This is a genomic window from Nonomuraea sp. NEAU-A123 (genome assembly GCF_018603905.1).
In the GTDB taxonomy this organism is placed as follows: domain Bacteria; phylum Actinomycetota; class Actinomycetes; order Streptosporangiales; family Streptosporangiaceae; genus Nonomuraea.
This window is the reverse complement of the sequence record NZ_JAHFZZ010000003.1, coordinates 225,938-338,777: the sequence shown is the minus strand read 5'-3', so window position 1 is coordinate 338,777 and position 112,840 is coordinate 225,938. Positions and strand designations below refer to the sequence as shown.

The 112,840-nt window shown below is 67.9% G+C and carries 106 protein-coding genes, 3 tRNA genes and 1 pseudogene (2 of these 110 cut by a window edge); 48 read left to right on the top strand and 62 right to left on the bottom strand.

Annotation, left to right across the window (positions count from 1 at the left end; translation table 11 throughout):
• Together KLK06_RS09795 and KLK06_RS09790 are read right to left on the bottom strand one after the other, a co-directional pair.
• Positions 1-674 carry the 5' portion of a 1,4-dihydroxy-2-naphthoyl-CoA synthase gene (locus tag KLK06_RS09795; protein ID WP_214635033.1) on the bottom strand. The gene continues 205 nt to the left of window position 1, outside the view, so the window shows 674 of its 879 coding nt (coding positions 1-674); it begins with the start codon at positions 672-674; its stop codon lies beyond the left edge, outside the window.
• Between the two features lie 9 nt (positions 675-683).
• Positions 684-1,196 carry a PadR family transcriptional regulator gene (locus KLK06_RS09790; RefSeq protein WP_214635032.1) on the bottom strand — a complete coding sequence of 171 codons (513 nt, stop codon included), beginning with the start codon at positions 1,194-1,196 and terminating at the stop codon, positions 684-686.
• A gap of 76 nt (positions 1,197-1,272) precedes the next feature.
• On the opposite strand from KLK06_RS09790, the gene KLK06_RS09785 reads away from it, so the two are divergent.
• The gene (locus tag KLK06_RS09785; protein ID WP_214635031.1) at positions 1,273-1,851 is read left to right on the top strand and encodes a hypothetical protein; all 579 of its coding nucleotides are present in this window, start codon (positions 1,273-1,275) and stop codon (positions 1,849-1,851) included.
• A gap of 39 nt (positions 1,852-1,890) precedes the next feature.
• On the opposite strand, the gene KLK06_RS09780 is transcribed toward KLK06_RS09785, so the two are convergent.
• A complete protein-coding gene (locus tag KLK06_RS09780) occupies positions 1,891-2,223 on the bottom strand; it encodes a helix-turn-helix transcriptional regulator (protein WP_214635030.1) in 333 nt (110 codons plus the stop codon).
• Between the two features lie 87 nt (positions 2,224-2,310).
• Between KLK06_RS09780 and KLK06_RS09775 the strand changes: the two genes are divergently transcribed.
• Positions 2,311-2,481 carry a DUF3073 domain-containing protein gene (locus KLK06_RS09775; protein ID WP_214635029.1) on the top strand — a complete coding sequence of 57 codons (171 nt, stop codon included), beginning with the start codon at positions 2,311-2,313 and terminating at the stop codon, positions 2,479-2,481.
• Here the strand turns inward: KLK06_RS09775 and KLK06_RS09770 are convergent.
• A complete protein-coding gene (locus KLK06_RS09770; protein WP_214635028.1) occupies positions 2,444-3,730 on the bottom strand; it encodes a cytochrome P450 in 1,287 nt (428 codons plus the stop codon). The two genes, KLK06_RS09775 and KLK06_RS09770, sit on opposite strands and share 38 nt — an antisense overlap.
• 63 nt (positions 3,731-3,793) lie before the next feature.
• On the opposite strand from KLK06_RS09770, the gene KLK06_RS09765 reads away from it, so the two are divergent.
• Positions 3,794-4,390: a TetR/AcrR family transcriptional regulator gene (locus KLK06_RS09765; protein ID WP_214635027.1), complete on the top strand. Its 597-nt coding sequence runs from the start codon at positions 3,794-3,796 to the stop codon at positions 4,388-4,390.
• A gap of 30 nt (positions 4,391-4,420) precedes the next feature.
• Here the strand turns inward: KLK06_RS09765 and KLK06_RS09760 are convergent, their stop codons facing one another.
• The 6 genes from KLK06_RS09760 to KLK06_RS09735 all read right to left on the bottom strand — a co-directional run bounded on the left by KLK06_RS09760 (position 4,421) and on the right by KLK06_RS09735 (position 9,502).
• The gene (locus tag KLK06_RS09760; RefSeq protein WP_214635026.1) at positions 4,421-5,824 is read right to left on the bottom strand and encodes an LCP family protein; all 1,404 of its coding nucleotides are present in this window, start codon (positions 5,822-5,824) and stop codon (positions 4,421-4,423) included.
• Between the two features lie 113 nt (positions 5,825-5,937).
• Positions 5,938-6,204 (bottom strand): DUF6510 family protein, encoded by a 267-nt coding sequence (locus tag KLK06_RS09755; RefSeq protein ID WP_214635025.1) that lies wholly within the window; start codon positions 6,202-6,204, stop codon positions 5,938-5,940.
• 1 nt (position 6,205) lies between these two features.
• Entirely contained in the window at positions 6,206-6,931 is a 726-nt protein-coding gene (locus tag KLK06_RS09750) for a ferredoxin reductase (RefSeq protein WP_214635024.1), read from the bottom strand.
• The gene (locus KLK06_RS09745; protein ID WP_214635023.1) at positions 6,932-7,531 is read right to left on the bottom strand and encodes a sulfite oxidase-like oxidoreductase; all 600 of its coding nucleotides are present in this window, start codon (positions 7,529-7,531) and stop codon (positions 6,932-6,934) included.
• Positions 7,532-7,622: 91 nt separating this feature from the next.
• The gene (locus KLK06_RS09740) at positions 7,623-8,279 is read right to left on the bottom strand and encodes a response regulator transcription factor (protein WP_214635022.1); all 657 of its coding nucleotides are present in this window, start codon (positions 8,277-8,279) and stop codon (positions 7,623-7,625) included.
• Positions 8,276-9,502, bottom strand: coding sequence for a sensor histidine kinase (locus KLK06_RS09735; RefSeq protein ID WP_214635021.1), 1,227 nt, complete (start codon positions 9,500-9,502; stop codon positions 8,276-8,278). The genes KLK06_RS09740 and KLK06_RS09735 overlap by 4 nt, the downstream gene beginning before the upstream one ends.
• Positions 9,503-9,666: 164 nt before the next feature.
• Here KLK06_RS09735 and KLK06_RS09730 point away from each other — a divergent pair, with 164 nt between their 5' ends.
• The 3 genes from KLK06_RS09730 to mptB all read left to right on the top strand — a co-directional run bounded on the left by KLK06_RS09730 (position 9,667) and on the right by mptB (position 12,475).
• Positions 9,667-10,137: a multicopper oxidase domain-containing protein gene (locus KLK06_RS09730; protein WP_214635020.1), complete on the top strand. Its 471-nt coding sequence runs from the start codon at positions 9,667-9,669 to the stop codon at positions 10,135-10,137.
• Between the two features lie 98 nt (positions 10,138-10,235).
• Positions 10,236-10,841, top strand: a complete 606-nt coding sequence (locus KLK06_RS09725) for an STAS domain-containing protein (RefSeq protein WP_214635019.1) — start codon at positions 10,236-10,238, stop codon at positions 10,839-10,841.
• 74 nt (positions 10,842-10,915) lie between these two features.
• Positions 10,916-12,475 carry a polyprenol phosphomannose-dependent alpha 1,6 mannosyltransferase MptB gene (gene mptB / locus KLK06_RS09720; protein ID WP_308168183.1) on the top strand — a complete coding sequence of 520 codons (1,560 nt, stop codon included), beginning with the start codon at positions 10,916-10,918 and terminating at the stop codon, positions 12,473-12,475.
• Here mptB and KLK06_RS59710 read toward each other — a convergent pair.
• Positions 12,357-15,056 (bottom strand): hypothetical protein, encoded by a 2,700-nt coding sequence (locus KLK06_RS59710; protein ID WP_308168182.1) that lies wholly within the window; start codon positions 15,054-15,056, stop codon positions 12,357-12,359. The genes mptB and KLK06_RS59710 overlap by 119 nt on opposite strands.
• Before the next feature lie 470 nt (positions 15,057-15,526).
• Here KLK06_RS59710 and KLK06_RS59705 point away from each other — a divergent pair, with 470 nt between their 5' ends.
• The 4 genes from KLK06_RS59705 (at position 15,527) to serS (ending at position 19,724) form a co-directional block, all read left to right on the top strand.
• Positions 15,527-16,954 carry a glycosyltransferase 87 family protein gene (locus KLK06_RS59705; protein WP_308168181.1) on the top strand — a complete coding sequence of 476 codons (1,428 nt, stop codon included), beginning with the start codon at positions 15,527-15,529 and terminating at the stop codon, positions 16,952-16,954.
• 42 nt (positions 16,955-16,996) lie between these two features.
• Positions 16,997-17,392 (top strand): DUF4446 family protein, encoded by a 396-nt coding sequence (locus tag KLK06_RS09700; RefSeq protein WP_214635018.1) that lies wholly within the window; start codon positions 16,997-16,999, stop codon positions 17,390-17,392.
• A 107-nt stretch (positions 17,393-17,499) separates the two neighbouring features.
• Complete coding sequence (pheA, locus tag KLK06_RS09695) at positions 17,500-18,420, top strand: prephenate dehydratase (RefSeq protein WP_214635017.1); 921 nt, start codon at positions 17,500-17,502, stop codon at positions 18,418-18,420.
• Between the two features lie 41 nt (positions 18,421-18,461).
• Positions 18,462-19,724, top strand: a complete 1,263-nt coding sequence (serS, locus tag KLK06_RS09690; RefSeq protein ID WP_214635016.1) for a serine--tRNA ligase — start codon at positions 18,462-18,464, stop codon at positions 19,722-19,724.
• 22 nt (positions 19,725-19,746) lie between these two features.
• On the opposite strand, the gene KLK06_RS09685 is transcribed toward serS, so the two are convergent.
• Together KLK06_RS09685 and KLK06_RS09680 are read right to left on the bottom strand one after the other, a co-directional pair.
• Positions 19,747-21,270 carry a hypothetical protein gene (locus tag KLK06_RS09685; protein WP_214635015.1) on the bottom strand — a complete coding sequence of 508 codons (1,524 nt, stop codon included), beginning with the start codon at positions 21,268-21,270 and terminating at the stop codon, positions 19,747-19,749.
• Between the two features lie 392 nt (positions 21,271-21,662).
• Entirely contained in the window at positions 21,663-21,866 is a 204-nt protein-coding gene (locus KLK06_RS09680; protein WP_043619750.1) for a cold-shock protein, read from the bottom strand.
• 223 nt (positions 21,867-22,089) lie between these two features.
• On the opposite strand from KLK06_RS09680, the gene KLK06_RS09675 reads away from it, so the two are divergent.
• On the top strand, positions 22,090-22,896 hold the full coding sequence (locus KLK06_RS09675; RefSeq protein WP_214635014.1) for an HAD family hydrolase: 807 nt from the start codon (positions 22,090-22,092) through the stop codon (positions 22,894-22,896).
• Here the strand turns inward: KLK06_RS09675 and KLK06_RS09670 are convergent.
• Together KLK06_RS09670 and KLK06_RS09665 are read right to left on the bottom strand one after the other, a co-directional pair.
• Positions 22,887-23,399 (bottom strand): bacterial proteasome activator family protein, encoded by a 513-nt coding sequence (locus tag KLK06_RS09670; RefSeq protein ID WP_214635013.1) that lies wholly within the window; start codon positions 23,397-23,399, stop codon positions 22,887-22,889. The two genes, KLK06_RS09675 and KLK06_RS09670, sit on opposite strands and share 10 nt — an antisense overlap.
• Positions 23,400-23,404: 5 nt before the next feature.
• Positions 23,405-24,361 carry an NAD(P)H-quinone oxidoreductase gene (locus tag KLK06_RS09665; protein ID WP_214635012.1) on the bottom strand — a complete coding sequence of 319 codons (957 nt, stop codon included), beginning with the start codon at positions 24,359-24,361 and terminating at the stop codon, positions 23,405-23,407.
• A gap of 264 nt (positions 24,362-24,625) precedes the next feature.
• On the opposite strand from KLK06_RS09665, the gene KLK06_RS59700 reads away from it, so the two are divergent.
• Positions 24,626-26,581, top strand: a complete 1,956-nt coding sequence (locus KLK06_RS59700; RefSeq protein ID WP_308168180.1) for an AAA family ATPase — start codon at positions 24,626-24,628, stop codon at positions 26,579-26,581.
• A gap of 1 nt (position 26,582) precedes the next feature.
• Here the strand turns inward: KLK06_RS59700 and KLK06_RS09655 are convergent.
• Positions 26,583-26,669: transfer RNA gene (locus KLK06_RS09655), tRNA-Ser, on the bottom strand.
• Positions 26,670-26,693: 24 nt separating this feature from the next.
• Here KLK06_RS09655 and KLK06_RS09650 point away from each other — a divergent pair.
• Positions 26,694-27,047: an STAS domain-containing protein gene (locus KLK06_RS09650; protein ID WP_214635011.1), complete on the top strand. Its 354-nt coding sequence runs from the start codon at positions 26,694-26,696 to the stop codon at positions 27,045-27,047.
• A gap of 8 nt (positions 27,048-27,055) precedes the next feature.
• Here the strand turns inward: KLK06_RS09650 and KLK06_RS09645 are convergent, their stop codons facing one another.
• Genes KLK06_RS09645 through KLK06_RS09620 form a run of 6 tightly spaced genes read right to left on the bottom strand, consistent with a single transcriptional unit; the run spans position 27,056 to position 31,690 of the window.
• Positions 27,056-27,901 carry an NUDIX hydrolase gene (locus KLK06_RS09645; RefSeq protein WP_214635010.1) on the bottom strand — a complete coding sequence of 282 codons (846 nt, stop codon included), beginning with the start codon at positions 27,899-27,901 and terminating at the stop codon, positions 27,056-27,058.
• 26 nt (positions 27,902-27,927) lie between these two features.
• Positions 27,928-28,668, bottom strand: a complete 741-nt coding sequence (locus KLK06_RS09640) for a M15 family metallopeptidase (RefSeq protein ID WP_214635009.1) — start codon at positions 28,666-28,668, stop codon at positions 27,928-27,930.
• A gap of 54 nt (positions 28,669-28,722) precedes the next feature.
• Entirely contained in the window at positions 28,723-29,208 is a 486-nt protein-coding gene (locus KLK06_RS09635; RefSeq protein WP_214635008.1) for a universal stress protein, read from the bottom strand.
• A 15-nt stretch (positions 29,209-29,223) separates the two neighbouring features.
• Complete coding sequence (locus KLK06_RS09630) at positions 29,224-29,463, bottom strand: hypothetical protein (protein ID WP_214635007.1); 240 nt, start codon at positions 29,461-29,463, stop codon at positions 29,224-29,226.
• Positions 29,460-29,879, bottom strand: coding sequence for a hypothetical protein (locus tag KLK06_RS09625; protein ID WP_214635006.1), 420 nt, complete (start codon positions 29,877-29,879; stop codon positions 29,460-29,462). The genes KLK06_RS09630 and KLK06_RS09625 overlap by 4 nt, the downstream gene beginning before the upstream one ends.
• Positions 29,876-31,690 (bottom strand): MDR family MFS transporter, encoded by a 1,815-nt coding sequence (locus KLK06_RS09620; RefSeq protein ID WP_214635005.1) that lies wholly within the window; start codon positions 31,688-31,690, stop codon positions 29,876-29,878. Before KLK06_RS09620 ends, KLK06_RS09625 begins: the two co-directional genes overlap by 4 nt.
• Before the next feature lie 86 nt (positions 31,691-31,776).
• On the opposite strand from KLK06_RS09620, the gene KLK06_RS09615 reads away from it, so the two are divergent.
• Complete coding sequence (locus tag KLK06_RS09615) at positions 31,777-32,349, top strand: TetR/AcrR family transcriptional regulator (RefSeq protein WP_214635004.1); 573 nt, start codon at positions 31,777-31,779, stop codon at positions 32,347-32,349.
• Between the two features lie 46 nt (positions 32,350-32,395).
• Here KLK06_RS09615 and KLK06_RS09610 read toward each other — a convergent pair whose 3' ends face one another.
• Positions 32,396-33,151: a metallophosphoesterase gene (locus tag KLK06_RS09610; protein WP_214635003.1), complete on the bottom strand. Its 756-nt coding sequence runs from the start codon at positions 33,149-33,151 to the stop codon at positions 32,396-32,398.
• A gap of 112 nt (positions 33,152-33,263) precedes the next feature.
• Here KLK06_RS09610 and KLK06_RS09605 point away from each other — a divergent pair, with 112 nt between their 5' ends.
• Complete coding sequence (locus tag KLK06_RS09605) at positions 33,264-34,274, top strand: hypothetical protein (RefSeq protein ID WP_214635002.1); 1,011 nt, start codon at positions 33,264-33,266, stop codon at positions 34,272-34,274.
• A 114-nt stretch (positions 34,275-34,388) separates the two neighbouring features.
• Positions 34,389-35,174 (top strand): SDR family oxidoreductase, encoded by a 786-nt coding sequence (locus KLK06_RS09600; RefSeq protein ID WP_214635001.1) that lies wholly within the window; start codon positions 34,389-34,391, stop codon positions 35,172-35,174.
• A gap of 43 nt (positions 35,175-35,217) precedes the next feature.
• On the opposite strand, the gene KLK06_RS09595 is transcribed toward KLK06_RS09600, so the two are convergent.
• The gene (locus KLK06_RS09595) at positions 35,218-35,679 is read right to left on the bottom strand and encodes a GNAT family N-acetyltransferase (protein WP_214635000.1); all 462 of its coding nucleotides are present in this window, start codon (positions 35,677-35,679) and stop codon (positions 35,218-35,220) included.
• A 117-nt stretch (positions 35,680-35,796) separates the two neighbouring features.
• On the opposite strand from KLK06_RS09595, the gene KLK06_RS09590 reads away from it, so the two are divergent.
• The 8 genes from KLK06_RS09590 to KLK06_RS09555 all read left to right on the top strand — a co-directional run bounded on the left by KLK06_RS09590 (position 35,797) and on the right by KLK06_RS09555 (position 41,905).
• Complete coding sequence (locus tag KLK06_RS09590; protein ID WP_214634999.1) at positions 35,797-36,225, top strand: hypothetical protein; 429 nt, start codon at positions 35,797-35,799, stop codon at positions 36,223-36,225.
• Positions 36,219-36,446, top strand: coding sequence for a helix-turn-helix transcriptional regulator (locus tag KLK06_RS09585; protein ID WP_214634998.1), 228 nt, complete (start codon positions 36,219-36,221; stop codon positions 36,444-36,446). Before KLK06_RS09590 ends, KLK06_RS09585 begins: the two co-directional genes overlap by 7 nt.
• A gap of 2 nt (positions 36,447-36,448) precedes the next feature.
• Complete coding sequence (locus tag KLK06_RS09580; protein ID WP_308168179.1) at positions 36,449-36,865, top strand: helix-turn-helix transcriptional regulator; 417 nt, start codon at positions 36,449-36,451, stop codon at positions 36,863-36,865.
• 39 nt (positions 36,866-36,904) lie between these two features.
• Positions 36,905-37,333 (top strand): VOC family protein, encoded by a 429-nt coding sequence (locus KLK06_RS09575; protein ID WP_214634997.1) that lies wholly within the window; start codon positions 36,905-36,907, stop codon positions 37,331-37,333.
• A gap of 58 nt (positions 37,334-37,391) precedes the next feature.
• Positions 37,392-37,835 carry a MarR family winged helix-turn-helix transcriptional regulator gene (locus KLK06_RS09570; RefSeq protein ID WP_214634996.1) on the top strand — a complete coding sequence of 148 codons (444 nt, stop codon included), beginning with the start codon at positions 37,392-37,394 and terminating at the stop codon, positions 37,833-37,835.
• Positions 37,836-37,849: 14 nt separating this feature from the next.
• Positions 37,850-39,064 carry an alpha/beta fold hydrolase gene (locus KLK06_RS09565; protein ID WP_308168178.1) on the top strand — a complete coding sequence of 405 codons (1,215 nt, stop codon included), beginning with the start codon at positions 37,850-37,852 and terminating at the stop codon, positions 39,062-39,064.
• Between the two features lie 181 nt (positions 39,065-39,245).
• Positions 39,246-40,889 carry a hypothetical protein gene (locus KLK06_RS09560; protein WP_214634995.1) on the top strand — a complete coding sequence of 548 codons (1,644 nt, stop codon included), beginning with the start codon at positions 39,246-39,248 and terminating at the stop codon, positions 40,887-40,889.
• Positions 40,886-41,905, top strand: a complete 1,020-nt coding sequence (locus KLK06_RS09555; protein ID WP_214634994.1) for a hypothetical protein — start codon at positions 40,886-40,888, stop codon at positions 41,903-41,905. Before KLK06_RS09560 ends, KLK06_RS09555 begins: the two co-directional genes overlap by 4 nt.
• 9 nt (positions 41,906-41,914) lie before the next feature.
• Here the strand turns inward: KLK06_RS09555 and KLK06_RS09550 are convergent, their stop codons facing one another.
• The 18 genes from KLK06_RS09550 to KLK06_RS09465 form a co-directional block, all read right to left on the bottom strand.
• Entirely contained in the window at positions 41,915-42,514 is a 600-nt protein-coding gene (locus KLK06_RS09550) for an ATP/GTP-binding protein (protein WP_214634993.1), read from the bottom strand.
• Positions 42,495-42,893 carry a DUF742 domain-containing protein gene (locus tag KLK06_RS09545; protein WP_214634992.1) on the bottom strand — a complete coding sequence of 133 codons (399 nt, stop codon included), beginning with the start codon at positions 42,891-42,893 and terminating at the stop codon, positions 42,495-42,497. Before KLK06_RS09545 ends, KLK06_RS09550 begins: the two co-directional genes overlap by 20 nt.
• A complete protein-coding gene (locus KLK06_RS09540; protein WP_214634991.1) occupies positions 42,890-43,321 on the bottom strand; it encodes a roadblock/LC7 domain-containing protein in 432 nt (143 codons plus the stop codon). Before KLK06_RS09540 ends, KLK06_RS09545 begins: the two co-directional genes overlap by 4 nt.
• Complete coding sequence (locus tag KLK06_RS09535; protein ID WP_214634990.1) at positions 43,318-45,714, bottom strand: nitrate- and nitrite sensing domain-containing protein; 2,397 nt, start codon at positions 45,712-45,714, stop codon at positions 43,318-43,320. Before KLK06_RS09535 ends, KLK06_RS09540 begins: the two co-directional genes overlap by 4 nt.
• 199 nt (positions 45,715-45,913) lie before the next feature.
• On the bottom strand, positions 45,914-46,489 hold the full coding sequence (locus tag KLK06_RS09530) for a hypothetical protein (RefSeq protein ID WP_214634989.1): 576 nt from the start codon (positions 46,487-46,489) through the stop codon (positions 45,914-45,916).
• Positions 46,490-47,061: 572 nt separating this feature from the next.
• Positions 47,062-47,457, bottom strand: a complete 396-nt coding sequence (locus tag KLK06_RS09525; RefSeq protein ID WP_214634988.1) for a type II toxin-antitoxin system VapC family toxin — start codon at positions 47,455-47,457, stop codon at positions 47,062-47,064.
• The gene (locus tag KLK06_RS09520) at positions 47,448-47,726 is read right to left on the bottom strand and encodes a hypothetical protein (RefSeq protein ID WP_214634987.1); all 279 of its coding nucleotides are present in this window, start codon (positions 47,724-47,726) and stop codon (positions 47,448-47,450) included. The genes KLK06_RS09525 and KLK06_RS09520 overlap by 10 nt, the downstream gene beginning before the upstream one ends.
• A gap of 135 nt (positions 47,727-47,861) precedes the next feature.
• Entirely contained in the window at positions 47,862-48,146 is a 285-nt protein-coding gene (locus KLK06_RS09515) for a nuclear transport factor 2 family protein (RefSeq protein ID WP_308168211.1), read from the bottom strand.
• A gap of 7 nt (positions 48,147-48,153) precedes the next feature.
• Positions 48,154-49,950, bottom strand: a complete 1,797-nt coding sequence (locus KLK06_RS09510; RefSeq protein ID WP_214634985.1) for a hypothetical protein — start codon at positions 49,948-49,950, stop codon at positions 48,154-48,156.
• On the bottom strand, positions 49,943-55,171 hold the full coding sequence (locus KLK06_RS09505) for a hypothetical protein (RefSeq protein ID WP_214634984.1): 5,229 nt from the start codon (positions 55,169-55,171) through the stop codon (positions 49,943-49,945). The genes KLK06_RS09510 and KLK06_RS09505 overlap by 8 nt, the downstream gene beginning before the upstream one ends.
• Entirely contained in the window at positions 55,168-58,266 is a 3,099-nt protein-coding gene (locus tag KLK06_RS09500) for a hypothetical protein (protein ID WP_214634983.1), read from the bottom strand. The genes KLK06_RS09505 and KLK06_RS09500 overlap by 4 nt, the downstream gene beginning before the upstream one ends.
• Positions 58,263-59,450, bottom strand: coding sequence for a kelch repeat-containing protein (locus KLK06_RS09495; RefSeq protein ID WP_214634982.1), 1,188 nt, complete (start codon positions 59,448-59,450; stop codon positions 58,263-58,265). The genes KLK06_RS09500 and KLK06_RS09495 overlap by 4 nt, the downstream gene beginning before the upstream one ends.
• Positions 59,447-64,030 carry a kelch repeat-containing protein gene (locus tag KLK06_RS09490; protein WP_214634981.1) on the bottom strand — a complete coding sequence of 1,528 codons (4,584 nt, stop codon included), beginning with the start codon at positions 64,028-64,030 and terminating at the stop codon, positions 59,447-59,449. The genes KLK06_RS09495 and KLK06_RS09490 overlap by 4 nt, the downstream gene beginning before the upstream one ends.
• 40 nt (positions 64,031-64,070) lie before the next feature.
• Positions 64,071-66,023 (bottom strand): S8 family serine peptidase, encoded by a 1,953-nt coding sequence (locus KLK06_RS09485; protein WP_214634980.1) that lies wholly within the window; start codon positions 66,021-66,023, stop codon positions 64,071-64,073.
• Positions 66,020-67,960 (bottom strand): S8 family serine peptidase, encoded by a 1,941-nt coding sequence (locus KLK06_RS09480; protein WP_214634979.1) that lies wholly within the window; start codon positions 67,958-67,960, stop codon positions 66,020-66,022. The genes KLK06_RS09485 and KLK06_RS09480 overlap by 4 nt, the downstream gene beginning before the upstream one ends.
• Positions 67,957-69,936, bottom strand: a complete 1,980-nt coding sequence (locus tag KLK06_RS09475) for a S8 family serine peptidase (protein WP_214634978.1) — start codon at positions 69,934-69,936, stop codon at positions 67,957-67,959. Before KLK06_RS09475 ends, KLK06_RS09480 begins: the two co-directional genes overlap by 4 nt.
• Before the next feature lie 63 nt (positions 69,937-69,999).
• Positions 70,000-70,506, bottom strand: a complete 507-nt coding sequence (locus KLK06_RS09470; protein ID WP_214634977.1) for a hypothetical protein — start codon at positions 70,504-70,506, stop codon at positions 70,000-70,002.
• A 352-nt stretch (positions 70,507-70,858) separates the two neighbouring features.
• The gene (locus KLK06_RS09465) at positions 70,859-72,100 is read right to left on the bottom strand and encodes a glycoside hydrolase family 16 protein (RefSeq protein ID WP_214634976.1); all 1,242 of its coding nucleotides are present in this window, start codon (positions 72,098-72,100) and stop codon (positions 70,859-70,861) included.
• A gap of 628 nt (positions 72,101-72,728) precedes the next feature.
• Between KLK06_RS09465 and KLK06_RS09460 the strand changes: the two genes are divergently transcribed.
• From KLK06_RS09460 to KLK06_RS62995, 6 genes are all read left to right on the top strand, one after another.
• Positions 72,729-73,241 carry a SigE family RNA polymerase sigma factor gene (locus KLK06_RS09460; protein ID WP_214634975.1) on the top strand — a complete coding sequence of 171 codons (513 nt, stop codon included), beginning with the start codon at positions 72,729-72,731 and terminating at the stop codon, positions 73,239-73,241.
• The gene (gene mltG, locus KLK06_RS09455; RefSeq protein WP_214634974.1) at positions 73,238-74,197 is read left to right on the top strand and encodes an endolytic transglycosylase MltG; all 960 of its coding nucleotides are present in this window, start codon (positions 73,238-73,240) and stop codon (positions 74,195-74,197) included. The genes KLK06_RS09460 and mltG overlap by 4 nt, the downstream gene beginning before the upstream one ends.
• 506 nt (positions 74,198-74,703) lie before the next feature.
• The gene (locus tag KLK06_RS09450) at positions 74,704-76,008 is read left to right on the top strand and encodes an ABC transporter ATP-binding protein (RefSeq protein ID WP_250905159.1); all 1,305 of its coding nucleotides are present in this window, start codon (positions 74,704-74,706) and stop codon (positions 76,006-76,008) included.
• A complete protein-coding gene (locus KLK06_RS59695; RefSeq protein ID WP_308168177.1) occupies positions 75,990-76,532 on the top strand; it encodes an ATP-binding cassette domain-containing protein in 543 nt (180 codons plus the stop codon). Before KLK06_RS09450 ends, KLK06_RS59695 begins: the two co-directional genes overlap by 19 nt.
• Entirely contained in the window at positions 76,529-77,026 is a 498-nt protein-coding gene (locus tag KLK06_RS09445) for a S26 family signal peptidase (RefSeq protein WP_214634973.1), read from the top strand. Before KLK06_RS59695 ends, KLK06_RS09445 begins: the two co-directional genes overlap by 4 nt.
• On the top strand, positions 76,909-77,265 hold the full coding sequence (locus tag KLK06_RS62995) for a tyrosine-type recombinase/integrase (protein WP_374197102.1): 357 nt from the start codon (positions 76,909-76,911) through the stop codon (positions 77,263-77,265). Before KLK06_RS09445 ends, KLK06_RS62995 begins: the two co-directional genes overlap by 118 nt.
• Positions 77,266-77,341: 76 nt before the next feature.
• Here the strand turns inward: KLK06_RS62995 and KLK06_RS09435 are convergent.
• Together KLK06_RS09435 and KLK06_RS09430 are read right to left on the bottom strand one after the other, a co-directional pair.
• A tRNA-Ser gene (locus KLK06_RS09435) sits at positions 77,342-77,430 on the bottom strand.
• 227 nt (positions 77,431-77,657) lie between these two features.
• Positions 77,658-78,221, bottom strand: coding sequence for a YceI family protein (locus KLK06_RS09430; RefSeq protein WP_214634971.1), 564 nt, complete (start codon positions 78,219-78,221; stop codon positions 77,658-77,660).
• Positions 78,222-78,324: 103 nt separating this feature from the next.
• On the opposite strand from KLK06_RS09430, the gene KLK06_RS09425 reads away from it, so the two are divergent.
• Positions 78,325-78,819 (top strand): MarR family winged helix-turn-helix transcriptional regulator, encoded by a 495-nt coding sequence (locus KLK06_RS09425; protein ID WP_214634970.1) that lies wholly within the window; start codon positions 78,325-78,327, stop codon positions 78,817-78,819.
• Here the strand turns inward: KLK06_RS09425 and KLK06_RS09420 are convergent.
• Positions 78,776-79,282: a SigE family RNA polymerase sigma factor gene (locus KLK06_RS09420; RefSeq protein WP_214634969.1), complete on the bottom strand. Its 507-nt coding sequence runs from the start codon at positions 79,280-79,282 to the stop codon at positions 78,776-78,778. The genes KLK06_RS09425 and KLK06_RS09420 overlap by 44 nt on opposite strands.
• A gap of 217 nt (positions 79,283-79,499) precedes the next feature.
• On the opposite strand from KLK06_RS09420, the gene KLK06_RS09415 reads away from it, so the two are divergent.
• Positions 79,500-80,441, top strand: a complete 942-nt coding sequence (locus KLK06_RS09415) for a hypothetical protein (protein ID WP_214634968.1) — start codon at positions 79,500-79,502, stop codon at positions 80,439-80,441.
• Between the two features lie 5 nt (positions 80,442-80,446).
• Entirely contained in the window at positions 80,447-81,238 is a 792-nt protein-coding gene (locus KLK06_RS09410; RefSeq protein ID WP_308168176.1) for a MauE/DoxX family redox-associated membrane protein, read from the top strand.
• A gap of 98 nt (positions 81,239-81,336) precedes the next feature.
• Here the strand turns inward: KLK06_RS09410 and KLK06_RS09405 are convergent, their stop codons facing one another.
• Positions 81,337-82,518 (bottom strand): ATP-binding protein, encoded by a 1,182-nt coding sequence (locus tag KLK06_RS09405; protein ID WP_214634966.1) that lies wholly within the window; start codon positions 82,516-82,518, stop codon positions 81,337-81,339.
• Between the two features lie 218 nt (positions 82,519-82,736).
• Between KLK06_RS09405 and KLK06_RS09400 the strand changes: the two genes are divergently transcribed.
• From KLK06_RS09400 to KLK06_RS09390, 3 genes are read left to right on the top strand one after another with little or no spacing between them, the layout of a single operon-like run.
• Positions 82,737-83,222, top strand: a complete 486-nt coding sequence (locus KLK06_RS09400; protein ID WP_308168175.1) for a SigE family RNA polymerase sigma factor — start codon at positions 82,737-82,739, stop codon at positions 83,220-83,222.
• On the top strand, positions 83,219-84,448 hold the full coding sequence (locus KLK06_RS09395; protein WP_214634964.1) for a hypothetical protein: 1,230 nt from the start codon (positions 83,219-83,221) through the stop codon (positions 84,446-84,448). Before KLK06_RS09400 ends, KLK06_RS09395 begins: the two co-directional genes overlap by 4 nt.
• A gap of 11 nt (positions 84,449-84,459) precedes the next feature.
• Positions 84,460-84,936 carry a MaoC family dehydratase gene (locus KLK06_RS09390; protein ID WP_214634963.1) on the top strand — a complete coding sequence of 159 codons (477 nt, stop codon included), beginning with the start codon at positions 84,460-84,462 and terminating at the stop codon, positions 84,934-84,936.
• On the opposite strand, the gene KLK06_RS09385 is transcribed toward KLK06_RS09390, so the two are convergent.
• The 7 genes from KLK06_RS09385 to KLK06_RS09355 form a co-directional block, all read right to left on the bottom strand.
• Complete coding sequence (locus KLK06_RS09385) at positions 84,917-85,150, bottom strand: hypothetical protein (protein WP_214634962.1); 234 nt, start codon at positions 85,148-85,150, stop codon at positions 84,917-84,919. The genes KLK06_RS09390 and KLK06_RS09385 overlap by 20 nt on opposite strands.
• Complete coding sequence (locus tag KLK06_RS09380; protein WP_250905158.1) at positions 85,147-86,688, bottom strand: radical SAM protein; 1,542 nt, start codon at positions 86,686-86,688, stop codon at positions 85,147-85,149. Before KLK06_RS09380 ends, KLK06_RS09385 begins: the two co-directional genes overlap by 4 nt.
• Positions 86,685-87,416: a prolipoprotein diacylglyceryl transferase gene (locus KLK06_RS09375; RefSeq protein WP_214634961.1), complete on the bottom strand. Its 732-nt coding sequence runs from the start codon at positions 87,414-87,416 to the stop codon at positions 86,685-86,687. Before KLK06_RS09375 ends, KLK06_RS09380 begins: the two co-directional genes overlap by 4 nt.
• Position 87,417: 1 nt before the next feature.
• The gene (locus KLK06_RS09370) at positions 87,418-88,014 is read right to left on the bottom strand and encodes a hypothetical protein (protein WP_214634960.1); all 597 of its coding nucleotides are present in this window, start codon (positions 88,012-88,014) and stop codon (positions 87,418-87,420) included.
• Positions 88,011-88,232 (bottom strand): hypothetical protein, encoded by a 222-nt coding sequence (locus KLK06_RS09365; RefSeq protein ID WP_214634959.1) that lies wholly within the window; start codon positions 88,230-88,232, stop codon positions 88,011-88,013. The genes KLK06_RS09370 and KLK06_RS09365 overlap by 4 nt, the downstream gene beginning before the upstream one ends.
• 112 nt (positions 88,233-88,344) lie before the next feature.
• Positions 88,345-88,971 (bottom strand): response regulator transcription factor, encoded by a 627-nt coding sequence (locus KLK06_RS09360; RefSeq protein WP_214634958.1) that lies wholly within the window; start codon positions 88,969-88,971, stop codon positions 88,345-88,347.
• A gap of 21 nt (positions 88,972-88,992) precedes the next feature.
• Positions 88,993-90,162, bottom strand: coding sequence for a sensor histidine kinase (locus KLK06_RS09355; RefSeq protein ID WP_250905157.1), 1,170 nt, complete (start codon positions 90,160-90,162; stop codon positions 88,993-88,995).
• A 125-nt stretch (positions 90,163-90,287) separates the two neighbouring features.
• Between KLK06_RS09355 and KLK06_RS09350 the strand changes: the two genes are divergently transcribed.
• From KLK06_RS09350 to KLK06_RS09335, 4 genes are all read left to right on the top strand, one after another.
• Complete coding sequence (locus KLK06_RS09350) at positions 90,288-90,833, top strand: hypothetical protein (RefSeq protein ID WP_214634957.1); 546 nt, start codon at positions 90,288-90,290, stop codon at positions 90,831-90,833.
• Between the two features lie 57 nt (positions 90,834-90,890).
• Positions 90,891-90,963, top strand: a tRNA-Arg gene (locus KLK06_RS09345).
• Between the two features lie 545 nt (positions 90,964-91,508).
• Entirely contained in the window at positions 91,509-92,249 is a 741-nt protein-coding gene (locus KLK06_RS09340) for a helix-turn-helix transcriptional regulator (RefSeq protein ID WP_214634956.1), read from the top strand.
• Between the two features lie 3 nt (positions 92,250-92,252).
• Positions 92,253-92,729 (top strand): NUDIX hydrolase, encoded by a 477-nt coding sequence (locus KLK06_RS09335; RefSeq protein ID WP_214634955.1) that lies wholly within the window; start codon positions 92,253-92,255, stop codon positions 92,727-92,729.
• Here KLK06_RS09335 and KLK06_RS09330 read toward each other — a convergent pair.
• From KLK06_RS09330 to KLK06_RS09320, 3 genes are all read right to left on the bottom strand, one after another.
• Positions 92,697-93,263: an HD domain-containing protein gene (locus KLK06_RS09330; protein WP_308168174.1), complete on the bottom strand. Its 567-nt coding sequence runs from the start codon at positions 93,261-93,263 to the stop codon at positions 92,697-92,699. The genes KLK06_RS09335 and KLK06_RS09330 overlap by 33 nt on opposite strands.
• 98 nt (positions 93,264-93,361) lie before the next feature.
• A complete protein-coding gene (locus KLK06_RS09325) occupies positions 93,362-93,835 on the bottom strand; it encodes a GntR family transcriptional regulator (protein ID WP_250905156.1) in 474 nt (157 codons plus the stop codon).
• A complete protein-coding gene (locus tag KLK06_RS09320; protein ID WP_214634953.1) occupies positions 93,819-94,172 on the bottom strand; it encodes a hypothetical protein in 354 nt (117 codons plus the stop codon). The genes KLK06_RS09325 and KLK06_RS09320 overlap by 17 nt, the downstream gene beginning before the upstream one ends.
• 155 nt (positions 94,173-94,327) lie before the next feature.
• Here KLK06_RS09320 and KLK06_RS09315 point away from each other — a divergent pair, with 155 nt between their 5' ends.
• From KLK06_RS09315 to KLK06_RS09305, 3 genes are all read left to right on the top strand, one after another.
• Positions 94,328-95,059, top strand: coding sequence for a helix-turn-helix transcriptional regulator (locus KLK06_RS09315; protein WP_214634952.1), 732 nt, complete (start codon positions 94,328-94,330; stop codon positions 95,057-95,059).
• Between the two features lie 259 nt (positions 95,060-95,318).
• Complete coding sequence (locus KLK06_RS09310) at positions 95,319-95,858, top strand: hypothetical protein (RefSeq protein ID WP_214634951.1); 540 nt, start codon at positions 95,319-95,321, stop codon at positions 95,856-95,858.
• Between the two features lie 61 nt (positions 95,859-95,919).
• Positions 95,920-97,365 (top strand): pentapeptide repeat-containing protein, encoded by a 1,446-nt coding sequence (locus KLK06_RS09305; protein WP_214634950.1) that lies wholly within the window; start codon positions 95,920-95,922, stop codon positions 97,363-97,365.
• 683 nt (positions 97,366-98,048) lie between these two features.
• Here KLK06_RS09305 and KLK06_RS59690 read toward each other — a convergent pair.
• On the bottom strand, positions 98,049-99,278 hold the full coding sequence (locus KLK06_RS59690; protein ID WP_250905155.1) for a Helicase associated domain protein: 1,230 nt from the start codon (positions 99,276-99,278) through the stop codon (positions 98,049-98,051).
• A gap of 132 nt (positions 99,279-99,410) precedes the next feature.
• Positions 99,411-100,064: pseudogene (locus KLK06_RS62990) on the bottom strand (zinc-ribbon domain-containing protein); the annotation flags it as partial.
• 595 nt (positions 100,065-100,659) lie between these two features.
• Here KLK06_RS62990 and KLK06_RS09295 point away from each other — a divergent pair.
• Both KLK06_RS09295 and KLK06_RS09290 read left to right on the top strand, forming a co-directional pair.
• Positions 100,660-101,271 carry a hypothetical protein gene (locus KLK06_RS09295; RefSeq protein WP_214634948.1) on the top strand — a complete coding sequence of 204 codons (612 nt, stop codon included), beginning with the start codon at positions 100,660-100,662 and terminating at the stop codon, positions 101,269-101,271.
• Positions 101,268-102,674 carry a hypothetical protein gene (locus tag KLK06_RS09290; RefSeq protein ID WP_214634947.1) on the top strand — a complete coding sequence of 469 codons (1,407 nt, stop codon included), beginning with the start codon at positions 101,268-101,270 and terminating at the stop codon, positions 102,672-102,674. Before KLK06_RS09295 ends, KLK06_RS09290 begins: the two co-directional genes overlap by 4 nt.
• Positions 102,675-103,437: 763 nt before the next feature.
• Here the strand turns inward: KLK06_RS09290 and KLK06_RS09285 are convergent.
• Positions 103,438-104,193 (bottom strand): DinB family protein, encoded by a 756-nt coding sequence (locus KLK06_RS09285; RefSeq protein ID WP_214634946.1) that lies wholly within the window; start codon positions 104,191-104,193, stop codon positions 103,438-103,440.
• 181 nt (positions 104,194-104,374) lie between these two features.
• The gene (locus tag KLK06_RS09280) at positions 104,375-104,626 is read right to left on the bottom strand and encodes an ATP-binding protein (RefSeq protein WP_214635494.1); all 252 of its coding nucleotides are present in this window, start codon (positions 104,624-104,626) and stop codon (positions 104,375-104,377) included.
• A gap of 1,309 nt (positions 104,627-105,935) precedes the next feature.
• Here KLK06_RS09280 and KLK06_RS09275 point away from each other — a divergent pair.
• The 3 genes from KLK06_RS09275 to KLK06_RS09265 all read left to right on the top strand — a co-directional run bounded on the left by KLK06_RS09275 (position 105,936) and on the right by KLK06_RS09265 (position 110,777).
• The gene (locus tag KLK06_RS09275; protein ID WP_250905154.1) at positions 105,936-106,331 is read left to right on the top strand and encodes a hypothetical protein; all 396 of its coding nucleotides are present in this window, start codon (positions 105,936-105,938) and stop codon (positions 106,329-106,331) included.
• 1,075 nt (positions 106,332-107,406) lie between these two features.
• Complete coding sequence (locus KLK06_RS09270) at positions 107,407-109,770, top strand: tetratricopeptide repeat protein (protein WP_214634945.1); 2,364 nt, start codon at positions 107,407-107,409, stop codon at positions 109,768-109,770.
• Between the two features lie 413 nt (positions 109,771-110,183).
• Positions 110,184-110,777: a hypothetical protein gene (locus KLK06_RS09265; protein WP_214634944.1), complete on the top strand. Its 594-nt coding sequence runs from the start codon at positions 110,184-110,186 to the stop codon at positions 110,775-110,777.
• 125 nt (positions 110,778-110,902) lie between these two features.
• Here the strand turns inward: KLK06_RS09265 and KLK06_RS09260 are convergent, their stop codons facing one another.
• Positions 110,903-111,532, bottom strand: coding sequence for a site-specific integrase (locus tag KLK06_RS09260; RefSeq protein ID WP_214634943.1), 630 nt, complete (start codon positions 111,530-111,532; stop codon positions 110,903-110,905).
• A 571-nt stretch (positions 111,533-112,103) separates the two neighbouring features.
• Positions 112,104-112,840, bottom strand: partial view of a carotenoid biosynthesis protein gene (locus KLK06_RS09255; protein WP_214634942.1) — the 3' portion only. The gene runs 244 nt beyond the window's last position; only the last 737 of its 981 coding nucleotides appear in the window; its start codon lies beyond the right edge, outside the window; the stop codon is at positions 112,104-112,106.

Genomic DNA, 112,840 nt, shown 5'->3' with positions numbered 1-112,840 from the left:
CTCCACTCCAGCGCCGTCTCCTCCAGCGCCGCATGGGGTACGACGGCGTTCACCATCCCCATCCGATGCGCGTCGGCCGCGGAATACGTATCGCCGAGGAAGAAGATCTCGCGGGCGAACTTCTGCCCGACCTGCCGGGCCAGGTACGCCGACCCGAAGCCGCCGTCGAAGCTGGCCACGTCGGCGTCCGTCTGCTTGAAGCGGGCGTGCTCCTCGCTGGCCAGCGTGAGGTCCGACACGACGTGCAGGCTGTGACCGCCGCCCGCGGCCCAGCCGGGCACCACGCAGATGACGATCTTGGGCATGAAGCGGATCAGCCGCTGCACCTCCAGGATGTGCAGCCGGCCGGTGGACGCCGAGCCGTCGGCGTACTGGTAGCCGTCCTTGCCCCTGATCCGCTGGTCGCCGCCCGAGCAGAAGGCCCAGCCGCCATCCTTGGGCGAGGGGCCGTTGCCGGTGAGCAGCACGCACCCCACGTCCGTGGTCTGCCTGGCGTGGTCGAGCGCGCGGTAGAGCTCGTCGACCGTCTGCGGCCGGAACGCGTTGCGCACCTCTGGGCGGTTGAAGGCGATCCGCACGGTGCCCTGGTCGACCGCCCGGTGATAAGTGATGTCGGTGAAGTCGAATCCCTCGACCACCTGCCACGCCTTCGGATCGAACAGTTCGGAGACCATGGGCCGAGCCTAACGGATCTGCTCCTCCGCCCATTCGGCCCACTGGCGCTGCGTGGTGGCCAGGCGCAGGCCGTACTCCAGCGCGATCCTCCCGTACACCGACAAGTTGTCCTGCCCGCTCTCCACGAAGCCCCGGATGCTCTCGATGTGTTCCAGTTGCTTGGCCATGATTTCGGCCTGCCGCCGCAGGTACTCCTTGGCCTGCCGCTGATCCACCTGGGCCAGGAAGAACACGCGCAGGAGCATGTCGCTGCGCGCGGCCCTGACCGGCTCCACCTCGGTGATCCAATGGCGTAGCTCGGCCAGGCCCGCGTCGGTGATCGCGTACTCCTTGCGGCCGCGCGGTCCCTCGGCTGACACGCTCACCAACCCGGCGTCGGCCAGCTTGCCGAGCTCGGCGTAGAGCTGGCTCTGCGTGGCCGGCCAGACGTTCGCGAGGGAGACATCGAATATCTTCATCAGGTCGTAGCCGCTCGCCGGTCCCTCGGAGAGCAGGCCGAGAACGGCGTGTCGAAGACTCATGTTCCTATATTGACATATCGACGCCGCAGCTTCTACCTTCGACATGTCTACATAGGAACGTCATGAGGAGCTCAAGATGCGCGGTCTGCTGGGATTCTCCCCCTGGATCCTCTACGCGATCATCGCCACCAGCGACGAGTGGCGCTGGGGCGCCATCACCGGTCTCGTCATCGCGCTGGTCCTCGTCGTCGTGGACCGCCGGTCGGGGCGGGCCTGGGACGAGATGGTGATCGAGTCGAGCGCCGCGGTGTTCTTCGCCTGCCTCACGGTGCTGTCGCTGGTCGATCCGCACTCGTTCCTCACTCCGTACGGCCCGGCGCTGGTCAACGTCTGGCTCGCGGGCACCGCCTGGGGCTCGCTGGCCATCCGCAAGCCGTTCACGCTCGGCATCGCGCGGACCATGGCGCCCAAGGAGGTCTGGGAGACCCCGGCCTTCTACCGGGTCAACGTGGTCATCACCACCGCCTGGGCGATCGCGTTCACCCTCGCCGCCGTCTCGCTGACGTTCGTGCTGTCCGCCGCGCCGCACGCGACCGCCGTGGTCATCGCCATCAAGGCGCTCTCGTTCGTCATCCCGGCCGTCTTCACCGCCCGCTACCCCAAGGTCATCGCGGCCCGCGTCCGCCGCGAGGCCGCTGCCACCGCCGACAAGTAGAAGTGCCCCCACCGTCGGCCGTCAGGTGACGCCCCTCGGTCAGGGGACCTCGGCGCGTAGTTCCGCGAGGAGTTCGCCCTGGTCGGCGAGCATGTCAGTCAGGATGCGGCGAGCGGCTCCGAGCAGGTCGGCCAGCTCGGGAGTGGCCAGCGTGTAGACGACGGTGCTGCCCTCGCGGATGGCGCTCACGATCCCGGCTCTTCGTAGCACCGCCAGTTGCTGGGAGAGGCTGGACGGCTCGATGTCGATCTGGGCCAGGAGTTCCCGGACGGGAAGCGGGCCTTCCTGAAGTAGCTCCAACACTCTGATGCGAGCGGGGTGGCCGAGTGTTCGGAAGAAATCGGCCTTGGCCTGGTTGACCTCCACGTGCATACTGCCAGACTAATCCAGCGCACTTGCATAATTCTTCAAGTCGTAACGTTGTTGGCTAGGATGACAGCGGGGACTAAGGGAGTAGCCATGGGCCGAGGAAGAGCCAAGGCGAAGCAGACGAAGGTCGCTCGCCAGCTTAAGTACACCGATCACAACATCGACTACGACCGGCTCCGCGAGGAGCTGGGCGCCGACTCGCCGCGTGACGAGATGCACCCGACTACGGCGTCCGAGCAGGAGTCCGAGCACGCGCGCTGACGCGTGTCAGCTTCGCAGGGGCAAGGGTGACGAGCTTGAGCCGCCTGGCCTCCGGCGCCGGATTCGGTGCGGAGAGCTCCAGGCGGTTCAGCACCTCTCGGAGGATGACGCGCATCTCCAGGAGGGCGAGCTGGGCCCCGACGCAGAAGCGTCGGCCGCCGCCGAAGGGCATCCACGCCTTGCCATGGGCATCCGCGCCGTCCAGGAAGCGTTCGGGCCTGAACTCCTCTGGTGATGGCCAGATCGACGGGTCCTGGTGGATGAGCGCGATGAGCGGTGCCGCGTACCATCCGGCGGGCACCTCATAGTCGCCCAGCCGGAGCGGGGCGTCGACCAGCCGGGGCGCCTCGAAGACGACCGGCCTGACGCGCAGCGCCTCCTTGACCACGGCGTCGAGATACTCCTCGTCGTGCGGCAGCCGGTCGAGGATGTCCGGGGTGCGCAGCAGTCGTTCGAACGCCCACGCCAGCCCGGTGGCCGTCGTCTCGTGACCGGCGATGAGCAGGGTGATCAGCTCGTCGCGCACCTCCTGGTCGCCGAGCTCGGTCTCCAGCAGCCTGCCCAGCACGTCGGTGCCGCCCGGCTCGGCGCGTCGCCGGCCGATCTCGTCGAACAGGATCTCGTCGACCGCCGCGCGTAACCGCAGGAACCGCCCGTACGGCGTGAACGGCAGCCGCCGCGTGGCCTCGCGCAGCCGTGGCGGCAGCAGCATCAAGGACGCCGAGCCGCCTACTTCGATCAGCTTCGGCAGCAGCACGCGCAGCCGGTCGAGCCGCTGGGCGTCGCGGATGCCGAAGATCAGCCGGATGATGACCTCCAGCGTGATCTCCTGCATGCGGTCGCGCAGCGCGAACGGCGTGCCGAGCGGCCAGGCCGCGATCTTCTCGGCGGCGATGGCGGCGATCTCGCCCTCGTACCCGGCGATCTGCTTGGCGCGTAGCGGCGGGGTGAGCAGTCGGCGGTGCCGCCACCACGGCTCGTCGTCCAGGGTGAGCAGCGAGTGCGCGCCGACCATCGGTTCGAGGAAGTCGCGCCGGACCCGGCCGGCCCGTCCGCCGCCCTGGTCGAGCTGGTAGACCTGCTCGGCCAGCTCGGGGGTGGTGACGTAGACCTCGGGCGGGAAGCCGAAGAAGCGCAGCGTGAAGATCGGCCCGTACTTGCGGTGGCACTTCTCGAAGGCGCCTACCGGGTCGGTCAGGAGCCAGGCGGTCTGGAGCAGTGCGGGGAGTTTCGGTCCAGGGGGGAGCATCTTTCCACCTCCGTATATATACGTACGTCATATACGCTCGTATATATCAGTAGCATAGAACACGTGTCGAGAACAGAGCTCGGTGGATACCGGGAGAGACTCCTGGCCGCAGCCGTCAACTGCCTGCAGGAAAAGGGCTACGCCCGGACGACCGCCCGCGACCTGGTCGCCGCGTCGGGGACCAACCTGGCCTCCATCGGCTACCACTTCGGCGGCAAGGACGCCCTGCTCAACGAGGCGATCGTGAGCGCCTACGAAGCCTGGATCGTCCGCGTGGAGGAGTCGGTCTTCGGCGGTCCGATGGCCGGCCCGAGGGAGATGCTCGAACGCGCCATGGTGGCTCTGGTCGACGTCTTCGCCGAAATGCGCCCGCAACTGGTCCTGGCGGTGGAGGCCTACCCGGCCGCCCTGCGCGAGGACCTGCTGAGAGAGAAACTGGCCGCCGTCTACGCCCGGGCCAGGCAGGCGGGCATCGACATGATCAACAGGGCGGCGGCGGAGCTGGGGGTGCGACTGCCGTTCGCCCCGGACGCCCTGATCTCGGTGCTGATCGCGATCTCGGACGGCCTGATGATCCAATGGCTGCTGGACCCGGAGAGCACCCCGGACGCCCACCAGGTGGTGGAGGCACTGGCCGCGCTGTCGGCCTTCATCGCCTGATCAGGCTCGTCCTGATCAGGACGAGCCTGATCAGGACGCGCACGTGTCGTGAGTGGCGTCGAAGCCCTTCAGCGACTCGGTGTCGTTGGTGGCGAGGGGCTTGGTGCCCTTCCAGTCGTCGCCGAGCACCAGCACCAGCCGGCTGGTCTGCGCTCCCGCGACCAACTTCGTCTTGGAGACGAGCAGGTCCTTCGTCAGGGTCGGGACGCCCGTCTCGCCGTTCGGTCCGTAGAAGACGGTCGTCTTCGCGTACGGCTTGCGGGGCGTGTCGCCGATCTTGGTGATGTGATACCCACGCTGCTCCAGCGCGGCGGCCACCTGCGTGCCGAGACCGCTGCGATAGGTGCCGTTGCGCAGCTCGATCTGCATCTTGGATCTGGACACCTTGGTCTGCCCGCCCTTGACGCCCTGCACGCTCTCGTCCTTGGACACGATCTGGAACAGCTTCCCGGCCTGCGGCTGGACCCACTCCACCCGCCCCGGCTGGGTGAGCGAGTAGTGCCACGGCGTGGTGATGAAGCGGATCTGTCCCGCGTTGAGGCCCTGCAGGCTGACCGCCAGGTCCTTCATGACGCTGGGCGTCAGGCCGGGGTCGGTGGTGACGGCCTTGGTGCCGGCATCGAGGAATCCGAAGAGCTTGGCCGGGTTGGTGAGCGTCTCCCCGCTCATGACCTTCTTCACCATCGACGCGATGAACATCTGCTGACGCTGGATACGCCCGATGTCGGAGCCGTCGCCCAGGCTGTAACGGGCACGGACGTAGCCGAGCGCCTGCTCGCCGTTGACCGTCTGCCGCCCGGCGGCCAGCTTGAGCAGCGCCTTCTTGTCGTCGACCGCCTCGGGCAGGCAGATCTCCACACCGCCCACCGCGTCGACCATGCTCTTGAAGCCGGTGAAGTCGACCTTGACGAAGTGGTCGATGTGGATGTGGGTGAGCGTCTCGATCGTCTTCCAGGTGCAGGCGATGCCGCCGGAGTTGAACGACTCGTTGATCATGCCCAGATGCGGCTGCTGGCCGGTCAGGCCCGTCTTGGCGCGGCAGGCGGGGAGCTGCACCAGCGAGTCGCGCGGGAAGCTGACGACCATCGCGTTGTCCCGCTTCGACGAGACGTGGGCGAGCATGATCGTGTCGGTGCGCTCGCCCGCGATGCGGCGGCCGTACTTGGCGTTCTTGCCGTCGCGCTGGTCGGAGCCGACGATCAGCACGTTCATCGCGGTGCCCGCGACCTTGGGCGGGCGGGTCGCGCCGAGGTCCTCGGCCGTGACGTCGTCGTGCTTCAGGTTGCCGGTCAGCTTGACGATGACGCCTACCGTGACGCCCGCGATCAGCAGCACGACCGTCACCCCGATCGCGATCACCCACCGCAGCCAGCGCTTGCGGCCGCGTGGCGGCGCGTGGGGGGACGGCGGCGCGTCCAGCAGCCCGTTGCTCACATGTCTCCCATGGGACGGGGCCGCGGGCCGCCGCCCATGGCCAAGACCTCCGCCGTACAGATCTCGGCCGGTTGGACGTGCCGAGTGTACTAAGCCGGGTCGTGTGAGATCCGTTATTCGGGCAGTTCCACCCGCAACGACACGGCGCCGCGCAGGTCGAGCCAGGCCGCGCCGGGCCCGCGAACCAGGCGCAGCACGACCTCGTCGCAGCCGGGACAGCGCGCGACCAGCCCGGGTGCGGGGCCGTAGACGCGGAGCGAGGCGACGGGACCGGTCAGCCCGCAGCTCGCGCACCGGCCGACGGCCGCGGTGACGTCCACGGCGAAGATCTCGCCGAGCGGGCCGGCCAGGGCGTTGCCGTCCAGATGTTCGGTGGTCATGTCAGCCTCCGGTCGGGCCGAAGCGTTCGGTCCTGATGTGTTCGGGCGCGTGCCCGAGTGCGAGCAGAAGATCGGCCGCCGCCTCGACGAACCCCGTCGGGCCGCAGACGTAGCACTCCGGCTCGAAGCCGGCGGGCCAGCCGCTTTCGGCCAGGTCGTCCAGCAGGATGCGACCGGCCGGACGCGGCCAGCCGTCCGGGACGGCCCGCGTGTAGAGATAGCCGACGTCGAGCCCGGCGTCGGGGCGGCGCAACTCCTCGGCGTAGTAGCGGCGGCTGGGATCGCGCAGCGAGTACAGCAGCCGGAACGGCACGCGGCTACCCGCCCGGCGGCGCGCGCGGATCATGGCCATCAGCGGGACGATGCCGGAGCCGCCGCCGACCAGCAGCACCGGCGACCTGCTCTCGGGCCGCCAGACGAACCAGCCGCCGACCGGCCCGCGGATCTCCACCTGGTCACCGGGCTCGATGATCTCGGTGAGGTACGGAGAGACCTCCCCGTCGGGCACCCGTTCGACGGTGAGCTCGACCGTGTCGCCGTCGAACGGCGCGGCCACCGAGTAGCTGCGCTGGGTGCTGTAGCCGTCCTCGGCGGTCAGCCGCACGTCCACGTGCTGGCCGGCCAGGTGCCCCGGCCAGCCCGGCACCTGGAAGACCAGTGTGCGGGCACTGTCGGTCTCCTCGCGCAGCCCGGTCAGCCTGGCGGCCCGCCAGGGCAGGCGGCGCACCTAGTCGCCCTCGTAGCGCTGCTCGCGCCACGGGTCGCCGTAGTTGTGGTAGCCGGCGGTCTCCCAGAATCCCGGCCAGTCCTCTTCGAGCAGCCGGATGCCGCGTACCCACTTGGCCGACTTCCAGAGGTACAGGTGCGGGACCAGCAGCCGGGCCGGACCGCCGTGGCGGGGTTCGAGCTCCTCGCCGTCGAACTGGTGGACGATCCACGCCTTGCCGTCGAGCAGGTCCTCCAGGGGCAGGTTCGTGGTGTAGCCGCCGTACGAGTAGACCAGCGCGTACTCGACGGCGGTCTCGATGTTCTCGAACAGCGTGTCGAGCGAGACGCCCCGCCAGCCGGTGCCGAGCTTGGACCACTTGGTGACGCAGTGGATGTCGACCGTCGGCGTCTCCTGCGGCAGCGCCATCAGCTCCGCCCAGGACCATCGGTGGGTCTGTTCGGCCTCGGTGTCGATGGCGAACTCCCACCGGTCCAGCGGGACCCGCGGTGTCGGCCCCGCCGACAGCACCGGGAAGTCGTCGACCAGATACTGGCCGGGCGGCAACCGGTCGTCGTCCTCTCTGCGCCGGCCTCGGAAGCCGCGCGAAATGATGCTCACCGGCACTCCCTTCAGGGATGCGCCAGAGCACGTTCGGATACGCGACGCACCTCGCCTGGCGCTGCTTATGCCCAGTATGTCGCGTGGGGCCCTAGCCCCTTGGCAGGACCAGGCCCGACTCGTACGCGAAGACGACGAGCTGGGCCCGGTCCCGGGCGTGCAGCTTGGTCATGGCCCGGCTGACGTGGGTCTTGGCGGTGGTCGGGCTGATCACCATCTGGGTGGCGATCTCGTCGTTCGACAGCCCCTTGGCCACCAGCGCCGTCACCTCACGCTCCCGGTTGGTGAGGATCTCCAGCCTGGCGGGCGCGGGATTCGGGCGGCGGCCGACGTACTCGCCGATCAGGCGGCGGGTGATCGCGGGCGAGAGCAGCGCGTCGCCTCGCGCGGCCACCCGCACGCCCTGGAGCAGGTCGGTCGGCTCGGTGTCCTTCACCAGGAAGCCGCCCGCGCCCGCCCGCAGCGCGTTGTAGACGTACTCGTCCAGCCCGTAGTTGGTCAGGATCACCACGTGTACGCCGTGGAGCCGCTCGTCGGCGGCGATCCGCCGGGTGGCCTCGATGCCGTCCATCACCGGCATCTGCACGTCCATGAGCGCGACGTCCGGCCGGTGCTCCAGCGCCAGGGTGACGGCCTGCTCGCCGTTGGCGGCCTCGGCCACCACCTCGATGTCGTCCTCGGCGCTCAGCAGGGCGCGGAAGCCCGCCCGGATGAGCGCCTGGTCGTCGGCGAGCAGTACGCGGATCAAGATCGTCCTTCCAAGGGGAGTCCGAGGGGGACGCCCGCGGGGGAGTCGGCGCGGACGGTCGTGGGGAGCGCGGCGGGGAGTTCTGTGGGGAGGCTCACGGGGAGTTCGGCGCGGACGGTGAATCCGCCTTCCGGCCTGGCCTCGGCTCGTAGCCGGCCGCCCAGGGCCGCGACTCGCTCGCGCATGCCCAGAAGCCCTACACCGGGCACGTGGGTCGTGTCCGCGCCGGCCCGGCCGTCGTCGTCGATCTGCACGACCAGCTCGTCCAGGCCGTAGTCGATGCGTACCGCCGCCGACGCGCCGCCCGCGTGCCGCGAGACGTTGGTCAGCGCCTCCTGCACGATCCGGTACGCGGCCCTGTCGACCTCGGCAGGCAGCGACCCGCGCGTACCGGTGATCAGCATCGTGGCGGACAGGCCCGCGGACCGCGCCCGGTCCAGCAGGTCGTCGAGCCGTTCCAAGCCGCTACCCGGCGCCTCACCGGCATCGGCGTCGGGGTCGCGCAGCACCTCCAGCGTCGCCCGCAGCTCGCGCATGGCGTCACCGCTCGCCTCCTGGATGGCCAGCAGCGCCGGGGGCACGTCCTCGCCGCGCTTGCGCGCGAGGTGCACGGCCACGCCCGCCTGCACCTTGATGATCGAGATGCTGTGGGTGAGCGAATCGTGCAGCTCCCTGGCGATGCGCAGCCGCTCTTCTCCCGCCCGCCGCAGGGCGACCTCCTCGCGGGTGCGCTCGGCCTCGGCGGCCCGTTCCTCGACCTGGTGGAGGTACGCCTGCCGGTGCCTGCTCACCGTCGCGGCCACGCCCGCGGCGACGAACCAGCCGATCAGCAGGCTCGTGTTCTGGAGGATGCTCAGGGCGGGCTGGTCGGTGGTGGTGGCCAGGTTCGCCGCCAGGCTGCCGCCGAGGAACACGGCCGCCGCGCCCGCGGCCACCAGCCGATGTCCGGCATTGACCGTCGCGAACACGCTCACAATGACGGGAAAGGCCGCCGTTGGGCCCGGATGCGCCTCGACCGAGAAGACGAGCATGCAGGCCGTACATATCACCAGCGCCACCACCGGCGCCCGGCGGACGAGGAGAAGCGACAGCGAACCGGCTACAACGACGACATAGTCCAGTACGCCCGTGCCCGGCGTCGACAGCGCGACCACCAGCAGCATGACGGTCAGCGCCACCGAGACGGCCGCATCGGCCGCGAACGGCCGCCACCGAGTGCTCATTACTGCACAGTACGGCGTTTCCCGGTCGCCCTCCTCCGCACCAGGTCGGAACCGGCGCTACTCCCTGCGTGGTAGTCGCGCCCGGTCTGCGACCTCACGTCGTAGTCGCAGGTGTCTTCCCCGGCACGACGACCCGGGTGGGGACAGCAGACACCATCTCGGTCATGACACCGAAGTTCCTTCCCCTGCTACGCGTCATGACGGCCGACGACTCGACGATCCCGCGCGTGCTGTCGAACGTGGACCGACTCGACCCGGCGAAAGCCGCCGCGACCAGGGACTTCGACTTCACCAGCGGCACGATGCACGGCGGCGGCGGATGGCTGATCAACGGCAACCCCTTCGACCCCAAGAGGATCGAGGCCAGGCCCAAGCTCGGTGACATCGAGATCTGGCGGCTGACCAGCGACGTCGCCCACCCCGTACGCCTGCACCTGGCGCAGTTCCAGGTGCTGTCGGTCAACGGTGAGCGCCCCGCCGGGCCGCCGGAGTGGAAGGACACGGTTGAGCTGCGCGACGCCCAGACCGTCGAGATCATCACCCGGTTCACCGGTTATCGCGGCCGCTATGTCGTCCACTGCCACAACCTCGAACACGAGGACATGGCCATGATGGCCACCTTCGAAGTCGTCTGACGGGGTGGCGCTGTGATGGCCTTCACCCGTCCGGAACCGTTGGACATGGCGTTTCCCGGGCAGAAGGATAGCGACGCTAGTGGAAGGTGAGTGGGACGATGAGCGCGCGTGCAGTGCGAATCGACACCATCCGACACGTTCATTGCACTGTCCTTCGAGCGAGCGGCGAGCTGGATCACGCCGGTCGGGCGCGTCTGAGCGCGCGCATCCAGGAGGTGTGGGACTGGTCCGACGGGCCCATTCTCGTGTTCGACCTGGCTGACGTGGTGTTCTACGACTCTTCCCTGGTCGGGGCGCTGGCGGTGGCGCTGCAGCGCGTACGGGCCACGCGGAGTGGCCGCATCATCCTGGCGAACCCTCCAGAACGGTTGGTGACCGTTCTGGAACGTACCGGTCTGCTGCGGTACGTGGAGATCCGCGGCGACGTCCAGGAGACGGTGGCGGAGATCGTGCTCGCGGCGGAGCGAAGCCGCCGGGAAGGTGCCGGTGGCGTGCCCATGGGAGGCCGGGCGGGTGCCGGCGGCGTGCCTGAAGCCCGGTCGGGCGTGCCTGAAGCCCGGTCGGGTGACGACGGCGCGTCCGTGGAAGGCCGAGCGGGCTCGGGCAGCGCGTCTCAGGCCGGCTCCGGCGGTGCGTCCGTGGACGGGGGCCTCGATGCGCGGAGCTCTCAAACGGTCCTGCCGTATCTGCCGTATCCGCGGTAGGACGCTCTTTTGAGTTATCCACAGCCTGCTGAGCTCGGGCCTGAGCGTCCTGGCGAGTGTGCTGGAATTTGCGGGTGACTTCGCAGACGCGGCGCGGAAAGGCGCCAGGCCGGCTCGCGCAGCCGGCCACGGCGGCGATCGGCGCCTCGATCCTGCTGACGATCGCCATTGGACTGCTGGGCCCATCCGTCATGGTCCCCGCGCTGAGCGGCCCTGCCTGGCAACCGCCCTACTCCCTGCACCTGGATCCCGGCCCCCACCTCGTGGTGGGCCTCGCCGCGGCCGCGATCGTGCTCGGTGCGCTCGGCTCACTGGGTCTTCTGCTCGCGCTCGCCCGCGCGTCCCCGAGCGGCTTGCTCGCCACCGGTCCACCGGGCGCCGAGCAGTGGTTGCCGGACCCTCGGCTGCTGGTGCGCCTCGGCTGCCTGGCCGCCGCCCTGCTGGCTTTCCTGCCGCCCTCGGGCTCCGGCGACCACCTCAACTACGCCGCGTACGGCCGCATGGTGACGTTGGGCGTCAACCCCTACACCCACGGCGCCGTCGACCTGCCGACCGACCCCATCGCCCGCGCGGTCGAAGCCCCCTGGCAGGAGGAGCCGAGCGTTTACGGCCCGGTGGCGACGGCCGTGCAGGCCCTGGCGAGCTGGATCGGCGGCGACTCGCTCCGGCTGACCATCTTCGTCCTGGCCCTGGTCAACGCGGCCGCGTTCATCGCGACGGGCCTGCTGATCGACCGTTTCACCGAACACGATCCCGCCAGGCGGCTGCGAGCGGCCCTGCTGTGGACGGCCAACCCGCTGCTGCTCTACCAGTTGGTCGCCGGCATGCACATCGACACCCTGGCCATCGCCTGCATGGTCGCCGCCCTCCTGGCCCGGGGCCGCCCGGCCGGCTCCGGGCTCCTGCTCGGCGCCGGCGTGGCGGTGAAGATCAACGCGGGCCTGGTGGCGCTGGGCCCGGCCTGGGAGCTGCGCCGGCGGCCCGCCCGCCTGGCCCTGATGGCGGGCACCGCCCTGGCGATGGTGGTCGTCGGCTACGTGATCGTCGGTCCCGAGGCGATCAGCCCGATGACCCGCACCAGCAAGTCGATCTCGCTGGCCTCGTTCTGGAAACTCGTCCAGGGCTGGCTGCAGTCGATCGTCGGCGAGGGCAGCGCCTACCGGGGCGAGATCCAGATCGGCTCGCTGCTCGTGCTCGCCCTGGTGGCCTGGTCCCTGTTCCGCCTGATGTCCAGACTCCACGCCTCGGGCTCACCGCACCCGCTCGCATCTCCCGGGTCGGCCGGGCTGAGCGCCCCCGTGGTCGCCGTCGTGATCGTCATCGCCTACCTGTTCGCGACGCCGTACATCCTGCCCTGGTACGACGGGCTGGCCTTCGGGGTGCTCGCCCTGGTCGGGGCGTCGGCGCTCGACGGGCTGCTGCTCACGCACCTGCTCATACTCTCCCTCGCCTACCTGCCCGCCCGAGTCCTCGACCACGTCATGCCTCAGGACCTCGACTGGCTCCGTACGATCGTCAGGTCGCAGATCGCCCCGTGGGCACTGATCGCGCTGACCGCTGCTCTGGTGTGGTGGGCGTGGCGAGCTGCAGGGCGCGTACGGAAGCCGCGAGCGTCAACGGCACCGCCACCGTGAGCGCCATGGCCGGGATGGCGATGCCCGAGTCATTGATGAGAAACCCGATGAACGCACACGTGAGCGCCCCGAACAACCCTGCCCGGAGCGTCGGCGCCAGCGCGTACGCCTGACCGAGCGCGGGGGCACCCCAGCGCGACGGCCGATTGAGCACCCAGAAGAGGAACGCGAGCGCGACCAGCGAGAGCAGCGTGAGAGACCAGTTGCCGACGGTGACGCCGATCATCGCGCTGAACTTGCGCCAGATCACCGTCCACGCCTGACCGTCGATGATCTGCTGCACGAAATTGCCCAGGTGAGTGCGCTGCGCCGCCGGCCGCAGCCAGTCGAAGAGGGAGATGCCGCCAATGAGGACACCTCCCGCCACCCCGACCAGCAGCAGCTTCATGATCGAGACCCGCCGGCCGGCCAGCAAGATGAGGAAGACCGCCAACCCGATCACAAAGGCCGGCACCCCACCGAAGTCCGCTCCCCACGACGGCCACCCATCCGCGAACACCGCCAACCCCCCATACGCGCCACACACCAGCACCGTCACAAACCTCGACACCCCCCTCCTGAGCAGCCACTGGGCGACCCCCGCCAGCCCGAGCACGGTCCCCGTCGAGTAAACGGCGAAGGCGATGTTGGAGAACCCGTAGAACCGCCCCCCGGTGACGGGCTCGTACCCGGTCACCGCATTGACCTGCAACGTCGACCCGGTCATGACGTCGACAAGCAGAGCGACGGAGGTGACACCCGCGACCACGGCAAGAGGCCCAAGCACGTGTGCCCGCCACGGCCCCGCGAACGCCAACCCGGTGATCAACCCGGCGATGGCGAGAATGGTCACGATGACGCCGAGCATCGGCGAGGGCAGGGCCCACCACGGCACCAACTGCGCGAGGAACGTGGAGACGGCGATGGCCCCACTGACCACGGCCACAACCTGCACCACCGCCAGCAGCCGAGAAGCACTCGCCGACACCGGCCCGGCCGCTGACGGCCCACCGACACCACTGGCGCCACCGCGAGTCTCCGCAGAGATGTGCCTCGCAGACCCGGCTCCTACAGCAGCCCCAGCCTCGCCGGACGAGATGCCCGCAGATCCGGTTCCAGCGGGCTCGGCTTCTCCGGGCGAGGCGCCCGTTGGTGTGGCTCCGGCGGGTATCGACGCTTCGGATGGGATCGCCGTGGTTCCGGTTTCGGCGGGCGTCGCTTCTTCGGGCGAGATGTCCGTTGGTGTGGATCCGGCGGGTATCGATGCTTCGGATGAGATCCCCGTGGACCCGGCTTCAGCAGCCGCCGTCTTTGCGGACGAGGCCCCCGTGGGCGTGGACTCGGCAGGCGGTGCTCCACCGGGTGAGATTCCCCCAGGCGTGGATCCGGCAGACGTGGGACGGGCGGGAGCGGCACCCTCGATCCCGTCAGCGTTCTCAGGGCCGTTAACGCGCTCAGGAGAGTCGGTGGCCGGGGTGGGAATTTCCGATGTTGTGGATTCCCCAGCGGAGGCGGAGCGGCGACGGCGGCGGAGGGCCAGGGCGGAGAAGGCGTAGAAGACCAACTGGACCGTCACGAACACGGCGAAGAACGGGCCACGAACCTCACGAAGCACCTGGCTGGCCAGATCGCTGTCCGACAGCTCGTTGACCGTGTCGGCGGGTGTGGCCGAGGCCTCCGTGACGTCGCTTTGCCAGGCGCGCCCGACCACCTCGCGGGGCGCCTCCAGGTCCAGCAGTTGGATCACGGTGGCGGTGAGGTCGGTGATCGTGACCAGGGCGTCCTGACGGGTGGAGGTCGCCGTCAGGTAGCCGTGCAGGTACGGCCGGCCGCTCGGGGAGGGGCCGGTGGCGATGGCGACGTGGAGGTGGGGGTTCGTGGTGATGTCGGAGGTGCCCGCCACCAGGACGGTCGTATCGTTCGGCAGCTTGCCGAGCAGGGCGCCGATGCGGCGATCCGCCTGCGCGACGGCGGCCTGTCTCGTGGCGGTGGGGAGAGGGGCCGGCACGCCGTACTCGTCGAGCGGCTGCCGGACCCAGGCGGCGGCGAGGTCGGAGGCGTCCAGGACGATCAGGTTGTACGGAGTGGGGTCGCCGAGCGCCTCCGGCGTATCGACGTATTTGGCGATTTTTCCGGTCGTGTCGGCAGCGCCCAGTGCAGCGCCGGGGCCGATGGCGGCGACCTTGCCGCCCGAGGACGTCACCAGCCCGCCCAGCGTGCCGAGCCGCGCGTCGTACCCGGTCTCGGCCTGGTACGCGACCAGCGCCGACCAGCCCGGAACCGTGGCGCCCTCTCCGGCACTTCGAGGCGCCGGGATCGCAGGACACCCACGCCTGGCCGTACCGGACCGCTGGCCCGCCGACACGGTCAGCCACCCGGCCATCGGGCAGGTGACGCCACGGTCGGGCGGTGGCACAGCACGCGTGGAAAGCGACGCGGAGCCGCCCTGGGCGACCAGCTTCCACAGGTTGGGGGTACGGGCTTCGTCCAGGTCACTCCACTGGAGCCCCGGCACCCCAATAAGGGCCACACGACCGCGCGCGGAGGCCCCCGACTTCCCACGACCGGGCACGGAGGTCTCCGCCTCCACACGACGACGCACGGAGGTCTCTGTCTCTACACGACCGCGCGCGGAGGCGGAGGCGGAGGCGGTGTCCGAACTGGGTGCGAGGGCTGCGAGCAGGGTGGAGGCCGAGGTGTGGGTGGGCGTTGCCGCGGCGGCTGGGCTCGTGTCGAAGAGGGGTGCCAGAACGGTGGTGAGGAGCAGTGCGGCGAGGATGTTTGTGGCCGAGCGGCGACGGAGCAGCGAGGAGAGGATGTGTGTGGTCGAACGGCGGCGACGTGGCGCAGGGCGGCGACGTTCGACGGGCTGGTGGCGTTCCTGTGGGGCCGGGAGGGTGCTGTCGGGGTGCAGGTTCGCGGGGGGCTCTTGAGGGCTCAGATGTGGGGTCGCCGTCAGGGCCGGGCGGGGGTTCGGGGTGGGGGAGGGCGCGCTGAAGGTGGCGTGCGGCATGTGCGGGACCCCCAGTACGACGCGCTCGATCAACAACAGCCACGGTAACGTGCCACACCGTGACAGGTGGCAGGGCGACGACGATCCGGCGGCAGTGGTGGGCTTGGGCGATTGCCGTCCTGGTCATCGTGGTGGCTGTCGCACCGCTGGTGCAGCAGTGGCTGACGAATCCTGACGATCAGCGGCTGGTCGATCTGGATGTGTACCGGACCGGCGGGCAGATGATCCTCCAGGGGCGGCCCGTTTACGAGTTCGCCACGCCCGCGCCTCAGTTGCTGCCGTTCACCTACCCGCCGATCGCGGCGATGCTGGCCGTACTGCTGGCCAAGATGTCCTGGGACACCGCCCAGTGGGTGTGGACCGCCGGGGTCTTCCTGTCGCTCGCCGTCGTGGTGGCGTACTCCTTCAGAGGGGTGCTGGTCGGACGCGGGCCCGGAGGGGGAACGGGAGACGAGCACACGGCCGGGACCGAGGACAGCGCGAACAGCGCGCCGGGGACGGCTGGAGAAGAGCGCGCGTGCGGGATCGACGTGGAGACCGGCTCGTCCACAGAAGCGCCGGTGAAGGACTCCGGCGGCAACGCGGCAGGGCTGGACACGGGCGGCAAAGCGCCAGGGTCAGATGCGGGTGGCGGAACGCTGCGGCAGGGGGTGGCCGGTGGAGGGGTGGAGCGGTACGCGCCGTGGGTCTTTGCCTTCCTTGTGGTGGCCTGCGCCTATCTGATGCCCATTCGGGACCAGGTCCGGTTCGGTCAGGTGGACATTCTGCTGGTCGCGTTGTGCCTGGTCGACTGTGTGGCCAGGCGGCCGTGGTGGCCGCGGGGGTTCCTGATCGGGCTGGCCACGGCGGTGAAGCTCACGCCGGGCGTCTTCCTGATCTATCTGCTGGTGACGCGGCAGTGGCGGACGTTCTTCATGGCGGCGTTCGCCGCGGCGCTGCTCACGCTGCTGCCGTTCCTGGTGATCCCGCACGACGCGGCCGGCTTCTGGTTCTCGGCGCTGTTCGATCCCGAGCGGCTCGGCGCGAACGCCGCCACCACCAACCAGTCGATCCGCGGCATGCTGATCCGCCTCTACATGAACGACACGGTGACGTCCGTGCTCTGGATCGGCCTGGTGGCGGTCGTGGGCTGGTACGGCTTCCGCGGGGCGCGTGACGCGTATCGGGCCAAGGATCCGATGACCGCCGTCGCGCTGGTCGGGCTCATGGCCGTGCTGCTGTCGCCGGTCGCCTGGATCCACCATCTCGCCTGGGTGGTCGTGGTGCTGGGGGCCATCGTGGGTGACGGGCGGGATCCGGTCAGGCTACGGGTCGCCGTGGGGGTCTGGTTGTACTACGTGCTGCCCGTCCCCTGGTGGGGTGTGGCGTTGAAGGTGGCGGGCGTGCCGGTGCTCGACAAGATCGTGCAGGACGGGTTCGGGCTGGGGGCGCTGGGGCTGGTCTGGTTGTTGGTCGCCTGGTTGCCGAAACGGCGCGACCTGGCTTGACAAGTCATTACTCTCTGTTACGTGCTGATTACTGTATGGGTTATGGTGGGTCTCGTTGCCGGGGTGAGTGGCGTCTGCCTCGGCTTTCGGGCGCTCAAGGAGGCCAGGACCGCGCTCGACGAATGCCGGCAGCAATTGGTCCGGCAGACGAGCGAGGGCAAGGGCGATCTCAAGGCCATCCGCGACGTGGCCGTGTGCCGTTACGACGCGCTTGAGGAGATGGCCGGGAGGTTGTCGTTCTCGATCGCGATGATCAACGGGTTGGGCGACGGCATCGTGCTGACCTCGATCAACGGACGGTCCGAGACCCGCACCTATGTGCGGCCGGTGGTGAGCGGCAAGGGGGAGGAGCCGCTGTCGCCGGAGGAGGAGCAGGCGGTGCGAGCCGCCCGGCTGGGTCACGGCCCGCTGATAGACGCTCAGGCGGGCCGGTGGTGAAGAGGGCTCGGCTGCGAGAACTGCGAGACTTCCGTGCGAGTACTGCGAGATTTCCGGGTGAGTAAAGGTTCACACGCCACCCGGTAACCTGCGGATACTCTGTATGCATGCCCAGACTCGCCTATCTCGGACCGGAAGGCACCTTCACCGAAGAGGCCCTGCGACTCCTGGAGCCCGAAGCCGACCGTCTGCCCTGTGCCAACGTCGCCGCCGCCCTGGCCGCCGCCCGCAACGGCGAGGCCGACGGCGCGGTCGTCCCGCTGGAGAACTCGATCGAGGGCGCGATCACCACGACCCTCGACGAGTTCGCCTGGGGAGAGCCGCTGCTGATCACGGCAGAGCTGCTGCTTCCCGTGCGCTTCTCGCTGCTGGCCAGGCCCGACACCGAGATCGTGCACATCAAGCGGGTCTACACGCATCCGGCGGCCATCACGCAGTGCCGCGCGTTCTGCGCCCGCGAGCTGCCCGACGCGGTCGTGGTGGCGGCGCCGTCGACGGCCGCCGCGGCGCAGGAGGTCTCGCTGCCCGGCTCACCGTACGACGCGGCCATCGCCGCGCGCATCGCGGGCGAGCACTACGGGCTGGTGGAGCTCGCCGACGACATCGGCGACCGCAACGACACCGTGACGAGGTTCGTACGGGTGAGCCGTGCGGGCGCGCTGCCCGCGCCGACCGGCACCGACCGCACCACGCTCGTGGTGTTCCTGGCCGACGACCACCCGGGCGCGCTGCTGGAGATGCTGACGGAGTTCTCGGTACGCGGGGTCAACCTGACCCGCATCGAGTCGCGGCCGACCGGCGACGGCATCGGCCGCTACTTCTTCCACTTCGACTTCGAGGGCCACGTCGCCGACGCCCGCGTCGGTGAGGCCATTTCCGGTCTGCATCGCATCTGCGACGAGGTGCGCTTCCTGGGCAGCTACCCGCGTGCCGACGGCGTCGCTCCGCAGATCAAGAAGGGCACGGCCGACCCGGAGTTCGCCGAGGCAGGAGACTGGCTGGCCCGAATCCGGGCCGGACGCGTCTAATCCGGAGGCGGGCGGTCACCGGGCGCCGGTAGCCTTTATCCGTGATTGACCTGCGTACCCTTCGTGAGCATCCCGACCGGCTACGGGCCTCGCAGCGTGCCCGCGGCGAGGACGACTCCATCGTCGACACGCTGCTCGACCTCGACGAGCGCCGCCGCGCCGCGCTGACCTCGTTCGAGTCCCTGCGCGCCGAGCAGAAGAGTCTGGGCAAGTCGGTCTCCAGGGCGCAGGGCGAGGAGAAGGCCGGGCTGCTTCAGCGGGGCAAGGACCTGGCCGGCCAGGTCAAGACCGCCGAGGCGGAGGCCGAGACGCTGGGCGCCGAGCTCGACGAGCTCGTGCAGTCGGTGCCCAACATCGTCGACGAGGACGCGCCACACGGCGGCGAGGACGACTACGTCGTGCTCGAAACCCATGGCGAGCCCCGCGTGTTCGACTTCGAGCCGAAAGACCACCTGGAGCTGGGCGAACAGCTCGGCGCCATCGACATGGAGCGCGGCGCCAAGGTGTCCGGCTCGCGGTTCTTCTTCCTCAAGGGCGTCGGCGCGCGCCTGCAGCTCGGCCTGCTCAACATGGCCATGCAGCAGGCGATCGCCAACGGGTTCACCCCGATGATCACTCCGGTGCTGGTCAAGCCGGAGACCATGCAGGGCACCGGCTTCCACGTGGCCCACGACAAGGAGATCTACCGCCTCCCCGAGGACGACCTCTACCTGGTCGGCACCTCGGAGGTGGCGCTGGCGGGCTACCACGCCCAGGAGATCCTCGGCGGCGACGAGCTGCCGCTGCGCTACGCGGGCTGGTCGTCGTGCTTCCGCCGCGAGGCCGGCTCGTACGGCAAGGACACCCGGGGCATCATCCGGGTCCACCAGTTCGACAAGGTGGAGATGTTCTCCTACGTACGGCCCGAGGAGGCGCGCGAGGAGCACCAGCGGCTGCTCGCCTGGGAGCGGGACATGCTCGCCAAGATCGAGGTGCCCTACCGCGTCATCGACACGGCGGCGGGCGACCTCGGGATGTCGGCGGCCCGCAAGTTCGACTGCGAGGCGTGGATCCCCACCCAGGGGCGCTACCGCGAGCTGACCTCCACCTCCAACTGCACCGAGTTCCAGGCCCGCAGGCTGGGCGTCCGTTACCGCGACAAGGACGGCAAGCCCCAGCACCTGGCCACGCTCAACGGCACGCTGGCGACCACCCGCTGGATCGTCGCGATCCTGGAGAACCACCAGCAGGCCGACGGCTCGGTAGTGGTCCCCGAGGCGCTGCGCCCCTACGTCGGCCTCGACGTCCTGGAGCCGTCCAAGTAGCAGACCGCCCCGGCTCAAGCGGCTAGTGGCTTGAGCCGGTCACGGTGGTGTCGGCCATCCGGGGGCGGGTCGCGTGTCTGATGAGCGCGGCGCTCGCCGCCACCACACCCGCGGTCAGCACGACGGCGAGCACCACCGCCACGCCGTACGAGTCCGGCACCCCCCGCGCCCAGCCGTAGAAGGGTATGTACACGGTCGCGTACACCAGCGGCGCCGCCCCGAAGCCGACGGCCACCGCCACACCCCTGGCCGGCCCGGCGATGGCGAGGCCGAGGCACACCAACGCCCCGAGCAGCATCATGACGAAGCCCGTGACCAGGCTGATCGGATCGATGCCCCACACCATCGACGTGTCGCTGCCCGAGTCGAGCATGGCGTACAGGCCCGTACACCCCACCAACGCGGAAACGGCGTAGACGCCGCTGAGCCGCCGCAACCCCGCCCCGGCGGCGGCGAACAGCATCAGGGCGGCCAGAATCAGCGCCACGCGCTCCTCGGGATCGATGTTCACCTCGTCGTCCGCAGGGGTCGCCAGCGGCTCCGGCCATCTCTGCCGCCGCCACGTCCCGGCGACGTCCCGTACGAGCACGCCGTCGAGCCCGTTGGCGACGACCACGACATGCCCTCCGGGCCGAGCCTGTACGGCCAGCGCGCTCAGCGCGGCCATGGAGCTCGTGTCGCGCCGCCTGGCCGACCTGTCGTCCTCCGGCCGGCTCCAGGAGTCCCGCCACGTCTTGCCTCCGTCGTCGGACTCGGCGACCGCCGGCCGCTCGGGAAGCACGTGGTAGCACCGCTGCGGCTGTCCGGGCACGCAGGCGGCGGTCTGGGGCGACCGCACCGGCCTCCCGTAGTAGGCGGACCAGGTGACCCCTCCGTCCACGGAGGACATCCCGGTCAGAGCTCTCGGACCGCCGCCGCGCACCAGCACGACGATCCGATCCCCGTCCACCTGTACGGAATCCCGATCCCCGTCGACCCGTACGGAAGAGACCTCGCCAGGCGGCGACTCGGCAGCCGTCGCCGCCACAGCGAACACCGCCAGCGGCACGACGACCACCACCCGCCATCGCTCCCCGAACCCCGTCAGACGCCACGGGAGTCCAGCGAGACGCCCCGAGAACGCGACCAGGCGCCCTGAGAGCCCGGAAAGGCGCCGGAGTCTGGCCGGGGGCCGCAGAGGCGCTCTTGGACGCTCTGGGAGCGCTGCCGGACGCGCGGAGATGCTCCTCCGGCGGGCCCACCAGGCCAATCCGAGCGCGGGCGACGCGAGCAGATCCGTGGGATCGGCCAGGACCCGCGATGGCCCGGCCACCAGACTCCACACCTGGGAGGCCCACTCAGCCCCCGCGTCCGTCGCCTTCACGAGCACGAACAGCACCCCGGTGCCCAGCACGGCCCCGAGATCGGCCCGGCGAGCGAGGACCAGCGCCACCAGAGGCGGCGCCACGACGAGTCCGGCCACGTCACTGAGCTTGCCGGTGACGAATCCGGGCCAGACCTGCTTGAACAGGTGGTCGTTGAGCAGCAGCACGAACACCGCGACCAAGGTCGCAGGGTGACACAACCACGCGTACCTCATATATCGGTCGATGGTTGTGGAAGATCGATGGTTCGAGGGCTATGTGAGTTGAGTCACACCTGTGACCGATCTGTCACCACTGTTCGCGGCGCGCGTAACGGCGTCCGGCCCTGTGCGGGGTCAGCGGGCGTATTCCTGGAGGCCCCCGGCCCTGGTCGGCGGGTGGCGGGTTCCCGATGCTTGCCGTACAAGAAATGTTCGCAGGCACGAGACGGGGGCTATCGCGGTGGCCGGGCTTTTGACGGACGATCAGCCGTGCACGGAGAGTGACATGTTCTGGAACGACGTACGGTCCGCCCAGAGACGCGAAAGACCGAGGCCCGCTGGAAGCGAACCCCGGTCTGTCTCGCTGCTACAGGTCAGATGGCACGGACCTGGGAGGCCTGCGGCCCCTTCTGTCCCTGCGTGATCTCGAACTCGACCCGCTGGCCGTCTTCAAGGCTGCGGTAGCCGTTGCCGACGATCTCGGAGAAGTGCACGAACACGTCCGGCGCACCGCCGTCCGGGGCGATGAAGCCGAAGCCCTTCTCGGCGTTGAACCATTTGACGGTTCCCTGAGCCATAAAAGCTCTCCCTCAGGATGTGAATCTATGGGACCCGCACCTCGCGAGTCCCGGTGTGTCGTACAGCAAGCACCCGGGGTGGCTCAGACAAAGTCATGCTGGTTTTCACTACGGGATCAGCTAATACAACGCCATCACATCTAACACCATTCTGGCGCGTTGGTGTTCCCCTCCCTAGGAAGATTTCTGGCCGGCGGCATGACCGGGCAAACTGGAACGTGTTATGCGAACCCTTGCAGCGCCGCGCCTAGTGGCCACCGACCTCGACGGAACCGCTCTACGCACCGACGGAACCGTCTCTCCCCGCACGGCCGCGGCGTTCGCCAGAGTCGAGGAGACTGGTGCCGTCCTAGTGTTCGTCACGGGCCGTCCACCTAGATGGATGAGCAGTGTGGCGGGTGCGGTGCGTCACCGAGGGTTGGCAATCTGTGCAAACGGTGCGTTGATCTACGATCTGCATACCGAACGGATAGTGGAATCTCACCTCATCGCGGTCGAGGTACTGGAGCAAGTCGTCTCTCAGCTAAGAGCGAACGTGCCCGAACTCGCATTTTCGGTCGAGTATGAAGGTGGTTTTGCGCATGAGTCCGATTTCCCACTCGGCGGATGGGACAGCAAGGCCATCGGCGGCCTTCGCGTGGGCGCGGCGACACTGACCTCGCGGCCCTGCGCCAAGCTGCTGGCTCTGCACCCGGACATGGCTCCGGACCCGCTGCACGAGGCCGTGCACGGGCTCGTGGGGCACCTGGTGACCGCCACGCACTCCAGCGGCAGAGGGCTGATCGAGATGAGTGCGCACGGTGTGACGAAGGCCACCGCCCTGGCCGCGCTCGCCGAACAGTATGAGATCAAGCCATCACAAGTGGTGGCGTTCGGTGACATGCCAAACGACTTGCCGATGCTCACCTGGGCAGGCACGTCCTACGCGGTCGCCAACGCGCACCCCGCCGTGCTGGCCGCCGTGGACCATGTGACGGCGGCCAACAACGAGGACGGGGTCGCGCGCGTACTCGAGCAGCTCTACAGGTAAGGGCCCGAGCCGCCGGGCGGCCGCTGCATGTCGTCGTGGGGCACGCCGGGCAGCGCCCTGCGCATCTGCTCCAACTGGGCACGCGCCGCCATCTGTTGCGCGAACAGCGTCGTCTGGATGCCGTGGAACAAGCCCTCAAGCCATCCCACGAGCTGGGCGTGCGCGATGCGCAGCTCGGCCTCGCTGGGCGGGGTGCCGTTCTCGTCGGTGAAGGGCAGCGACAGTCGCTCCAGCTCGTCGACGAGTTCGGGCGCCAGGCCGTCCTCGAGCTCCTTGATGGAGGACTCGTGGATCTCCTTCAACCGCTTACGGCTGGCCTCGTCCAGAGGAGCCGCCCGGACCTCTTCGAGAAGCTGCCGGATCATGCTGCCGATGCGCATCACCTTGGCGGGCTGTTCGACGAGGTTCGTGACCGATCGCTCGTCTTCGCCGCTATCGCCCTGACCTTGGAAGTCCGGGCCCACCACCACGATGTGGGGGGTGTTGTTGTCCTCAGCATTCATAGCACTCACCGTACTAGCAGGATTTTGCCTATGTGCTCTCCCGATTCCAACAATCGGTGAGCCTCCGCGGCCTGCGCCATCGGCACCTCCGCGTACACCACGGGCCGCACCGCCCCGGCACTGACCAATGGCCACACGTTGTCGACGACGCCGCGCACGATGACGCCCTTCTCGTCGACCGGGCGAGCGCGCAGCGTGGTGCCGTGGACGGCCGCTCGCTTGGTGAGCAGGGCGCCCAGATCGAGCTCGGCCTTGGCGCCGCCCTGCAGTCCGATGATCACCAACCGGCCGCCCGTACGGAGTGCCCGGATATTTCTGGACAGGTATTTGGCGCCCATGATGTCGAGGATCACATCGGCCGTCACCCGCTCGGCGAAGTCCTCCTCGTGATAGTTGATCGCCTCGTCGGCGCCCAGCTCCTTGAGGCGGCTCAGCTTCGCCTCCGACCCGGCCGTCGTGACGACCCGTGACCCGAACGCCTTGGCCAACTGGATGGCGAACGTCCCGATTCCGCTCGCCCCGCCGTGCACCAGCAGCGTCTCGCTGCGCCGCAGCCGCGCGGTCATGAACACGTTGGACCACACCGTGCACGCGACCTCGGGCAGCCCGGCCGCCTCGACCAGCGTCACGCCTTCGGGAACGGGCATGACCTGCTGCCACGGCACGGCCACCCGCTCGGCGTAGCCACCCCCGGCCAGCAGCGCGCACACTTCGTCACCCGGAGTGAAATGTTCCACGTCCTCGCCGATCTCGACCACGACGCCCGAAGCCTCCATCCCCGGGTACGGGGGCGCGCCGGGCGGCGGATCGTAAAATCCCTGACGCTGGTGGACGTCGGCCCGGTTCAGCCCGGCGGCCGTCACCTCGATGAGGACTTCGCCCCGCTCAGGACGTGGATCCGACACCTCACGCCACTCCAGAACCTCTGGCGGTCCCGGCTTGGTGATCTCGATGGCTCGCATGCGAACCACCGTAGCCGGGCAAGGAAGTTGTAGGTTGGCGACCTCTGCCGATACTGATGGCGTTAACCTGCAAAGTATTTGCTGCCCCTTTACACCCACCAGGGGGAGAACACGGTGGCAAGACACGATCGAGAGGAATCTCTCGAGGAACAGCTGGCTTGGCTGGACGCGATCAAGGAGACGGAAGAAGCTCCGATCTCGGTCAGCGCCTCTGCCTCGGAGGACTCCGTCGCTTCGCCGTACCCCCAGGACCCTTGGCTCTCGGTGCCGACTCAACATGAGACGCCGACGCCGCTGTTCAGGGCCGCGGTCGACTCGGTGTACGGCACTCCGCCCGCGGAGGAGCTCACCGAGGAGGCAGCCGGTACGAAGGACGAACCGGCGCCCGTCACTCCGCCGGCGAGCCTGGGCAAGGCCGACGACGCCTTCCTGGCGCCGCTCAAGCCGCTGCCCCGGCCCGACGACACCGACTCCTACTCGCTGCTGTCCTTCCCGAAGCCGGAGAAGAAGCCGGCGGTCGAGGAGCAGGAGGAGGAGACGAAGGCCTCCTGGCCCGCGCCGCTGGAGTGGCCGCGTCCCGCGGAGACGTTCGACGAGCCGCGCCCGGTGGAGACGGCCGAGGAGCCCGCTCTGGGCACCTTCGAGCCGCCCCCCGAGGACGCCACGGAGCCACGGCTGGAGGTCCCGCTGACCTTCGACAAGCCGCTGACCTTCGACAAGCTGCCGAGCTTCGACAAGCCATCGGGGTTCGACAAGCCGCCGAGCTTCGACAAGCCCTCGGCTTTGGACAAGCCGTCCGCCTTGGACAAGCCGTCGGTCTCGGAGCAGCCGCCGAGCTTCGACCTGCCGCTGAGCTTCGACAAGCCGCCGGCCGCCGAAAAGCCGACCGCCTTCGAGGAGTCGCGGACTCTCGACGAGCCGCCGCCCCGCGCCTTCGACGAACCGAAGTCGCCGCCCCACGCTTTCGACGAGCCGAAACCGCTCCGCACGTTCGACGAGCCGAAACCGCTCCGCACGTTCGACGAGCCGCTGTCCCGTTCGTTCGACGAGCCGCTTCCCCGCACGTTCGACGAGCCGAAGCCGCGGCCCAGGGCCTTCGACGAGCCGCTCCCGTACGAGCAGGACCGCGCCTTCGACCAGCCGCGCTCGTACGGCCAGGACCGCGCCTACGAGCAGCCGCCCACCTTCGACGAGCCACTCACCTTCGACGAGCCGCCCGCCCCGCGCCGCCGTCCGGCCCCCGTGCCGGTCTTCAACGCCCCGCCCCGCCCCCCGATCACCGGCAAGCCCACGGCGGACAGCCTCGACCCCGAGTCGCTTCTCCGAGGCCGCCGCAACGCCCCCTCCAAGGGCTGGCGCCGCCTGATCTACAAGGCGTCGGGCGGCTGGATCAAGCCGGGCGAGCCGCCAGAGGTCCGCCGCCGCCGCGAGCTCCTGACCAGGGCCCGCACCCCGGTCGCCACCGGCCACCACCGCGTGGCCGTACTGAGTCTCAAGGGCGGCGTGGGCAAGACCACGACCACGGTCGGCCTGGGCGCCACCCTCGCCGCGATGCGCGGTGACCGGGTGATCGCGGTCGACGCCAACCCCGATCGCGGGACGCTGTCCGACAAGCTCACCCTGGAGACCTCGGCGACCGTACGCGACCTGCTCAACGAGAGCGACCAGGTCAAGCGGTACGTGGACATCAGGGCGTTCACCTCGCAGGCGCCTTCGCGGCTGGAGGTGCTCGCGTCGGACCGTGACCCGTCGGTGTCCGAGGCGTTCAGCGGCTCCGACTACCAGGCCGTCTCGCAGGTGCTGGAGAACTTCTACTCGATCTGCATCACCGACTGCGGCACCGGCCTGCTCCACTCGGCGATGGGCGGCGTGCTCGGCCTCGCCGACCAGATCGTGCTGGTCAGCTCGCCGTCGGTGGACGGCGCCAGGGCCGCGTCGGCGACGCTCGACTGGCTGGAGGCGCACCACTACGGCAACCTGGTCAGGGACGCGACCGTGGTGCTCTGCAGCGTCCGTCCGCGCTCGAAGTCGGCGGTCGACATCTCCAAACTGGAGGCCCACTTCGCCGCGAGGTGCCGTGCGGTGATCCGCGTGCCGTACGACCCGCATCTGGAGGAGGGCGCCGAGATCGACCTCGACCGGCTCCAGGAACCGACCAGGGAGGCTTACCTGCAGCTGGCCGCCTGCGTCGGCGACGGATTCGCCGCGCGGGGGGAGTGAGCGGAGGGTGTGGGATTCGAACCCACGAGGCCATCGCTGACCTGGCCGCTTTCAAGGCGGCTGCACTCGTCCACTATGCGAACCCTCCAGTGCGCACACCACCATAGCGGCTGTGGTGACGGCGGTGTACGTTCAGGAGGTGGCGGATCTCAACGTCGAGGTGGAACGGGCCGACGGCAGCGCGAGCGTGCTCCTGCGCGGTGATCTCGACAAGCTCACCGCGCCCGGGCTCAAGCAGGTCATGGCTGAGCTCATCGCCGCAGGTCACGTCTCGATCGTCATCGACACGGCCGCCTTGGCGTTCTGCGATTCCAGCGGGTTGTGGGTGCTGGTCGAGCATCAGCGCAAGGCGGGCGAGCGTGGCGGGTCGCTCCGGCTCACGGGCGTGCAGGGGGTGCTGCGCCGGGTCCTCGACGTGACCGGGCTGAAGGCCGCCTTCGACAGCGTCCTGACCGCCCAGCCGTGACCGGGCGGCTAATCGTCCAACTGTGACAGCAGCCACTTGGGGCCCACGGTCGTGGCGCCCAGCTTGCTGACGCGCTCCTTCAGCCCCCGGTCCGCCGTCACCACGAGCACCCGTTCCCACGGCCGCGCCTGCCGTACGACGTCGACGATCGCGTCGTCGCCGCTGCCCGTCGCGGCCACCACCTGGATGCCGGGCACGGCCGGCGCGCTCTTCGCGGCGCCCTCCACGACCGCCACGATCCGCGGGTACCACTGCGCGAGCACGGAATGCGCCAGCCGCAGCCCCGCGACGTCGGTCAGCAGCCGCGTCGCCGCGCCCAGCCGGTCCCTCCACCAGCCGTGCTCGGCGCGGGCGCCGATGATGTTCGCGACGTCGAGCACCAGCGTCTCGGGGGTGAGCTCCGGCTGGATCTTGTCCCACGTCTCGGCGAACCCGGGGTGCAGCCTCCTGGACTTGACCTCGGGCAGCGGCACCCAGCGCAGCTCGGTGCTCTCGTTGTTGGCGGGCGCCGCGGCCAGCAGCTCGGCCGACTCGGCGATCACGGTCTCGAACGACCACCCGCCGTGATCGTCCAGGTAGACACCCTGCACGCGCAGCTCGTCGCCGTGTACGGACGCCTCTTCGTGCGCCTCGCGCAGCGCGCTCGTCACGGCGTCCTCGTGGCTGTCGCGCGCACCTCCCGGCAGCCCCCACGTGCCGCCGTGGTGGCTCCACCAGACCCGCTTCTGCATGAGCACGTGCGGGACGCCCTGTCCGTCATGGTGTACGGCCAGGAGCCCCGAGGCCCCGTGCAGCCCCCAGTGCCGGTGCCCGCGCTCGCATTGGGCCCAACCGTCGCCGTCCTTCGCCGCCATGGTCTGATTCTGTCAGCCCGGCGCCGCTACCGGCCGTTGCGGCTGAAGTGCTGGAAGTCCTTGGTGCCCGACCAGGCGCCGCCCCAGCCCCAGCCCACCGAGGCGAAGGCCCTGACGACCCGGTCGCCCGGGTTGATCACGCCCTCGCCCTTCGCCGGGCGCTTGGCGAACTTTTTGGCGTTCTGATGGGCGGTGCTGCCGCTTGCGGTGACATACGGGTTCTCGCGCGGGTTGAGGTCGATCGCCTCGCCGTAGGCGTGGTTGGACCAGTTGCTGGACCCGGTGGCCGCGCGGCAGTTGAAGGCCGAGGTGTTGTCGGCGTCGATCGAGTCGTAGTCGTCGCCCTTGTAGACGTCGACGAGCCGCATCTGCTTGATCGGGTAGCGCATGGCATACAGCTTCCCGAAGACCTTGACGACGTCGCCGGTGACGGTCTTGCGCACGACCAGCTCGCCGTTGTGCGCCTTGTCGTCGAAGCCCCAGTACGTCATCGTGATCAGCCGCAGGTCCTGGTAGGAGACCGGGCAGCCGGGCTTCCACGAGTAGGGCAGGCGGCTGCGGGAGATCTTGGTGACCGTGGCGGTGAACTTCGGCGGCCCGGCGGGCTTGGGTGCGGCGGTCTTCGCCGTCGGGGTGGGCGTCGCGGGCACCGGCGGCTGGGTCTGAGCCTGGGGCTGGACCTCGGGCCGCGCCGGTGCGGCGACCGGCGCCTGCCCGCCGCACGAAACGGACGCGAACACCACGAACGCAGCGGCAGTACGTTTCATGCGGCCACCCTACGCGACGTCCTACGAGGTCAGGGCGCTATCGGCGATGCCAGGTCAGGGCACGATCAGCACGGTACGGCGAGCGCGCCTGGCCAGCCCCACGGCCACCGAGCCGCCGAACGTGTGCCACGGCGAGCGGGACCGGCCCACCACGATGGCGTCGGCCATGCAGGAGTCCGCGAGTGTTTCCAGCTCACGCGCCGTGTCACCCCGTACCATGACGAACCGCCACGGAACGCCGACCCCGCTCAGCTCGGTCCGCAGGTCCTCGGTCAGGTCTCCGGCCGAGTCGGGGATGATCGGCGAGCCCGCGAAGAACCACAACGTGGCGCTGGTGAGCGTCTCCACGAACGCGATGAGCAGCGCGGCGTTGTCCCGCCGGGCGAGCCCGGCCGCGTACGCGAGCGCGTTGCGGCTCGGGCCCGATCCGTCGAAGCCGACCACCAGCAGCCCGGTGCCGTCCTTGCCGATCTCGAACTGCTCGCTGGGGAGCCTGCCTAGGAGGGGCTCCCACCGGTCGTCTGTGCTACCGCCGTACACGGCATGCCTCGCACGTCAGCCGTCGGCGACGTGCTTGCCGCGGCCGGCGAGCTCGCGCAGCGCGTCGGCGGCGTAGATCACGATGGCCACGAACGAGACGCCGGCCAGCGCGCCGCCGACCCACAGATCGTTGACCGTCGCGTCGGCGTAGGCCGCGCCCCGGGGCTGGTAGCCCACCGCGAACGGCGCCGCGATCAGCCACACGCCGGCCAGGAACAGCACGACAAGGGCGGAGACGCCCAGCTTGGCCTTCATCGGTTCTCCTCCACTCCCACCAGGGCGGGCTTGCCGTTCTGACGGTGGTCGCCGCGTCCGGTGTTGTTCAGGTCCTCGCGCAACGCCTCGACGAGCGGGGCGAGCAGGCTGGCCAGCTCCGCGGACGACCCCTGCGGCGCGGGCGCCACCGGCTCGGGCTCCGGCTCGGCCTGCTTCTGCCGTACGGCCACCAGGCCGCGGACCACGAGCTCCTCATGGATGGCCGCGACGAAGGCGGCCACGCCGACGAGCCCGACGACGGCGACGCCCAGGCCGGTGAAGAATTCGGAGGTGGTCGGGTCGGTCCAGTCGGCGTTCTCCGGCTGGGTGCCGAGCGCGAACGGGGCGATCATCAGCCACAGCCCGGCCATGAAGGCCAGAGCGGCCGCGACGGCGCCCACGAACTTGCGAATCATGATGAGACTCCTCCTATGACGAGGTCTTTCCGCGGCGGCGCGGCCTGCGCGATCAGAGCGCGTGAGGTGGGACGCAGCACGCTCTGCGCGACCGATCGGGCGCGCTCCCGTTCGGTACGGTCATCGGGCGGCGCCATCCTGGCGACCGCGGACAGCAGCGCGGACGGCTGGCCGTTGACCCGCTCGATCCGCTGGGCGATGAGCTCCAGCAGCAGCCCGGCCAGGACCAGGTCGTCCTTGCTGAGCGGCTTGGGCTCCGGCGCGGGCATCGCGGGGCCTCTGAGCGGCAGTTCCTTGAGGAAGAGCGTCGCCACGAAGCCGAGCAGCGCGATCGGCACGCCGACCATGAAGACGGTCTCCAGGCCGCGGGTGAAGGATTCGAGCACGATGTGCTTGATCGGCCCGGGCAGCGACTGGATGGCAGTGGGGCTGCCCAGCTTGGGAGAGTCGCCGCCGGGCAGCGCGATGTGCGCGGCCCGCAGCATGTCGGTCATCTCGCTGTTGAGGCGGTTGGTGAGGATCGCGCCGAACGCGGCCACGCCCACGGCACCGCCCAGCGACCGGAAGAACGAGACACCCGCCGTGGTGGACGCCATGTCACGCAGTTCGGAGCCGTTCTGCGCGGCGAGGATGAGCATCTGCATCGACAGGCCGAGCCCGGTGCCCAGTACGGCCACGTCGAACCCGATGAGCCACTCGCTCGACTCCACGTGCAGCCGCGACAGCAGGAACAACCCCACGGCCACGATCAGCAGGCCCGCCACCGGGAAGATCTTCCACTTGCCGGTCTGGGTGACGATCTTCCCGGAGATCACTCCGCCCAGGAACAGCGCCACCACCATGGGCAGCGTCATCAGCCCCGACTCGGTGGGGCTCAGCCCCTTGACGATCTGCAGGTACTGCGGCAGGTAGATCATCGCGCCGAACATCGCCACGCCGACGAACAGCGAGGCGGCCGCGGTGAGCACGAACGTCCGGTTCCTGAACAGCCTGGGCGGCAGGATCGGGTTCCGGGCCGTGCGCTCGGAGAGCACCGCGAGGGCCAGCATGAGCAGGCTGATGGCGCCCAAGGCGTACGTCCAGAAGGAGTTCCACTCGAACTCCGTGCCGCCCAGCGTCAGCAGCAGCATCAACGCGCTCGCGCTGGCCGTGATGGTGGTCGCGCCCCAGATGTCGACGGAGGTGTTGCGCCGGATCCTCGGCAGCTTCAGCACCTTCTGGATCACGATGAACGCGATCAACGCGAACGGCACGACCACGTAGAAGCACCAGCGCCAGCCGAGCCAGTCGGTGTCCACGATGAACCCGCCGAGCAGCGGCCCCGCGACCGTGGAGATGCCGAAGACGGCGCCCATGTACCCCGAGTAGCGGCCGCGCTCCCGCGGTGACACGATGTCGCCGAGGATCACCTGAGCGAGGGCCGACAGACCACCCACACCCAGCCCCTGTACGGCACGCGCCGCGATGAGCTGCCCGATGTTCTGCGACAGACCGGCCACGAGCGACGCCGCGACGAACAACCCCAGGGCGCTCTGGAACAGCAGCTTGCGGCCCCACAGGTCGGACAGCTTGCCCCACAACGGCGTGGAGACCGTCATGGTCAGCATGGTCGCCGTCGCCACCCATGAGTACTGGTCCTGGCCGCCGAGTTCCCCCACGATCGTCGGCAACGCCGTGCCGACCACCGAGGTCGAGATCATCGAGGTGAGCATGGCGAGCATGAGCCCGGACATGACCTCGAGAATTTCGCGGTGAGTGTATTGCCGCCTCGCGGGGGCCGCGGCCTGTGTCTGGGCTACCAAGACCCACATCCCCTTCCTACCATTTCTCCTCGGCGAGTATACGCTCGTTTACTAGCCGCGCGGCAAGTGGGGTGTTCTTGAGTAGAGTTCGGGCCATGGAAGCGCAGTTGACGGACGCCCGGCCGCGCGATCGTGCGGCCACCCGCCAGCGGCTGCTGGAAGCAGCGCGCATGCTGTTCGGCGAGTACGGCTACGAGCAGGTGACGGTCCGCATGATCGCCTCGGCGGCGGGCGCCAACATCGCCTTGGTGGGCCGCTACTTCGGCTCCAAGGCGGGCCTGTTCGGCGAGGTCCTGGCGGGCGAGCCGACGGTCCGCGCCGTGGTCGAGGGCGACCGGGCGGGCCTGCCCAGACGCCTGGCGGAGTACGCCGCCGAACGCATGTCCCACGACCCGGAGAGTCCCATCCTGCGCTCACTCGAACGGTCGGCGGGCGATCCGGAGATCCAGGCGCTCGTCCGCGATCGCCTGCAGGCCGTCTTGATCGAGCCCATCGAGGCCCTCCTCGGCGGCCCGGACGCGCACGCCAGGGCCCGGATGGCGACGGCGGTCTTCCTGGGCATCGGCTCGGTCCGCCGCCTCGTGGGCCCCGAGACACCGTCACCCGCCGACGTCGACCGGCTCACGGCGGTGTTCGAACTCTGCCTGGGCCTGGAGCCCCTGCCCTAGCGGTCGTGTGCGCGCACCGGGCCATTTTCGCCACCTCTTTGTGGGGTCAGACGTGGATCGGCAGCTCTTTCAGCGTGCCGTCCGAGGCGAGTTCCAGCACGCTCACCGCGTCGGGACCGTAGGCGACCTGCGAAAGGCAGACGACCTCCGTGGCACCGACCCGCTCCCTGAACGGGGTGTGCATGTGACCGCAGGCGTGCACCTGAGGCGCGAGCCGGTCGGTCAGCGCCCGGATGGCGTCCCGCCCCACCGGCTCCTTCCCCCGGTGAAGGTACGACAGCCCGGAAGGCCATTCGTGCGTGAGCAGGAGGTCGACACTCTTGCCGCGGGCCTGATCGAGCAGCAGGTTGACCTGTGGCCTGGTGAAATAGCCGTACTCCTTGAGCCGCTCCGGCGTGACGGCGGGAGGCGTGTCAGGCTCGCTGAAGTGGCGCGAGTAGATGCCGGACAGGAAGGCGACCCGAAGACCGGCCACCTCCCGTACGCCGGAGCGCCCCAGAAAGTGAAAGCCGGGCGCCCATTCGCCGGGGCCCTGGGCGTCGAGTGACGGCCATGGCTCGTGGTTTCCGCCGATGAAGTAGACCGGTGCGCTCATGCTGCGCCACCCGGCGACGAACTCCGGGAAATCGCCGACCTTGCGATATTTGGCCGGGCCGCCGACGCCGAGGCTGTCCGCCTCGGTCCTGTTGGGCTCGGCGTCGCCGACGCTGAAGATGGCGTCGACGGGACCGCAGTGCCGCCGGACTATCGCGTCGGCCTTGGCGAAGTTGGCATGGATGTCGCCGATGACCGCGAATCTCATGGGTCGATCATGCTGAGCGGCGGGCTCGGCGGACAACCGGATTTCGGCCGGGACGGGGACCTTACCTTCCGGTAAGCCGATCTCGCGGGCGCATCCGTGTTGGCTGAGATCCATGGAACCGGACCGGAAACCGAAATCAGAGGCGAACGCCGCAGCCGACTTACTCGTCGAATGGCTCGCTAAGACGTTCAGAAAGGCCAGTAATTACACTGTGGCGGTGACGACCGGAGGCGATCTGGTCGTCTCCAAGGTGGGGGGACTGTCCGTGGGATCGAGGAGCAAGCTAACCGGACCCGGACAAAAGATTCTCGATCACGTCAAGGACAACCCCGACTACAAGGCTTATAACGTATATTTGGCTGGCAAATTCACCAATGATACGGCCAGCAACCACGCTGAAATGTGCATACTCGCCGCGTGCAAGAGAGGCGGGGTGGCCTATATCAAATGCACGTCGCCCAACTGTGCCTACTGCAAGGCGACGATCGCGGCGTACGGCATCACCAATGGCAATGCCAAGGGAAAGGGCAAGAGCCAGATCGGATGGTGCCACCCGTACTTGCAGGTCAACTACGGAACGGCGCGCGGGACCGATGTCGATGCCCAGCTCGAGGAGCTCGCGAAGGTCAGCGCTATGGATGCTTCCGGCGTCTCGGTGGATGACAGCCTGTACAAGGAGGGTGGCCTTGCGCAGAGTCCTCCGTCGGAAGGCGCATTAACATTGATCAGCGCTAAACCTAAGCCTCGCGAAAAGAGCGCCGACGAGGGCGAAGTAAAGAAGTCGGGCGCGCGTAAGACGGTCAAGTCGCCGATTTTTGATCGTAGTACTGTTTCGTTCGATAACAAGCGGATGAAGGAGCGGATAATAAACTCGCCCCCGCAAAAGAGCGGCGGCACAAGCAAGGTCAGGGGCGGTGTCGAAAGTAAAGCCGAGGTCGGCAGCGACAGCGAAGATGACAGCGCCGAAATCAGCGGCACGAGCCCGGAGAAGGCCGAGGTCGACCCGGGCAAGGAGAAGACCAAGGTCACCACGAGCAAGAAGAAACCCGAGGTCAAGCAGTCGCCGCGCCGGAGCGCCCGGCTCCGCAAAAGGACTCTCCCGAGAGCCAAGACCCGGGGGTAACTGCCCTTCGGGCCCGGTCATTACGCCTACGATCGTGGTAAGTCTCACTCGGCCGCGCCCTCGGTATTGAAACACGTTTCAGTTTGACCTTAGGCTGCGGTCGGAGGTCATGACATGATCCTGGACCGCTTCCGCGTCACCGGCCACGCCGCCATCGTCACCGGTGCCGGCCGCGGCATCGGCGCGGCGACCGCGATCGCCCTCGCGCAGGCGGGCGCGGACGTGGCGATTGCCGCCCGCACGGAGGAGCAGCTACGCGCCGTCGCAGCCCAGGTGGAGGAGGCGGGCAGGCGGGCGCTGATCGTCCCCGCCGACTTGAGCGTGCCGGGCGCCATGGAGGCGCTCGCGAAGCAGGCCGTGGACGCTTTCGGCCGGGTGGACGCGATCGTCAACAATGTGGGCGGAGCGCTTCCCCGCGCCTTTCTCGACACCACGCGGAGACATCTTGAGAACGCGTTCCAGTTCAATGTCGGGATCGCCCATGAGCTGACGCGGGCGGCCGTACCGTACCTGCTCGAGACCGGCGGCTCGGTGGTGAACATCACCTCCGCCGTGGGCCGGACGGCGGGCCGTGGTTATCTGGCGTACGGCAGCGCCAAGGCGGCGCTCACGCACTACACGCGGCTGGCCGCCCGCGACCTGGCGCCCAGGGTGCGCGTCAACGCGATCGCCGTCGGCGCGGTCGCCACCTCCGCCCTCGACATCGTCATGACCGACGAGAACCTGCGTACCCAGATGGAGCAGGCCACCCCCTTGAAGCGGATCGGCGAGCCGGAGGACGTGGCGGCCGCGGTGCTCTACCTGGTCTCGCCCGCCGGGCGCTACCTGACCGGCAAGGTGCTGGAGGTCGACGGCGGCATCGACCAGCCCAACCTCGACCTCGCGATACCCGATCTCTGAGGAGGGGGCCCTGCCGGAAAGGGCCGGCGACCGAAGCTCGCCCCTACCCGCGAGTGTGCGGCTCCAGCGGCTGGCTGAGCAGCCGGCGGCCCTCGTCCCGGAAGCCGTGCTTGCGGTAGAAGTCGAAGAGGTGGCTCACGTCCTGCCCGTTGGGGGCGATCACGATCTCGAGCCGGCCGCAGCCCCGGCCGGCTGACCAGCGCAGGCTGTCCTCGATGAGCCGCTGGGCCTCGCCGCGCCGGCGCGCGTCCGGGGCGACGTAGAGGTCTTCGAGCTCGGCGATCAGGCCGGATTCGAGCCCGAACGTGGTCGTGGTGATGGCGCACGCGACCACGCGATCGTCCGCCTCGCTCACCGCGACGCGAGCCGTGGGAGAGGCGATCAGCGTGGCCAGGTTGGTCCGCAGATCGGCTTCCGAGGTGGCGAAGCCGTCCTCCTCGTAGAAGTCCACGGCGAGGGCGAGCAGAGCCGGCAGATCTTCCGGGGCAGCGGTCCTGATGGGCATGCACAACATGATGGCCGAGGCCGCATCGGCGACGCGATGTAAAATCTTCTAGACATGGAGTCGCATTCTGGCTACCTTGATGATGTCAAATATTCTATACATCGCATGGGGTGGGCCGTGACACATGAGGAGAAACGCGCGTGGATCAGGCTGGTCGTCGCCGTGGTCGTGTACGCCGCCTATGTGGTCATCATCCTGAGCCGCGCCAACGGACGCCCCCTGCCTGAGGTGCCGTACGCCACCACCCTGCTCTGGACCGTCGGCGCGGCCATCGTCGCGTCGATCGTGGCCGAGATCGGGATCGCGATCGTGAACCCGAGGGCGTCCCGCGCCACGGACGAGCGCGACAGGGAGATCGGCCGGCTCGGCGAATACACCGGCCAGTCGTTCGTCGTCATCGGCGCGGTCGCGGCGATGGTCATGGCGATGGCCGAGTGGGACCGGTTCTGGATCGCCAACGTGGTCTACCTCTGCTTCGTGCTGTCGGCGGTCGTCGGCGGGATCACGAAGGTCATCGTGTACCGCAGGAGTCTGCCGCAGTGGTGAAGTCGACGCGCGTCACGAACCGCATCCGCTCGCTGCGCTTCGCGCACGACGAGATGACCCAGGCCGACCTCGCCGAGCGCATCGGCGTGACCCGGCAGACCATCATCGCCATCGAGCAGAGCCGGTATTCGCCGTCCCTGGAGATGGCCTTCCGGATCGCCCAGGTGTTCGGCGTCCCGCTCGACGACGTGTTCCAGTACCCCGAGTCCCCGGGAGAGTGACTGTGCGACTGCTTCCGCATCTTCGCCGGGCGCACGACCACATCGACCGTCACTACCAGGCGGCGCTGGATCTCGACCAGCTCGCCGCCGTCGCCGGGGTGTCCAAGTTCCACTTCGCCCGCAGCTTCGAGGCGGCCTACGGCGAGACGCCGATCCGCTATCTCACCCGCCGCCGCATCGAGCGCGCCCAGGACCTGCTGCGCGTCGCGAACCTCACGGTGACCGAGGTGTGCATGGCGGTGGGGTTCGCCAGCCTCGGATCGTTCTCGTCGCGCTTCACGCAACTCGTGGGAGAAAGCCCCACCGCCTACCGTGATCGGTGGGCCGCTCGCGGCGGCCCGCACGTCCCCAGGTGCTACCTGTTCATGCGCGGGGTCCTCGACCCGAGTGGTACGGCCGGACCCAACAGCGCAATCTGAAAGAAGCGGTCGCCGCAGGTCGCCGCATACCGTAGTCACATGATTACCAACATCTCACTGGTCACCGTCTACTGCCTCGACCAGGACAAGGCACGCGACTTCTACGTCGAGAACCTGGGCTTCGAGTCCCACACCGACATCACCATGGGAGAGGGTTTCCGCTGGGTCACCATCGGCCACCCCAGCCAGCCCGAACTCGAGGTCACCTTGATGATCCCCGGACCGCCGCTCGACGCCGACGCCGCCGACTTCATCCGGCGGCAGCTCGAAAAGGGCCAGATGGGCGGCCTCGGTCTCCAGGTCGACGACTGCCGCAAGACCTATCAGGAACTGAGCGCCAAGGGCGTGACCTTCCTCCAGGAGCCGTCCGACCGCCCGTACGGCGTCGAGGCCGTCATGCGCGACAACACGGGCAACTGGCTGGTCCTCGTCGAACCCAAGGAATTCACCCCCGAGGACTTCGCCTGATCGGTGCCGCCTCAGCTCCTGTGGGCAGATTTACATCAAACATCGATATAGTACGAGCGTGGATCACCCCCTGAACCTCGACGAGCTGACCACCGCGATCGAGGACTTCAACACGGTCTTCATCCGGCTTCCGTCGGTCCGGAGGTTCAACTTCTCGACCTTGTCGGTGCTCCACACCCTGTCGCGCAAGGGACCGCTGCGCCTGACCGATCTGACGGCCACGGAGCAACTGAAGCAGCCTGCGCTCACGAGCCTGGTGGCGAAGCTTGAGCGAGACGGGCTGGTGTCACGCCGTCGTGACCCGAACGACGGCCGTGCTGTTCTGCTGTCCCTGACCGAGGAGGGCGGGCGGATTGTCCGATCTCGTCACGCGGACCGGGTGGCGAACCTGGCACGTCTCGTGGACCGGCTGAACGACCAAGAGCGTGCGGTGCTCGCTGGTTCGGCGCGCGTCCTGGCTCGTCTGACCGAGATCGCAGCGTCCGATGTCGCGGACGACTAGATGAGGAGACAATCGTGCCCCTTGAGCCGACGCCGATCCACGTGTCCGACGAGGTGCTTGATGACCTGCGTCGCCGACTGACCACGACCAAGTGGCCGCTGGACGCCGGCAACGACGACGGCTACTACGGGGTGCGCCGCTCGTACTTGCAGCAGCTCGTGGCGTACTGGGCGGACGGGTTCGACTGGCGGGCCGCCGAGCGTGCGATCAACGCTTACGAGCACTACCACGTCGACGTCGGCGGGGTGCCGGTCCACTTCATGCGTAAGCCGGGTGTCGGACCGAATCCGGTGCCGCTGATCCTCAGCCACGGCTGGCCGTGGACGTTCTGGCACTGGTCCAAGGTCATCGACCCGCTCGCCGACCCGGCCGCGTTCGGAGCCGATCCGGCGGACGCGTTCGACGTGATCGTGCCGTCGCTGCCCGGCTTCGGGTTCTCGACACCGCTGACGCATCACCCGGACATGAACTTCTGGAAGATCGCCGATGTCTGGCACGAGCTGATGACCGGTGTCCTCGGGTACAAAAAGTACGCGGCCGGCGGCTGTGACGTCGGCGCACTGGTCACCGGGCAGCTCGGGCACAAGTACGCCGACGAGCTCTACGCGATCCACATCGGGTCCGCGCTGAAGCTCACGTTCTTCAACGGCGACCGCGCCTGGGACATCAGCGGCGGCAGGCCCATCCCGGAGAACCTGCCGCCGGCCATCCACGACCGGCTCATGGAGGTGGAGAAGCGCTTCGCCGTCCACCTGGCAGCCCATATGCTCGACTCGGCCACGCTCGGTTACGGGCTGGCCGACTCTCCGGTCGGCATGCTGGCCTGGATTCTCGAACGTTGGACGAACTGGTCCGACAACCACGGGGACGTGGAAAACGTGTTCACCAGGGACGATCTGCTCACCCACGCGACGATCTACTGGGCGGGCAACGCCATCGACACCTCGATCCGCACGTACGCCAACAACAACCGCTACCCGTGGACACCGTCGCATGACCGCCAACCGGTGATCGAGGCGCCCACAGGCATCACCTTCGTCGGCTATGAGAATCCGCCCGGCGTGACGACCAGCGACGAGCGGGTGAAGAGCTTCCTCGACAGCGACCGTGCCGCTTGGTACAACCACGTCAACATCACCGCTCACGACCACGGCGGGCATTTCATCCCGTGGGAGATCCCGGACGAGTGGGTCGAAGACCTACGGCGTACGTTCCGCGGACGACGCTGACCGGACGTGCTCGCTTCGGCGGCGCCGAAGCCGGCGGCGCCGAAGCCGGCGGCGCCGAAGCGGCACCATTTCGCGGCAAGGCTCATGCGATGTTGCGGCAAAGGCCGCGCCGCTTCGTTCTCAGGTCTGGCAGGGTCGACGCGGCCTTGCTGATCGGGCGGCGAGTATGGGCGGAGAGAATATGAACCTTGTCGGGGATGACGAGCAGTTCGAGCGCCTGCTCGTCGCTGCCCGGTCATATGGCGAACATCGCCCTCCTAGGGACGACAGCGGGCCAGTGGTCGTGGCGGAGGCGTTGCACGAGGACATCAGGGTCATCGTGCGCAACCTCCTGGTGGCGAACGCGATCTGTGAACTGAGGTCGGCCCGGCTGGTCGTGCTCACCGGCACGGACCGGGAGTGGAACGAGGCGCTTTGGGAGCAGTTCGACATCGAGCGGGTTCGGCGGCTGGCCGAGGCGTTCGGTGCCGCCAAGGTGTTCGACGTGCATGACCTCGTGAATCGCCACCTGGCCGACCGAGGTGACAGCCCGACCGAGGTGAGTGACCTCGAGACGATCGACGTCGTGGAGAAGGCGACGCTGATCCGGCTGGGCCGGGTGCCGCGACTGCCGGACGCCGAAGAGCCTTGGCATCGATCGCGGCGCAGCCGGACCAGGGCCTTCTCCGCCGTCTACGACCGGCTGTTCGCCGAGCTGTCGCCGGACGCGCTGGTCACCAGCCATGTCGACTACGACCAGTGGGGGCTGGCGGTCGATACGGCCATACGCCGGGAGATCCCGGTCGTGCATGTACAGAGCACCGGGACCCTGAAGGCTTACGCGCTCTTCCCGGAGCGGCGCAGGGGACTCGGCACTTTCCGGGCGGAGCTGACCGGCCAGATCGCCGAGTATTTCGAGGAGTTCGTCTGGCCGTACCGGGACCTCCTCAAGCCGAGCGCGGAGTTGCTGGCGTGGCGGGCGAAGGTCAACCTCGGCAGGCCGAGCTGGTGGCGGGCCGGAAATGTAAGCGATTTCGAACTGCATACCGAAACGGAGCGGCGCCAGATTCGCCAGCACGCGTGCGAACGTTTCGGGATCGACCCGGACCGGCCGGTGTTCACCGTCTTCCACCATGCCGTCTCCGACGCTCTCGGCACCAACAGGGAGCTGTTCGATGATCTGGCGCAATGGTTCGAGGAGACCGCGGACTTCGCCGCCGGGAACGACTCTGTGAGCTGGCTCTTCCTGGATCATCCGAGCCAGTTCCGGTATGACACGACCGGCCATTTCGCCGCGGTCGCCGCCCGCCATTCAGCGCATGCGCATATGGCTTTCATGCCCAGCCTGGCGCTGTCGAAGAACGTGCTGTGGAGCATGACCGAGGTGGGGGTGACAGTCCGGGGGAGCGTCTCCAATGAGCTGCCTGCTTTCGGCATCCCCGTCATCCAGGCCGGTTGGTCCGAGTGGAGCGGATGCGGGCTGTCGCACGTCGCCCAGACGCGGGACGACTATTGGCGGCTGCTCGGCGAGGCCGTCGCCAAGCACGCGAAGGGCGAGTCCATCCTGGGAGCCGAGCAGCGGGAGCGGGCCCGACTGTGGCTCTGGCTCTACCGCAGCGGGGCCGACGTGCCCTCACCGCTGGTGCCGCACTGGGAGGTCGGGCAGGGCAACGAGTACCTGAGTACGCTCGTCGCCGGCCTGCGGCACGTGGAGCGTGACGGCGACCCGCTCTACTGCTCGGTACGCAGGATGTGGGAGCGGCGCGACCCGCTGCTGTCCCGGTTCGACTTCCAGGATGCCGGCGGGTTCGCCGCGGCCCTGGCCGCTTCGAGGAGCGCGTCATGAGCACATCGCCGATCGCCGGCACCGCCACCGACTTCGACAAGCTCGTCGTTCCCTGCGCGGTGCCGATCGAGATCGCCAGCGGCCAGGAGGCGGCGCTGCAGGTCGCCGACCAGGTGCATCGTGGCGTCCAGATCGTGGGCCGGTTCGAGCGCTCGGGACTGGCCGGCTTCAAGGTGGCCGCCGCGGGCCGTCGGCTGCGGGTCACGGTCACGCTGGCCGTGGACGCCGGTTCGGTGCGCGGTTGGCACGGGGGAGAGCCGGACGCGGCGGAGGCCGGTAAGGGCCTGCCACGGCTCATCCAGATCCGCTCTCAGGGGCGGTTGCGCCAATGCGTGCTGCTGAAGGCCGGCAGCCGCATCAAGAGGAGTGTGGTCGTCTTCGACCTGCTGCCCGAGGAGATGCCGGACGATGGTCTGATCTGCGTCGAGGCGCTGGACATCATGGAGGGCCGCGGCGTTTCCGGCGCGGTCCGCGAAGCCGTGGCGGGATCCGTCATGGAAGACGGCGTAGCCGGGCTGCGCATCGACAGTGTGGCCTTCGCCGTGAGTCCGGCGGAGGGCCAGGTCATGGCCGCCGCCCGCCAGACGTGGGGAGGCGCGGGCAGCGAGGAATCCTCCTTGATCAGCTGCGGCGGCTCGGCCGGCCGCCGCGACAGCCGCTCGCTCCGCTCCGGCCTGCTCATCGTCAACCCCGTGCCTCCGGGCGTCTTCGGCTCGGGAGGCGCCCTGACCATTCGCCTCGGCAGCAGGGCGGAGGCCACATCGGGCAGGCGAGTTCGGGCGCTGATCCGGAAGGCCCGGCCCGGGGGCAACGGCTGGGCCCTCAGAGCAGGCGCGCCGACCGTACGGCAGGTCCTGAGCATTCAGGACGGCGACCTGGCGCCGCCGATCCAGTCGACGAGCGGCAACACCACCGAACTCGAGCTCCCGGCGCCCGTGAACGCGCCGGCCCTCGTCTTCGTCACGGCCAAACAAGGCGTCGTGCCCACCCTGCTGTCCACGACCTGGACCCCTTGACGGGCCCGGTCAGGCCACAGGGTGGGGCGCGACGCGGGACTGGGCGGCCATCAGGTGCTCGATGAGCGCCAGCAGGACATCGCGGCCCGCCGTCCGGTCGCGGGCGTCACAGAGCACCAGCGGCACCTGCGGATCGAGGTCGAGTGCCTTGCGGATCTCCTCCTGCGTCCGGTCTTTGACGCCGTGGAAGCAGTTCACGCCGATGACGAAGGGGATGCCGCGGCTCTCGAAGAAGTCGATCGACGCGAAGCTCACGTCCAGCCGGCGGGTGTCGACCAGGACGATCGCTCCCATCGCTCCGTTGACCAGGTCGTTCCACATGAACCAGAAGCGTTCCTGCCCGGGGGTGCCGAACAGGTAGAGCACGAGCTGGCTGTTGAGGGTGATGCGCCCGAAGTCCAGTGCGACGGTTGTGGTGGACTTGCCGCTCAGCCCTTCCAGATCGTCCACGCCGACGCTGGCATCGGTCAGATACTCCTCGGTACGCAGGGGAGCGACTTCGCTCACCGCGCCGACCAGGGTCGTCTTCCCGACGCCGAAACCACCGGCGATAAGGATCTTCACCGCCAGGGGAGCACTGTCCCCGTGGTCAGAGATTGCGTAGCCCATCCCTCACCGCCTCAAGGATTGCCATACCGGGAAGGCCGCCTGCCTGGGCGAAGGCCAGGGGTGGCCGGGCCCGCAGTTGCCTGGCCTCGATCAGATCGCCGATGAGGATCTTGGTCACCGACACCGGGAGGTTCAGCGCGGAGGCGACCTCGGCCACCGCCAGCGGCCGCTTGCACAGAGCGAGGATGGTGCGGTGCTCCGGCTGCATTCTCCGGCGGTCGTGTCCGGTGTCCGAAGAGACCTCGGGGATCGCCGTCAGCAGGGTGATCAGTGTGAGGTCGTCCCGTTCGGAGATGGTTCGTCCGCCGGTGATCGTATAGGGACGGACAAGGGACTCGTCGGCGCCAGCGTCGTCGAAGCCCTCCGTCCAGTGTTTCATCCGTGTCTCCCCGCGTCATCGGCCTGCGGGTTACGCGCGTCGGTTCCCAGCCTCTGGCCGACCTGCTGGACCAGGGTGTGCATCGCGACGGCCATCAGTTCGGCGTCGACCTCCTGGGACGCGACCACGGCCAGATGGGTGCCGCGGCCCGCGGACGTGATGAACAGCCACAGGTCGGCCATCTCGATGATGACCTGGTGAACCGGTCCGCCGCTGAAGAGTTGCCCGACGCCGCGAGCCAGGCTCTGCTGGCCTGTGGCGATCGCGGCGAGGCGTTCGGCGTCCGCGCGTTCGATGGTCTGGGACCGGCTGATCACCAGGCCGTCGTCGGACAGCACGATGGCGTGCCGGGTGCCCGCGACCTGAGCGACCAGGCCGTCCAGGAGCCAGTCCAGGTCTGTGTCGGTGGCGGTGGTTCGCTGCGTCATCCTCGATCTTCCGTCCTAGGGGAACCGGGTTCGGCGGTTCCGTCCTGCCGGGGCTGCAAGGCGTCGTCACCGGTCCGGCTCCTGCGGGACTGCCTCTGGAACGCACCGATTGTGGCACTGGATCGGCTGGGTTGGTCGCGTACGGCCCAGCTCTCCTGGTCGGCCTGTTCGTCCCGGTCCGCCGGGGCTCTGAGCTCGGTGACCAGGTTCGCCTGGCGCACCCGCTGAGGCAGCGGGCCGAGGTCGGAAGACGGGGGTGCGTCGCCCTGATCCGGCGATCCGGCGGCGGGTGCTGTCACATGTGCCATCGCGCGTCCCCTGGAGCGGGTCGGCAACTGTGTCTCATCCTGGGGTGGGGCACTTTCCTGCGGGTGGGGCTGCGGATCGGTGGGGACCTCCTCGGGAACCGCGGCCGGCTTGGGTACCGCCCGGGGGCGGTCCACCACCAGCGACTTCGGCAGCAGCACGATGACGCGGGTGCCGCCGAAGGCCGACGTCCGCAGCGTTACCTGGAGTCCCAGGCTCGCGGCGAGCCGGGCGACCACGTACAGGCCGAGCCGCACATCGTCGGCGTGCGTCATCACATCGAGCTGCGGCGGCGACTGCATGAGGGCGTTGGCGGCGACGTACTGCTCGGGTTCCATGCCCAGGCCGCGGTCCTCGATCTCCACCGCGATGCCCCGGCTGACCGATGCGGCCCGCACCTCGACGGGGGTCGGCGGCTTGGAGAAGGCGGTGGCGTTCTCCATCAGCTCCGCCAGGACGTGGACCAGCGGTCCCACCGCGCGCTCGGCAATCCAGGGTTCGCCCTCGACCTCGATCAAGATCCGTCGGTAGTCCTGGACCTCGCCCTGCGCGGCGCGCAGGACGTCGAGCAGGCGTACCGGCTTGCGCCAGCGGCGTTGCGGCTGGCCGCCGCCGAGGATCACCAGGTTCTCCTCGTAGCGGCGCAGCCGGGCGGTGAGATGGTCCAGGTCGAACAGGCCCTCCAGCACCTCGGGATCCTCGTGCTTGCGCTCCAGTTCGTCCAGCTTCTTCAGCTGAAGACCGATGAGGATCTGGGTACGGCGGGCGATGCGCTGGAGCATGCGCTGGAAGCCACGGTGCTGTTCGGCCTGCCGTACGGCGGTGAGCACAGCGCTGCGGCTGGCCAGATTGAGGGCCTGCCCGAGCTCGCCGAGCTCGTCGGGAGTGGGCTCGACCATGTGTACTTCCGCGTCCACGTCGACGTCCTCGCCGCGCCCCAAGCGGGCCACCACGTCGGGCAGCCGCTCCTGGAGTTCCTGGGCCTCCTCGCGCAGGTGGCGGATGCGCCGGCGAAGGATGGCGGTCAGGCGCCAACTGGTGACGACGACCAGGATCAGGGCGAGCAGGCCCACGCTGCTGACGCTCATGAAGACCACGAAGAGCGTGCGGGCGTGGGCGTAGCCGATCGTGCTGACGTTGTCGAGCCGGAGGCTGAGGACTTGCAGCAGTTGCGGGGAGATCGTGTCCATCGAGGAGCGCCAGGGGCCGCTGACCTCGCGGAGTGACACCTGGCCGCTCTCGCCGCCGGTCCCGGAGGTGACCAGCCGCTCCTCCAGAGCGGTCAGGGCCTGCCACGCCTTGCTGGCCGTCAGCGTTCCGTACTGGCTCTCGTTCGGCAGGAGGCTGGGGGCCACCCGGGAGCGCAGGAGGTGCTCCTTGGTGCCGATGGCGTCGGCGACCAGGTCCCACTCGTCCTTCGTCAGGTGCCCCGTGTCCCAGCCGCGGGCCAGAATGGCGTCTTCGCGGCCGAGCATGTCGATGACCCAGAAGAGGTCGACCAGTGTCTGCGCCTTGGTGCCCACCTCGCCGTGCTCGGTGTGGCTGAGGGCGGTCAATACGCTGAGGTCGGACTCGATGACGCCGCTGTAGTAGTCGAACGCCTTCTGCGGGCTGGACGAAGCGCCGTCCACCGCCCGGCGCTGCTGGTCGAGGAGGCCGAGGCCGCGTACGGTCCGGGTGACGGCCTCGGTGAGCCCATCCTGCCCGTTGGGGGCGTCCAGAGCCGCCAGCGGACGGAAGACGCTCACGGCCTTGTCGGTCACCGCGCGCTGCTTGGCGAGCTTGTCACGGGAGGCGTTACGGGGGTCGGCCTGGGCCTCCGCGGTGAGTCGCCGCTCCTGGTCAAGGGTGAAGAACAGGTTGGCCGCGGGTCTGCCGACGGTGGTGGTGGCCAGATCCATCTGGGCCTTCTCGGACTGCCACTGAGTGAACAGTTGGTACATGCCCGAAGCCAACAGCGGGGCGAAAGTGATGCTCGGTACGAACACCACGATGATCAGCACCGTACGCAAGGGCAGTCGGCGGCCACCGGCCGGTCGACGCGGCCGGCCGCTGGTCGACCCCGGTAACCCGTTCTCGTCGCCCACGGTCCGTGTTCTTCGCCGCCCGACCCTGCCCAATCCAGCCACGTGCCGGACACTCTCCTCACCGGTCGATGCGCCCATGACGAAAATCGCCAATATAGATGATTCGTGCCTGATGGTAGCGATACGGCAGTTGAGGCCGAAAGCCCCGCTTCGCCGACCCGGTCGGGGGCCCGGAGGCGGGCCCCCTCGGGCTTGGAGTTCAGCGCGCGTTGCCTGACTGGACGTCGAGCGCCGAGGTGCTGCCCGGCCAGACGCCGCTGAGGTCGATCTGGCGTACGCCGCCGGCCCACTGGCCCAGCGGTGTGTTCCATTCGAAGCGGTGGTGCTCGTCGGAGAACACGCCCTTGAAGGCGAGATCGAGAACCAGGTTGGTGGCATCGAGGGGTACTGCCCCGATGGTCGCACTGAGCCCGGCGGGAATCAGAGCGGTTCTGGTCACGGACCGGTCCGCCTCCGTGTCGTAGGTAAGGGTCGCGTTCACGACATAGGTGCAGCCGGGGACGCTGTTCAGCAGCAGTTCGAAGGAGCCGAGGACGCCCGTCCACTTCTCGATCACCGTCCTGCCGTCGAACGAGGCGAAGGTGTAGGCGATGGGCGCGGGGCGTGGGGCCAGGGATTCGGGCGTCTCCGGCCAGAGGTGCCGAGAGACGCTCTTGTCAGCAGAGGCGGTCGCGAACGATCCCTGTCCCGACCCCTGCCCGAGCATGTCGTGGACCGCGCCGACGGATCCGCTCAGGGAGAACGTCGTGTTCTCCGACTGCTCTGCGATGTTCACGCCGCCGTGATGTGGTCGTCAGGCCGGGGATGGCCACTCCGGCCGGCGTGAACGTCCCAGTGCCCGGGTCCAGAACGCCGACGGCGCCGGGCACGATCGCCGGGTTCAGCGACCAGTTGCCCCAGTAGCCCTGCCGGTCTTTGCGGATGAGCTGAGCGAAGACGACATCCCATGTGACAGTCAATCTCTCGGCCTCCTTTTGTGGCGGATCCCTTTCCGCTCCATCTTCGGAATTCCTGTTTAGGGAAGCGAGGGGAATCGTGGGAAATTGTGCAACTGTGGCTGGCGGGATGTATTGGTATGCCTGGCTTGTAGTTATTCACGGGTGATGGATGCGAGCAATTATCGGGATTTATGGATAAATATATGCCCAGGCATTGAAGAGCCCCTCTCCAGATCACTGGTGAGGGGCTCTGGCGTCGCATTATTGGGGCCGTATCACAGGCCGGGGCAGCCGTCGGCCTTTCTCACATTCTCCACCTGGTCGGCCGGCATCGGTGAGGAGAAGCGGGGGCATTCCGCACCGTCCAATATGGACCAATAGCGGGGCATCCTGGGCGCGACTTCAGGCGCTAGACCAGACGAATGTCGCAGCCGACCACCACCGGGAGGCTGGCGAGCTTCGCATCACCGGTGATCAGGGTGCAACCTTCAGCCTCGGCCAGCGCCACGTAGGCAGCGTCGTAAGTCTTGATATTGCCACGCAATTCCCAGATCCGAGGCAGGAGAGGCCGGATGTCCGCCAACTCGATCTCGGCCCGGGCGAGCGCCTCAAAGGCGTTCCCTCCACGCGTTTGTGTGATCAGTTCTTGCCTGACGAGGCGGGTGACGACGTGGGCGACTTCGCTGGGCATGTGGGCGGGCGCGATCCAGGCGGGATCGGTCATGATGGCCTTGCGTGCGGCACGGCCGGCCTCTCCGTCCTCCGTCAGTGCATTGATCATGACGGAGGCATCGATCACGAGCACGGGCAGTCTCCCGTGGTATCTGCGAGCTGCTCCTCCCGCTCGTTTCGTGCCTGGTGAACGAGTTCAGCAGCCTGCCCTGGAGCGCTGTGCATGCCGTCGTCACGCCCCTCGAACCGGGCGATGAGGTCGATGTTGCGGGAACGGCGTGCATCCGCCGCCAGGAGACCCAGCATGTAGGCCTGCGCGGACTGCCCCATGGCACGGGCTCGGGCTGCGATCGCGTCGGCGATGTTGTCGGGAACATCGCGGATCTGCATGTTCCTAGGCATGCCTTCATTTTACATGCACAGCTCGGCGCCGCGCGGATCTGCTGCTGCGGTGACCCGACGCGGTCGCCGTCGGCGGCTGAGGTGTCCACGAGTGATGCTGACCTGTGAGATTGGGGCGATTCAAAGATCGCTTGATCATCGGGTGGTGCTGCGGTACGTCCACATTTCGGCCATCTGTCCATCCGCCATCCGAACCAGCCAGATCATGCCGGTCCCTGGCGTGTCGGGGTCCTGTCCTTGGCGAACGCTGCCGATGGCTGCGATCCGATCGGCGTCAGCAAGGATGCGTTCAATGTGGAAGTGAAGGGCTGGTTGTGCCGCTTTGATCTGCTCGATCGCGCGTTCCACATCTGTTGGGCCGGCCACCTCGGGGTGGGCGTGCCCGCTACGCCCGCCGTCAGGCGCGCGTAGCGGTCCGATGGCCGGATCAGCTCGCCGGTGTGTCGGTCAGCAGGTCGAAGGACAGGCCGCTGGACCGTCCGCCCCGGCCGGTGTCGCGCCGTACGGTGAGCCAGACGATCACCTGGCCGGTCCGGGTGCGGGTGCGGTTGTACGCGGCGGTCAGGCGGGTGCCCGTGGCGGGTACCTCCTCCTCGTTGATGAAGTAGCCGTGGCCGGCGTCGAAGCCCTCGCGAAGGAGCGCGGTCCGGGCAGGGACGGGAGAGGCGTCCACCTCGCTGGGCATCGTGGCGCGCCGCAACTGCACGCTGCGGTTGTCGCCGGGGACGTGGACCGGGATGAACGGGATCCAGTTCTCCGGGACCGAGCTCATCAGCCGGTACGCGACCGGCGCGCGCGGATCGTCGGCCAGCGCGGGCGGGCGCACCCGGCGGCGGAAGGCGAGGGTCTCGGCGGCCGCCTCGGCGCCGGAGCGCGGCTCGCCGGTGGGCATCCGGACGGTCTGTTCGATGCCCCACACCATGTTGGCGTTCTCGTCCCGCGCCAGCATGACCTCTTCCAGCCCCGGGCCGTCGGCCACCTTCGGCGTCCCGGGCGGGAGGAGGAGGCCCGGCGCGTCGCCGTGGACGTACATCGACCAGAGCTGCCAGTCGTGCGCGGCGCCCGTGCCGGCGGGGGTGATCCAGCGCCGCGCGCCGAACACGTCGGTCACCGCGAGCCCCTGCACGGCCGCGAACGTGCCGGCCGGCACGTCGCACGGCAGGATGTACCAGTCGTTGCTGAACACGAGCGCGAACTCGAGGAAGATCAGCCGGGCCAGGTCGGTGCTGTCCGGGGTGACCGCGGCGAAGTTGGTGCGGCCGTCCTCGACCGCCCACCAGCGTGGCAGCGGCATGCCGGAGAAGCGGGCCGGCGTGGGGAACACCGTGCGGTTCAGCGCGGCGGGCGCGGTGCCGGCGCCGCCGAGGGTGTCGTCGGGGGCCGCCGAGAACGCGTGCCAGTCCAGCTCGCCGCCCGGGTACTCGGGGGCCGACAGCACCGTCTCGCCGCCGGGCGCCGCCGCGGCGACCGAGAAGCGGTGCTCCAGCCGTCGCGGGTCCCACGCGCTCGCCGCGCCCGGCTGGTCGATGAGCTGGTCGAACCAGGCGATCAGGCGGGGGCCGAGGGCGTTGAGCGCGTCGCGGTCCTGCCGCCGCAGCCCGGTGATCCCGTCGGCGGCCGTTCCGCCACCCTTGACGTGCTGGTACAGCAGGTAGCCGTCCATCCGGCGGCCGGCCACCGCCTGCATGCCCGCCCAGACCTCCGGGTGCGCCACGCGCTGGGCGTCGGCCTCGGCGTCCGGGTCGGGGAGGGTGATGCGGTAGCGGGCGACGTACTGTTCGGCGACCTCGCGGTTGTGCTGGAGCGAGGCCCGCGCCACGAGCTTCAGCCAGCGGCGGCCCAGCGACAGCCGCAGGTCGAACGAGATCGGCTCGGCGCCGAACGCGAACGGCAGCGGCCGCCTCTCCACCACCGTCTCCAGCGGACGGCCGGCGGGCAGCGGTCCCGGCGCCGGGGCCGGATCGGCGTCGGGGCGGAAGCGGGTGAGCGGGCTGGCGACGACCGAGTACGTGGCCGTCACCGGCGAGCCGCCGTCGGTGGCGCGGAACTCGCCGAGCTGCCACTGCCGGGCCAGCAGCCACAGCGGGTCGCGTACCTCGGCCCGCAGCGCCCTGCCGAAGTCGGTGGTACGGGGACGCCCCTCCAGGCGGTTCCACAGGCCCACCGTGGGGAAGTCGCGATGGGCCAGCGCCGTGGGGAGATCGGCGATACGGGGCTCACTCATGGTCGGCCTTCCACCTTGCGTTGGCGACGGCGAGGTCGGTGCTGATGGTGATGGGCTGGCGGGTCGCGGACAGGACGGTCGCGGGCAGCAGGTGCGCGTACCCGGTGTCGTCGAGCTGCGCGGGCTCCACCAGCCGCGCGCGGGCCAGGTCGAAGGTCTCGGTGACCGCCGCGACGAGGTCGTCCGCCTGCCATGATCCAGTACGTACGGGCGGCACGACCAGCAGCATGCTCTGCGGCGGCTCGGAGTCCGGGCCGTCGGCGTGCACGGCGATCCCGGTCGTCTCCCGCTCGGTGGGCAGCACCTCGGTCCACTCGTCGAACAGCAGACCGCTCGCGGGCCCGGACCCGCGGGGCGGGTCGTCGGCGTAGTGCGCGGTGAACAGCAGCCGGTCCTGGTCGATCACGGCGCCGTCCGCGAACTCCATGGCCAGCCAGTGGTCATTGTCCGCGAACGGCAACTGGACCGGCCGCAGCCGCGGCTCCCGATCCTCGATGTCGTCGAGGTCGTCGTTGCGGAGCGCGTCGCTGAGCAGCGTCACCCGCTCCCACAGCCGCGGCATCTCCCGGACCCGGGCCAGGCCGTGCAGCCAGTCGTCGACCGGGAAGTCCCGCGAGACCGGCGCCCGGGTCAGGTGCCTGACCAGGTCGTCGCTGTCGTCGAACGCGTCGTGCAGTTCGTCGCCGAGATCGTCGGTCAGCGTGTACTCCGGCACGACCAGCGCGTCCGGGCCGAGCAGCGCCCGCAGCGCGTCGGTGGTCGCCTTCGCGCGGTCCGGGTCGGTGACGGCGTTGTCGGCGCTCGTCAGCGCGGCCGTGGCCGAGGCGAGGCGGCCGGTGATCTCGGCCCGCAGAGCCCCCGTACGGGACAGCAGTTCCGCGCCGAACGCGACGACCCTGTCCAGCGCCGGGGTCAGGTCCAGGCCGGCCGGATCGAGGCCGGTCAGCGGCAGCAGGTCGCCGACCTGGTCCAGCAGGCCGCTCAGGCTCGTCCGGCTGGTCCTGGCGATGTCCTCCAGGTCGTCCTGGCGCCGGGCGAAGGTGTCGCGCAGGCGCCCGATGTCGTTGCGGAACCGGTCGGGCCGGTCCGGCGGGTCGGGGTCCGGCGTGGTCGTGAGCAGCGGCTCCACTTCGTGCAGCCGGCGGAACCGCTCGTCGTCCGGGGTGCGCCGCGGCAGCGCGTCGTAGGCGGCCAGCAGCGCGTCGGCCCGGGCGAGCGTACGCGCCAGCCGGGCCGCGGTGGCGGCCACGTCCGCCAGCACCTGGGAGAACACGCCGCGCCGCCAGGCGGTCAGCTCGCCCCAGCCGCTGCGCACCATGCCGAACCCGGCCGCCCTGGTGACCAGCCGGGCGTAGCGGGTCAGCAGCGCGTCGATGTCGTCGACGATGTCCTCGCGCCGCGGCGGCGCCGGGGCCGGCGGGTACAGCCGGACCAGGTCGGCCAGCAGGTCGGCCACGTCGTCGCCCAGGTCGTCGAGCGCCTCGCGGACCGCGACCGGCCGCTGCCGGGGCACTGTCACCGCGTCGTCCATCCTCCGGTCGAGCGTGACCGGGCCGGACGCCGGCACCAGGTCGGTCGGCTTCAGCGGCCGGCCCGTGGTCAGCAGCGTGCGCAGCGCGGTGATCAGCGGGGACAGTTCGAAGAACGTGACCTTGCCGTTGATCCGCTCGGTGTAGCGGATGGTCAGCTCGGCGTCCGGGCGCGGGTCGTCCCGGTCCACCACGACGCCGATGATCCGGTCGTCCAGGTCGGTCATCGCCGCCGCGTCCGTCGGCCGCACCGCCCACAGCAGGTCGATCGGCGCCAGGCCGACGTCGTCCTGGGTGACCACGTGCTCGTGGGCATGGCCGTTGACCGGGTCGGTCCAGGTGACGCGCGCGGCGACGGACCCGTCCGGCGGCAGCAGACTCGGCAGCCAGTCGTCCACGGCCGGCTCGGCCTGCGCGCGGGGGGTGTCCCCGTTGCCCGGGCGCAGACCCGCCCGCAGGCGCAGCCCGAACCGGTGGGTGAGCGTGGTGCCGCTGCGCGGCGACCTGACCACCTCGGGGTCGGGCGGCAGCCCCTCCTTGGCGTACGCGTCGAGGGTCGCGGACGCGCGCTCGGGATTGCCGGCCAGCGCCTGGTGCGTGGCCTCGGCGACGGCGAGGTCGGCGACCGCGTCGTGGGCGTCCAGCAGCCGGTCGGCCTCCTTGCTGATCGCCGCCCTCTGCCCGGAATCGGCCTCCGGCAGGCCCTCGATGTCGAACGGGTACGTCCGCGACACGCCGCCGCGGGTCAGGTGGCGGGCCAGGGCCAGGCCGTCGATCACGTTGCGCGCCTCGACCCGCCCGATCCGGTCCGGCTCGATCTCGTCCTGCCCGATCTGGTCCAGCCCGGCGTCCGCGGTCTGTGGAATCCGGCCCGCCCGCAACGGGAACGCGAACCGCAGCCCCCCGATGAATTGGTCCACCTCGGCCTGGCCGTGCCGGTCGTGCAGGCCGCGCTCGAACCGGTAGCCCAGCAGCGCGCCGAGCGACTGACCGCGCCGCATCCCGTCCAGGATCGACAGTGCGAGCCGGACCCGGTCGGAGCTGAGGTTCACCGCGAACGGTCCCGGGCTGTCCCGGTCGGCGTTGGCGACGTACCCGGCCCGCAGCACGGCAGCCGTACGGGCGTGACCGAGCGACGGCGCGTGCACGAAGCCCTCGTTCTCCGGGTCGTGCAGCAGCGGCTGGGCGCCGGCGAACACCGTCGCGAGCGGGCCGGTGAGCGGGACGGGCTCCAGGTTCGCGGCATGCGGCCGTACGTTCTCCAGGTAGCCGTACGCCCCCAGGTGCAGGCCGGGCCGTGCGGTGCCGTCGGGCGCGAACCGCAGCTCGCCGAGGCGCTCGGTGGCCAGGCCCAGCCGCCACGCGTCCAGCCGGTACGTGGCCAGGTCCAGGTGCTCGGCGAGCACCCGTTCCAGCCGCGCGGTCGGCAGGGTGGCCAGGACCTCCAGCGCGCGGGCCTGGTCGGCGAGCGCGGCCGTCGGGCCCGGCTGGTTCAGCACGCTCGGGATGAAGTTGACCAGGAGCTGATCGGGGTTTCCCGTGACGGCGGGGGCAGGCGAGTACAGCAGCCGGAAGCGGCTCTCGCTGGAGGCGTCCTCGCCGGGCCCGGGCAGGTGCACGTGGATGAACGGCGGGTCGACCGGCGGCCCGGCGGACTGGCCGGCGGCGGCCAGGAGCGCGCGGGCCGCGTCGTCCCAGCCGAGCAGGATCGCGTGCCGCAGCAGCAGGTACAGCAGCGTCGCCGGGCGGGAGCCCTCGGCGAAGCCCGACTCCAGCCGGATGCCGTTCAGGTTGGTGCGGGCAAGCGCGGCCAGCCAGGTCAGGTAGTCGCGCCCGTCGGTGGTGTACGGCCGGATATGGGCGGTCTCGGACAGCGGGCGGTCGTCCACCAGGGGCGCAAGCAGCGGCTGGTGGAAATCGGTGAACAGCCGGCGCAGCAGGTCCGGGTCCCGGCCGGGGCCGGTGTCCGCGCCGAACCGGCCGAGCAGGGCGCGCACCGGGGCGGCCAGCCCGAGCCCGTCCACCGTGGACAGGACGGTGGCGCCCCGCCCGGCGAGGTTCTCCCGGTTGAACAGGTCCTCGACGCTCTGCGCGTACCGCTGGTGGTACTCGGCCGACGTCGGGTGCAGCGCGACCAGGTCGAGCAACTGCTGGTGCGCGTCGCTCGCGCCGTCGCCGAGGTGCGGCACCCGCGCCGCGGCTGCCGCCCAGTCCTTGCCCGCCTCGGTCAGAACCCGGTTGAGCGCCCGGCGGTGCGCCGCGGAGTCCGGGAACGTCAGCCGGGAGAACGCGGTGGTGGGCAGGATCCCGTACGGCTGCCGTCCGATCTTCACCACGGGCAGCGGGCCGCGGCCGGAGACGTACTTCAGGAAGAAGTCGCGGGTCTCGGCGACCGCGGCCGGACCGAGCAGTGGGTGCAGCGCCGTCTGGAGGAAGTAGCCCCACGTCGCCGGCCACAGCGCGGTGTTGGCCGCCCGGGCGTCCCGCTGGTCCCGGCCGTCCGCGTTCGGCATGCCGGACAGCACGCCGGGGTCGATGCCGAGCAGGTCAGTGAGCTGCCGGCCGTCGGTCAGGGTCGTCCAGTCCCGCGCCGCCGCGGCGGCGACCCCGCCGGAGGCGCGCAGCGCGGCGGCCGCCTCGCTCTCCTCGTCCTGGCCGGCCGGCACGATCTCGGAGTTGTTGGTCGGCGTGCCCTGCGGCAGCAGGGCGAACCCGTCCGGGCCGCGCAGGTGGCGGTTGATCAGGTCGGTGAGGTCGGCCGCCGTCTGCGTGGGCGCCGCCTGCTCGCGCAGGCCCAGCACGACCAGGCGTTCCAGGCCGCCGCGGATCTCGTCGGTGAGCGGGATCCGTACGCCCATGCCGACGGTCACGGCCCGGTCGAAGTCGACGAGCCAGCGCAGCGCGTCCGGCACGTGCAGGACGCCGGTCTGCTCGTTGACGGAGATCTGGTCGCCGGCGGCCGGGTCCGGGCTCACCGCGAGCGTGGCCGGCACCGCGGCGCCGGTCATCGACACCACCTGGCGGCCGCCGTTGAACCCGAGGACCTGGAACCGGTCCGGCAGCAGGCGGGCCCGGGCGCCCTGCGTCCAGGCGTCCGTCGCCGTCGTGCCCGTGGCGGGCGGCGTCAGCACGAGGAACGCGACGTGCACGTCGTCGGTCGGGGTCGTCAGCGCGCCGTCCACCCCGAACGGGCGGTTGGCGCGGATGACGTTCGCCCGCGGGACGCCGACCGCCGTGACCAGCGCGGCGTCGGCCTGGCGCAGCCGCAGCCGGTCGCCGTGCGCCCGCCACACCGCGCTCCAGTACGTGACCGACGGCTGGCGGTTGTTCGCGGCCGGGGGCGCGGCGCCGCGGATGACCAGCACCACGGCGCCATCGGCCACTCCGGCCGGCTCCTCGTTCGGGTTGGCCGGGACGCGGCCGCGCAGCAGCCACGCCGCGCGGCCGGGCGGTATCCGTGTGGCCAGCTCCTGCCAGGCGGCCTGGAGTCCCGCGGCGCGCCCGCCGGCCGCCCACCGGGCGGTCCAGTACGCGTCGATCGCGGTGATCTCGGCGTCGGTGGGCTTGGTCTCGAACTTGTCCACGGCCCACTCGTCCGGGAACACCCGGACCAGCAGTTCCGTCGGCGTGAACCGGGTCTCGACCCGCACGGGCGCGAGCAGAACCGGGAACGCGTCGCTGAGCGTGGTCATCGCGGCACCATTTCCTGAGCGTGGACGGCGACCATGACGGGCACCTGGAGCAAGATGTAGGCGAGGTCGGCGGAACCCAGCCCGCTGAACCACAGCGGCAGGTTCTCGTCCTCGGCGTGCTGGTCGAGCTTCCCGGCGTCGTCCGATCCGTCCAGTCCGGCCAGCGGTACGGTCACGGCGGGGTCGAGCGTGACGAACCCGCGGCCGGCGGGGTCGACGTCGCTCCAGGTCAGGTCGTTCCACACCTCGATGGGCTCGGCCGGTCGGCCAGGGTCCCTGTCGTCCAGGCCGAACCTGGGGTCGCCGGGCCGTTCCTTCAGCACGAAGAACCAGCCGGGGTCGTCCGGCCCGCCGACCGCCTTGTCGGCGGTGAGGCCGAACCCGATCAGGTAGATGTCCGGATCCACGGTCGCCTCGAAACGGGGCAACTGGATCTGGTCGGTCGTCGGTTGGCCGGTGATCGTGACCAGGCGGCGCGGCTGCGACTTGTCGGGCAGGCCGTCCGCGCCGGGCGGCCACTCGGCCCGGTGCGCGTAGATGGCGGTCGTCGGGTACTTCCTGAGCAGCTCGCCCCGGACGACCAGGACGATCCCGTCGTGCGGGTTGGCGTTCTCCCCGAGCCTGGCGGTCGTCGGCCAGAGGTGCATCGGCGGGATGTCGTAGTCGCGCTCCCGGCGGTCGGCGGGCGACACGCCCGGCTCCGGCAGGGCGGTGACCGGGTCCCAGAACTGGCGGAACGGGGTGCCGCGCTGATCGGTCGGGAACTCCCGCCACAGCATCTCGCGGGCCATCTCGTGGTTGAGCCCCGCCATGTACGACTCGATGAACTCGTGGTTGTTGTCCAGGAGCGTCAGCGAGTTCGGCGGCAGCAGGTTCAGGTTCGGTACGAACGCGTCGAGCGAGATGTCGATCAGCGACCGGAACATCGGGATGTCGAACACGGGGTACGCCATGGCCTCGGTGAACGCGGCCGCGAACGGTCGCAGGCGCTCCGGCAGGCTGACCGCCCCATCCAGCAGCGCGCGCGGCACGGTCGTGTCGGAGCGCAGGCCGGTGAGCGTGTCCGTGGTGGTGGTGGTCAGGTCGAGCGCGGGCGGCCGCGGGGTCTGGCCGACCGCCACGCCGGCGTCGATCCCCTGGTGCAGCTCGCGCAGCGCGGTCTTGAACCGGGTCGCCTCGGCGCTGTCACTGGTGCCGGGGTGCGGGGTGACCGGATCGCCGGGCGCGCGGAGCACGAAGTCGGGGCTGTGCGCGAGGACGTCGACCGGGTCGGTGCCGGGCGGCCGGTCCGGGTGGAGCACGGCGTTGACGTCGGCGGGGGTGACCAGCGCGCCGGGGGTGATCTTGACGGGGGCGGCGACGACCGGGTTGACCGGGTCGTCCATGCGGAACAGCAGGGCGTCTCCCCGCCGGCCCTCCGCGAAGTCCAGCGAGCGCATCAGCCGCGAGCCGGGGCGGATGATCCGCCGCATGGCGGGCGACACAGGCGCGGCCGCGACCCGGCTGCCGGCCACGTGGAACCCGACGGCGACCTCGCTGTCCTGCCCCGCCACCAGCGAGTTCGTCGCCGTGAGCGTGGTGGTGACCCGGGAGTGGGCCGGGGCGGTGAGGGTGAGCGCGCGTCCCGAGGGCGCGGCCGCCGCCGCGGTCCGCGCCGTGCCGGCCGGCAGTTCGAGGTGCCGGGTCTGGAGCACGTGGCCCACCTCGCGGGCCAACTGGGCGGCGCGGATCCGGCCGTTGGCCACCAGCACGTCCCCGACCTGCGCCCACGCGGCCGCCATCAGCTCCTCGTCGTGGTCCTTCACCACCTGCGCGCCGAGGTTGGCCGCGACGCGGAAGCGCGGATCCAGGTTCAGCCGGTGCACCCAGTTGTGGCTCTCCTCCGTGGACACCGGGGTGTCGTTCCGGTCGCGCAGCAGGCGCGAGGTGAGCGCGTGCCACCGGCCGTACAGCGGCGGCGTGACGATCGGGTCCGGCCCGGCGCCGGCCTTCGGCGGCGTCTCCTGCTGGAAGTCGTCGGCCAGGTTGATGACCCGGGCCAGCGCCTGCTCGAACGGGTGCGGGTAGAGCGGGGTCGGCGACGGCGGGTCGGCGAAATGGTCCCAGTTGTCCGCCGGGTCGACGGTCTCCGGCACCCGTAAGGCGCCGCCCAGCGGCAGCACGCCGCCCTGGTCGGGGATGCCGTCCAGGTCGAAGCCGGGCGAGTCGTGCACGTCGATCTCCCGGCGGCCCACCCGGGCGTCCGCGTGCTGCGGCTGGAGCTGGCGCACCAGGAACTCGAAGTCGCCGGCCGTACCGGTGCGGAAGGCCCAGCGGTGGTAGTACGGCATGCGGTTGCCGACCGGGCGGTTCGCGTACGGCGGGCCCCAGCTCGAGTACAGCCCGCTCGGCGCGCCCGCCGGGTCGAAGCCGAGACCGGCCAGCCGCCCGGTCTCGAAGGCCGGCACCAGGAACGCCTCGTACGCGGTCTCCGGCCGCAGGTGCCGCGGGCAGATCAGCCGCGAGCAGGCGCTGTCCGGGTCGGTGGTCAGCACGGCGTCCAGTGCGGTCAGCGCGCCGGCCGTGCTGTCGGTGGCCACCGGGTCGGCGAGCGAGCCGTTCACGTGCACGTGCGCCCAGGCGCCGAGCTGGTCGGCGGGTGGCATGGTACGGACAGGGTCGGTGATGTCGATGGCCGGCAGCGGGTCCGTGCCGGCGGCATCGGTGAACTCGGTGTCGGCGGCCAGCACCACCAGGGCGACCCACGGGGTGAGACGCGCGGTCGCCGGACCGGACGGGGCGGGGCTGTAGCGCCAGGGGAAGTCCTCGTCCACGAACTCGATGTGCGCGAGGAAGTTCGGCTCCACGTTGGCGGTGCCCGGCCGCGGCTCGGCCCGCGAGATCGCCCGCGGGTCCACGCCGACCACGTCGCCCGGTCCGTACATCTGTACGGGGCGCCCGGCGTCGTGGGTGATCGTGCCGCCGTCGAGCGCCTCACCGGAGAGGTTGAGCGGGATGTGCACGGTGGCTCGCGCCGCCGCGCCCGGGTCCGTGGTGATCCGGGTGTTGATCCCGGCCCGCAGCCACGGCAGGAAGGTGTACGCGTTGTCGGTCACGAGCTCTCCCCGAACACCTCGGAGGTGGGGGTCAGCTCGGTGGCGGCCGGGTCCGCCGCGGCCAGCCCGGAGCGGGCGACACCGCCGGCGACCAGCACCCGGCCGTCGGACAGCACGATGGCCGCGAACGACCAGCGGCCCGTCGCCAGGCCCGGCACGGACGCCCACGCGTCACCCGCGACGTCGTAGGCCAGCACGCTGCGGAATCCGGACTCGTCCCGGTCGCTCGCCGCGCCGCCGGCCACCAGGACCTGGCCGCCCGGCAGAAGGACGGCGCGGTGCAGCGCGCGGCCGGAGGGCATCGCGGTCTTCGCCGTCCACTTGCCGGTGTCCAGGTCGAACACCTCGGCCGTGCGCTGGCTGAACGGGTCGTAGGGCGCGGTGCCGGGCGAGCCGGGCGCGGTCCCGCCGGTGATGAGCACCTTGGTGTCCGACAGCCGGGTCGCGCGGTGGTGCCGGCGTCCCGTGATCAGGCTGCCGGTCGGCGTCCACTTGTCGTGCGCCTTGTCGTACAGCTCGCAGAACGCGAGTGCCGGGTCGTCGGGGGAGCCGACCGGTGCGATACCGCCGACGACCAGGACGATCCCGTCGTCGAGCAGCACCGCCGTGTGGCCGGTACGCGCGTCGCTCATGACGCCGGCGGAGCGCCACTTCTCCTTGCCGGGGTCGAACAGCTCGGCCGAGCGCAACGCGATCGTGCCGCCCGAGGGGCGCGCCGCGCTGCCGCCGGCGACCAGGACGCTCCCGTCGTCCAGCAGCGTCGCGCTGTGTCCCCAGCGGCCGGTGATGAGCTGGCCGGTCGGGCTCCAGTGTCCCGTCGCCGGGTTGTACAGCTCGGCGGACATCAGCTCGGCGGTGCCGTTCAGGCCGCCGACGGCGAGCACGCGCCCGTCCGCCAGGCGGGTGAGCGAGTGCAGACGCCGCGGTGTGCCCATCGGGTCAGCCGGGTCCCACCTGTCGTGGTCCTTGTCGAACAGGGCCGCGTCGGCGAGCGAGCCGGACGCCGCGTCGGCGCCGCCGGCCACCAGCACGGCGCCGCCGGTGAGCAGGACAGGCCCGTCGTGCTGGCCGTACCAGGCGGCCGGGGTGGGCAGGTCGCCGGCGCTCTTCCAGGTGCCGGCGGGTGGCGCGATGGACGGGAGTGCGCTGGATGGGGGCATGGTCGCGGTTCCTTCGCTCGTCATGGGATCAGCACCTCGCCGGTGCCGGTGGGGTCGGTGCCGGAGACGCCCGCGGCGGCCAGCACCCGGTCGTCGGGCAGTTCGGCGACGGCGTGGGCGGCACGGCCGCGCAGCAGGCCGCCCAGCGTGCGCCACGTTCCGGCCCGCGGGTCGTAGGAGATGACCGACCGGAAGCCGGTGGTCCGTTCGGGCGCGCCGGCGCCGCCGGTCACCAGCACCTCGCCGGAGCGCAGCACGAGCGCGCGGTGGCCGGAGCGGCCGCCGCCCGGCATCGGCGGCGCCGGGCTCCAGACTCCGGTGGCCGGGTCGTACAGCTCGGCGGTCGCGAGGCTGTGCGGGTCCAGCGTGCCGTCGGCGGCCACGACCGGGTCGCCGCCGGTCACCAGCACCCGGTGGTCGGGCAGCAGGACGGCCTGGTGGCCGGCCCGCGCTGTGCCGAGGCTGCCGGTGGTGCTCCACTCACCGCTGGCCGGGTCGAACATCTCGCAGTAGGCCAGCGGCTCCGCGCGGCCCGCTCCGGTGGGAAGCAGGCCGCCGGTGACCAGTACCCGGCCGTCGTGCAGCAGGACCGCCTGATGGCCGGTGCGGGCGCTGGTCAGCGCGCCGGTGGTGGTCCACGTGGCGGTCTCCGGGTCGTACAGTTCGGCGGAGGCGAGCGCGCCATCCTCCGTGCCGCCCGTGTCGCCGCCCGTGCCGTCTCGCGCGCCGCTGCCGCCCGCCACCAGCACGCGGCTGTCGCCCAGCAGAGTGGCCGAGTGGCCGTGGCGGGCGCCGGCCATGCCGGGCGCCGGGGTCCACCGGCCGGCGGCCGGGTCGAAGACCTCGGCGGAGGCGAGCGGCAGGCGCTGGTCGCCCTGCCCGCCGCCCTGCCCGCCGCCCTGCCCGCCGCCCTGCCCGCCCGTGACGAGCACGCGGCCGTCGGACAAGCGGGTGGTGGCGTGCCGCCGGCGCGCGGCGCCGAGCGCGGGCCCGGCGGACCATGAATCGCCGGCGGGGTCGAAAAGCTGGACGGCCGCGACGGGCGCGCCGTCCGCGGTGGTGCCGCCCGCGATCAGGACGCGGCCGTTCTGCAACGGCACCAGGTCCACCTCGGACACCGGCGTGAGCAGCACGCCGGCGGGCGACCACGTGCCGGGCACGCCCGGTGTGACGGCCGCCTCGGCCGCGGGGATCACGTGGAGCTGCCCGGTCAGGGAGGGGTCGGCCGTCACGAAGCCGGCCAGCGCGTCCTCGGCCGTCGCCCGGCTGCGGAACGTCGTGGGCACCCGGCGCGTGGTCCGGTCCGGCCGGCTCGGCGGGAACGCCTGGCGGTTGCTCTTCACGTACGCGACCACGAACCGCTGCTCGTCGACCCGCACGGTGTCCTCGGCCAGGAACGGCTGCCGCTGCCGGGCCTGCCGGGCCGACAACGCCGACCGGCTGGTGCTCGAACCGCGCAGCAGCTCGTCGAACACCGGCCCGCTGACGCTGTGGAAGCGCTGTACGGGCGTGGCGGTCGCGGCCGCCAGAGTGGCGACCCCGGCCGGCTGTCCCCCGGCGCTGTCGATGAGGTGCAGCTCGAACCGGACCGCGCGGCGCACCACCCGGGCGGTCGCCAGCGCGCCCTTGTCGGAGGTGAGCTCCAGGCCGGCGTCCTGCGTCTCGAACGAGGGGCGCGACAGCTTGGCCGCGTCGGACATGTCCTGGAACTGGGCCATCGCGAACTTCTCGCCGGTGACCGACTTCTGGGTGAACCCGCCGCCGTCCGGCGTGGTGACGCTGAACCGCCGCCCGTCGCTGGCCCGCTGCCCGCCTACCCGGTCCACCCGGACGTCCAGCGGCAGCGCCCGCTGCCGGACGACGAGCGTGCCGAGCGGATGCAGCACCAGGTCGTCGCTCGCGGGCAGACGACGCAGGGAGACCAGCGTACGGACACCGCCGTCGGGCAGCCGGGTCTCCCAGCTCTCGTTCTTGGCGAACTCCGCCGCCAGCAGCGGGAGCACGGGGATCGGCGGCAGGAACAGCGCCAGTTCCTCGCCGAAGGAGAAGTCGAAGTCGGCGGAGATGGAGAAGAACAGGAACCCGATCGAGCCGCGCCCGTGCACCCGCCACGGCGCCGGGCCCTCCAGCGTGAAGTCCAGGCTGATGCTGAACACGCCGACGCCGAACGCCTTGAGCGACACATGCCCCGAGCTGTGCGCCTTGTACCGGAACGGGTCGCGGTTGATCAGCCCGTCGAGCGCGAGATGACCCTCGACCCCGAACGAGCTGAACCCCAGCCGCACCTCGACGCTGCCGCCGAACTGCACGGTGTTGGGGGTGATCGCGAAGTAGCCGGTCACCCGGATCAGTTGCCTGCCCCGGTTGAGCAGGTCCACCGCGAGCCGGCCCGGCGTGGGGAACGGCAGCGGCGGCGGCCGGAAACCGGGGTGGAAGCCGCCGATGGTCACGATCAGCTCGCGGTCGCCGCTCCACTGCACCAGCAGGCCCATACCGCCCTCGGCGGTCATCCCCACGATGCGCGACTCGAAGAGCTTGGCGAAGAACCACAGCCGTCCCTTGTCCGGCTCCAGCGCGCCGACGAACTGGGCCTGCAGGAGCAGCAGCGGGTCGTCGGGGGAGGGCAGCGCGGCCCGTACCACGCCGAGGACCGCGATGTTCCCGGGCACCTCGATGATCAGGCCGACCGAGGCGGTGATGAGGGCCGGCGTGCCCCAGCCGATCTTGGCCATGGGGCCGATGAGGAACGTGCCCGGATCGGCGGGGAAGAACCGGCCGAGGTCGGACAGGATCCGCGGCGCGTTCGCGACCACGTCCTTCGGGAACGCGACCGACTCGATCGCCCCGCTCTGCACGCCTTCGACGAGCGCCTGGAGGTTCATCCTCCGGTTGAGGCCGAGCAGCCCGCCGACGGCCAGCAGCGTGAAGCCGGCGCCGAGCTGGATGCCTGAGGGGAATTCCGCGGTGAGCACGATGAGCAGCGAGAAGCCCGGTGAGCCGTCCGGCTGGCGGGTGGTGATGAGCCCGATGCCCTTGACCGCGAGGAAGTCCACGATCTCCAGTTCCAGCGCGCCGGCGTACTCGCCGCGTTCGGCGTCGAAGGAGAGGAACCCGCCGCCGGACGCGCCGGGCGCGCTGACGGTCAGCCCGACCCCCGTGGGCGGCTTGAAGTCGGCGCTGAGCCCAAGGACGCCGTTCTGCCGCGACAGGTGAAGGATGGCCCCGGTCCGGTCGGCCACGGCCGCGATCGGGCCGAGCCGGGCACCGACCGTGCCGGACACCTCAAACGCCACCCCGTCGTCGGTCAGGCGCAGGCCGAGGTGCAGCGAGCGGATGTCCACCGGGCCGGCGTGCAGGTCGACAGGGATGTCGGCCTCGACCCCTCCCGTACCGCGGAAGCGCAGCCCGGTCGCGCTCGACCAGGACAGTCCCACGTCGGCGTCGAGCTCGATGGAGCCGGACGGCAGGATCGCGCCGAGAAAGCCGTCCGCGTCCGCCAGGTTCAGCACGATCTTGCCGCCCTCAAGGGCGGCCTCCAGCACCAGGGCGCCCTCGGCGCGGCGCGCCGCGGCGTTCCAGTCGAGGTCCGCCCCGCCCGCGATGCGCAGTGACCGCGCCTCGATCCGGGACCCGCCGGCCGTGCCGAGGATGACGAGCGGCGGGCCGCCGTTGGCGGGCGGCGCCTGGACGCCGAACCGCACCGAGCCCCGCACCTCCCCGGTCGGCGGGACGACCCGCAGGTCGGCGGGCGGCAGCAGCTCGACCGCCGCCCCGGCCTCCATCGCCGCGTCGGACGTCGCGACCAGCGCCACGGCGTCGTTGACGGGCACGGTGAGCTGGAGGTGGTCCTTCGCGTCGAGCCGCAGCGTGGCCGCCACGCCGGGGATCTGGTCGTCGGTCCTGCCGATGTCCACCCCGATGACCCGCAGGAACGGCGGTGGCCCCGGCTGCGGGAAGGCGAAGTTCGACACCGTGGTGAGGAAGATCGACAGCCGCTGGAGCAGCAGGTCCCAGTCGAAGTCCGGGTCGCCCCAGCGGTAGAGCTCCCTCAGCGTGCCGACGGGGTCGTGCAGGAAACCGCTCACCCGGTCCAGGCGCAGCACCCGGCGCACGTGCGTGGGCGCCCCGGGGGTCGCGGCGATCGGGGTCGACTCCAGGACGCCGATCAGCTCCAGGACGTTCGCCACGATCGGTTTCCGGTCCTGGAGGTAGGTGATCAGCGCGAAGCCGAACAGCCGCTCCGCCAGTTCGCCGGCGAACGCCTCGACCTCGGGCCGGTTCGGCCCGGCCGCCGCCGCGGCCGCCCGGATCGCGCCGGCCACCACGCCGACCGCGTCGGCCACGGTCGTGATCAGCGAGCCGACCGCGGACACGGTCTCCGCGATCCGTCCGGCGTCCCGGGCCTCGATCGCCGCGGCCAGGTCCGACAGCGAGCGGGGCAATCCGCTCAGCGCCGTGGCGGCGCCCTCCACCGCGGTGCGTACGGGTTGCGCGGCCAGCACGACGCCGGGCGCCGGCAAGCCGATCTCGGCGAACAACAGCGGGATCTCATCGCCGCGCAGGCGCTGCTCCAAAGGTGCGAACGCCTTGCCAACCTCGAGCATCAAAGATTCGACGGACAATGCCATCGCGGATACCTCCGGTCTAGGTCACGCCGCCGGATATGACCAGCGCGTAGCCCTGGGTTTCCAGGTTCAAATAAGGGCGGAGCCGGATCGTCCATGGACCGACGACGGGGCTCGGCAGGACGACCATCTGGACGTTGTTCGTGATGTCCGGCGGAACGGGCGGGCTGGTCTTCCGTTGCCGGGAGAAACCGCTGGGCACGTCGAAGTCGTTGCCCGCGTAGAGGTTCCCGGCGGGATCCTCGACCTCGAACCTGATCGCCTGCACGGTGGGAAGCACCACGTGCTCGGACGGCGGCCGGTTCGCCCACACGAAGGTGATCTTCAACGGCTCGTTCGGGTCTCTGACGCCGAAGCGGTACGAGCGGGTCTCGGCCAGGCGCAGCCCGGCCCGGCTCGGGATGTCGATCGTGATCAGCGAGCGGGTGCCGGGGCCGTCGAAGACGAGCGTGCGGTCGAGCTGGATGAGCCCCCAGCCCTCGGTGTCGGTCGGATAGCCGGGATGGCCCGTCATGTCGACGGTCGCGTTCAGCAGCACCGCCTTGATCAGCGCCCCTGACGGGCTGAGGACGCGGTTCCCGTCCACCGGTCGGCCCAGGGGGTAGAAGCCCTGCGTGAAGTACTGGCGTACGAGGGCGGCTGCGGCCGACACGTTGGGCGCCGCGAAGCTGGTGCTGCACCGGGTCTGGAGGGCGGTGTCGCAGTACAGGCCCGTGGACGGCGTGGGAGGCAGGACGGAGGTCCTGATGCCGCAGCCGACGGCCAACAGGTCCGGCTTGCGGCGGCCGTCGATCGACGGCCCGTCCACCCCGCTGCCTCGCGACATGTGGTCGGGATGAGCCTTGGCCGCCGCGACGCAGATCGTGTTGAACGCGACGCTGGGGGAGGCATTCTTCGGATTGACGCCCGTGTTCTCACCGGCGGCGACCACCACCTGTTCCTCGCGGGCGATGCAGAACGCGTCCACGTCCCGGGCGGCGATGTCGTAGCGGAGGTTGGTGTTCCAGCTCATGTTGTGGATGGTCGCGCCGACGCCCCTCCCGTCCTCCAGCAGGTCGTGGAGGGTTCGCGTACCCCGATTCCGGTCCGGCGGCGCGAGGAACAGGTTGGCGTCGTTGCCGGCGATCTTCGCGGCCCAGGCGCCGCCGCGGTCCTGGTGCTGCCCGGAGTTGCCCAGCTCGTCCCCGGCGGCGATGCCCGCGACCTTCATGAAGTGGTCGCGGGGTGCGGCGCTCGTCGGATTGAACAGCTCACGCACCTTGCGGTGGCCCGGGCCGGGCTTGTTGGGGGCGGTGTCGGCGAAGAAGCAGTGGTTGAGGTCGAGCGTGCCCCGCTCGATGATCTGGATCACCTGGTTCTCGCCATGCAGCTCGTGGGCCCAGATCGTGCCCCGTGCCGGGTCGCCGGACTGGGTCGTCTGGGCGGAGGGCACGTCCGCGTCCACGATCGTGGGCACCGGTTCGATCCACGTGATGTCCTCGACCGCCGCGACCTGGGCGAGCTTGGTCGCGACGTCGAGGGTGAGGCGCAGGCGCAACCGGCCGCCGAACGCCCGGGCGTCGCTCGTCGCGACGTCGCGTGCGCCGAGCGTCGTCAGCGCCGCGGTGACGGCGGTGGCGTCGGAGTCGTCGAACAGCACCGCTGTCAGGTCGAGCGGCCCGGTGGCCGGGATGTCCGGGGCGAGTTTCGACGCCTGCGGGAACGGCGTGACCGCCCTGACCAGGAAGTCCGCGCGTACGCGGCCAGCGGTCGCGGCGTCCAGCCGTTCGAGATAGGCCAGGTTCGGAATGAACCGGTCCAGCCGCAGCCCGTACGCCACCTTGAGACGGGCGATGTCCGGCCCGCTCAGCAACGCCGCGAACTGCACGACCGTCGCCTGCGGTCCGGCCGCCGCGACGGCGGGCTCGACCTGCGCGGGGTCGAACGGCTCCGGCCCCACCAGCAGCCGGAAGTCCTGTCCCTCACTCCTCATCGCACACCCCCCGTGATCACCAGCGCGAAGCCCTGCGGCGCCCGCGTGAGCACGGGGCGGAGCCGGATCGTCCAGGCGCCGGGAGCGGGGTTGTTCACGACGACCATCTGGACGTTGTTGGCGATGTCGGGCGGCGCTTTCGGGGGCGCCGCCAGCTTCCGCGAGACGCCGTTGGGCACGTCGAAGTCGTTGCCCATGTAGAAGCCCCCGGCGGGGTCCTCCACCTCGAACCGGATGGGGTCCGGGGTGAACGGCGCCACCTCGGTCATCGCCTGGCTCGTCCAGACGAAGGTGATCTTCAACTGCTCGCCCGCGTTGTCGACGGTGAAGCCGTACGAGCGGGTCGTGGACGTCCCCAGGGCGGCGGCGCGCCGGACGTCGTGCACGATCAGCTTGCGCGTGCCGTTCTCGAAGAACAGGGCCCGGTCGAGCTGGATGAGCCCCCAGCCCTCGATGTCGCTCGGATAGCCGGGGTGGCCGGTCATGTCGACGGTCGCGTTCAGCAGCACCGCCTTGATCAGCGCGCCTGACGGCTGCTTGACGACCTTGTCCTGCTCGGGCTTGCCGTTCGGGTAGAAGCCCTGCGTGAAGTACTGGCGTACGAGGGCGGCGGCGGCCGACGCGTTCGGCGTCGCGAAGCTGGTGCCGCACGCCTGGAGGGCGGTGTCGCAGTACAGGCCCTGGGACGGCGCGGGCGGCAGGACGGAGGTCCTGATGCCGCAGCCGACGGCCATCAGGTCCGGCTTGCGGCGGCTGTCGAACGACGGCCCGTCCACGCCGCTGCCCCGCGACATGTGGCCGGGGTGGGCCCTGGCCGCCGCGACGCAGATCGCGTTGAGCGCGATGCCGGGCGGCAGGTTCTTCGCGTTCGGCCGCGTGTTCGGCCCGCCGGCGACCACCACCTGCTCCTCGCGGGCGAAACAGAACGCGTCCACGTCCCGGGCAGTGGACTCGTAGCGGACGGTGATGGCGTTGACCCAACTGAAGTTGTGGACGGTCGCGCCGACGCCCCTCCCGTCCTCCAGGAACTGGTGGACGCTGCGGTGATTCGGGCCCAGGTCGCGCAGCGCGGCGCTGTCGTTGCCGACGATCTTCGCGGCCCAGGCGCCGCCGCGGTCCTGGTGCTGGCCGGAGTTGCCGATCTCGTCGCCGGCGGCGATGCCCGCGACCTTCATGAAGTGGCTGTCGAGCGCGGTGTTGGCCCTTTTGAACAGCGCGCGTACCTTGCGATGACCCGGGCCTGGCCTGTTCGGGGCGGCATCGGCGAAGAAGCAGTGGTTGAGGTCGAGCGTGCCCTCTTCGATGATCTGGATCACCTGGTCCTCGCCGTGCAGGTGCCGATCCCACACGGTGCCCCGGGCCGGGTCGCCGGACTGGAGCGTCTGGGCGGACGGCACGTCCTGGTTCTCGACCGCGGGCGCCGGTTCGAGCCACGTGACGTCGTCCAGCGCCGCGACCTGGGCGAGCCTGGTCGCGTCGTCGAGCCCGAAGACCAGGCGCAGCCTGCCGCCGAACTCGCGGGCGTCGCTCGTCGCGACGTCGCGCGCGCCGAGTGCGGTCAACGCCGCTGTGACGGCGGTGGCATCGGAGTCGTCGAACAGCACCGCTGTCAGGTTGAGCGGCCCGGTGGCCGGGATGTCGGGCGAGAGCTTGGACGCCTGCGGGAACGGGGTGACCGCCCGGACCAGAAAGTCCGCGCGCACCCGGTCGGCCGTCGCCGCGTCCAGCCGTTCGAGGTAGGCCAGATTCGGGACGAACCGGTCCAGCCGCAGCCCGTACGCCGCCTGGAGCCGGGCGATGTCCGGCCCGCTCAGCGACGCCGCGAACTGCACGACCGTCGCCCGCGCCCCAGCCGCCGCGCTCTCCTGTACGAGCTCCACGGGATCGAACGGCTCCGGCCCCACCATCAGCCGGAAGTCGGGACTCCGGCCCGTCATAGCTCGTCCACGAGGACGTCACCGGAGACCACGAGCGCGTAGCGCTGTTTCTCCCGGTGCCCGGACTGGCGCAGCCTGATCCTCCAGGTCCCTGGAGTGGGCTGTTGCACGATGACCATCTGGACGTTGTTGATCGCGTCCGGCGGGTTGGCCGGGGCCGTCGCCAGCTTCCGCGAGACCCCGGCGATCCCGTCGAAGTCGTTGCCCATGTAAAAGTTGCCTTGGGAGTCCTCCACCTCGAACCTGATGGCGTCCACCCGGGGATGCGGCATGTTCTGGTCGGACGACGGCCGGTTGACCCACACCAGGGTGATCTTCAGCGGCTCCGTGCCGCTGTTGACGAAGAACTGGGACGTACGCGTCTCGTCCATCCGCAGGCCGGCGCTCTTCGGGACGTCCTTGACGATCAGCCTGCGGGTGGAGGAGTCCTTGAAGAACAGCGTCCGGTCGAGCTGGATGATCCCCCAGCCCGTGATGTCGTTCGGGTAGCCGGGATGATCGGTCATGCGGACGGTCGAGTTGAGCAGCACCGCCTTGATCAGCGCTCCTGACGGCTGCTTGATGACCTTGTCTGGCCGCGGTTCGCCGGCCGGGTAGAAGCCCCTCTGGAAGTACTGGCGCACCAGCGCGGCCGCGGCCGACGTGTTCGCCGTCGCGGCGCTGCAGCCGCACGCGATCGTTTCCACGTCGCAGAACGGGCCTTTGGGAGGGGGCGTAGGGATCGTCGAGGTGGTGATGCCGCAGCCGACCGCCATGAGGTCCGGCTTGCGGCGGCCGTCGGGCGTCGGACCGTTCACCCCGTTGCCCCGCGACATGTGGTCGGGGAAGGCTTTCGTGGCCGCGACGCAGAGCGTGTTGAACGCGATCCCGGGCGGCAGGTTCTCCGGCCCCTGCTCCACGTTCTGGCCGGCCGCGACCAGCAACTGCTCCTCGTGGTCGAAGCTGAACCTGTCCGCGTCCTGGGCGATCACGTCGTAGGCCGCCACCTTGCCGGTCGCCCAGCTCAGGTTGTGGACGCGCGCACCTTCGTCGCTCGACGCCTTCAGCAGGGTCTCGAGGCTGAAGACCATGAAACCCGTACTGATCTTCTCTCGCTTCAGGTCCCCGAGGCTGCGGGTGACGAGCTTGGCGGCCCACGCACCGCCACGGTTCGGGTGATTGCCGGAGAAGCCGAGCTGGTCACCGGCGATGATGCCGGCCATCCACATGAAGTGGGTGCCGACGACGCCTTCGTTGAACGCCCGGACCACCTTGCGATGGTTCGGACCGGGCTTGTTCGGCGGGTTGTCGGCGAAGAAGCAGTGATCCAGGTCGACGCCGCCCTGGTCGATCATCCCGATCACCTGGTCCTCGCCGTGCAGGTTGTGGATCCAAACCGGGCCGCTGGACGGGTCGCCCGACTGGATCACCCGTGCCGCCCCGGCGTCCATGAGGGTGAACTCGGGCTCGGGCTCGATCCAGATGACGTCGTCGATCGCCGCGGCCTGGGCGACCCTGGACGGATCGTCGAGCGTGAGGTGCAACCGCAACCGCCCGCCGCTCTCCCGGTCGTCGGTCGTGGCGATGTCACGCGCGCCGATCGCGGTCAGCGCGGCCGTGACGGCGGCGGGGTCCGAGTCCTCGAACAGCACCATCGTCAGGTCGAGCGGCCCGGTGGCGGGGATCGTGGGGGCGAGCTTCGACGCCTGCGGGAATGGGGTGACCGCCCTGACCAGGAAGTCCGCGCGTACGCGGTCGGCGGTCGCGGTGTCCAGGCGTTCCAGGTAGGCCAGGTTCGGGATGAACTTGTCCAGGCGGAGGCCGTACGACGCCTTGAGACGGGCGATGTCCGGCTCGCTCGGCAACGCCGCGAACTGCACGACCGTCGCCTGCTGCCCCGCCGCCATGACGGACGGCCGTGCCTCCACCGGATCGAACGGCTCCGGCGCCACCATCAACCGGAAGTCCCGCGACCCCCGGACGGGCTCACCCGTCATCGACTACCCCCTCATAGGCTGCGGATCGGCCTCAGGGGTTTTCCAGAGGCAGGGCCGCCTTTCCTAGAAGGCGTTCCATCGAGTTCCAACATCGTTCCTTCTCCCGCCTGGGGCCGCCGACGTGGGGAAACGTGGAATCGGCTCAGCGGGGCGGCGCGGGATGGGGACGGGCTGGCCGCGGCGCGCGGCCTCGTACTCCAGACGGGGTTTCAGCACGCGGGCATGACCCGCCAGCTCGCGGAGCGACTGGATCGGGCCGCCGCTCACGCTGAAGTCCGGCAGCGCGATCCACCCGCACGTGCACACCGTCGGCGACCGGCGTGGCGTCTCCTCCTGGCCGCTCATGTCATGGGTGTGGGTGCGGAAGGTCAGGCAGACCTGCCCGGAGGCCGCGGCGCCGAGCGGGCCGGTCCGTACGACGAAGCCGTCGGCGTCGGTGCTGGTCAGAACCGGGGCGCCCATGCGGCGCGCCGCCTCCCACCGCTTCGGCTCGGCGTCCTGTTCGTCCGGCCACCACCACATCCGCAGCGGTGTGACCTCGATCCAGATCCTGGTCAGGTACCAGGCCATGCGCCGCATCAGGAACCACGGCCTGCGGGAGAAGGCCTCCGGGAGCTTGGCCGCGGCTGAATGTAGTACTCGGCCCTCGGTAGAAGCGGCATGCTCCCGAGAGAGCGCGTTCTCATTATCAGCGACATTCCACCAAAACAAGGGTGGCGATATTCACCGTCGCCGCGATCCCACCTGCTGCTCGTTCCGGGACCCGTTGTCGTGTACTCCGCCGCGCCGGCCGGCGCGGCTCGCACCGCGCCGGCCGGCGTCTCGACATCGCTCTAGGCCTGGGCCAGGGCCTCGGTGTGGTGGCCGCCTTTGCGGAGACGGCGACCCTCGACAGGAAGGTGATGTTGGCAGGATGCGCGTGTCAGGCGCGTGTCCACCGCTGGTTGGTGCCGCCGGAGCAGTCCCAGATCTGCAGCCGGGTGCCGTTGGCCGAGCTGGCGCCGGTCGCGTCGAGGCACTTGTTGGCCTGAGGATTGACTATCTGGCCGGTGCTGGAGTTGTAGGTCCATCCTTGAGCACCGCTGCCATTGCAGTCGTAGAGCTGCACCTGTGCGCCATTGGCCGTGGAGCCGCCGCTGACGTCCATGCACTTGCCGAGCGCGCGGACCGAGCCGTCGCTGTTCCACGTCCAGCTCTGGGCGGCGGTGGAGTTGCAGTCGTAGAGCTGGATGGCGGTGCCGTTGGCGGTGCCGGCACTTGCCACGTCGATGCACTTGCCGCCGATGCCGGTGATCTGGCCACCGGAGCCGCCGGTGGGCGGGGCATAAACGCGGACGTAGTCGACGGTCAGGGTCTGCGGGAAGGTAGTGGAGCTGTCAGGGTAGCCGGGCCAGTACCCGCCGACCGCCACGTTCATGATCATGAAGAACGGGTGGTCGAAGACCCAGCGGTTGCCGTTGAGGCTGGCCGGCGTCCGGCGCTGGTATTCGATGCCGTCGACGTACCAGATGATCAGGTTCGGGGACCAGTCGACGGAGAAGGTGTGGAACGCGTCGGCGAACGCGCCGGCGATCGAGTAGGGGGCGCCGATGCCGGCGGCGCCGGAGTAGCCGGGGCCGTGGATGGTGCCGTGAACGGTGCTGGGTTCGCGGCCGATGTTCTCCATGATGTCGAGCTCGCCGCTGTTGGGCCAGCCGACCGACCCGATGTCGTTGCCGAGCATCCAGAACGCGGGCCAGATGCCCTGGCCGCGGGGCAGTTTCATGCGCGCCTCGAACCGCCCGTAGGCCCGGGTGAAGGTGGCGGAGGTGAGCAGGCGGGCGGAGGTGTACTGGCAGGTGCCGTAGTGGCACTGGTAGTTGGACGGGTTCTCCCGGCGGGCGGTGATCGCCAGGTTGCCGGCGCCGTCCATGGCGGCGTTACGGGTGCTGTTGGTGTAGTACTGCTGCTCGTTGTTGCCCCAGCCGCTGCCGCCGATGTCGAAGCGCCACTTCGACTGGTCGACGGCGCTGCCGGCGGATCCGTTGAACTCATCGGACCAGACCAGCGGGCCGGGGGCGGGGGCGGCGTTGGCGGTGCCGGTCATCGGGACGAGCATCCCGATGACGGTGGCGAGAGCGGCACCGATGGCGAGCAACGTTCTGGAACGGGGGGTGCGGTCCATACGAGTTACCTCACCGGATTCACGGATGTGACTTTACCGAAACCTTCCAGCAATATCAGTTACCGTGTCAAGAGAGCGCTCTCTAGAAATAAGTGCGATATAAGGCGGCGATTAGCGCGGCGCAAGGCGTCGGGCGTCAGGCCTCGGCCGGCTGCCGTCGCATGGGGAGCCTCCCGTGTTCGGCCACACCTGCCGCGACAGCGGCCGGCTGGTGAGTGACTCCAGCGGCGGGGCCAGGACTGGGCTTGCGGGCATCCCCGGCACAGGGTCATCTCCACCGACAGGGAGATCACCACTCCGAGGCGGCCCGGGGGGTCGGTCTGCCTACGGTCTGGTGGTGTCCTGGGACGCGGAACATGCCCAGTCGGAATCGCGCCCGGCCCTGAGCGGAGATCAGCCACCATCAGGCGATCGGGAGGGCGGCACCGATCCAGAACCGCGTCCTCGTCGAGAACTCACCCCGTGCCCTTCGCCCTTTAAACGGCCGTTTCAGGCTGAGGCCCGCAAGTGGCGGAGGTAGATGATGAAGGTCAGGGCATGCAGTCTTTGATGCAGATCAGTTCGGACATGCTGGCATAGATCATCGCCCCCACCGCGTCCTTGCTTGGTGACATCGCGAGGAGGACGGGTGGATCCAGGATTTGAGGCGGACTTCCAGGAGTTCGTCATCAATCGATCAGGGGCGCTGTTCCGTACCGCGTACCTACTGACCGGTGACCGACACGCCGCTGAGGACTTGATACAGACGGCGCTGGCGAAGACCGCCGCGAAGTGGCGCGGCCTGCGCGACACCGTGGCCATCGAGGGCTATGTCCGCCGCGTCATGTACCACGAGCAGGTGAGCTGGTGGCGGCGCCGTTCCCGCATCGCGGAAGTGTCCACTGGATGGCTGCCCGAACAGATCGGCGATGGGCACGCCGAGATGGTGGATCTTCGCCTGGTGATGCGCGCGGCTCTTGCCCGGCTGACATCCCGGCAGCGGACCATGCTCGTGCTGCGCTACTTCGAAGACCTGTCCGAGACCGAGATCGCGCGGCTGCTCGGTGTCAGGGTGGGGTCGGTGCGCAGCCAGATTTACCGGTCGTTGGAGCGTCTGAAGAAGGCCGCACCTGAACTGAGCACCGTGAGGGAGTTCGGATGAACATCGAGGATCTGCTGCGCGAGACCCTTTCCGACATGGCCCATGAGGAGCAGCCACCCCCACCGGGCCGGTTCCTCCAGGTCAACCGGAGTCGATCTCGTCGGCGCAGCCTCGCCCTGGCGGCAGCGGCGGCCGTGACCGTGATGGCGGTCGGATCCACGCTCGTGGTCCAGGGACTGTCTTCTCGGGTGCCGGTCTCCAAGGACGTCGCCGAGCAGGGCCCTGGCGAGGCACTTGTGGAGACCAAACAGGGACAGACCACCCTGACCGTGAGAGAAGGACTACGGCTCTCACAGATCTTGGAGCAGTTGTCGACCGCCACCGGCAGACCGCTGGTGGAGTTCAAGCGGGCCGCCAAGGACGGCAGGGCGCTTGGCCTTCCGGCCTACGCGAAGGGCGCGCTGGAAGGATTCGCCTTCTCCGGAACCTATGAGGTCTCGCCCACGTCGAGCCCCGACGAGATCCTCGCCGCGATGGTGACACGCTTCAATCGCGCCGCCGAGGACAGCAATCTGGTGGACGGTGCCAGGCGTGTCGGCCGTACGCCACTGGAGATCCTGACCATCGCCAGCATCGTCCAGGCCGAGTCGACCAACAAGCGCGACATGCCCAAGATCGCGCGGGTTATCTACAACCGGCTAAACCACACGCCCGAGATGAGGCTGAGAATGGACAGCACGCTCATGTACGGCCTGAACAAGTTCGGCATCAGGGCCTCGAACGAGGATCTCAAGAGCCGGTCGCGGTACAACACCTTTGCGCGCCTCGGCCTGCCGCCTGGTCCCATCTGTAACCCGGGCGCCGACGCCATCGAGGCTGCCCTGAAGCCGGACGCTGGGCCCTGGCTGTACTTCGTGACGACCGATCCGGAGAAGAGCGTCACGAAGTTCGCCGACTCCGAATCCGGGTTCTTGAAGCTGGTCGAGGAATACAACAAGAACCGCAGGACCGGGTAATGGAGCGGCGCGCCGCAGTCCTCGGTTCACTGATGGGGAACGCTCCCTTTCCTCGTACCTCCATCGGGTCGCGACGACGCTCGGTCTGCGCGGCTGCCGCTGCATCCGTCGCGTCGCCAACGTCGTTCAGGGCGGCGTGGCTCGGTGCGGCGGGTTGCATGGGGGTGGCGGGTGCTGGGTGCGGCGCGCGGCCCTGAGTCCCGTGGGGAGCTGGGCGCGCAGCTCGGAGCAGCGCCATCCCGATCGGTCCAATATGGACCAGCATGCCGGGTCGGTCTCTCTCGAACGGCATGGGACAGCGGTGACCTTCAACCCAAACCGCAACCCCGGTGTATCACGGCCAACGGCCCCGGAGCGGTCCAATCAGTGCAGGTGATCGACAGGTCCGACGGTGGCGGGAACCGCCACCGGATACGTGATCGTCTTCGCGCTCTACCTGCTCGGCTCCGATCACCGCGTCATCGCCACGGGCGGACGCCTGGAGGACCTCTCCGTCGCATCACGGCATGAGCGACCCGGGTACGAGCCGACGGGCCGGGATCCGGGGCTTGGCCACGGCCGCCGTGGAGGCCATGTCGCTGACCTGGCGGTCGGCACCAGGAGGGGTCACCGGCTACGTCTTTCTGACGCTCGCCGAAGCGGCGGCCCCGATCGCCACCGTATGGCTGACCAAATCGGTCATCGACCGGCTGACGACTCCCGACGGCGCGGTCGCGGGCCTCGCGCTCGGGCTGGCCGCGGCCGGTCTGGCCGCCGCCGCGCTCCCGGGGATCGGCCGCTATCTGCGCGCCCAGACCGGGCGCCTCGCGCGAGCCGAAGCGATCGACCGGCTGTTCGCGGCGGCCGAGCGGCAGGTCGGCCTGCGGCGTTTCGAGGATCCGGTGTTCCCCGACCGGCTGCGCCTCGCGCAGGAGGGCGCGGGGACCACTGGCGACCTCGTCAGCGGAGTCTGCGGAAGCCTGACCGGAGTCCTGTCCCTCATCGGCTTCGTGGGCTCCCTTCTGATCCTCAGCCCCGCCATGACCGCCCTGGTACTGCTGGCCGCCGTCCCAGCACTCGTCGCCGAACTGCTGCTGTCGCGGAGGCGGGCCACCAAGCAGTGGGACCTCGAGCAGATCCACCGCCGCGAGTTCTTCTACAGCCGGCTGCTCACCGGTGTCCAGGCCGCTACGGAGATCCGGTTGTTCGGCATCGGCGCGTTCCTTCGTGTACGAATGATGGCCGAGCGGCGCAGGGCCGACACCGCCGAAATTCGGATGGACCGCCGGGAACTGGTCACTCAGGGCGGCCTGACCACGCTGAGCGCGGCGGTCGCGGGTGCCGGTCTGTGGTGGGCGATCACGTCCGCCCGCCAGGGCTCCCTCAGCGTCGGCGACGTCGCCATGTTCGTGGCGGCCGTCGGCGGGGTGCAGACAGCGCTCAACACACTCGTCTCCTCGATGGCGTCCGTCCACGCGCGGCTCCTCACCTTCTCGCACTACGTCGCGGTGATCAGGGCCGAGCCCGACCTGGCGAGCGTCGATGAGGGTACGGCCCCCGCGCTGCGCCGGGGCATCGAACTGCGGGACGTCTGGTTCCGCTACAGCGACGACCATCCATGGGTGCTGCGCGGGGTCGATCTGACGATTCCGCACGGTCGTTCGGTCGCCCTCGTGGGGTTGAACGGCGCCGGTAAGAGCACCCTTATCAGGTTGCTGTGCAGGATGTACGACCCGACGCGCGGCCGGATCCTGTGGGACGGTGTGGATCTGCGGGACATCCGCCCGCTGATCTTCGCGATCGAATCAGTGCCGTGTTCCAGGACCACATGAACTACGACATGTCCGCCGCCGAGAACATCGGACTCGGCGACCTGCCCGCCCTGGACGACCCGGCCCGGATCAAGGAGGCGGGCGTCCGCGCGGGAGTGCACGAGACGCTCTCGGGGCTGCCGCGAGGCTACGACACGCTGCTCACCCGTATCTTCTTCTCCGAGGCCGATAAGGGCGATCCGGAGACGGGAGTGGTCCTGTCCGGCGGACAGTGGCAACGCCTCGCGCTGGCCAGAGCCCTCGTCCGCGACGGCAGAGACCTGATGATCCTCGACGAGCCCAGCTCTGGCCTGGATCCGGAGGCCGAGCACGAGGTCCACACCAGCATCCGGGAGCATCGGGCCGGTCGCACGAGCCTGCTGATCTCCCACCGGCTCAGCGCCGTACGGGATGCCGACCTCATCGCCGTGCTCCACGACGGGCGGATCGCCGAACAGGGACCGCATGAGGCACTGTTCGCCGCGGACGGACACTACGCCCGCCTGTTCCGGCTCCAGGCCTCGGGATACCAGGAGGTGCGATGAAGGCCGGCAATCTGCTCCTGCCGGCACTCGGCTTGCTGACGTTGGGAATGTCGCTGTGGTGGATCCGTCGGCGGTACCTGGTCGCCACTGTCAGCGGGCCCAGTATGGAGCCCACCCTGCGTTCCGGAGACAGACTGCTCGTTCGCAGGACGAGGCGAGTCCGCGCCGGCCAGATCGTGGTCGTCAGGATCCCGAATCCTCCACCGCTGGACGGTCTGCCGCCGGGCATCGAACCCGGCGACGAGGACAAGGTGCCGGAGAGATCGGATCCTGGCTGGCACTTGCTCGTCAAGCGGGCGGTCGCGGTGGCCGGCGAACCTGTGCCGAGACAGACCTTCCCGGCGCTCCGCGACGTGCCCGAGACCGTCGTGCCCCCTTGCGCCCTGGTCGTGCTGGGCGACAACCCGGACACCAGTTGGGATTCCCGGGACTTCGGCTTCGTGCGGGGCGACCAGTTCGTCGGCGTCATGATGCGCCGCCTGCCATCGCGTTGACCGCCTGCGGCTCCGTCCACGATCGCCGGCAGCAGCGCCCGGCTGCACGGCTGTGCCGATCCACACGCAGAGTCCACGACGCGACCCTGTTTATCGAGCAAGGCGTACACATCCGAGTAGTCCAAGAGATCCTCGGCCACACCCGCGTGACCACCACAGAGCGCTACACCCACGTAGCAACGACGCAGATGAGAGACGCCAGCGACCGCATGGACGAGGCGCTCTGGGGCCCTGGCTAGAAGCCAACTGCAACCCTGAACCCCACAGAGATCGAAAAAGGCCCTTCCACAGAATCTGGGAAGGGCCCTCGACGTGCGGAGGATCGGGGATTTGAACCCCGGATGGTGTTGCCACCAAACCGCATTAGCAGTGCGGCGCCATAGACCTGACTAGGCGAATCCTCCTGGTAGCCACGCGGCTCAGGACAGCGTACCGGCCTTCTGCCAAGGCAGCAAAGCGGTTGCCCATCCCGGCCTGTCCAAAGGTTATCCACTGCCTGTGCATAACTCCCTGTGGACAACGCGGCAGACAGCAAGCCCGCCCCAAAGCGTACAGGGACGGGCTCAGTGCGGAGGTCCGGCGCAAGGACCCGCTGAGCGGGTCCGGTGCGCGGAGCTCGAGGTCGAAGGGGTTACGCGGCCGGGTTGGCCTCGCCCTCGATCTCGATCTTGACCTTCTTGCCCACCAGGACGCCGCCCGTCTCCAGGGCCTGGTTCCAGGTCAGACCGAACTCCTCGCGGTCGATCTCGGTGGTGATGGAGAAGCCCCATACTGCCTGGCCCCACGGGTTCGTGCCGGCGCCGCCGTACTCGACCGTGAGTTCGACCGGCTGGGTGACGTCGCGGATGGTCAGGTCGCCGACGACGGTGAACTCGTCGCCCGAGTGGCTCACCACGCGGGTGCTCTTGAAGGTGAGCGCCGGGTACTTCTCGGCCGACAGGAAGTCGTCGCTGCGCAGGTGGCCGTCACGGTCGGCGACGCCGGTGGTGAGGCTCTCGGTCTTGATCGTGAGCTCGGCGGACGACTCGAGCGGGTTCTCGGCGATGGTCACGGAGCCGGTGAAGTCGCCGAAGCTGCCGCGCACCTTGCTGACCATCATGTGCTTGACGACGAAACCGATGCGGGTGTGGGCGACGTCCAGGTTGTAGGTGCCGGCGGCGGGGACGGTCAGGCCTTCCCAGGTGCGGGTGGTCATGGGGTTCTCCTCAGGATGGGCTAGGTGCTTGCTGTGCGGATGTTTGCGGCAACAAATGTCTACACGAGGAATATTCCTCGCGTCAACTATCGTCCGCTACAGTATGAACGTGGTCAACATTGACGACCCCCGGTTGACGGCCATGGGCCTGCTCGCGGAGGTTCACGCAGGTCTTACGGCCCGGCTGCAGCCGGTGTTCGGTGCTGCCAGGCTGTCCGAGATCGATTTCGAGACGCTGCTGCGGCTGGGGCGCTCTCCCCGGCAGAGCTTGCGGATGAGCGATCTGGCCGCACAGACGGGCCTGTCCACGAGTGGCGTGACCAGGGTGGTCGACCGGCTCGAACGCGACAATCTGGTCGCCAGGGTAGCCTGCGCCACCGATCGGCGGGCGTCCTACGCCACGCTCACCGACGCCGGTCGGGAGAAGCTCGAAACGGTGCTGCCCCGCCACCTCGACGACATCGACACGTGCCTGACCGGCCTGCTCAGCGCGGAGGAGCTGGAAGTCTTCCTGGCCACCCTCCGCAGGATCCGGGATGTCGTACGGCCCTGCGCTACGGCGGGGGCTGTTGAGGAGGAATGCCCAGCTCAGCCCTGAGCTTGGCCATGGCGCGCGACATCGTGCTCTTGACCGTGCCGAGGGTGATGCCCAGCGTTCTGGCGATCTCCGGCTCGGTCATGTCCTCGTAGAAGCGCAGCACGATCGCGGCCCGCATCCGGTCGGGCAGTCGCCGCAATGCAAGCTCCAGGAGGTCGTGCAGGTCACCGCTGGCTTCGGGCTCCGGGGCGATCTCCGGCAGGTCCTCTGACGGGTACTCCTCCAGCCGGCGCCGCCGCCACTGCGAGATGTTGATGTTGATCATCGCCCGCCGTACATATCCGTCGAGCGCGGCTCTGTCCTGGATGCGGTCCCATGCGAGGTACGTCTTGGTCAGCGCGTTCTGCAGAAGATCTTCCGCGTCCAGCGGATGTCCGGTGAGCTGGTGGGCGGTGCGCAGCAGGGCGGGCCCGCGCGCAACGACGTACTCGCGGAACTCCTCTTCCCACCTGAAGGTCTGCATCGTGGCCAGAATCGCAGCCAAAGGCCGAGATCGGGCGCAACCGGAATTCAGGATTCGGCCCGCCGACGATAAAGGTAGGTCAAGGTCGGTGGCGGTTTGTACGTCGCCGGGGGTCAACTCCTGTCCTGAGGGGTGCGTATTTTGCTCTCAATGCACGGGTGCGGCGAAGCAGCCCTTGGAGTCGTGTGACCCTATTAGTGCGACTGGGGAGGGACTGATGGGGTATCCGAGCGTGGAACGCCGCCGGGTGCTCGCGGCTGCGGCACTGGGCCGGGAAGTCGGGGCCCCAGGTTCCGAGCAAGCGGATCCGCTGCGCGCGGTCATGGGGGACATCCGCGACATCAGCCCGCACCTGGTCATCATCGAGACCCCCGAGGGCGACGAAGAGCGGCTCGTCATCGCGCCATGGGCCACCGCCTGGCACGGTGGCGAACTGGTGCCGGGCGATCTGCCGGTGGGCTCGACGGTCATCATGCGCACGTTGCGCGACGGCCGGGTGGTCGAGCGGCTCTGGGCCGGCATCACGCGGCTGACCGGGACCATCCTGTCCGTCGAGGGACGCAAGGACGTGACGGTTCAGCTTGACTGCGGGCCGCACCGGGGCCGCCGGACAATCGTCGTCCCGTACCGCGCGACCGGCCGCATCCTGGTACGCCATGCGCGGTTCGAGCCGGGGTTCCTGTTCGACGCGATCGGTATCAGAAAGGACGGGGTCAGTCTGGCCTTGCTGCCCGCGACCTCGCAGCCCGCCTATCCGGCACGGGCCGTGCCCGCTCCGCCGCCCGCCTACGCCGGCCTGCAGTCACGCATCTCCGGGACCGCGACGTGGTCCGACGTCTTCGACGAGGAGGATCGGGGGGCCGCCTACCCCATGGTGGAGCGCTCCGACGTGGGCTGCTCGGACGCCGAGGTGTCGTGCGTGGGCCTGCCGTACCTGGCCATCGGGTCGATGTTGCAGGTGCGGAACGCCTGTACCCATCGATCCGCTAACGTGCCGATCGTGGCGTGTGGTTGCGTGGCCGGGCGTTTCTGCGACCGATGCGTCGAGTGCGACACCTCTCCCCGCGGGCGGATCGTCGAGCTCTCGCCTTTCTCGTACGTCGAGCTGGGCGGCGACCTGGTCAAAGGGTGCTTCAACGCGCAGATCGGATTGGGGTGACGCTCGTGCTGGCATCGCAGCTGCCTGCTCTGATCGTGCTGCTCGTCTTAGGGGCGGTGGCGAAGGTGCTCACCGTGCGTTCAGGCGGGGAGGTGGGCTCGCTGGCCCGGCTGGGGCCCGCGGCGCTGGTGCCCGCTCGCGTCGAGGTTCCGATGCTGATCGTCTGCGCCATCGGTGAGCTGGTGATCGCGACGGGCCTGCTGGTGACTACGGCCCCGATCTTCAGGTGGATGGCGGTCGCGTTCTTCGCCATGTGTACGTACGTGCTGCTGGAGGTACGCAGGCGGCGGCCCGACGTGGGATGCGGATGCTTCGGCGAGGTGAGCGGGGCGCCCGTCGGGCTGCGCTCGGTCGCCAGGACCACGGTGCTCACCGGGATGGCCGTGCTGTCGCTGTGGGCCGAGGAGCCCGGCTGGCTCGCGTTCGCGCAGCCGTCGTGGTTCGTGGCCGCCGGGATAGTCGTGCTCCTCGTACTGTCGCCGGAGCTCGAGGAGATGGCGGATCGGCTGCGTTATCGGGCGCCGTGCGAGCAGCGCCGGGGCCCGGCCGTGGAGGTCACGCTGGCCAGGCTCCGGTCGAGCGGCCCCTGGCGGCTGCACCAGGAGCAACTCACCGCGGCGGAGCCGTACGACAGTTGGCGCGAGCTGTGCTGGCGCTTCTTCGCCTTCGAGCGGCGGGATGGGGCCGACGTCGTGTTCGCGGTCTATCTCAGCGGGCGGCGCCCGGCCGTACGGGTGGCCGTGGTCAACGCGGAGGACAGCGGCGCTATGCCGGTCTATACGCCTGTATCGGCCTGACACTAGACAGCGCTATAGAACCCTCGAAAGAAGATATGACTCTATTGGGCTATCTAGCTTCCCCACTAGACAGCCCAATAGAGGACTAGGGGTGTCGCCTAGATCGGTTGGGCACGCAGGAACCTCCCGAAATGCGGCACGGTGAACGCGATCAGGCCGCGCTCAGCGCTGTAGATGAGCCCCTTCTTGATGAGGCTGTCGCGGGCGGGCGACAGGCTGGACGGCTTGCGCCCCAGCGCGTCGGCCACGTCGGCGGTGGGGACCGGCTCGTCGCCGATCTGCGCCATGGCGTGCATGTAGTCGCGCTCGGCCGGAGTGGCCCGCTCGTAGCGGCTGCCGAAGAAGCCCACCGCCAGCTCCTCCTCGGCCTCGGGCGCGGACACTCTGACATCGTCGAGGGTGATCGGGCTGCTCGGCGCCAGATCCCAGGCGACTTTTCCGTAGGCCTGGACGAAGTAGGGATAACCGTCGGCCGCCTCGTATAGGGCGTCGAGCGCGTCCTGCGTGAACTCGACCTTTTCCTCCCGCGCCGGCAGCATCAGCGCGAGATCGGCCGCCTCGCGGTCGAGCTTGTCGATGCGGGCGTAGCGGAAGAGCCGCTCGGAGTAGCTCTTGCTGGCCGACAGCACGCTCGGCAGGTGGGGCAGGCCCGCGCCGACCACGATCAGCGGCCCGCCGGACTGCGACAGCTCGTGGCAGGCGGCGCAGAGCGCCGAGACGTCGGCGGGCTGCACGTCCTGCATCTCGTCGATGAACAGCGCGATGCCGACGCCCAGGTCGGTGGCCACGCTCGCGGCGTCCACGAACAGCTCGGTGAGGTCGATCTCAAGGTCGCCGGAGTCGGCGCGGCCACGGCTGGCCGGCACCTCGATCCCGGGCGACCAGTGCGAGGTGCCCTTGGCGGCGGCCGGGTCGCGCATCGCGAACGCCTTGAGCACGCCCAGGAACTGCTCGATGCGCTCCGGCGCGCGATGCCGGGGAGCCAGCTCGCGGATCGCCATGTGCAGCGCGGCCGAGACGGGACGGCGGATCGACTGGTCGGGCCGGGCCTCGATCTTGCCCGTGCCCCACAGCCGCTGCATCGCCATGGACTTGAACGTGTTGAGGAGCACGGTCTTGCCGACGCCGCGCAGGCCGGTGACGACCATGCTGCGCTCGGGACGGCCGCGGGCCACCCGCTCCAGCACGACCTCGAACTGCTGCAGCTCGCGGTCGCGCCCGGCGAGCTCCGGCGGACGCTGTCCGGCTCCGGGGGCGTAAGGATTGCGCACGGGGTCCACGCTCTCGGACTTTATTGCGGGATATAGCGGCCGTCTTAGATTTGGGAAGAAAGCGCTACGGCGTGTCCGAGCAGGGGCCGTCGCCAGTATCGTCATCGGACACACCCCCTCCCACCAGGCCGAACCCTTGTTCGAGTCGGTACCCAGAACTGTAGCGCGCACTCGAACACGTGCGCGATGGTTTCGAGTAAAGATCTTTGCAACAGAGCGGGCGGCTCGTGCGTCCCGGTGATGTGGAGTTCGAGGAATTCGTCCGGGCCAGAGGTTCGGCTCTGATCAGGTACGGCTACGTGCTCACCGGCAACGCCGAGGACGCCGCTGATCTGGTCCAGGAGGCGCTGCTCAAGCTGAGCGACACCTGGAGCCGGGTCCGCAACAAGGACAGTCCCGAGGCATATGTACGCACGACCATGGCCCGTCAGCACATCAGCTGGTGGCGCAGGCGGCGCAGGGAGCACCTGACCGACGACGTCCCCGAAGGCATCTATCACGACAGACATTCCTTCGGCGAGCTCTGGAAGGAGCTCGCGACGCTGCCCAGGAAGCAGCGGACCGTGCTGGTCCTGCGCTACTACGAGGACCTGCCGGATGAGGAGATCGCCGCGATCCTCGGCATCTCACGGGGAACTGTGCGCAGCCAGGCGTACCGGGCGCTCGCCACGCTCCGGATCCGGCCCGCTGTGCTGGAAAGGGGACGGGCATGAGGACAGAGAACGAACTGAGCGGCGCGCTGCGCGATGCGGCGGACCGGGCTCCCGAGCTCGACCTGCTCGCCGGGGTCGGCGAGCGCAGGCGGCAGCGGACCAGGCGGCGCGCGCAACTGCTCGCGGCGGCCGCGGTGGTCGCGGTGGTGGGCACGAGTACGGTCGTCGCCCGAGGGGCCTTCTCCAGCGGGGGCGGAGAAGAGGCGGCAGCCACGTCGACCACGACCGGGCCCAGGCCTGAGAAGACCATAACCGTGACTCCGAGACCGCAGGCGCAGGTCAAAGGGATGCCGGTCGCGAAGCTCTGGCCGCAGGCGGTCTTCCAGATGCCCGCCAAGAACGCCGACGGCTGGCCCTACCGCCCGATCACCGGCATCAGCGCCACCGAGGTGCTGCTCAACGCGGTGTCCCCGGTCAATAAGGTCGGCACGATCGAGGTGTACGACACCAAGACCGGTACGTCCCGGGTGGTGACAGAGGTCCCGAGGACCCCGGGACTGAAGGAATACTTCCAGGCAGCTGCCTCGACCGACGGCAGGAACGTCGTCTGGTACTCCAATGCGAGGAAGAACGGGATCTGGATCGCCGAGCTCTGGTGGGCTCCGCTGTCCGGTGGCAAGGCCAAGCTGGCCGTCACGTTGACCGGTGACGCGGCAAATGTCGACGCCGTCGGCGTGGACGGCCAGGACATCGTCTGGTCGACGCAGAAGAGCGGCGTGTACCGGGTGCCGTTCACCGGCGGTACTCCCGAGCGTGTGCGGAAGGGCGATGGGCTGCACCTGATCAGCTGGCCGTGGGCGGGCGATGCCGGCAACGTGTTCAGTGAGCCTGATCGCAACCAGTCCAAGATCGTTAACTTGGCGGATGGGACTGTGACCAAGGTTGTGATCAAGGACAAGATGAAGGGCTTGCGATGCGGGCCGGTCTGGTGCACTGGCCGCCTGGGCGGCACTGCTTTCTCCCAGCGCATCGACGGGGCCAGAATCGCGATGGTGCCGGGGTTCGGATTCCTCGGGGGGCCCAGGCCGTACCCCATCCTCGACCGCTTCCTGCGAGCAGGCGATGCCGTGTACGACCTGAACGCCGGCAATGGGGCGAGTATCGAGAGAGCCAGCGTCGGCACCTCATCGGAGCCCAGCACGATCCTCTACTGGGACGCCACGAAGGGGAAGCAGCCCGACAAGTACTGGGTCCTCAACTTGGCAGCCGTCCCGCCCGCGCAATAGCGTTCGGAGCCATGCGGACCTTCGCGAACGTACAGGAACTCAAGGCGGCCGTCGGCGAGAAGTTCGGCCCGACCGAGTGGCGCACGATCACTCAAGAGCAGGTCAATCTCTTCGCCGACGCCACCGACGACCACCAGTGGATCCACGTCGACGTGGAGCGGGCCAAGGAAGGGCCGTTCGGCGGCACGATCGCGCATGGCTATCTGAGCCTGTCGCTGCTGCCGTCGTTCATGTTCGAGCTGGTGCGCGTCGACGGCATCCAGATGGGCGTCAACTACGGCCTGAACAAGGTGCGTTTCCCCAGGCCGGTGCCCGTCGGCGCGCGGGTCAGGGCACTGGGCGAGCTGAGCGACGTCAAGGGCACGCCCGCCGGCTACCTGTCCAACCTGAAGATGACGATCGAGATCGAGGGCGAGCGGCGCCCCGCCTGCATCGCCGAGACGCTCAGCCTGTACATCCCCGAGGGGTTCACCACAGGGAATGGATGATCGCCGCCGCCGCGACGAGCGCCAGCAGCCCGAGATAGGCCAGTACGAGCCGGGTGTCCTTGAGCACGCACTTGCTCTGGGTCAGCCCGGCCCGGCGCGCCTTCCAGTACCCGGCGAACCCGAGGACCGCGAACCCCAGCACCGCCCACGGCCCCAGCAGCCAGGCCAGCAGCGCGACGGTCGCGTACACGCACAACCGCAGCGGATCCTTCACGTGATCACCTTGAGCTGAGGTCTGGAGGCCACCGCCGACAGCCGTTGCTCCGACAACTGCGGCCAGGCCTGCACCGCGCAGAACGGCGCGCACTGGTCCTGCTCGGCCCGGGTGCCGACGTGCACGCAGCACTGCGTGAGCCGCTCCTCGATCATGGTCGAGATGTCCATGAACGGCTTGACCGTCACCCGCACCACCCGCTCGCCGAGCAGTTTGCGGAGCTTCTTCCGCCTGCCGGGCAGCGCCGAAGAGGCCAGCGTGAGCAGCGTGGACACGCCGAGGTCGCAGTTCTCGCAGATGTCCCGCCACAGGTCGCCGATCTGCGGGTGCGACAGTGACGACTGCTCCGACAGCAGTCCGAGCAGCGATTCCTGTACGGCCAGCCGCAGCTCGCGCGGGATCTCGGTGTCGGCGATGCGGTTGGAGACCAGGCCCAGGTTCGCCTTGAGCCGGTCGTGGCCGATCAGCGCGACCAGCGAACGCCACTGCTGCGCGTCGTCGCGGATCAGGTAGCCGACCGAGCAGCAGTGCGGGTGCGAGCAGGGCAGCGCGGTGAGGTCGCGCCAGGTCACCAGGCCGTCGGTCTGCGGGCCGAGCCGCTTGAGCACGCCGGTGTGGGTGAGTCGGTCCATCGGGTCGATCGGTCCCGACCTGCCCGAGCCGAACTGCGGCTGCAACGACACACCGCCGACGAACGGCGTGTCGAGCGCCAGCCGTACGACGTCGCCGATCTCCCCGTCGTTGACGCCCAGCGCGGCGGTCATCACCAGCGTGGTGAAGATCTCCCGCTCCGACAGCCGTTGTACGGCCTGCGCTTTGAGGTGCCGCAGGTCGCCGCCCCGGTGGTGCTTGGACGCCTCGGCCGAGCTGCCGTCGTACTGGAGGTAGACCTCCACCCGCTCGCGGTGCTCGGTGAGAAGGTCGAGCAGGGCGTCGTCCCTGGCGATGAGGACGCCGTTGGTGTTGATCAGGATGCGGGTGACGGGGCGCTGGTGGAGCTCGGCGAGCAGCTGGGCGAGCTCGGGGTGGAGGGTGGGCTCGCCGCCGCTCAGCATGAGGACGTCGAGCCGGCCGTTCTCGCGGGCCAGGCGCTGGTCGAAGTTCGCCAGGATGTCGGTGATGGGGACGATGCCGGTCAGGTCGGGGGAGCTGTCGGCGAAGCAGGTGGGGCAGCGCAGGTTGCAGGCTTCGGCGATGTCTTCGAGCAGGATGCAGGTGTGCTGGGTCTGCATCTCGGGCAGCCCTTGGAGGTAGGCGGCGGGGACCGGCTGGAAGTTGCCGTTCATATCCGGCATGTGGTGCTTTGTGGGGGCGGTCCATTCCTCGAGATATTTCAGGATTTCTGGGTCTTCGTCGTAGAGAGTCCTGACTAGGCCGTGTTCGCGGCAGCCGCGCTCCAGCCACACGCGCTCGTCGCGGACGGCCAGGTAGCCGCTCAGCCGTTCGACCCGCTCCAGGTCCTGGCCGTGGCAGTGGGGGCAGAAGGCGTTGACGTACCTGAGGATGCGGTCACCCCGCAGTCCCATTCCGGTGCTCATGTCATGACCTTCCGCTTGAAGAGGGGATCGTAGTGGCCGCGCCGCCAGCCGTACCGCAGCCTCAGGGCGAGCAGCAGCAGGCCAGGGATCAGGAACCACTGCGGCCTGGTGAGATCGAGCCAGACGGTCTCGTTGGCGCGGGTGAACTCGACGAGGAAGCGGAAGACGGCGTACGCCGCCAGGTACAGCGTGAACAGCTCACCCGGCTCGGTAAGCCGCCTGCGCGCCCAGAGCAGCGCCGCGAACACGGCGAGCTGAAAGATGATCTCGTAGATGAACGACGGGTGCATGGCCTGGCCGGTCAGGCAGCCGGGGCACTCGGGCGTCGTCGGGGGAGCGTGTACGCCCCAGGGCAGCTCGGTCGGGCGGCCCGGCGCCTCGGTCAGATGGCAGCCGATCCGGCCCACCGCCATGCCCAGCGCCACCGCCGGGGCGAACAGGTCGCCGGTGCGCTGCTTGTAGCCGATGATCCTCTTGGCAATCAGTACGCCTATGTAGGCGCCGGTCAAGCCGCCGAGGATGCTGCGCGAGCCGTACAACCAGAGGTCGGACAGGTTCAGCGTCTCCAGCCAGCCTGCCAGCCGCATCCCGATCGCGCCGCCGACCAGGGCGCCGGTCACGGTCACCAGCGACTGCTCGTTCAGCGCGCCGCGGCGGCGGGCCTCGTGTACGAAGACCACGGACGCGACCAGCACCCCCAGGCCGACGAAGATCTCGTGGAGGGGCATGTCAGGTGTACAGGTCCGGGCTGATGCCGGTGCAGATCCCGGCGGACAGGATCGACCACAGCGCCCAGCCGATCAGGAACCCCAGGCCCAGGCCGGTGGCCCACGGTTTGCGCAGGAACTGGAGACCCGCTCCGGCGCCCAGGCCGAGGAGGGCGAGGAAGATCGTGCAGGAGATGATGATGGGGTGGTTCGGGCCGTTCTGGTCCAGGGTGCTGATGAAGATCAGGATGCCTAGGATGGCGTTGACGATGCTGTAGGCGACGAGGCTGGCGAACGCCAGCCCGATGATCAGTGGCTTCTGCCTGCCCCGGGGCGGTGGCGGGCCGGTTTGCCCGGTCGGTGGGTCGTCGGCCTGCCGAGGCGGTGGTCCGCTCGTTTGTCCGGGCGGTGGTCCGCTGGTTCGTCCGGGCGGCCCTCCGTCGGCTTGCTTAGGCGGAGGCTCGCCGATTTCTCCGGGCGGCGGTCTGTCGGCTTGCTTAGGCGGAAACCCGCCGATTTCTCTGGGCGACCCTCCGTCGCTCCCGTCCTCTAGCGTCGGGGCGTTTCCACCCAGTGGTGGCGCACCCTCGTTGTGGCCATCCGGTGTCGGGACGGTCATGTGTACATGCCCGGATTCAGCCCCGTGCAGTAGCCGGCCGTGACGATCGAGGCGAGCGCCCACCCGATCATCAACCCCAGCCCCAACCCCAGCATCCACGGCTTACGCAGCACCACGAGCACGATCCCCGCACCGAGCCCGACCACAGCCAGGAATCCCGCGCCCACCCCGATCGCGACCGTCGACCCCGCGCTCAAGGCGATGAGTCCGACGATCACATTGAGAACCCAGTACCCAAAGGCCCCGGCGAACGCCAAGCCAACGATCAAGCCCGTCGGCCGCGGCGGCTGGGGCGGCTGGGGAGGCGGTGGCATGGTCACGACCTTCAGACTAGCGGGGGCCTTCCGAGTAATAAATCGCCGCTTGCACCCGGCTTTTGAGACCCAGCTTGTTCAACACCCGGCTCACATGCGTCTTCGTGGTCGCCTCAGCCATGTCGAGCTCCCTGGCGATCTCGGCATTGGACAGCCCGCGACCGACGCAGGCCAGCACCTCCTGCTCACGCGGCGTCAACCCCTCCACCTGCTGCTCCTTACGCACCGGCTGCTCAGCGAAGGCAGCGATCAACCGCCGCGTGACCGTAGGCGAGATCAGCCCATCACCCCTGGCCACCAGTCGTACCGCCTCGATCAGCGACTCCGCGTCGGTGTTCTTCACCAGAAACCCCGCCGCCCCCGCCCGCAACGCCCCGAACACATACTCATCCACATCGAACGTCGTCAAAATCAACACATCGGCCACCCCGGCAAGCTCCCTGGTCGCCGAGATGCCGTCGAGCTTCGGCATCCGCACATCCATCAACACCACGTCGGGCCGGGTCTCGCGAGCCAACTCCACCGCCTGCTCACCATCGGCCGCCTCCCCGACGACCTCGATGTCCGGAGCCCCACCGAGAATCAGCACCAGCCCCGCCCTGACGGCCGCATGATCGTCCGCGACCAGCACCTTGATCGTCATCTCACCACCAGTACCGATCCCCTACTTGCCGTCCACGCGTTCATGGACCCTTTCCCCATAGCCGTTTGGCGTGGGCAGCGTGGCCCTGACCCGCCACGAACCCCCGTCCGCCCCACCCTCGAACGACCCCCCGACCAGAGCGGCCCGCTCCCTCATCCCGACGATCCCCGCGCCAGTGCCGGGCAGCCGAGCCGTACGTTCGTCCACAGGGTTATCCACAGCCACCGTCACCTGTCCCGGCTCATAGACGACCTCGACCGCAACCGGCCGCCCGCCATGCTTGAGCGCATTGGTCAGCGCCTCCTGCAAGATCCGATATCCAGCCAGATCGACCGCCGGTGACAGCTCCCGCGCCTCCCCTTCCACACGTAGATCAGCCGGCATCCCCGCCCGCCGCGACCGCTCGACCAGACTCTCGGCGTCGGCCAGCCGCGGCCGGGTGGCCTCGGGCTCATCCCCTTCCTGCCGCAACAGCCCGATCATGGCCCGCATCTCGGCCAGCCCTTCCAGGCTGTTCTCCCGAACGGATTCCATGATCTTCCGCACGGCCGCCGCATCCAGATCCGTACGCGACAGCGCGCCCGTCGACTGGATGGCGATCGCGCTGAAGTGGTTGGCGATCATGTCATGCAGCTCCCGGGCCATCCGCGTACGCTCCGTCGCGATGGCCGCCTGCCGGTCGAGCTCGGCCAGCCGCGCCACCTGCTCGGCCCTGGCGCGTTCGGCCAAGGCCTGGTCACGCTGCTGACGTAACACCATCGCCGTCGTCACCGGCGTGACCAGCACGAGCCCCGCCTGAACCCCGATCACCGCCAGCAGCCGCCAGTCACGTGCCACGACCCCCGTCACGGCCCCGGCCAACACCGCCAGCACAGTCGCGATCCCGAGCAGCCACCGCGAGAACCACGCTGGCCCGTACAACGCCCCCGCATACACGTTGTCCGTAAATATCAAGACAGTCGGCAACGACGGCCCCAGGAACAGATCGACGCCGATCCCCACGACCCCCAAGCCCAGCCCCACCAACGGCGCGCGCTGCCGTACCAGAACCCCCGAACACACGAACGCCAGCGGCACCACGAGCCACCCCATGGGCACCCCGCGATGTGTGTAGGCTCCACCCACGATCAGGAGCAGGCCCACGACGAAGACCAGCCCGGCCCACGACGCCTCGCGTTTCATGCCCCTCATCCCACCACCATCCGGCCCCGGTTCCCTCCTCCGCGGGTCCGCCTGTGGATAAACACTTCGATGTATCCACAGGCTCGTCTTCACTGACGATGTGCCGGGGAGAAGAGGCGAAAAGGATGGAATGCGTGATTGTCGCCATCCTGATCGGCTGCGAAGTCGGCTTCTGGCTCCTGCTCGGACTCGGCCTCGCCAGCCGCTACCTCTGGAACCGCCGCCGACTCAGCACCGCCCTCCTCATCTGCGTACCGCTCCTGGACGTGATCCTCCTGGCGGCAGCCGTCATAGACATGCGCGGCGGCGCCACGGCCGACCTGAGGCACGGCCTAGCAGCCGCGTACCTGGCGTACTCCATCGTCTTCGGCCACCGCACGATCCGCTGGGCCGACGCCAAGTTCCGCCACCGCTTCGCCGACGGCCCACCTCCCTGGAAACCACCCGAGGGCGGCATGGCCCGCGCCCGCTACGAGTGGGGCTTCTGGCTCCGCATGGTCCTCGCGTACGCCATCGCCTGCGCTCTTCTGCTCGGCCTGGTCTGGCTCGTCAACGAACCGTCCCGCACGGCCGCACTGATCGATTTCATGTACGGCATGCTGAAGGTGCCGCTGATCGCCCTGCTCTGGCCACTGAGCTACACCCTTTGGCCGAAAAAGGTGGGGTCTACTGGGACGTGATGGCGGTATCTGGTTCGAGGCACGGCTCTGGACCCGCTATGCTGGTTCACGCAGCGAGCGGCCGTAGCTCAATGGATAGAGCATCTGACTACGGATCAGAAGGTTGGGGTTTCGAGTACCTCCGGCCGCACAGCATGTCAAAGGCCCTCCGGGATCATCCTGGGGGGCCTTTTTCGCGCCCACCCGTTACCCGATTCGGTGGTTGGCCATCTGATGCCCGCCCCGCCAAAAAGGGCATCCGCTTCGCTCCGGACGCCCTTCTGAGGGCGCCTCCGGCGCACAACGGGCTTCGCTTTCCGGGCGCTTCGCGCTATCAGGGCTCAGACGTTGCTTCCAGTCGGGCCAAAGCCCCGACCCCTGGAGGACCTCGCTTCGCTCGGACGCCCTCCCCAGGCAGGCTCCGCCTGCGAAGACCTTGCTTGACCTTGGCCCACCAATGAATGAACGGCAGGTGCGAAGCCACATTTTTGGGGCGGCAACCTGCCGTCGTCATATGGTCCACTGCTGCCCCCGCCGGCCAAAGCCTCCCTACGGCAACTCGCCGATCGGTATGACGTGTCGCTGTCGGTGGTGAAGCCTGTTGTAGCTAGGGCTTGGTGCTCGCGCAGCAGGGACATGTTCAAGACGTCCGGCCTACGATGGCCAGGTCCCCGGACGTCCCTCGGAGCGGGTGAAATGGCGAACGAACGGCTACGTGCGGCCCTTCTGCAGAAAGGCGTGAACATCGCCGGCCTGGCCGAGGCGATCGAGGTCGCACCCAAGACCGTCGAGCGGTGGGTCACTAAGGGGCGCGAGCCGTACCGAAAGCATCGGTTTGCTGCGGCTTCGTACCTGGGTGTGGACGAGGCGTACCTGTGGCCGGACGCGCTCACGCGTGAGCAGGTGGCTGCAGCGTCCGGGAGCGAGGTCATCGCGATCTATCCGCATCGCTGGGCCGTCCCCCGGGACATCTGGGGACGGCTGTTCTCCGCGGCGTCCCAGGAGATCGGCGTCCTGGCCTACAGCGGCTTGTTCCTCGCCGATGACGGGGGCATGGTGCGGCTGTTCGCCGACAAGGCTCGTGCAGGGGTGAAGGTGCGCGTCCTGCTCGGCGATCCCGACTCCGCCGAGGTCGCCCAGCGGGGGAGCGACGAGGGCGTGGGGGAGAGCATGGCCGCGCAGATCCGCAGCGCTCTGGTCTTCTACCGGCCGATCACCGGCCTGGACAACGTCGAGATCAGGTTGCACCACACGGTGCTGTACAACTCGATCTACCGCGCCGACGACGAGTACCTGATCAACACGCATGTGTACGGCACCCGCGCCGGCAATGCGCCAGTTCTGCATCTGCGCCGGGTGGTCGGCGGGGACATGGTGGCGACCTACGCCGAGAGCTACGAAAAGGTGTGGGCGCAGGCCAGGCCGGTAGAGTCCTGAAGCATGGCCCGGCGGATCGACTTTCACCACGACCCCGACGCGCCCGCGGCCAACAGCCTGGTCCCGTCGGTGAACGTCATCGTCACCAACGAGCGCGGCGAGGTGTTGATGATCCAGCGCTCCGACAACGACAACTGGGCCGTTCCCGGTGGGGCCATCGACCTGGGCGAGTCGCTGCCGCAGGCCGCGGTACGCGAGACGCTGGAGGAGACCGGCATCAGGTGTGAGATCACCGGCCTGGTCGGCACCTACACCGATCCCGGACACGTGATCCTCTACACCTCCAACGGCGAGGCCCGACAGGAGTTCTCCATCGTCCTGACCGGCCGCGCGATCTCCGGTTCCCCGACCCCGAGCACGGAATCTCGTGAGGTGCGGTGGGTGCCCCGCGATGAGGTCGCATCGTTGCCGATGGCAGCCTCGATGCGGATGCGGATCGAGCACTATCTATCCGGCGCTGGCCTTCCCTACATCGGATAGCGCGGCCTCCACAGCGCGCACAGACGACACGATGCAGGGGGTGGCGGCGGTGATCGACCGGCTCACCACGTGGTCGGCCCCATAGCGGGAGTGGATCTCCGCCAGCCGATCGCGCACGTCCAGGTGCCGGCCGTCCGGGTCGGTGGTCATGTCGCAGTAGGTCAGCGCCCTGGCCAGGTCGGGCCGTTCTTGGTCGAACTCCTTGGCCAGGACGTCGAACAGGTCACGTTGTCGTGCCTCGTTGTCCGCGCACGAGTGGTAGGCCACCAGGCGGCACAGCCGGTCGTCGGCCCCGGCCGTGTCGCGCAGGTAGCGGGCGCCGTCGAGCTGGTGCATGCCTGTGTCCACCAGCTCCGAGGCGTAACCGATGTCATGCAGCAGACAGGCGGCGATCAGGGTGTCGGTGTCCGCGCCGAGAATTGGAGTCAGGGTCTCGGCCCGCTCGGCGACTGCCTGGGTATGCGCCCAGCGCCGGGGCAACGCCGTCTCCAGGAGGTCTTTGGCCAGGCCGTAAGCCCACTCGATATGTCCCACGTCGTTCACGATAGGCATCAAGCACATGCGGGAATCCAGAGGGCGAGCCTAGACGTCCCCGGACGTCTTCCCACCCTCGCGTTTCAGCGCCGGACGAATCAGAGCCGGACGAAGCGCCCACGCCCGTGCTCGGCCACGACCAGCCCTTCGCGTTCCAGGACGGACAGCGCCTGCCGCACCGTGTTGCGCGAGGCCGCGAACCGTCGCCGTAGCTCGGCCTCGCTGAGCAGCGCGGCACCGGGGGCGAGGTCACCGCGTTCGATCTGCTCGCGCAACTCTCCGGCGATCACCTGATAGCGGTATGGGACCGCCGTACTCTCTCCGGGCACCACGCGGCCCTTGGACGGGACGGTGACCAGGAGCCCTTCGTCCTCCAGGATCGCCAAGGCGCGCCGGGCTGTGTTGCGCGCTACCCCGAACGTCCGGCACAGCTCCGCCTCAGATGGCAGCACACTGCCCGGCCCGAACTCGCCCGACCGGATCCGCTCACGCAGCCGGTCGGCGATCTGCGGGTAGATCCGACCACCGGTCACCCATCGGCCCACGGCCATCGCCTCAGCCGCGGTAGGCATCGAGGATCTTGTTCAGATCGACGCTAAGGTCACCCTGCTCTCCCTCACGCCACCCCTCCCGCACGGCCCGCTCGATCCGGTCCACGGCGCCGGCCATCTGCAGGAATGACACCCGCTCGTCGTCCTGGTCTCCCCAGTAGAACCAGCAGAACGGCAGGTGAACGAACACCCGCCGCATCCGGCACCGACTGTCGGTCACATCCAAGGCCGGGCGCCCGTCTGGCGCAACGATGAGCACGGTCGTGACACTGCGGCTGGTGAGCTGCTCGCCGAGCGCGGTCAGCAGCCGCTCCGCGTATGCCCGCTGCTGCTCCTTGATGCTCTTGCTCGTCTGCACCCTCGTCCTCCTTGACGTCCGTACGGGGTTCGTCGTGTGCGTCGAGACTCGCCCCGCAGTCGGGGGCGGGAACACCGCAACTCGGGGACGTCTGGGGACGTCTGATGTTAACGTCGCAGGGCAGGGTCATCTTGCGAGAGGAGCAGGCCGGTCCCATGAACGACAACCTCCGCTACGCACTGGCCACCGCCCGGCTGAACGCCACCGACGTCGCCGCCGCCCTGGCCGTCGACCCCAAGACCGTTAGCCGATGGCTCCAAGGCCGCATCCCCTACCCACGCCACCGCTGGGCCGTCGCCGACCTCCTCCACGTCGACGAAGCCGACCTCTGGCCCGAGATCGCATCACGTCGCCAAGCACTCGCAGACGGCGTCCAAGCGATCTACCCCCACCGCTGGGCCATCCCTCAGACCGTCTGGCGCAACCTCTTTAACGGGGCCAACGACGAGATCGGCATCGTCGCCTACAGCGCGCTCTTCCTCGCTGAAGACCGCGGACTCCTCGACATCCTCACTACCCGAGCCTACGCAGGCACCAAGACCCGCATCCTCCTCGGCGACCCAGAAAGCCCCGAAGTCGCCGCCCGCGGCACCGACGAAGGCATCGGCCCCACAGCGATGGCCGCACGAGTCACGAACGCCCTCACGCTCTACCGGCCGCTGTTCAACGTCCAAGGCGTCGAGATCCGCCTACACCGCACCGTGCTCTACAGCTCCATCTACCGCGCGGACAACCAGCTCCTCGTCAACACCCACGCCTATGCCACACCAGCAGCCAACGCCCCCGTCATGCACCTACGTGTGACCGGCGACCGAGGGCCGGCAGCCACCTACCTCACCAGCTTCGAACACATCTGGACCACCGCTCAGCCCCACCAGCAGCGCTAAGCGACCTACAGGCAGCACAGAAAGCAACTTATCTACACGTCATCAAGGGCAGCCCACCTGCGGCGGGCTGCCGCACAGGGCGGTCGCTGGCCGCGCTGCGGCTCTCCGGCCGGTCGCGGCCAGCGCCGCCCAGGCGAAAGGTACAGCAGGGCGCGCACAGATGAAGCCGATGCGGTAGATAGGCGGCCCGTGTCTACGCCATGATGAGGTTTATAAACCTGTCCAACCCCTAGCCGCCAATGGCCTTTGGATGTCTCAAATGAACCAAGAGGATGCTTCTGCAGTTGGTGAGGCTCAGGCGGTGACCTCACGTGAGAAATCTAAAACAGATTCCATCGCCGTAAAAGATCCCGCCTCGGAACCAGCAACTGCCGGGCGATCTGTTAATGAGAAGTGTACACATTCTGTGCACGTTCAAATAGAGATCGAAGGGTATGCATCCGAAGCGGCTCGCGACAACGTAACGAAACATATCCAGAGGTATGCAAAGGAGCTGGCCGATAAGATTCGCGAGGTTGAGCGGGGCGACAGAGTTGCAGGAGCAGACAATCCCGAAGTAACGGCAAGTACTGTAATAAAGGCGAGTGAGAGACTGACGCGACAGCGTGAAACGGTTCGATCGTCGCCTCTCGATCTAATTCTTTCGATAGTTTCGCCCATTTCTTCTGGCGCTGCAGGAATTCTTGGGAGCTACTTAAGTACGCCGTTGAATATAGGAGTATTTGGTGCCGTGGCAGCTATCGCGGTGATCTCGACCACAGCTCTCGTGTTGAAGAAAGTCGGAGATCGCAATGGCTAATCTCCGTCGCGTAGTCTTCTCGGTCGCAGGCCTTATAACGGCGATCGCTGCTGGAGTTTTCGTGAACCTTGCCACGGATTCCTGGGCTTCATCCTCGATCGCTACTTTTAGTGCTATTGGCGCGACCTTGGCGACGATCCTAGCTCTGACTGCTGAACGGTTCATGGCGGGCGCTCCGAAAACATCTATAAGAGCTTATCATCGCCTCGTCGATCAATTGCGGACTGGAACTGTTGAAGAGCGACTCTCGGCCATGCACTCGTTGGAGTCTCTTGCGAATACGAATGTGCAACTCAGGAGCAACGTTGTTGCGCTTCTCTGCGGGCTACTGCGCGAGTTGTCCGAGTCGCCGGCCTTCAGAAGGCAGCTCATTGAGCTGCATCAAGAGGCTGTGGCACCGGATAGCGCGGGGATGGTGAGAGTTCGCGAGGTAGCTCAAGATATCCTCGTCAGACATCTACGTGTGCCTTTTGAGGGTGGCGGCATCGATGCATATTGGCCCAACATGTCAATAGATCTACGAGGTGCCGCTCTCTATAATCTTGACCTCAGTAGATGTAGGGTAGATCGGGCATCCTTTGAAAGTGCGATCTTCTTGGGGCAATCATCCTTTACGGATGCAACCTTTTCGGGGCACGCTTTGTTCTCGGATTCCCATTTTTATGGGAAGGTCAGCTTCAGTCAGGCGTCTTTCGCTGGCGACACCGCCTTCGATAAGGCGATATTCCGCCAGGGTGGCTCTTTTGTTCGATGCGAATTCGAGAGCGATCTAATATTCAATAACGCGCACGCGTTCACCACTATGGACTTTCGGCGTCTTAGGGTGAGTGGGGATCTCGCCAGCTTTGATCGCGTCTCATTTGATGGAGTGTCACTCTTTCTACGAGCGCAGTTTGCAGGAGCGGCGAGCTTTTCCCATGCTCAGTTCCGTCGGAAAACAGATTTTGAACACGCCATTTTTGCGGGGCGAGCAGAGTTTGACCATGCATACTTCTTCGAATCTGCCAACTTTGACCGATCATCGTTTGCTTGCGGAGCGAGTTTTGCTCATGCGACAATATCTCATCAATTGTTCATGCAGCATGTCGATATAGAGGGAATTGTCAACCTCGCGCACACGCGCTTTCCTGATGTCGAGGAGCGACACCGCCAGGCGGCTGAGGCCGGGAGTGCTGAGGCTATGACCCGTCTTGGCACGCTGCTTCATGAGCAGGGCCTGGTGGCGGAGGCGGAGAGGTGGCTGCGCCAGGCGGCTGAGGCCGGGAGTGCTGAGGCTATGACCCGTCTTGGCACGCTGCTTCATGAGCAGGGCCTGGTGGCGGAGGCGGAGAGGTGGCTGCGCCAGGCGGCTGAGGCCGGGAGTGCTGAGGCTATGACCCGTCTTGGCACGCTGCTTCATGAGCAGGGCCTGGTGGCGGAGGCGGAGAGGTGGCTGCGCCAGGCGGCAGATACAGACAATTTAAACGAAGTGACCCGGTTCACTTCTGTATTCAGACCAGTCGAATGAGGCGTCCCTTGCATTGGGAAGCTGCCGCGCCGCTTCCGGTGCTCGGGCCTGGTGGCCCTGCGCTCCGGGTCGGCTTGCCACTGGATACGCGGGTTGCTGTGGCCTGCTGTACAGCAGGGAAGTACAGCAACGTCGCCTCACAAAGCCTGATCGTCCCGTACGGTGTCACACGGTCGAGCAGCAGCGCCGGCTTTCGACCATGGCCCTCCGCTTCACTCGTAATGAAATGTTCTGCTGAGACCGTGACGATCGCTGACTTCGGTGCTCGCCGTTCATGGCCCGGCCGATCGACTGCCGCGGCCCTCCGTCGGGCCTTGCCACCGGGCATCCGTGGGATCTGTGACGGCAACGTCGGCCACCAGTCCCGTACGAACTGCACCAGAGCGCCCACGTCCCCAAGGCCAATGCCCACGAGCAAGCTGATCGGTATACCCGAAAAGCGGAAGGTCAGGATGTCGCGGGGCTTCCTGTCCCTGAGCATCTCGAAGGCATCCGTTTCGATTGCGATTCGAGTTTCGCTCCGTCCTTGATGGTGTCCGGGCCGACCTTCACCTAGACCGGCGGGCGGCAGAAGCATCCCTTCTTGAAAGGAGAGTCTGTCGAGATATGAGTACAGGCTTTGAAGGGGGCTGGCTGCCGACCTTAAGTACCTAGGGTTGACAGCCAGTTATCGAGCCTACGCGTCAGGGCATCTGCTCATTATGCCTGGAAAGGAACTGGCGCAACCGTTGCGCCCTTTCGTCACTCTTTCCTTGAAGGCGGTTTTTATTATTCCGCTTCCAACGGGCTAGGGCTCGCTCATCTTCGCTCGCAGCAGTAAGGGAAGGCTTGACATGTCCATGTACGGCAGCGAATCTCTCGAGTTCGGCAAACTTGCTCTCCCATACATCCTTATGCTTGGCCCATGTCCAATGGGGCAGGGTTTCGAGGAGCTGTTTACGCTCTAAGGTCAGTTGGTCACGACGAGTGCGCCATATGTTGATCCATGATCCGATGCGATGACCCCTCCAACGATCTCGTTGCTTGATGTCTGCGGTGGTGCGGCCGGTCTCAGCTAAGAATTCCTGCAGAATCGTCAACTTTTCCTGAAATTCGTCTTCGAAAGGGTCCCATTTCCAGTCGGGGATATTGGCCATCGCCTTGAGCTGATCAGAGGGCAGATCTTCTCTCCGGGCCTGGAGTCTCTGCCGGCGCTTCCTCAGGTTGCTGGCCCAGATGGTCGCTGCGCGCGAGTCCAGCTGCTCGCTAGTGGTCTCGGCAGTATGCTGGCGGCTTTCAATCCAGGTCACGTATCGGCGGTACCCGTCCCAGAATTCGGCCTCATGCGGCGATTCGAAGGACCAGGAGGTGATCGTCAGTAGTTTTTTCACCCGCTCAGGAGCTATCCTTCCCTTGCGATAGGTGGTGCGCTGTTTATGCACCCATCGGGCAAGGTCAACGCCCTCGATTCGAACGTCGGCAGGGACGCGGCAGTGCCCGGATTCCGCCTCGAAGGCCATGAGCGCGGCATGCATGCGCGACCACGCCTCTGCATGGCTTCGACGGTCCTCGCCCAGTGCCCGCTCACCGAGTTTGTCCCGGATCCACCGCTCGGCTTGGCCGCTTGCCCTGGGCCCTCCAGCTGCACGATAGTCATCAGCCTCGGCAGCGGTGACGATTCCTAGGCCAACGAGGTGGTCGAGCACCACCATGGTGGCATCGTCTTCATCAGCATTGAACCCGACTACGACGTCGAACTTCGCGTCGAGCTTCTCCAGGTGGTGCTCACGAATCCGCACTACGGCCCAGCCGGCTTCCCGCAGTCGTCGAGCCTTGTCCATGTCCCGCTGACGCCTCGTCTGGCTGTCGTGCCACCAGACGCCGTCAAATTCAAGGACGAGACGCAGACCCCGCGTAGAATCCTCGGCGACCATGTCGACCTTCTCCAGGCGGCCCGTAGCACTCCGAACGCAAGTGCGGCCTGGGTCGATGGGCAGAACCGTACTGAGTTCGGCCTTGAGCCGTAGCTCTTGGGCGGAGGTGTGCACAAGTTGGCAGTTTGGACATCCGGCTCCTCTGCGCTTATGACCGCCCGTGCGGCGAACCACGGGGGCTGGCCATGGCTCGTGCTGTGGATCAGTACGACAGTTCCACCACACCGCCCTGTTGCTCCCGACACTGAGGTCCTCAGCCGAGATCCCTGAGAGGTCTTCGTTGAGTTGTACGGCGATGTCGGGGCGTTTCGTGGAGAGACGATTGCTTGAAGACACACGAGTGCCCGAGCAATAAGGACAGCCCCGCCCAGCGACACGCTTTCCCACGCTCGCGGCCCACCGATGGTCTTCTGCCTTCTCGCAAGCCCACCAGACCTTTCGGCTGCTACTGACGGACACGTCATCGGGCGTGAGGGGGCCGTTCTTCGCATAGTCCCACTGCCTAAGCAACGCCTTGTCTGAACAGTTCATGGACAACCTGTTGGCATCGCTAACCCTGGCCCCGCTGCAGTCCGGACAGCCCGATCCCTTGCCGATCCGGTTGTTCGGCATGGCTTGCCAACGGTGTGCGGAGTTAAGGGAACAGCGCCACCAGACCCTCTTGTTGCTCAGCTGGGCAATCCGATCAGGTGTCAGGGGGGCATTAGCTTCATGATCGAATTCGACGCAGATGGGGTGCTCGGAGAGCCAGCCCGATTCGGGTCGTCTCTTTGAAGTCAATATCACTCATTCTTTCGTGTTTTATATGAGACCTGAATACCTGGAGACGGATTTGGGCACTGTACCACTGCGGTCTCCTGTCTGCAATCGCCTTGGAAGGACGGAGCTATTGCTCGTGAAGGGCGTGGCTCATTTGGCGTTCAGCCGCTAGATCGTTCGTGGATGCGTTCCTTTAGCGGCTTGTGCCCGACAAGTTGTGGGAGCTGCTCCAGCGGGTGGTCCCGCCGGTGCCGACACGGCCGCAACGAGGGGGCGCTGGCCATCCTTCGTCGAGCCCTGGCACAGGATGGCCGTGGCTGAGGTGACAGCAGCGCTGACAGCAACGTCTCCGCACGCTCACGCATCCGTGCCACTGCCCATACGTGCCTGACCATGGGCTCGATCAGCGGAGCAGGGTGATTGCTCCGCTTGAAAAGCGGAAGGCCGGCAGTTCAACCCTGCCCCTGATCCCGAGCTTTGAACAGCGCAAGTCCCCCGAGCAACCACGCTTTGGTCGGTGTCTCCGCGCGGCCCGACGGGTACATCGACACAAAACCTCCCAATTATCCCAGTGAATCTTCCGCCCTGTTGCTAACTGTGTGAGCTGATATATCCTCGCAAGGTGGTGGCGGGCGAGCTACGGCAGCAGACTGGCAGTGATGGCATAGATCGAGCTAAGCGGTGGCTGAACTACTCGACTCGCGTGGCATCGATTTACACAAACACCGACAAAGTATTCAAGGACCTACTGCATTTCCAGTGGCCTTACGGCGGGCAAGGATTTAGCTTTGACCTGGGCGGGAAACTGCGCGGCGGCGACCTGCACGATAAGTCGTTTATGGCCGAAGTCAAAGCCTATCGCTACGAAATGGACTCAGCAAAAGAGTACCGAGAGTTCATCGCCTCATGTTACGTAGCCTTCCAGGAGAAGCCCGACCGATGTGACAACTTGATATGGCTGTCTTGGGCGCCTTTTCAAGCTCAAAGCTGGCATAAACACCGCAGTGCGGAGTCCATGAAGAAACACCTTCTTCATGCTGACAACATCTTTCGCGTCTTCGGAACGACATCGGCCGAAGTGGCGCAAACCAAGCTCGACGAGCAAGTCGTATTTGAGCTGACCAATCGCCTATGGCTGCTAACGCTCTGCGATGAGCAGGAAAGTTTGGTAATCACAAGCGAAAACTATCAGCGCATTATAGCGTTCATGGGCATTGGCGAGGAGTCCCGATGAACGGTGAATTCAGTGCAGCTCTACGCCATGCATTAGAGTTCGACTCGCCGGACCAACGCATCGACTCACTGAAAACGAGTGTGAGCAACTTTCTACACTCCGGCGATCCGTCGGTTCGCATCAGAAAGACAGAGTATTTCAACCACACGTTCGCCCCAGATCTAGTACTAGGTTGGCCGGGCGAGAAACGCGAAAGGCTGGTTTTCCTACGCACCAATCCAAATCCCGGATGGCTCGCAGACGATCTTAAGGTCATCGCTTCCAGTCACCCGATTATGCTGACGCTGGATGACTTCGAGCCCCACCACGACTCTAGCGCGCATGAGCGCTTGATAGTGGCCGCCAAAGAGGCGCGAGCACTGATTACCGGCCCTGATGCCATCGAGGAGTTTGTGTCCCCTCAGGCGCCAATTACATCAGTACTTACGAACGCCGTCATACGCGGGGGCGTGGGGCTAGTTGATGAGCAAGCTGCAAGAGGCGCGACCGAGTCAGCCATTGCCGGATTTTCGGCCGCCGAGAACCTGAACGCAGAGCCCATCAGATCAGCCATCGCAACTGCCGAAAGCATATTGGATGAAGAACAAGCAAATCGATTCAGCCGCCTCTACCAAGCGGTATGGGAAGGGCAAGGCGGAGCTCCAGAAATTTTTCCGTCTCACCGCTACTTGCCAGGCCCGCTAACAGGGCGAGATCTGTCTCTCTTGCTTGCAACTCTGATAACTGAGGATGTGCAATTCTGGCGTCGAATCGGTCGCGGCCTACAGCTTGAACAAATAGTCGCTCTGGAGTCAGAGTCGGGATCGAGTCTAAGTCGTCTGGTCGAAGCAAATCTAGATCGCTTGCTGGCCCGCGGAGCGCGCGTATTCGGACAAAGCGCACCGACGCCCATAAGGCAGCGCGCCGATTGGAGGGTAGAAAGGGGCTGCCTTACACTTCGAGGCGACGGGTGGACCGCATATTTTGCGGTTAGGTCAAACGACTTGCCCCAACACGAGATACGACGCGGCGTTTCTGTGGATACGCTAATTGATGGTGTCCGACAGATGGGCGTTCGTATGACTGATGTTAGAATTCAGCAGTCGAATTTTGCCATTTCGATCGAAGCTGTCGGCGAGGCCGACGTTGTAGACAGCCCAGACTTTGGTCAACTGGTAGCGCGAGGCGACTCTGTGGCACAAACCGCTGCAATCGAGATGCCTAGCGGGCGGAACTTGATAGCGGATTTCACTACCGGGACCGCTACCGGACATACGACCGCCACGTTCTCCCTCGACGAACTGGCGCAAACCGCCGTTAGACTTCTACTTGAGCTGAGCCATCGTCATGCTCCTGATGCTGACGTGAGGCTAGTCTCTGGCCGTGATCCAGTACTGATTCAGGATCCGCTATGGGAAGGATGATGCTCGAACGCTGATCTTGCCGTGCAGGACCTTGCTGACGACCTTGCAGCAGCCCGGTATCCGTCCGTCGCCGGCTGACAAGCCGGAAGGACGACGCAGCTCTTTTCCCCAGCAGCGGAACCGGGTGGAACAGCGCCGGAAGCACGTTGGGCAGAGTGCTGTACAGCAGCGCCGTACAGCAACACCGCCATACGCGACCGCGTGTTGCCGATCAGCATCCACTGCTTGACCAGGGCGGGATGCCACTGACAGGGCATCCGCCCTTCCCTACGGATCAAGTGGTCATCGCGTAGAGGCGTGACGATCGCTGACTTCCGTGCCGGACGTACGGGGTCGGGGCGATGCGCTGCCGCGACCCTCCTTCGTCGGGTCTTGCCACTGGACAGGGTGGTGCTGACGACGACACCGCTGACGACAACCGACAACGTCCGCTTCCGTCAGCGCACGGTGGCACCCGTCCACCACGCTCTGACCTCGTGTGGGGCAAGACGATCAGTGGTTGATGTCCGTGGATGCTGCTTGGTGAGCGCCGCGGTCCACCAGCTGGAGCCACGCTGTCGAACGTCAGCCAATTGAGCCAGCCCGTGCGCAGGTAATCGAGCCACTCGAAGTGGGGTGCTCACGAAGGACAGTAGAGCCGTTTGGGTGTTAGGTACTGAATTGGGCGCTTTAGCGTGGTCTTGTGGCCGATGTGACCGTTAGATGACCGTCCTAGCAGCACGCAATGCGGCTGGAGGTCATTTCCGGCCGGGTCGGCGCCATTTCAGGCACCGGCCTCGAGCACGGCGAGGTCGCGCACCGCATAACGGTGATGCTCGGCCTCTTCCTTCAGCACCACCTTGAGGCAGCGGCGCACGACGTACTCCTGGTCGGGATACGGGTCCGCCGGCCTGCGACCGCATACCCGATCGAGCTCGGCCTCGGTGAGCCCGTCGACGATACGCCGCATCGTGGCCATGCGGGCGAGCCGCGGCGCGAGCACCTCGTCGAGCGTCGGGGTGGCTTCGAGGGTGAGACCGAGCTTCGCCGTCGCGTCGGGCGGCATCCCGCCGTAAGGGAAGCCCAACGGGTGGTACGGCGCTTCCTCCTCCAGCACGGCATTGCCGAGCCAGGCATCGCCGGCAAGTAGCAGGTGCCGTTGGGTCTCGACCAACGACCACTCGCCGTTGACCTGCTCGTGCAGCTTGGCCTCGGGCAACAGCCTGGCGCGGTCGAGTGTCGCCGCCCACATCGTCTCGATGGCATCCCAAGCAGCCCGATAGTCGTCGGGGGACGCGGCGTCACGCGCCAGCACCCGCGTGGGGTGCCGCCGGTCGAGCTCGGCCTCGACGTAGGCGGTCACGTCGACGTCGTTGACGACGAGACGCTCGAAGTCGCCACCGAGGTAGACGTCGCTCCCATAGCAGTCGACGATCTTCAGACCGCTGACCTCGCAATCGCGGATCTCGAGACCGGCAAGGTCGCACAGGTGGATGCGGGCACCACGGAACTGGTCACTCTGGGCGTACTCAGCAGCCATCGAGGCAGTCTTCCGCACCCGTCCGCCCGCGCCACCTTTGGCAACTAAGTTTCGGGGCCAACTGTGTGGAACGTGCTCACGCCCGCGTCCCGCTTCGCTTGGGCAACATAGGCCAGCTGCGGGGCGCCGATCGCCCGCAACCAAGGGGGCGCCCGCCGAAGTCAGGCGATCGACGGCCGGTCTACTTGTTGTCCTTCGCGCGTCCCGACGTGCCGTTCTTTCCGGGTCGCTTGTTCGGCCGGTAGCTGGGTCCATCCATGAAGACCCGGTAGCTGGAGTTGATCAGTCGGTCCAGGAGCGCTTCGGCGACGACGGGGTTGGGGAACAGCTTGTACCACTCCTCCGGTGCCCGGTTCGAGGTTATGATCACGGATTTGCCGGAGCGTTCGCTGATCAGCTCATAAAGGTCGTCGGCTTGGGTGGCGGTGAGCAGGACGAGCTTGACACTCCGTCCCCGGCCCGCTGCCGCTACGCGGTGAGTCGACGGCGTACGAGGTGATCAGGGCGCAGCCTGTGGCGGGGGCCAATGCTTGCGGGGCGGTGCGTTTCTGCGTCAGGCTGCTTCTGGATCGAGACCCACGGCTTTCTCCTTACCGTGACGTTGCGGTCTTCTATACTCCAGGCGTGGCAACCGATCTAGTGGCGCCCATTCTGACAGGAGTTTTCGCCTTAGCTGGCGGCCTCGGTGGTGTCTTGCTCACAGGGGCGATAGCTCGTCGAAACGAACGGCGCAAGCTCGCAGCTGACGATGAGCGGCGATGGCTTAGCGATCGACGTCAGATATACGTCCGATACCTAACGCTCGCACAGGAGCTGCATCGAGAGGTCGACAGCTTCGCTGTGTTCTTGTCATATGACGGGCGTAAGTTGATCGATGACGAGGACTTCATCGCGGAGGGCTTGTCCGACTACTTTCGTCGTTGGGACGATGAGCTGCAGCCTGTGCTCCTAGAAGTCCAGCTCATGGCCTCACCGGCTGTGGCAGATCTCGCTGATCGGGTCTCTGGGGCATTGTTGGAGATTACGATAGTCGTGGAGAAGCGGGGAACCTTCATCAGCTACTACCCTGGTTGGTTCCAAGCTCAAGATCTGCTAGAAGTCTTGCGAAATGCGATGCGAGTGGAGTTAGGGCTACCTGAAGCTCTATCGACGGCGCCGCATAATCGAGACCAGGATTGGCCTTGGCTAAGCGATAGACCTCCTCGTGAGTCCTATTCTCAGCACGACGTGAACGGGCGGCATATCAGCGAGACAGGAGCGCATTCGTTGCCGCAGGGCAAGTCAGCTCCTGGTTCGCTGCGCGAGAGTCAGCGAGTTGCGCGCTCCGATGTGGATAGGGACTCTGGCGGGGCTGTAATGCGCGGAACTCGTAAGGCTGGCGTCGTAGGGTGGCGCTGGAGCTCATGATCCGATCGCGCATCGCGTATGTGTGCAGACCGCGGAGTGACGAACTGGGTGACGATCGAGCCATACGAGCGCGGACGTTCGCGGATCTCGCTGAACTGTTTGTACAGGTCAGGTAGCCCGATGAGTCTGATGAGCGACACGATCAAGTTACTTCGCATCGAAGTGGTCGAGGCCGTGCCGATGCCCGCTTCCGGACTCGCTGTCGATGGCTGAGGTGATCACTGTCGCAGACCGACTGCGTCGGTTGCTACTGGTCGTCGGGCACCCCGTTCAGGTGCGCGTACCCTGGCATAGATCGCCCCCGGAACTGAGATTAGAGCAAGGCAGCCGACTCCATGGATCTTGCATGTCTGGCGGACAAGCGTCTGATCGGAGTGGTAGTCGCCCAGTTCGTGCATGGAACCAACACCCCTGAAGTTATCGATGTGTGGCTTCGCTTGGAGTCAATGATCATCGGCGTCGAAGTAGCCGCCGATTGGTCGTTTCGGATCGAGCCAGGCGAACCAGGGCTGAACTACGTGATGGAAGAGCTGGGCAGCCGAGTCGATGTGACCGCCGCCCCGGATGACATTCCCCTCGTACGGCACATCGGCGAACGACTCATCCGCGTTGTCGAGCGATTCGGCAGCGGAGTGGATGGCGCCGAGCGGGTGGGAGCGGAGTTCGTGTTCGACTCGGGGACTGTGGTCGCAGAGAGTTGGGCCGGCGATCTGCGGATGACCAGCGGCTGACTCACGATGAGGAAAGCCCAGCTTGTCTAGGGCTCGATCGCCCTACGGTTCAAGGGTCTAGTCCGTGCTGGGGACGCTCCGGTCGCGGCCAGCACCGCCCACGCGAATCGACCCTGCAGTACGCGCACGCCGTGAAATCCCAGATTGCTCTCCATCTTGTCAGTGCTTTGTCGTACCATCCCGGCAGAGCGATACTCCGCACAGACTCAACGAGCGTCCTTGAGGGCTCATGACGAGACGACGCAACTCCCCAAAAGCCACCGGTGGCGCTGGAACCATATTCGAATACCGAGTTGCGGCAATCATGTTTTGCATGATGCTAAATGGGTCTCACCTTCCAATCGGCATTAAGCTTCCACTCGCCCGAGTAGCACTCCAGCAAGGGGCTTATGGATATGCGCTCGACGACATTGTTGCATTCACTGAACCCGTACCTGCGGGCCCAAGAATTCAGATACAGGTTAAGCAGAACCTCCCCGTAACGGGGAGAAGTAGCGTCTTCATCGAAGTGATGGAGGCGGCCATCCAAGCATACCGAGAGAACGAACGGGACATTCTAGAAGGGGCAATGCTGCTAGGACTAGCAGCAGGAAAGCCAGCATCGCACCTATCCGAGCTCCAAGAGTTGGCAGAGATGTCCTTTCCGCATCCAAGCAAGGAATCAATGATTGAGCTGCTTGGACCCATGACAGCGGATGCAAAGCTCCGCACTCGCTATGAGCACGTAGTCACCGCAGTCGGCACGGCACTTGGATCAGCCTCCCGACAAGAAGCTGAGGATTGGACGCACCGAATTCTCTCCTGCTTGCGCGTATGGCAGGTAGACGCTGGATCTGACGGCAGAGAAGTCAAGATGGCCCTGGATTGTTTGACTCAGGTTCTTTCCGAAGGGAACCAGAACCCAGCAGACATCTTTTCCCATCTATGTACTCTTGCAGAAACTTGGGGACCTCGTGCCGGCCAACTCGACGCTCCATCGATTAGGCGTGCACTGAGGAGCCGCTTCGGGGTACAGATCTTGGAAAGATCGAGCACATCACCCCTTGGTAGATCTTCATCGCGACGTGTATCGCAGTTGCCGCCCACCCCGGCACATTTCCATGGACGCAGCGCCGAGCTCGCCAAACTAAGCTCACTTGCCGAACAAACTCTTGATGGCACGAGTAATTCCTCCTCGGTCGCCTCAATTGTAGGTAAGCCAGGCGTAGGAAAGACGACTCTAGCGGTGCGTCTGGCTTGGGAACTGACAGAAAGATTCGATGGTCCGCAGCTGTTTGTTGACCTGCGCGGGACTGACGGGAAGCCACTTGATCCCGGTGACGTGCTACGTGGCTTCCTGGTGGCTCTTGGGGAAAATGCTACAACAATCCCAACTCAAACAAATGAAAGATCGGCTCTTTTTAGATCCATCCTGATCACGCAGCGCGGCTTGCTCATACTTGATAACGCAGCAAACGCTGCACAGATTGAGCCATTGCTCCCAGGCTCGGGGCAGATATTTACTTTCGTGACCAGCCGAAATGCTCTCGTAGGCCTTGCCAGCACGCTCCAAGTATCGCTAGACGTGCTGCCACATCAAGATGCCCTTGAGTTTCTAATGTCGGCAACGGGTCGCCCAGAGCTCGCGGAAGATGAGCATGTTGAAGATGTTATTGAGCTCTGCGGACGACTACCCCTTGCGCTACGCATCATCGCCACTCTGTTGTGCGGATGGGGCAATTGGTCCACTGCGCACCTCGCCAGCTCGTTGCGTGATGAAAGCGAGCGCCTCGATCGTCTATCCCCTAGCGACGTAGGCGTGCGTGCAAGTATAGGACTCTCCTATCGCCAGCTCCAGAAGCAGGCCCGTAGGATTTTCCGCTTTCTAGCGGCTATCCCCAATGCCACATTTGACTACAGGATCGCTGCAATAGTTACAGGAATGCCCGAACGACTTATCAAGCGACGCTTGGAGGATCTTGTCGACCTACACCTCGTTGAACGAACGGGCCTAGACACGGTATATACCTTTCATGATCTAATTCGAATCTTTGCACGTGAGCGCCTGGAGAAGGAAGAGACTCAGGAGCAGATAGCGGAAATAGAAGTTCGACTGATGAAAGGACTTCTACCGCAAGCCCTACGCGCTGGCCGTGCACTCATTCCTGCGATGCGCGCAAAGCTAACACCAAAGGAAATTGCTGCAGCCGACAAAGGCCATGCCCTCCGCTGGCTCGATCGCGAATGGCCTCTGATTCGTGGCGTGATAGGGCTGGTCGCCAAGCATGAGCTAACCGGTGATCTAATACTCCTGCTACGGGACCTTGAGCGCTACGTCGAAATGCGTGAACTTTGGCGTTCCTGGCTAGAGCTCTCTAAGGACGTCGTGGATGCTTCGGAACGGGCCAATGAGCCCCTTCTACGGCTCCTCGCCCTCGTAATGAAAACATATGCAAGTGCACGAACGCACGACATAGACGGGACGAGAGAGGCACTAGAACGCCTAGATAGTGCCCTTCTCGAAGTTGCAGATCCTCGCTTCCAGGCTGAGGCGATGAATGCCAAGGGAAACGGCCTGCGTCTTCTTAGCGACACCAAGGGCGCACTGGAATGCTTTAAGAAAGCGTATCACTTCTACGACTCCATGAGCGAAGGTTCTGGACGTTCGATTTGTGCACATAATATCGCCTCCGCGTACCGTGACCTTGGTCAATATGATAGAGCGATCGAGTTTTACCTGGAAGATCTGCAGGGTGCGCGCGATCAAAAAGATCATTGGTCGGAAGCGTGGACACTTAATAGCCTCGGCGGCGCCTACGACCTTGCCGGAAAGTCAGAGGACGCGATAAGGGTCCACTCTCAGGCCTATGAGATATTTCGTCATGTTGACGCCCACGGGTTTATGAGCAGATGTTTGCACGACCTCGGTATTGCGTTGCAGAAAAAAGGCGAGGACTCCACCGCGATTCGATGTCATACATTCGACCTTGCCCTGTGCTTGGCACGAGACGACGTTCGAGGGGCGAGTATGGCTCTGGGGCGTTTGGGAGATCTATCACTTGGTCAGAATGATAGCCGAGCGGCTGCATTCTATGATGCAGCCATTGACCTTAGCCAAGCAAGTGGAGACATAGATACCGCCGTTACCTGTCTGATTAATCGTGCGCATACGGCAGCTCGCTGTTTTACTGATCCCACACCCTATGTGGATGCTGCTAGATCACTACTGGGTGAAGGTATACTAGTACGAAGACGCGGTGCACTGCTTGTTTCACTGAGTCAAGTTGATGGCGTCTCTCTAGAGACGCGCAATCGCTTTCTTTCTGACGCGATCGAACTCCTTGAGAGTGTAGATGCGCAGACTGAGCTGAAGCGAGCAAGGGACTTGATCGACTCGCTTCGAGATGAAGCTACCAACTCGCAGGAGAGTGATCACGAGCCAGCATCGAACCAACCTTGAGGGCGTGCTGGCTCTTCAGGACATCACTGCAGGTCGTAAGGCTGCCGCGCCACTTCCGGTGCTCGGGCCTGGCGCCCTGCGTTCCGGGTCGGCTAATGGCCGTGTAGCGGGGTCGGTGGAGGCCTTCGGGAGGAGGGGCTGGGCCAGCGGACGTTATACACACCTGTGGACGAAGCTCTGCTGACCAGGCGTCCGCCCTTCCCTACGGATCAGAAGGTTGGGGTTTCGAGTACTTCCGGCCGCACACAGCATCAAGGTCCGTTACCAGGAAAAACCTGGAACGGGCCTTCGTGTTTGTCAGGACAATCTCGGGATCTTGCTAACACCTCTGCTAACACGAGGCGATCGCTCCTTGGTAGCGGACTTGTTAGAGTTCCGCCGTGATCCCGCAGGCCCGCTGAAAAGAGTTCTCGATGACGTTCCGGCAGCACATGGAGCAGGCGGCGGTGCGCACCCTGGCAGAGTTTCCAGAAGAGTCGGGGCCCGAGATATACACCGTCACGTTCCGGATCGACAGCGTCGACCAAGACCCCCGGTTCCCGTACCTGGCGATCGGCTACAACACCGAAACCGATGTGGCCCGGCTGCTGGCGGAGCCGAGCTCGCCGGCGGCATGGGAGGCTCGCTGGAGTTACGCCTATTTCCCGCCGTCCGGGCTGGAGGGGCGCCGCATCGTTGGCCACCACCCCGAACACGATCCGGCCGGTGCTGAGTTGCACCGGCGGGAGGCGGTGGCGCAGGGCCTCTGGTACGAGGACGAGGACGGGCTCTCCGAACAACAGCAGGACGAGCGTGGCGAACGGCTTGACGAGCAGTTCCACGAACTCTGTGTCGATCTGGCGCGGCAGCTCCACGCGGATGGCCGGATCGTGGAGACCCTGGGAAGGCCACTGCCGGTGGTCCTCTATGACATGTTCAACCCTGACGAGATGTTCGCCTTGACCAGGGCTGCCAACCCGGCGGAACTGGTCGCAGAGTTCCTGGCGGAGGACCCGGAGAGGCACTGAAGAAGAGCCAGGGCAACCTAGCGCTGGCGGCATCAAGGCCCGCTACCAGGGCAAACCTGGAACGGGCCTTCGTATTTGTCCTGGTAATCTCGGGATCTTGCCAACGCCCCTGTTGCACGGGGCGATCACTCCTTGATCACCTGGGCGAAGACGTCGGCCGCCGAGGCTTCCGCTGCGCGGATCACGTGGGCATAGACCCGCAGGGTGATCGAGGGGTCTGCGTGGCCGAGACGGGCCGCGACGACGTGTACCGGGACACCGGCCAGGAGCAGGGTCGTGGCGTGGATGTGGCGGAGGTCGTGGAGTCGCGCATGGGGTAGCGACTCCTTCGGGTTGTGCGCGTTGTGGCGCTTGATCAGGATCGGGAAGAGCGAGCTGACGGTGTCCGGGTGGATCGGCTCGCCCCAGCCGGTCGTGAACACGTAGATGCTGGCGCCTCGCCACTCAGGGCCGACCTTCAGCTTGTCCTGTGCCTGTATCTTTCGCTGGTTGCGCAGGACCTGGGTCGTCTGCTCGTCGATGCTGACGATGCGCTTTCGGCCGCTCTTGGTGGTGCCTTCGATGCGCTCGCCGTCGATGAAGGCCGCTGAGCCGGTGATGGTGAGTTGCTTGCCGTCGAGGTCGACGTCCGCCCAGCGGAGGTGGAGCAGTTCCCCGCGGCGGGCGCCTGTGTAGGCGGCTACGTGGAAGAAGGCCCAGAGCCGGTGGTTCCGAGCTGAGGTGAGGAAGGATTTGAGCTGGGCGGTGGTCCACACTGCTCCGGGCTCGCTGGTCTCCCGGCGAGGGCGCTTCGCTTTCTCGACGGGGCTGGTTGGCCAGGCGGTCGCTCAGCTCGGCCGGGCTCTGGGTGGCGGTGTCCGGAAGGAGGTAGTACTCCTCCAGGATGGCGCGGGCGTCGTCGTTGTCGCTCACCGCCCAATCCCACAGCACTTGCATCGCCGAGGCGGGCGCGGCCGGTGTGTGGGCGGAGGTCGGCGGCCGCGGGCGGCGGGCCGGCACAGGGCGGCGCTCGGACAGAAACAATGGGCCGCGGCTTCGCGAGGTGCCGTCCGGGAGCTGGAGCAGTCGCGACAGCAGTTGGTGCAGGGTGGCCTTGCATCAGGAGCTGATGTGAGATCCGCGAGCGCTTGCCGCTGCCGGTCTGGTCACCGATGAGCGGGTGGGCACCTGACTGCGCCCCGGCGAATTGTCCGCACTAGCTAAGGACCCGGGCCATGGGCACCTCGCCGGCGGCCTACTTCACTCGGCGGGAGGCGACGCGAAAAAGAACCTGCCACGGCCGATCCAACCTACTGCCTTCAGGGGGCGTCACGACTGGGGATCGCGTTACCGGTGGTGTCGTGGCGTGCCAACTTGACCAAGGCGAGGAAAGCCACGAAGAACCACTGTGAACAGGTTGATGGTCATCATCGTCTCGATGAGCGCGTGCGCGTTCCAGACTGTTCCGGTCGCATCCGTGATGTCGTCGCTCGAGGCGGCCGCGAAATAGGGGATGGTGCTGAGCCCGAGCCCTGCGTAGACGAGAACCGACTGCAGCGACGGTTCGAGCCCGGTGCTTCGCACAGGTGCCTGGCGGCGGGCCAGGTAAAGGGCGAAGAACTGGAAGAACAGGTAGGTGACCAGCCACCAGCCGAGGTAGTTGGTGAAGGGGACGCCGAACACGCCGCCACTCCGCTCCCAGACCCACAAGTGGTTGACAGTCGAGGCGATCGAGTCGCTGCCGACGTCGAACATCGTCATGATGGCTGCTGCGGTCATGGGCAGGGCGACTACGTTGACGCGGTGCCCGGTGCCCGCCCGCCAGGAAAGCCGGGTGTCCGCCTCGTCGAGCAGGACGTTGGCCACCTGCCAGCACAGGTAGCCCAAGCCGAAGTAGATGGGGCCGATGAAGATCGGCACATCGATCAGCTTCGGGCTACCGGTGTAGTGATAGTGGCCGAACGGGAAGCCCGTGGAAATGCTGAGATTCTCGAAGAAGTTGCTCACCACGAAGGTCACGGCAAAGAAGAGCAGCAGTGCCTTCGCACCGTAGCGACGCACGCCGTAGATGAACGCCAGCGGAA

Excerpts from the sequence above, each read along its gene's own strand:
- KLK06_RS09790 (WP_214635032.1), bottom strand. The coding sequence starts at position 1,196 with ATGAGTCTTCGACACGCCGTTCTCGGCCTGCTCTCCGAGGGACCGGCG.
- KLK06_RS09785 (WP_214635031.1), top strand. The coding sequence starts at position 1,273 with ATGCGCGGTCTGCTGGGATTCTCCCCCTGGATCCTCTACGCGATCATC.
- KLK06_RS09780 (WP_214635030.1), bottom strand. The coding sequence starts at position 2,223 with ATGCACGTGGAGGTCAACCAGGCCAAGGCCGATTTCTTCCGAACACTC.
- KLK06_RS09775 (WP_214635029.1), top strand. The coding sequence starts at position 2,311 with ATGGGCCGAGGAAGAGCCAAGGCGAAGCAGACGAAGGTCGCTCGCCAG.
- KLK06_RS09770 (WP_214635028.1), bottom strand. The coding sequence starts at position 3,730 with ATGCTCCCCCCTGGACCGAAACTCCCCGCACTGCTCCAGACCGCCTGG.
- KLK06_RS09755 (WP_214635025.1), bottom strand. The coding sequence starts at position 6,204 with ATGACCACCGAACATCTGGACGGCAACGCCCTGGCCGGCCCGCTCGGC.
- KLK06_RS09735 (WP_214635021.1), bottom strand. The coding sequence starts at position 9,502 with ATGAGCACTCGGTGGCGGCCGTTCGCGGCCGATGCGGCCGTCTCGGTG.
- KLK06_RS09730 (WP_214635020.1), top strand. The coding sequence starts at position 9,667 with ATGACACCGAAGTTCCTTCCCCTGCTACGCGTCATGACGGCCGACGAC.
- KLK06_RS09725 (WP_214635019.1), top strand. The coding sequence starts at position 10,236 with ATGAGCGCGCGTGCAGTGCGAATCGACACCATCCGACACGTTCATTGC.
- KLK06_RS09700 (WP_214635018.1), top strand. The coding sequence starts at position 16,997 with ATGGTGGGTCTCGTTGCCGGGGTGAGTGGCGTCTGCCTCGGCTTTCGG.
- pheA (WP_214635017.1), top strand. The coding sequence starts at position 17,500 with ATGCCCAGACTCGCCTATCTCGGACCGGAAGGCACCTTCACCGAAGAG.
- KLK06_RS09680 (WP_043619750.1), bottom strand. The coding sequence starts at position 21,866 with ATGGCTCAGGGAACCGTCAAATGGTTCAACGCCGAGAAGGGCTTCGGC.
- KLK06_RS09675 (WP_214635014.1), top strand. The coding sequence starts at position 22,090 with ATGCGAACCCTTGCAGCGCCGCGCCTAGTGGCCACCGACCTCGACGGA.
- KLK06_RS09670 (WP_214635013.1), bottom strand. The coding sequence starts at position 23,399 with ATGAATGCTGAGGACAACAACACCCCCCACATCGTGGTGGTGGGCCCG.
- KLK06_RS09665 (WP_214635012.1), bottom strand. The coding sequence starts at position 24,361 with ATGCGAGCCATCGAGATCACCAAGCCGGGACCGCCAGAGGTTCTGGAG.
- KLK06_RS09645 (WP_214635010.1), bottom strand. The coding sequence starts at position 27,901 with ATGGCGGCGAAGGACGGCGACGGTTGGGCCCAATGCGAGCGCGGGCAC.
- KLK06_RS09640 (WP_214635009.1), bottom strand. The coding sequence starts at position 28,668 with ATGAAACGTACTGCCGCTGCGTTCGTGGTGTTCGCGTCCGTTTCGTGC.
- KLK06_RS09630 (WP_214635007.1), bottom strand. The coding sequence starts at position 29,463 with ATGAAGGCCAAGCTGGGCGTCTCCGCCCTTGTCGTGCTGTTCCTGGCC.
- KLK06_RS09625 (WP_214635006.1), bottom strand. The coding sequence starts at position 29,879 with ATGATTCGCAAGTTCGTGGGCGCCGTCGCGGCCGCTCTGGCCTTCATG.
- KLK06_RS09620 (WP_214635005.1), bottom strand. The coding sequence starts at position 31,690 with ATGTGGGTCTTGGTAGCCCAGACACAGGCCGCGGCCCCCGCGAGGCGG.
- KLK06_RS09615 (WP_214635004.1), top strand. The coding sequence starts at position 31,777 with ATGGAAGCGCAGTTGACGGACGCCCGGCCGCGCGATCGTGCGGCCACC.
- KLK06_RS09610 (WP_214635003.1), bottom strand. The coding sequence starts at position 33,151 with ATGAGATTCGCGGTCATCGGCGACATCCATGCCAACTTCGCCAAGGCC.
- KLK06_RS09605 (WP_214635002.1), top strand. The coding sequence starts at position 33,264 with ATGGAACCGGACCGGAAACCGAAATCAGAGGCGAACGCCGCAGCCGAC.
- KLK06_RS09600 (WP_214635001.1), top strand. The coding sequence starts at position 34,389 with ATGATCCTGGACCGCTTCCGCGTCACCGGCCACGCCGCCATCGTCACC.
- KLK06_RS09595 (WP_214635000.1), bottom strand. The coding sequence starts at position 35,679 with ATGCCCATCAGGACCGCTGCCCCGGAAGATCTGCCGGCTCTGCTCGCC.
- KLK06_RS09575 (WP_214634997.1), top strand. The coding sequence starts at position 36,905 with ATGATTACCAACATCTCACTGGTCACCGTCTACTGCCTCGACCAGGAC.
- KLK06_RS09560 (WP_214634995.1), top strand. The coding sequence starts at position 39,246 with ATGAACCTTGTCGGGGATGACGAGCAGTTCGAGCGCCTGCTCGTCGCT.
- KLK06_RS09555 (WP_214634994.1), top strand. The coding sequence starts at position 40,886 with ATGAGCACATCGCCGATCGCCGGCACCGCCACCGACTTCGACAAGCTC.
- KLK06_RS09550 (WP_214634993.1), bottom strand. The coding sequence starts at position 42,514 with ATGGGCTACGCAATCTCTGACCACGGGGACAGTGCTCCCCTGGCGGTG.
- KLK06_RS09545 (WP_214634992.1), bottom strand. The coding sequence starts at position 42,893 with ATGAAACACTGGACGGAGGGCTTCGACGACGCTGGCGCCGACGAGTCC.
- KLK06_RS09540 (WP_214634991.1), bottom strand. The coding sequence starts at position 43,321 with ATGACGCAGCGAACCACCGCCACCGACACAGACCTGGACTGGCTCCTG.
- KLK06_RS09520 (WP_214634987.1), bottom strand. The coding sequence starts at position 47,726 with ATGCCTAGGAACATGCAGATCCGCGATGTTCCCGACAACATCGCCGAC.
- KLK06_RS09510 (WP_214634985.1), bottom strand. The coding sequence starts at position 49,950 with ATGAGTGAGCCCCGTATCGCCGATCTCCCCACGGCGCTGGCCCATCGC.
- KLK06_RS09505 (WP_214634984.1), bottom strand. The coding sequence starts at position 55,171 with ATGACCACGCTCAGCGACGCGTTCCCGGTTCTGCTCGCGCCCGTGCGG.
- KLK06_RS09495 (WP_214634982.1), bottom strand. The coding sequence starts at position 59,450 with ATGACGAGCGAAGGAACCGCGACCATGCCCCCATCCAGCGCACTCCCG.
- KLK06_RS09490 (WP_214634981.1), bottom strand. The coding sequence starts at position 64,030 with ATGCTCGAGGTTGGCAAGGCGTTCGCACCTTTGGAGCAGCGCCTGCGC.
- KLK06_RS09485 (WP_214634980.1), bottom strand. The coding sequence starts at position 66,023 with ATGAGGAGTGAGGGACAGGACTTCCGGCTGCTGGTGGGGCCGGAGCCG.
- KLK06_RS09480 (WP_214634979.1), bottom strand. The coding sequence starts at position 67,960 with ATGACGGGCCGGAGTCCCGACTTCCGGCTGATGGTGGGGCCGGAGCCG.
- KLK06_RS09475 (WP_214634978.1), bottom strand. The coding sequence starts at position 69,936 with ATGACGGGTGAGCCCGTCCGGGGGTCGCGGGACTTCCGGTTGATGGTG.
- KLK06_RS09470 (WP_214634977.1), bottom strand. The coding sequence starts at position 70,506 with ATGGCCTGGTACCTGACCAGGATCTGGATCGAGGTCACACCGCTGCGG.
- KLK06_RS09465 (WP_214634976.1), bottom strand. The coding sequence starts at position 72,100 with ATGGACCGCACCCCCCGTTCCAGAACGTTGCTCGCCATCGGTGCCGCT.
- mltG (WP_214634974.1), top strand. The coding sequence starts at position 73,238 with ATGAACATCGAGGATCTGCTGCGCGAGACCCTTTCCGACATGGCCCAT.
- KLK06_RS09450 (WP_250905159.1), top strand. The coding sequence starts at position 74,704 with ATGAGCGACCCGGGTACGAGCCGACGGGCCGGGATCCGGGGCTTGGCC.
- KLK06_RS09445 (WP_214634973.1), top strand. The coding sequence starts at position 76,529 with ATGAAGGCCGGCAATCTGCTCCTGCCGGCACTCGGCTTGCTGACGTTG.
- KLK06_RS09430 (WP_214634971.1), bottom strand. The coding sequence starts at position 78,221 with ATGACCACCCGCACCTGGGAAGGCCTGACCGTCCCCGCCGCCGGCACC.
- KLK06_RS09425 (WP_214634970.1), top strand. The coding sequence starts at position 78,325 with ATGAACGTGGTCAACATTGACGACCCCCGGTTGACGGCCATGGGCCTG.
- KLK06_RS09420 (WP_214634969.1), bottom strand. The coding sequence starts at position 79,282 with ATGCAGACCTTCAGGTGGGAAGAGGAGTTCCGCGAGTACGTCGTTGCG.
- KLK06_RS09415 (WP_214634968.1), top strand. The coding sequence starts at position 79,500 with ATGGGGTATCCGAGCGTGGAACGCCGCCGGGTGCTCGCGGCTGCGGCA.
- KLK06_RS09395 (WP_214634964.1), top strand. The coding sequence starts at position 83,219 with ATGAGGACAGAGAACGAACTGAGCGGCGCGCTGCGCGATGCGGCGGAC.
- KLK06_RS09390 (WP_214634963.1), top strand. The coding sequence starts at position 84,460 with ATGCGGACCTTCGCGAACGTACAGGAACTCAAGGCGGCCGTCGGCGAG.
- KLK06_RS09380 (WP_250905158.1), bottom strand. The coding sequence starts at position 86,688 with ATGAGCACCGGAATGGGACTGCGGGGTGACCGCATCCTCAGGTACGTC.
- KLK06_RS09375 (WP_214634961.1), bottom strand. The coding sequence starts at position 87,416 with ATGCCCCTCCACGAGATCTTCGTCGGCCTGGGGGTGCTGGTCGCGTCC.
- KLK06_RS09370 (WP_214634960.1), bottom strand. The coding sequence starts at position 88,014 with ATGACCGTCCCGACACCGGATGGCCACAACGAGGGTGCGCCACCACTG.
- KLK06_RS09360 (WP_214634958.1), bottom strand. The coding sequence starts at position 88,971 with ATGACGATCAAGGTGCTGGTCGCGGACGATCATGCGGCCGTCAGGGCG.
- KLK06_RS09355 (WP_250905157.1), bottom strand. The coding sequence starts at position 90,162 with ATGAGGGGCATGAAACGCGAGGCGTCGTGGGCCGGGCTGGTCTTCGTC.
- KLK06_RS09340 (WP_214634956.1), top strand. The coding sequence starts at position 91,509 with ATGGCGAACGAACGGCTACGTGCGGCCCTTCTGCAGAAAGGCGTGAAC.
- KLK06_RS09335 (WP_214634955.1), top strand. The coding sequence starts at position 92,253 with ATGGCCCGGCGGATCGACTTTCACCACGACCCCGACGCGCCCGCGGCC.
- KLK06_RS09325 (WP_250905156.1), bottom strand. The coding sequence starts at position 93,835 with ATGCCTACCGCGGCTGAGGCGATGGCCGTGGGCCGATGGGTGACCGGT.
- KLK06_RS09315 (WP_214634952.1), top strand. The coding sequence starts at position 94,328 with ATGAACGACAACCTCCGCTACGCACTGGCCACCGCCCGGCTGAACGCC.
- KLK06_RS09310 (WP_214634951.1), top strand. The coding sequence starts at position 95,319 with ATGAACCAAGAGGATGCTTCTGCAGTTGGTGAGGCTCAGGCGGTGACC.
- KLK06_RS59690 (WP_250905155.1), bottom strand. The coding sequence starts at position 99,278 with ATGGTCGCCGAGGATTCTACGCGGGGTCTGCGTCTCGTCCTTGAATTT.
- KLK06_RS09290 (WP_214634947.1), top strand. The coding sequence starts at position 101,268 with ATGAACGGTGAATTCAGTGCAGCTCTACGCCATGCATTAGAGTTCGAC.
- KLK06_RS09285 (WP_214634946.1), bottom strand. The coding sequence starts at position 104,193 with ATGGCTGCTGAGTACGCCCAGAGTGACCAGTTCCGTGGTGCCCGCATC.
- KLK06_RS09275 (WP_250905154.1), top strand. The coding sequence starts at position 105,936 with ATGGATCTTGCATGTCTGGCGGACAAGCGTCTGATCGGAGTGGTAGTC.
- KLK06_RS09265 (WP_214634944.1), top strand. The coding sequence starts at position 110,184 with ATGACGTTCCGGCAGCACATGGAGCAGGCGGCGGTGCGCACCCTGGCA.